This is a genomic window from Thermofilaceae archaeon (assembly GCA_038731975.1).
GTDB lineage: Archaea > Thermoproteota > Thermoprotei > Thermofilales > Thermofilaceae > JANXEW01.
Window position 1 is genome coordinate 58,124 of record JAVYQJ010000002.1, and the last position, 115,343, is coordinate 173,466.

Genomic DNA, 115,343 nt, shown 5'->3' on the forward strand with positions numbered 1-115,343 from the left:
AACACGGTCTTACCCAGCGTAGTCTTACCGCTCCCCGATTCGCCAACCAGCGATATCGCCTCACCCACACCAACCTCGAAGCTGACTCCATCAACCGCCCTCAGGGTGAGCGGTGGCGCTAGCAAGCCGCGCCGAATCTGGAACCACTTCCTCAGATCCTCAACCCGAAGAAGCACGTTGTCCGACATTTCAACCACCCTTCGCGTAGAGCCAGCATTTGACTGCATGGCCGGGCTTCACTTCAACCGTGGGCGGCTCCTCCCTCCTACACACGTCCATCACGTACGGGCACCTCGGGTGGAAACGGCATCCCGGCGGCGGACTAATCAAGCTGGGCGGCGCCCCCGGTATGAACTCCAACTTCTTATCGACTCTCAAGCTGGGGACACTCGCCATCAGCTTCTGCGAGTACGGGTGAGCGGGGTTGGTGTAAAACTCGTCAGCGCTCGCGAGCTCCATCATGTGGCCAGCGTACATCACCATCACCTTATCGGCTAGCTCGCTGGAGAGGGCTATGTCGTGGGTTATGAAGATGTAGCTTATACCCTGCTCCTGCTTAATCGTCTTCAAAAGGTTCATGATGTTGGCTTGAGTTATCACGTCCAGCGCCGACGTCGGCTCGTCAAGAATGACCACTTGAGGGCGCGTGATCAGGGCCATGGCTATAACGGCTCTCTGCTTCATGCCCCCGCTCAGCTCGAAGGGGTATCGATCTGCGAAGCCCTCGTGAACTCCAACCATGCGCAGGTACTTCCTCGCCTCGGCTATCGCTTCCTCCTTCGATAGGCCCTTGTGTATCATCAAGGGTTCTGCGATCTGGAAGCCGACCCTCAGAACCGGGTTAAGGGAGTTCTGCGCTCCCTGAAACACCATCGAAATTCTTGTCCACTGAACCTCCCTGCGGAACTCCTCGTCGCTTAGCTTCATGACGTCGCGCCCCTCGAGGATTATTTGACCGTCGTACGTGTGCACGTTGCGCGGTAGAAGCCTGATTATGGCCCTGGCCAGCGAGGATTTCCCGCAGCCCGACTCCCCCACGATCGCCAATGTTTCTCCTCTTTCTAGCGCAAAGCTGATGTTGTCTACTGCCCTAACGACACCCTTCCTTGTCCCGTAGTACAGGCGGAGGTTCCGGACGTCCATGAGCGGGTTACCCATCCGCCTCACCCTACAATTCCCTCAACCTTGGGTTAACTATCTTATCCAATGCGAAACCGAGACTGGCGAAAGCAAACGCTGTGAGCATCAACATGAGTGAGGGCTCTAACACCCAGTAGTAGAGGCCTCTGTACAGTGCACCGTTATCGGCTGCATCGCTTATCACCTTACCCCAAGTGGGAAGGAAGGGGTCGCCCAGACCAAGTAGAGAGAGGGCAGCTTCAAGGAAAACATAGCCCGGTACGGCACCGATCAAACCCGGAACGACAGGTGGGAGAATCTTCGGAATAATGTACAGCGTGATTATTCGGAAGCTCGACGCTCCGTAGGCGCGTGCGGCCTCGATGTACGGGTACTCTTTTAGCTGCATGACTAAAGCCCTCGTGCTTTTGATCCCCCCTCCGAAGATGCTCAACACGATGATGACTGCGAGAAGCACCCAGATGTCTATCTTGTAGAAAGTCGAGATCAGGATTAAGAACGGGAGAAACGGAATGACCATGTACAATTCCGTGACCCTCTGGATGGCTGAATCCACCCATCCACCATACCAACCGCTTATAACGGCGATAAGCATCTGAAGGAAAGTAGTGACCAGCGAAGCTGTAAGTCCGAACGCAAGCGCTATGGGGGTGCCCCAAAGCAGGGCAATCTCGAGTGGGCGCCTCAAGTGGTCAGTTCCAGCTACTCCATGCACAGTACCGTATATTACGACCCTTGCATCTAAGTCGTCGCTCCTACTGAACAGAGTGGCCTCTATAGTTATCGTATAATCACCCTTTTCAACTTCGAATTCGCCGCTCTCGAGCGATGCTGGGGTAACCCTCCCGAACAGCAGCTTCAGCTGCGTAACTCTATCACTTACGTTCACGGGGTACTTCGCCGTGTACTGCGACAGCAAGTTGCTCAGAACCGCGCTGCTGATCGATACGTAAATCCGATCGTCGGGCACCCTTACAACGTAACGGATCACCTCGACCTCTTCGCCACTCGGCTTTCTCAGTACAACCCTTACGTAGGGCGCGGACCCCGTGAAATTGGAGAATAGAAAAACGTTAAACTCGCTGGGCAACTCGTCGTAATCGAACCGGAACCTGCAGGTGATAACCACCTTCTTCATATCTGTCGCTGGAATCTCGATTACACTCTTCGAGACCCCTGTTTGCTGGAGCCTGCTGTCAAACCTCATCGTCCGAGGCAACCGCTTACCAACAAACACTTCTATCCACTCGGGAGCGGCCGTCCTCGGGTTATCGATCCACATCGCCTCTTGACCCCTCCACATCCTTATCGCTTCTTCGTAGGGTATGGCTATGATAGCGTAGACGGAGATTGCGAGAAGCAGCGCTAGCAGACCGATACCGACGATACCCGCCTTGTAGGATAGCAGCTCCTTAACGACACCCTTCAACCCGTACTCCACTCCCGTCGCACTCATCGGATTTCACCCAAACTGGACCTTAATCCTCGGGTCGATTATCCCGTAGATTATGTCTAGGATGAGCACCGTCGCCATGAGCAGGTACGCGTAGATCACTGTGAAGCCGAGGATGACTGGCGTATCGTTGTACATTATCGCTGAGTAGGCAACCGAGCCGAGCCCGGGCCAGTTAAACACTCTCTCCGTTATAATGGCACCGCCCCACGAGCCTATCAACCCTAGGGCGAATCCGGTGATTATAGGGGGTAGCGCCGGCCTCAGGATGTACCTCCACTCAATCAAGCGTGGTGGGAGACCCTTAGCCTTCGCGGCTTCAACGTGATCCTCGGTTGAAAAAATCAGGAAGAACGTCCTGTTGCCGTAAACGCCCAAGAATAACCCTGAAATAATCCAGGAAGCCATCGGGAGAATCATGTGCTTCAGCACGCTCAACGCGTAGAGCAGAGGGTCTCTAGGGGGTGGAGTGTCGACTATGCCGCCGGCCGGGAGCACGTGAAGCCACGTGTAGAAAATCAGAATCAATATGATTCCATAGAACCAACCGGGAAGCACGGATGTTGGAGCGAGAGAAACAAAGATTTTGTCGAGCAGGCTTCCATATCTCCTGGATAAGTAGAGGCCTAAAAAGAGGTGAAGGAAGAAGTTGATCACCATCACCGTCGTAAAGAGAAGAACCGTCGCAGGCAACCTTTCAAGGATGATGTTCTTTACGAGCCTCGACCCTGAATCGCTCGTCATAAACTGTGCACGCCCCAGTTCGAGCAGAGCTGCATCGCGAAGATAAATAAGGCTTCTGTAAAGGAACGGTTTATCTAAACCAAGCCTTTCAATCTCCTGTCGAACGATTTCATTCACTAGCCTCTCCCTCTCAGCGCCCGAAAGCGCTCTATACGCAGGATTCCGATTCACTTCATCCCAGACTCTCATCCGTAAATCAGCGATTATAATCTCGTCGACTTTGCCACCCATGTTAGCGACGAGGATCGTGATGTATATGGCGGCGAGCATAGTGAGGTATAACACCAAGCCCCTTCGAATAACGTACTTGACTAACCCTTTGATGGGCATCGCAAGTCATCCACATAGGGGATTTTAAAGCTTATCACACGATTACGATTCATTAAAATCCTTTTCATTATAAAGATTTCGCAATTCCTAAAATACACGTAAAATCAGAAAAAGTAAAGTAAAATTATTAGCAAGATATAGTATACATGCTTTAAATTTATGAACAAAAATATAATACCAAAAAATAATCTTTTTTATTTTTATTTTATTTTTATCTTACAACCGTTTCTGATGAAGGTTTAGTGGGTGTTTTACGTATAAACGGCAAGGCTAATGCGATGATCGCAAGGATGACAGCCAGTGCTCCCAGCGCAATCGCCGTATTCACTGAGGAGCTTAATGCGGCAATTCTTCCCTCTAAATCTGAGAGCCTCGCGCTTGTGCTCTGCTCTAAGCTGGTTATCCTAGCTTCGGTTCGAGCAAGCAGAGTTGACATGTAAGCGATCTGGGAGATGGCCAAGAAGCTGGCCTCACTTGTCACAGGCATTGCCACATCCTTGCTCAAAGTGAAAGTCAACACCTTGTATGCACCAGGGGTCATCTTACCTGTAACCTCAGCCGGTACTGAGATCCTGAACACGCCGTCGGCGACCGCTGCAGCTTCACCTTTACCCAGCACGTTCCCAGCTGCGTCAAGAATCAAGTACTTTACGAACTCGATTCTACCGGCCGGGTAGGGCTGACCCTTGTAGCTAACCCTAACCGTAATGTTGGCAGGAAGGCCAGGTACAACGTTCTCAGGCACCTCTATACTCACCTCGGGTATCGGTGGCTCCGCTAACCACGCCCACCTGTCAGCCTTATCTGGATAGTTCCTATTCGCCTTCAGCACAGCCGTATGGGCCAAGTAGTCAACGCTGTCCAAGTAGAATGGACCGTCCCCAACCCAGAAGTGGCCGTGAGCCTGGTACCAGTTTAGAAGAGCCTGGTACCTGGCTTTTGCTTCCTCAGGTGTTACGTATTTGCTCGCGAACTCTTTGAAGGGTATGTAGCCAGTATCTAGCATTTCGCGTAGCGTATCCTCCAGGATCTTCAGTGAAGGTCCTCCGATGTAGTTCATCCACTCCACCTTCAACTTGTCAGCTTTACTGGTGCTGAAGGCTAGCAAGCCTTTCTCCTCCGCCCTGATGCCTATAGCTGTTACGTGCCATGGAATATTCGGCCAACCGGCAAAGTAGGTGACGATGAACTCAGCTTCTGGATGAGTGAAGTTGCCGTACCACTCGATCACGAGGGGAGAGGTGCTAAGGATCCTCCAACCCATGAACAGTTTCCTCCACTCTGTGAAACCTGGTACAGCAGCGGCATCGTAGAGCGGGCTCTCAGGATCCACCCTGTAGAAGCTCAGTGGCCACAGGGCGACCCAATCGGCAATCGACATTGTTGTACCATCGTGGTACCTGATCTTGCCTAGAACATTTCCGTAGTTTACCACAACCCTGACTTTAGCGTACCTTACTCCAGCTTCACTGGCTGTTACCACTTTACCGGCTTTCGTATCGAAACCCCACCAAGCGTCCGCGGGAACCTCAACTTTATCGACGAATCTGAGGGTCAACCAATCGCTTGAAGTTGTCGTGCTCACTCCTTTCTCGGCGAACACAGTAGCGTTAACGACTCTCTCAGGCATTGGCAGACCAGTGTAGGGGTTGGTGAGGAACGCATAACCCTGAGTTGCTGCAATGATTACGGAATCGTATACCCAGTTGGTGCCAGCTACGGGGTTCCATGGGTCAACCAGCACCTCCCTGTTGCCAGCTCTAAACGTTCCACCGACCTTATCAACAAATCTTACGGTTCTCGACCAGAGAGCTGTTGCAAATCCGCCGCTCAGGTCTGCAGCTAGAGTTACATCTTTCCTATGTAAGTAGGGCACGATCTGATCGACGAGCCAAACTCTCACAGAATCCTTCATTGCCAACTCCGCTGCCTTCGCCATCAACTCTTGTCTCTCTTCAATTGTTTTGAACTCCCTGTTCCACAGTTTAGCAGCGACTTCGTAGAAGATTGGGTCGGGCTTGTAGGCCTGCCAGAGGGGCTCCGGCCTGCCCAACGGTGTGTAGAAGAAAGCCCAAACGTCGGCGTCATCCCTGCTCACAGCGGTGGTGATCCAGCCGCCCGTGTAGACATGCCATTGGCCATCCGCCGGATCCCCTCTCAACCAGATCGGTGCAGCTTCTCGCGAAGTCTTATACATCCTCTCAACGGTGAAACCAAGCTTCTCCAACTGGTCAGCAACGTAATCGCCAATCTGCCTCCTCTGATCCTCAACCCTAATCAAGAACTTAATGACGACTGGCCTACCCTTATAGTACCACTTTCCATCCCTATACTCGCAGCCCATCTTTGCCATCTCTTCGAAGATCACTGTCCTAGCTAGTTCGGGGTTATAACTGTACTTCGCCTCTAGAACCTTCACGACGTCGGCTAGCTTAGCGTAGTCCGGGAAGGCTGAAACAAGGGGGAACCACTTCGGCCTAGCGAAGCCGAGCATTATCTCTTCCACAATGTAATTTCTGTCCACCAACCAGTTCATGGCTTCCCTTACCCTCGGGTTGTAGAACGGGTTGAAACTGCCATCCTTAAACTCCGGACCTACCGGGTTGAAAGTTAACTCGAAGTAGAGTCCATATGCGTACTTATAGGCGATGTTCGGATCGGTTTTAATACGTTCAGCGAGCTTGGGATCAGGTCGAACATCACTGAAGTAGGCGTGAATGTCGCCTTTGCTGATCATGTCCACGACCTTAGCGGGATCAGGTTCTTTTATCCAAACGACCTCATCGACCCAGGGTCCCTGCGGAACCTCAGGTGCAGCTTTCACCAGCTCGAACGTTAGGAAGTTTGCCGAAATCACTGTCAGTAGGATCAGTATTGCTACTAGACGTTCTTTCATCAGCCTTAAGGGTTACTATAAGTACTTTATATCCTTTTCCCCTTTTAAACACACTAAAATTGATCTATTACAAGTAAGGGAACAGTTATAATAGAGGAGGGGGCGTGCCGCCCTGTGAAGAAACGTTCGATCTTGCTGCTGCTCGTGGCGCTCCAGTTAGTTGGATTAGCGTATCCCCAACCCTTTAGAGTAGGTGGTGCGAAAATTCTACCCGGGGGTTCGATCCTAGCGTGGGGGGAAATCCCAGTAAACAACACGGTGCTTCCAATAATTGCAATAATCGATACTGCCGGACGGGTTCGTGATGCCCTCTGCCTTACCGTTTCCAACGCTAGATTGATCGTTCTGGACGCCCTTGAGGATGATGGTAGGATAGTGGCGGGAGGCATCGTAGTGAGAGAGGGGCAGAGAGAAGCCTTTGCCGCTAGCTTTAGCAGTGAGACGGTGGACTGGGCTTTCTCGCTCCAGCAAGGCGTGTACTTTGTTAAGGCGTTGACCAAACTCAGCAACGAATATGCTCTCATCGGATTAACAAGCGGTGCTAGCGACTCCGATATCGCCGTTGTTTTCGTCGACAAGAAAGCCACGATACGGAGGGCCCTGAGATTCGGCTGTCCCATGTATGACGACTTCGTGGAAAAAGCGTTTACGCGCAATCAATCCCTCCTGATAGTAGGTTCCACCTGGTGCCAGAACGTCTCCTACGTCGATGCATTACTAGTCAATATGACAGCCGGGTTATTGCAGTCGATCACAGTTGGAGGAGCTGCTCATGACGAAGGATTAGCTGCAAAGGTTCTAGACGGTAAAATGGTGGTCGTTGGCTCATCGTTCACCTCGCCCGGTGGACTCAGCGATGCGTACCTCGCAATCCTAAACGGGACTGATCTAAAGGTTCTCACCGTAGGCTGGCAGAGCTACGATGGGTTTATCGACGTCTGCGGCAGCTTAACGAACCTTTACCTGCTGGGTTACGCAACGATGGATGTGAAGACCAATGGGATCTTGATCCGCTTAACCGAGGGGGAGGTTGCATCAGCTCTACTGGTAGAGTGTGATGAGAGCATCGTACCGCTAGCCATTGGCTACGAAGGCGATAGGCTTGTCGCCGTATTTAAGGCTACAAGTGCCCTGGTACTGGTAACTTTTGATCACGATTTAAAACCGTTGACAGCGTTTACGGTCGGGGAGTCTAGTTTCACAACCTTGCGCGTTCGAAGCATCCGAGATGTGAAGAAAAACGTACACAACGTTAGCGACAGATGGAGGGTCCAGCACCTCCAGCTTTCATTAGAACCGATTAACGTTTCATTGAATCCCCTCAACCTTGAGGTTAACCGGTTAAGTTTGGTGTCTATGCCTTTACGCATAGAAGTTGGGGAATACGTCGAAGAAATCCCTTTGTCAAAGTCTCTGATCCGTGCAATCGAACAGAATATCCCCTTGATAATAATCCTGGTGCCGCTCCTAGCTGTATTGTTAATAGTAATCATCGCCGCTAGACGGCCGAGATGATCGTTCTAAAACCAGGAGTAAACTACTTAAAGCTGGAGCAGCGGAGAGCGATGCAGCCCCGGTCGTATAGCCCGGTCAAGTAACCGCTTATCGGGGCTTGATTGCCGGCCTCTCGAGCCGGAGAGCGGGGAGCCGCACGGAAAACCCGGGTTCAAATCCCGGCCGGGGCACCACAGTTCGTTAATTCCGCGGACTACTAATACGCCGTCCTCCTTCTCTCCATCCCAACGCTACAGCCCAGAAGACTCTTGAGCCGAATCGAAGCGCCATGTTAATGAATTTTTATTAAAGGTGCAAGCGGTTAGCTTTAAAGAAACAGTATCAATTTCCCACATCTGGTTGCTCCTCAGGGCGATGCTTATTGAGTTTTACGAAGTAGAGTTTTTAAGTACACCATCACGTTAGCCTGATATGAAAAGGAGGAACGAAGCACCAGTAACGGTAGTAGTCTTAGCAGCGCTTTTAGTACTCTGCTCCTATCTAGCAACAGCTGCCCCAGAAGAGCTTAAAATCTCTCTCCTAGTAGTGGAGCCCGACGGGTCACCTCTCGCTAACGCTACGGTCCTCATCCTTAACTATAGGACGATACGCCCGACTCTCATTGGTAACACAAACGCAAGTGGGCATTTCACTGCGTCCGTGCCATCCGGTGACTACTACGTCATCTATATCCTCATGTTTTCAGGAGATACGCTCACTCACGTACCCGTTAAAGTGGATCTAACGAACTACCCGAACGCCCTAGCCCTCTCGGGCACTGTGACGCTGTATCCGGCGGCGCGCGTCATCGTCTCAGGTCGGATAGTGTACTTGGGTGGTCAGCCGGCGGGCTCAGCCCGCGTTATCGTACTGAGTAGAGAGGGCGATCCTCTTTCCCGATATTTAAGTGCTGGTGAAGTAACTGTTGCGATGGAGAAAGCCAACGTAACACTAAGCCCTCGAATCGTCGATGTTTACGGCCCAGCCGATGATTACGTCTTTATCAAAAGGGGGTTAGGCGCTGAGGTACTTCGAGCCAACGAAGCGATAGTCCCCATAAACACCCCTATTCGTCTGAGTATTCAGTACAGCGTTCTGGAGGTTGAGACGACGATGCGCATCGTTTCGCAGAGCGTTGAGAGAGGTACCCGTGAAGACCCCCTCATTTTCAAGAGGGGTGATGTCATGGAGATAGACCTTTTAACCATCAGCCTTGAAGGCCAGATCCATCGCTCGAAGCAGGAGCTTGCTAGCGCCAAGGAGCTGATCGCAATGTACGAGGCTATGGGCTTCTACATACCGGAGCTGAATGATGCGCTGCTTCGGAGCAGCGATTATATCGCGAGCGCAGAGCAAGCGTTTGCACGAGGAGAGCCTCCTGAGAGAGTGCTAGCGCTGCTCGAGGCGGCGCGAGCGATAACTGTTTTCCAGGTACCAGCGCGATTGAGCTTCCTCAGAAGTATAGCAACGGTGGGCGCAACGGTAATGCCCAGCTTCCTAGCAGCATTCGCCGCAATCCTATCCTTCTACTTCTTCGATAGTCAGCGCGCCAAGATGATCTCCTTCCTACTGCTCTATGCAGCTCTCGTGCTAACCTTCGTCTACGTTTACCCAGGCTTCAGGCTGCTCTGGGCTCTGGACAGATCCCTCTTCCTAGCGACCGTAGCTGCAGCTCTCGTGGCGTTTACCATGGTAATCTTCGTACTTCCGCGGGTAATCAAGGAGCCCCAGCTACCAGGTGAGATCTCCCTTTCAGGCCTCATCGCCGTAGCATTCACGCTGGGCAAGCGGTATTCAAAGGTCAAGGCGTTGAGGACGTTCATCACGGTTTTCAGCATTGCCGCTTTCATCTGGGCTTTCACAGTGCTAGCAACGTTCGGCGCGGTCTACGAGAAGATCGAAGAAAGGGGGTTCGCCGACTACCCGTTTAACACTTTCATCTTAAAGAAAGTCGCAAATGGGACCCCGCTACCCTTAAACATCGAGCTCGACCCTCTACTATTTGAGGGTAAGGAAGGTTTTGGAACCATCTCGTTAACGGTTTTCAACAGGCCCGACGTCAGCCTTAGAATTGCGGTGTCCCACGCGGGTCGCGAGGCCTTTCTGCAGTTCGCCATGGGGGTGGACGAGAACGAGTTGAGGCTTGATCCAAGACTGTCGGAGAGTATCAGGCTAGTAAGACCGTTCGGAAACGATTCCGTCATCCTACCCTTGACCGTTTGGAACATGCTCGGCTTACTCGGAGGAGAGACTCTCGACGTTACGTTTGAAGCGCAAGGCTTTGGAAGGCAAAGCCTAAGACTGGTGGCTTCTGGCTACTTTAACGAATCGTCTTTGGAAAGGGTTCTTGACCCAGATAAGGCTCCTCTTAGACCATTCGTCGTGAGAGAAGGTGTGGTTAGCTACGCCAACGCTTCGACTATCCTCATTACATCGTCTCGCCTGCTCACACGATTGCTAGCAGCTGAAGGAGGTTACTCACAGGTGTTCTTCGCTTATAGAATCGCAGCATCCAACCCTGGCGAAGAGGAGGGAGTAGCATTAGCCAGCGAGATCATCGATAGACGGGGCGAGGGGTACGTCGCGATATCCTGTTACAACGGTAAGTGTACGAGAGTCTACTATGGCACGCGCGTCAGGAGTATCTTCGAGCAAGAGCTCACGTTCCTGGTTCCTCTGCTCATCGTCGTCGCAAACGTGCTACTGAGTATGTTGAGCATCATCAGGGAGAGGAGGAGAGAGATCTTCATCTTTACAACCGTGGGCTTTAACCCGAGGCATATCGCTCTCGTCTTCCTCGCCGAGGCAATCGTATACGGGCTCTTGAGCGGAGGCTTCGGCTACGTGGCCGGCCTAGCATCGTTTAGATTGCTCAGCATGTTTGCAGGTCACTTAAACCTCATGATCAGAGAAAAGCTTGAGTGGTACTGGAGCTACCTGGCCATCGCGCTCGCCGTAGTCGTCTCAATAGTAGGTGCGATCAAGCCGTCAATGGACGCTGCATACATGTTCGCGCCCACAGAAGTTCGAAGGATAAAGATTGCTGAAGTGAGGGAGAGAGCTAAGCGTACAGAGTACGTGACACGCACAGCAGCGGCGAAAACGTTCTCAATACCGGGTGAGGTTAAAGCCGATGAGGGAGAGGTGGCTTTCGCCTACATCTACTCCAAGCTGGCCGATTTGAGCTACGGTGAGCTTGAGGCCGTGAGGGAGCTGACGGATCACCCAGCGGAAGAGCGCCCAGACGGTACGCGCATCAAGCGCTTCACCTTCATTTACGCGAGTACAACGCAGCTGGGGGAGAAGGCTGAAATTGACTGCGAGCTTCGCTTCGTGCTCAGCCCCTCCGCGGACTCGTATAGGGTTGAGCTGACAACGAAACCTGTGGGACAAGCTCCTATAAGCCACATGGATTACGCCGCGGATCTGGTGAAAAGGATCATCAATGATTGGATGAGCGAGAGAGAAAGGCTTCTCTCCCCTGTCTAGGTAGGCTTTTCTTCAACCCATTTAACTGGACGCGGTTTCAAGTACTCTATTTTCCTCTCAACATCTTTAAGCTCGTTTTCGGCGCCGCGTATCTTCATCTCCAGTTCCCTCAGCTTCTCCTCGATGCTACGCCGCTTACCGCTGAGCTGGTGGTACCTTACTTCCAGCCTTGCCATCTCATCGTAGCTTCTAGCTTGCCGCAAGGCTTCGTACGCTTCATCCTCCATCTTCTTAGCCTTATCATACAGTTCTCTAATCCTTCTTTCTTCCTCCTTCAACCTTTCCAATTCTTTTTCTAACTCTTCTTTCCTCTTCTGGAGCCACTCTAAGCTGAGACTCTCCATACGCATCTCGGTGGTTATCACCTTAACTACTCTTAACGTTTTCCACGGAGTGTACGGTCCGCCATAGCCAGGACTGACCCCCTTATCCCCTCGTTTAACAGCTGCTGGTAACTCCAGCCCTCTTCAAGGAGCGTTCTAGCTGTCTCTGCATGCTCGTAGGGGAAAACAACCCATTCCTCTACTGTTTCAACGTAGTGGTCGGGTTTGTATGTGCACCACGGTTTCACGTAGAGGGTACAGGTAACGATGTTGGCGGCACCAGCGCTTTTCAAGTACTCTGCTACGGTCTTTAACGTGTCACCTGTATCCGCTATGTCATCAACGACCAGCAATGACATGCCGACCACTTCGGAGCCAAGCCCTCCGATGATGCTTGGCCTGGACTTGCGTTTCCCTATATCCTCGTAGTACTCGACCTGAAGAGAGAGTATCCTTTTCACATCGAGCATATCCGAGAGAAGCCTTGCTATAACGAGCCCACCTCTCGCCACGGCTACGATTGCATCAAAATTTCTACCTTTGACAGCCTCTGCCAAGCGCTCAACGTCGCTGACGAGCTTCTCCCACGAGACTACTCGGAGCCTGGTTGAAGCGCAAACATTATCCACGAGGTTCAAACGTGTACGATTTAAATATATGCATTCAAATTCGATGCTGGAAGTGAGTGAACAAGCGCGAGGTGCTGCCAATGATAATTCTCATAGGAGGTACGCCAGGCGTGGGCAAAACCACGGTTGCAAAAAGAGTGGCTGAAAGCATTGGGGGCAAATACATCAACGTAGCCGAGCTGGCCGTGAAAGAGGGGCTCGTTGTAGGCTACGACGCAGAGAGAGACGCTTACATAATTGATGATGCGAGAGCGCGGGAGAGGCTACGTCAAGCTGCCAGAGAAGGCATCATAATCGTTGATACTCACGTCGCTTCGGCTGTGCCGCGGGAAGAGCTCTACGTTGCTGTAATCCTACGGTTGGACCCCCGTGAGCTGGAGACAAGGCTACGCAGTAGAGGTTACCCGGAGTGGAAGGTGCTCGAGAACGTGCAAGCCGAAGTCCTTGACGCATGCCTAGTTGAGGCAGTAGAACTATTCGGAGCCGAAAGAGTCTTCGAAATCGATGTAACCGGGAAAAGCGTTGAACAGATTGTTGAGGAGGTGATGGCTGTTATCAAGAGTGGGAAGGGAAGCAAGCCTGGCTCCGTTAACTGGCTGGAGCGGCTTGGAGGGGAGGCGATAAAGTATCTAGCGAACGCTTAATAATGCTTGAGCACCGACTAGATCGTGCGCAGAGTTCAGTGGGCGATCCTCCCCGTAGCCCTACTAGTTAGCCTCATCTTGCCCTCCGTCACCGAACCGATAGAGTTCATCTTCTCAAGTTCTCATAGAGGTTTGAACGTGAAGCTCACGCCCGTAAGGAGTGTTGGACGACGAACCGGTGTAGCCGCACTATGCTTCGATAGCACTCCTGTGACTGAAGGGCAGACCACGATCGCTGTATCGCAGGGGCTACGCTGCTTCCTCTTCCGAAGCAACGAGACCCCCATCGTATGGCTCGACTCTTACAGGCTTAAGAGCATTAGAGTCTATGAGAGTGCTACTCCGAGCATCGTGTTAGAACTGGAGGAGGGAGGTCAAGGAGAGGCTTACGCCCTAAGTGGGCTTACGCCCGGCAGCGAGGTTTACGTCCTCCTGAGAAGGAACGGTGTGGCAACCTTTGAATACCTGTTCAGGGTGGTTGAGAGCGAAGCTCTAATAGAGATCTACGGGTCAGCTAAGGGGGCCACAAAGGTTACCGCTTTCGCTTACGCTGCAGCAGAGGACTTTAACGCCTCCCATCCGCCCCCCGCGAGCCTCTACGTCACCGAAAGTGAAGTTGTTGACGGAAGGTTCCTGCTCAGAATAGAGAAGGGAGGTGCCCCGTTTACGAGACAAGGAAGGCCGCTGATCGAGGTTAACAGCACTTTAGTGCTTCACACGGAATGCTCGTACGGTGTAATCAACTTAACGGACTACTTGGCATCCGATAGGGGTGTTAGACTTACCGCGAATCTCGACTGCAAGGAGTCATCCGAGACGCGTACTCCCTAACCCGTTGGGCGAACCGCTCGGCCAGCTTGTTAGCAGTACTCCAGTCCTTTGCCTCGCAGGATACCCGGACTATGGGCTCCGTATTTGACGCGCGTATCAGTACCCACGCTTCCTCCATCATCACCTTCACACCGTCTATGGTTATGGTCTCATAGCGCTCGCTCAACTCCCTGCTCATTGCGTCCACGATGGCGAACTTTACTTCATCGGGTACTTCTACTTTGACACGGACAATCGGGCGCTGCGGCGGAACAACATCTGAGATTCTTCCGAGGTTGGCCACTGCCTCAGCGAAGTAAAGCGTAGTGAGGAGCCCGTCATCCATGTTAGCGTTCCTCCACACAACGTAGTGCCCACTGCTCTCAACCCCCAGTATGGCTTGGCTCTTGGCGATTTCCCTAACCATGAACGTCCTTCCCACAGGCACCCATTTCACTCGGTTGCCATGGGCTCTTACAGCCTCCTCCAATATCGTTGAGCACTCTACGTTTGCTACAACGTCACCGTAACCCATCCCTTCGAGCATAACGATCGCCGCCTGCTCAGCCGTTAGAACCCTGCCCCTCTCGTCCACAAAGACGACACGGTCCCCGTCTCCGTCGTACGCTACCCCGAAGTGCGCACCCCTTTTCACAACTTCCTCGCACAGATCCCGTAGTTTTTCTGGCAGCGGTTCAGACCCCCTGCCGGGGAAGCGCGGGTCGATATCGGCGTTTATCGAGTACACTTCGTGACCCGCATCCCTCAGAAGGCGCGGAGCGATCAGTGAAGCCGCTCCGTTTGCACAATCAACCACTACTTTCAGACCTGTGCTCCGCGCTCTTGAAAGCAGAAACGATGCGTACTCGCCCAGGATCTCGACCTTCGCGTAACTGCCAGGCTTATCTGATAGCTTCAATTCGGAAAAGAAGAGATCGCGCAGCTTCGCTATTTCATCGCCTACCATAGGGTCGCCGCCCCTTTTGAATAGCTTGAAGCCGTTCCACTCTGGGGGTAGGTGGGAAGCTGTTACGTAAGCTCCTGCATGGTTCTTGTGCAGCGTGGCATACATCACTGCACCGATCGGAACCGTCCCCAAGTCTACAACGCTGGAGCCTCCGGCCATTAGGCCCGAGATGAGAGCAAAGTGTAGGTAGGGCGAGCTTGCACGTACATCCATGCCCACCGCGTAAACCTCCCTACTGTAGTGAGAGAGTGCGAGACCGATTCTTGCGGCAACCTCTGGCGTTAAATCGCGGTTGCTCACCCCCCTAATGTCGTAGAGCCTGAATATGTTCGCTAAATCCTCTCGCACGTAGTAGTCCACTAAGAGCTAGGACTTAAGTGTTAGCTTGGAGTAACGAGGACATCAAGGCATACCTTGTACACTCGAGGAGCGTACTCCGAAACCACGCGAGCATCCAGAACCTTAATGTTGGCGTTCCGAAGCATAGCTTCCCGCTCTATTAGAGCGTATGCCTCGGAGTATAGGTCCTGCTCTTGGGACCAGTGGTAGAAGTGGATGACCCCTCCCTCAGGCTTTAGGCACTGGAAAGCCCTATCGAGGAACTTGTAGGCCCCCTTCGGCAGAGGCATGACGACCCTGTCGCACACTCCGTACCAGCGACGCGCTTCCTCCTTCACGTCGCCGAGCACCGGGAGGACCTTATCTTCGACCTTGTTCAAGCGGACATTCTCAACCATGTAGTTGTATGCAACGGGGTTTAGTTCGATAGCTACGATTTTCGCGACTTGCGGCTGCTTCTTAGCTATCATCAGCGCGTATGGCCCTACACCAGCGAACATGACCATGACAAACTCCCCGGGCTTCACTTGAGATGCCACCCTGACCCTTTCTGTCGCCTCGCGCGGCGAAAAGTACACTCTAGATGGATCCAGTTTTAGCCTAACCCCGTGCTCGATATGAACAACCTCCGTACTTCCCTCGCCTGCTAGCACTCTGTATTCCCGAAGCCTGTACACCCCCCTCCTTTCCGATAGCTTCTCGAGTACAACCCTGACGTTCCTGTGAAGCTCCATAAGAGTCTTCGCTACGACCTCCCTTACGTGCGGTGGTGCGTCTTCTGGGAATTCAACGATTGCAACCGCCCCGCTCCTCGAACCTACTATATCGTAGCTTGACGGCACGTACTTAACGTCCTCCCCTAAGCGCTCGGCGAGAAGGCCTCTAAGCCCTTTCCCACGGTTCATGACCGTCACCGAGTGCTCCGCCGCGAATGTTTGGCGCTATGAGGAGGGCAGGATTAGGCTTAAAACCACTTGCCCCCGCTAGCCAGCGGTGCGGGCCGGGATGAGCCTTCCTGAGCTCTAAGGAGGCCTCTCGATCGGATCTGGGCATCACGGTGAAAAAGGAGGAAGATTTTAGCGAGTGGTTCTCGCAGGTACTCTCTAAGGCGGACCTCATAGATCTGAGGTACGGGGTGCAGGGGTTTATCGTTCATAAGCCATGGGCGATGAGGATCATTAGGCAGATCTACAGGATGTTCGAGGAGGAGCTTGAGAAGACGGGGCACGAGCCCGTCCTCTTCCCCCTCGTGATACCCGAGGAGTACTTTGAGAAGGAGAAAGAGCACGTCGAGGGTTTCAAGCCTGAAGTATTCTGGGTCACGGAGGCCGGGGAGGAGAAGCTAGAGCGTCGCCTGGCGTTGAGGCCGACGTCCGAGACCGCCTTCTACTCGATGTACGCGCTTTGGATTCAAAGCTGGAGGGATCTCCCCCTCAAGCTCTACCAGAGCGTATCGGTTTACCGGTATGAGAAGGCTACCAGACCCTTCATCAGAGGGCGAGAGTTTCTCTGGATCGAGACTCACTGTGCCTTTGCAACGAGGGAGGAAGCGCTGAAGCAGATACGGGAGGATATGGAAAACACTAGGAGGGTTTTGTGGGAGAAGCTAGCGATCCCCTTCCTCTTCCTAAGACGCCCCCAGTGGGACAAGTTCGCCGGAGCTGAGGACACGTATGCCGCTGACACGGTAATGCCCGACGGCAGAGTCCTACAGATCTCCTCAACGCATGATCTAGGTCAACGCTTCGCAAAAGCGTTCGGGATAACGTTCATGAGAGAGGACGGCAGCCGGGATTACGTTTGGCAAACCTGCTATGGTCCAGGCATCTGGAGGATTGTGGCGGCTCTCATAGCCATCCATGGAGATGAGAAAGGGTTGATCCTACCGTTCGACGTGGCACCCGTGCAAATTGTGATAATCCCGATATACTATGGGGAGGAGAGGGAAGCCGTGCTGCAGAAGTGCAAGCGGATCGAGGAAGTATTGAGGGAATCAGGCTACAGGGTGCATATAGACTTAAGAGAGAGGACGCCTGGGTGGAAGTTTAACGACTGGGAGCTACGCGGCGTACCTGTAAGGGTTGAAGTGGGGCGAAGGGAGGTTGAAGAAGGCTATGTCACGGTCTTCCGCAGGGATTTGAGAGCTAGAACGAAGGTCCCGGACGCAGAGCTTCTTAGCGTTATCCCCAAGATCGCCAGGGACATGCTAGAGAATTTAAAGAAGCGGGCTGAGGAGTTTTTCAAGTCTAGAATAGCAAAAGCCAGTGATAGAAGTGAAGTTATCGAAGCAATCAAGGCGGGAAAGATTGTGTACATGCCCTTCTGCGGTAGGGAAGAGTGCGCGGAGGACATGCGCCTCAATGCTGATGGTGCTAAGGTCAGGGGCACAGAGATCGACCATCACGATGGCGATTACGGAGTTTGCGCGTGGTGCGGGATGCCGGCTAGACAGATGGTTTATGTAGCCAGGGCCTACTGAAATCGTAGAAGGGATCTCTTCGCAGCGAGTTCAGCAGCAAGCTTGACGTAGAGACCTCTCACCTCCTCAAGCACCCTTTCTTTCTCTGCGCGATCAGCCGAGGCGAACTTCGATATCGCATCACTCATCCGCTCGTAGGCAGCTGTCGCCACCTCTAGCGCAGCTTCCACCTCAGCACGGTTCATCGCCTTGAATATGGATCTCGATCGGGATAGAGCCTCCTCGATCGTTCCTGAAGAGATGATCTCGTAAACCTTTGCCACTTTACCGGGAGTCCATCGGAGAACCCTACCGACCCGCTGAACCATCTGCCTTACCTGCCCTGTACCCGAGAGTATGATGGCCACGTCTGCATCGGGCACGTCGATCCCTTCATCCAATACGGAGGTAGCTACAAGGACCCTTAGACTGCCGTTTTTAAAGCTCTCAAACGACCTCAATCGCTCCCCCTTCGGTGTTGAGCCAGTTATCAGTGCTGTTCGAGGCTCGACCTCTCGCACGGCTTCGTAAGCCTTCAAAGCCTGTTCAACGTACTGGCAAAACACTAGGATTTTCCCCTTTTCAGAGCGGACTATCGTCTTTAGAGCTTCTAGCTTCGCCTTTGCACACGAAGCTATCCGTATCAGTTCCGTTACACGCCTGTAGTCCGTGTCCGCTCCGCTAGCCTCCATGTACCTTGCAGTCTCCTCAGCGTCAAGCTGGACGGGGATGACCTCTACCTTGAGAGGGGCGAGTAAACCCCTGACAACCAACTCGTAGTATGACGTCGAGTACACGGGTTCGCCGCACATTTTGTAGATAAGCGCCTCATTCTTGTCGGACCTCTCCGGGGTCGCTGACAGTACAATCACGTATCTGGCCTTAGCTCGCAGAGCTATCTCCTTGAACGTGCGCGCTGGAACATGATGCCCCTCATCGAACACGATAAAGCCAAACCTGCCGTATATTTCGGGGAGAGCTTTGACAGCGCTGTGGTAAGTAGCGACTGTGAGAGGCTCGATCCTCTTTTCGCCGCCCGCTAGAATGCCCGCCCTCAAGCCTAGACACTCGTAAACGCGCCTTACCCACTGCTTTGCGAGCTCCACAGTAGTGACGCAAACAAGGGTGGGAACCTTCAGCTCGGCGATTGCTGCGAGAGCCACAAAAGTTTTGCCAGCACCGGTCGGCATGACTATAGTGCCGCGGCGACCCGCCCGTCTCCACGCGTTAAGCGCCTCCTCTTGAAACGAATACAACGTGAAGCGGGGGGTTGGTGAGAGAGAAGGGGTTAGGGGCCAGTTTATCTTCTCTACGACTTGAAGATTGGACTTCTCCAGGAATCTTGCGGCAATTGGAACTGCAAAGTAGGGAACTTTCACTACACGTCCCGAAAGATTCTTGACCAGCTGAAGCTTCGTAGGCACCAGTTCAATTCCGTTTGCGCTCATCACCTGACGGTAGTAATCAACAGACAATTCTGATTGCAACCTGATGACCAAATCTTCGCCTACAGTCTTGGGCAGGATGATAAGAGCCCCTCTCATCCCCCACTCTACGAGCGTGGCCGCGTTGTCCTGCCCTATCAGCTGCTCAGCTCGCTGCTTCACAAAGTCCTGTTGCTTCGCGGTCAGCGCAGGATCCAGGTGCGCTAGCAACTCGAGTAGAGCGCTCGCAGATTTCTCGGGTTCCGCCCCCCACTCTACAACAGTTTCTAAAGCCGCTTCTATGTCCAGCTCGTAGTAGTTCACGGGCCAGCACTCAATCGTTATCGTTCGCTTTCGCGCGTAGCGCCTTAATAGTTGCCAGCAGAAGGAGCAACCCTCAACTGGTAGTATAATTAACTTTCCATTATCTATTTCTCTATCTCTAATTTCTTTATCTTTACGTAAGAGCTCTATAATTAAATTCTCACTTTCACTATTGAATATTTCTTTAAATGTTTTCAGAGCTTCTGCCGAGTATTTTAAAAGTTCCTCAACGCTGGCATCCCATAACCTCTCTTGGGGATGCCACTTGCAGAATTTTTTCACCCTTTCCTTAAATCTTTCGATTTCGCTCCACGTACACTCCCTCTCCAGCACTTTCCCGCAAATCTTCACCCTGAAAACGCGTGTTGCTTCACGTGTCTGCATCCCTGCAGCCTCTACGCACACAGTGAGAGTCTTATATAGGTAGTTTTCAGGCAGGTTTGACAAGCGTGATGAGGGTAGAGACGCTTGACAACGTGATGATAAACCCGCGGGGCTGAGTATGGAACCCCTTTAGCAAGCTTTTTACGCTTCCTGCCACACCTCTATCGGCGCTGACGATGGAGTGGAAAAGAGATGTGCTAAGCGCGATGGGGCTGTCCCTCGTCAGCTTGAGCGCGAAGGACTGGGTACTCCTAATCCTCCATGTAGGCGGTCAAAGCCCCATAAAGGGGGAGGAAATTCTGCATACTATCTTCTTCATGATGCAATACCCTCCGTTTAACTTTAGACCGCTTATTCTTTCGGTTTATTCTAACGAGCTTCATCATGCGATTGAAGAGTTGACCGAGATGGGCCTCGTTAAACGAGAATACGCGTTCGAGAAAGGCAGAGCAGTAGAGGTTCTCGCTTTGACGGAGAAAGGCGCCTTCGAGGCCTCCAAACTTGCTGAAAAAGTGGGGGAGAGCTGGATCTCAATTGGGGGGGTCATGGTTCGTGAAGGTTCTAAAGTGCTTTCTGAATTGGAGGCCATGAAGAAAACCTACAACGGTAGAGACATCACAGAATTGCTGAAGCTCTTCTTAGATAGAATCGATGATCCTGAGAGCACATTTGATCTGTGGTTCACAAGGGATGAGATCGAATATCTGAAGAAAGTTTACAGATCTTTTAAAAGAATTATGTAAGTAAAACTATTTATCTATTTAAGTAGTAAAAAATCATAGTTTTGAGAATTCTTCATCTAATTTTTCAAATGTCCATCCCATTCTTCCTAAACCTAGATGCGCTGTTAAGCCTTGGTAAATGAATCCGTCAGCGTCTATATACGCTAGAAGTTCAGCCTTCTTTACACCCTCAACACGTAGCAATGCCTTATGCACGGCAGACAGTTTCTTAAGAGGTTCATCAACAATCAGGTAAATAGCCTCATCTTCCCCCTGTGGGATGAAAGAATCAACAATGCTGGGCACCTCCGATAAAGATTTCAGAAGTAAGAGGGATACAATGGGTTCGGATGCTTCAACCCTGTAAAGGACAGCATTTTCCAGACGCTTATGCTCTATGCAATTGCCTATCCACATCCTCCTGAGGTGTAGGCGGTAGTGGTAAGAGGCTAGCTGCTGGGAGAGCCCGTACGATCTCCCGATTTCGCTCAAACTGGTAAAGCAGAACTCCTCCTTCATCCGCAAGATCATTAGGTCGACTTTATCTACATCTAGCTTAGGCTTTAGCCGCACATTTATGCCCGTACGTTTAAGCTCTGAAACCACCTGCGGTAGAGCGTTCCAAGAGGTCGATAACGCCCCCTCGCTAGAGTCCAGCAGCGCACCGGTTGATGGTTGAAACTTTACTTCCCATTCCTTCACCCAAACATTTACGGGGGAAAAAGGGAAAATTTGCGCAAACCTTCTTTCCAACCCAACCGGCGGTGCAGCTTCGATCAGTAGTTTAACTCCCTCTCTGTCCCAGATCTTTACAGCGCACCGTATGAAAGGCAGTGGCTTTGACGCTAGCAACTCGTAGACCCTTTGATCGTACTTTAGCAATAGGTAGAGCGGAGAAAGCCCAATAGCGCGATAGTCGACCAGGTACCGCAGCCTAGCGTTCCTCGCCAGCTTCTTCACCCTCGCGCTTACGTAAGAGGGAGCTAAACCCGTAGCTCGAGAAATGTCGCTGTAGGTTTGAGAAAAAGTGATGCTCATAACAATCTTTCTCTCACTATCTGAAAGTGCGTCCCACAGCATTCAATGGATCATCAGGCCCGACCATTTATCCTTCTCTCACTCAACGAGATCCACGTCTGTTCGTAAGCCAAAGTGTTTTCCTAATACATCATAATCTTACTTTTACTATTTTTTAAGAACCTTTTATTTTCCTAAAATTTTTCACATTCGGTTATATTATGTATAAATTAAATAATTAAAAATAACAGTATTGTATCTAATTCATTCCACGGTTCAGATAAAGAGGGTTGCGCTACTACAGCCAAAGTCAAGGGTAAACATATATACACCCGCCTGAGGGTCTATAGCGACAGCCATGAAAGCGCCTATGATGCCGTACGAAGAGGAGGAGGAATGGGAGGAGGAAGAGGAAGAAGAGTGGGAAGAAGAGGAGGAAGAGGAGGAATGGGAGGAGGAATGGGAAGAGGAGGAGGAAGAGGAAGAGTGGTAAGCCGCCGATTCGGAAAAACCTTATCATAGCCATTTAGTCTTTCTTTATTAAATGAGTTCGGTCAGATCCCAAACCAGTTTAGCTATTTTAAGCAATGATCTGAATGCTGGAGCGTCACTGAACATGATGTTTAAATCTTCTAGTGCATTTGTTGCTTCAGGCCGCATACTTCTATTTAAAAATGCTTCAACACTCCTTTTCTGATACTTTGCTATGATTTTCGCTGTATCGAGTAAACCTTCACTAGGCTGTAAGTAAGTCATCCTCTCGGCTTCATCCCCAATTTCTTCGAGAAGTTTAGCAAAAAGGCGTGCATCAACCATGAATAGCCTTTCTTGGTCGCTTGCTTCAGGGGATCGAATCGTGCTTCTGATTAATCGCACTGTGAGAAAGTAGAGCCGATCTAGCCTATCGTCGCGCGCACGAACGAGCTTTAGGGTCTCTTCGTCCCCTGCTTCCAGCGCTGCCGCCGCATCGACGTACATGCTTCTGGAGATTGCATCCATTCGAGAAAGAACCCCCTTAACGTCGTACCCTTCACTGATGAAACACTGTAGCACAAGCCGATCGGGCCCCTCTTCAACAACTTCTAAGCCAACCAGTAGATTTAAAAGATTATCCATTTTTTTCAATAACTTATCACTAGGTTGCTCAATCTCTATGACCTCATAACCTTCCAGGTAAGCCTTGATGATATCCCGTCCACTGCCACCAACTATCTGCTTTACCCTTACATCGGGAAAAACCTTCTCAACGGGCTTCAGAAGAAGCCCCTCCTCAACAACCTCTATTGCTAACACGCTGCCCGGAGCCAACCTCCTACTCTCAATCCAACCCCTAGGTATGGACACGTACAAGCTATTACCCACCTTCACCAGCCTCCTGTAAACCCTAGTCATCGTTTAAGCCACCACAGCTACTGCTAAAACTGTCTTAAGTGTTTTAACACTAGAAAGCGTGCCACATATTCTCACAAATGCTTATCCGTCGAAGAATCTCTTCTCACTCGCGTAAAACTTTAAACCCCCGACTTACTGCCTTTTCAGGGGCCCACCCCCGAAAGTCCGGGCGCGGGGACCAGCCCCGCGTAGCTCAGCGGTAGAGCGGCCGGCTGTAGTCGGCGCCCGCGGCGACATGGCCGTAAGGCCAAAGGATGAGAACGCGGCAGCCGGCAGGAAACCGCGCTTAAGTAGTAGAAACCGGTAGGCCCCCGGTTCGAAGGGGGTGGGCCTTTACGCTACCCTCTTCTAAAAATTCTTCCCAACCATACTAGAGAACTTTTGTTATATTACCTTAGTTTACCTACTCAGTTTGCTCAGTAAAGAATTATGCAAGCTTCAGTTATTTTCTAGATCGTAAACCTCTACTTCAGCTTCTCTTCCGCCTCGAGCGACTTTCAACGCGAGACTAGCAATTACTATGACTAGAACTACTGTGACAATGTAGTGCAAGGGGGCGTCGGCGTATAAGACGAAATACTCTCCGCCGCTCCTCACGTTTACGCGCTTACGCAACCCAATTGCTCCCACTTCGACATCGTACCAGCCGAGGGGCAAATCGAGAGTCACTACGCCCCTTTCATCTGTGCACCCCTCAACTGAAACACTGCCCTTGACTTGCACGTTGACATGGGGAAGAGGTCTACCGAGGAAATCTACAACCTTTAAGTGAACCTTGCTCACGTTAGCAATAATCGCGTAACTCACTCGCTGAGGCTCAACTTTCAGAACCCCGGAGGCCACGACAACCCCATCCTTGACCACCCAGTAGTTGTATAGGCCCGAGGGAACATCATTGAATGCAGCCCGCCCCTGAAGCTCCCTAGCCTCGTACCTTAAACCGTAAGCCTGCAGCAGAACGACATACCCCAGCATCCTTTCCCCCGTCGGATAGAGAACGACCACATCGAAATCGGTGAGGTCCGCTCTTAGGTTAACAACTTGATCGCCCCTCTCTAGAATCAACGATGTTCTCCCAACCTCCTTCTCCCCCACGTAAGCTGAGATGATGTAAGCGCCAGGAGGGATATCCTGGAAGGAGCACACGCCATTTAATAGCCGGCAGGTTACCCGGATGGAGTTGCTCGTTCCCGATACGATAACCGTAACGTTGCTCGCCGGTCTCCCCCCGCTATCGACTACGAACACATTAACGTTGTAGGCGTAAGAAGGTAACTCCAGCAGGCCGGGAAGGCCGTAAATGGTGAGCGTGTACACTTTTACCCCACCCCTGTACGCGTCCGCGCTCAATGTGCCGTTCGGCGCTATTGAAACTTCACGCTTGGAACCCGCAGGTATGTACACACCAGCGATAAAGTAGTCGAAGGGCCCTGGGTTCGACACTGTTACACTACACGTACCCAAAATCGTAGCTTCCTGTGGAGCGTACAGGGCTGGATTATCCGGGAACGCTCTTCCCACGATATCTCTAGCCCGGAGAGAGGCGTTAAAACGCTCGACACAGGCCGCCGGTAAATTGACGTAGAAGTAGAGCGGTTGCTGTGCCGGCTTAGCCGTTGAGTAGTAGAGGGTTCTCACGCGTACTTCTACGGAAGCTCTACGGACGATCTCGAGTAGGGAGTCGAGCTCGCCACCGGTTTGAAGCACCACGACATCCCATAGCGAAACTACGCCCATCGATGTTTGAATGCTCAGAAGCCTTTTCGATAGCACTGTAACCTTTAAGCCGGCCAGACCCTCCAATACATTAGCGTCGCTGCAGAGCGCCTCTACTAAGTGCCCCCATACTCTTTCACCACGCTCGCTTAGAGCGTAAGCGTGAGGCTTTGGCTCGCTGTAGTTGAACCTCACAGTTATCGTTCGCGGCCTCCACCCTAACCGAGTGAAGTTGACCCACACGAAATCCTCTATCAGGGTAACGCCATCCTCGTAGCAGGCTGTGACGCGGGTCCCGTCGAAGAAGACCGCATAGGGCTTGTAGGGGGTGCTTGAATCGACCCTCACGACAACCTCCTTAGCATCGGGGTGCACTTGCAGGGTAAGCGTTGGCGCGTCGCTGAACTCCAAGAGATAGTACTTCACTTCTGTACCACTCAACCTCAGTGCCCTAGCTTCAACCACGAACAGCTTGGGCTGTGCGCTGACAGCAACGGCTGCTAGCAGCGGTAACAGGAGACACGCGATAATCCTCACGAGCTAATGGTTGCGCCTTGAAGGTCTAAGGGTAGCACGCAACTTTTTCCCGCTAATAGGAGGCTGTTACGCGGAGACTACGGTAGCAAAAACCTTAAGCGTGATCCGCACACTACGTTTTTCGATGAGCGAAAGAGAGGGGCCGAGCGCGATCCTAGTGGTCATCACAGTCGTAGCTTTCGCCTTCCTAGCCAGTGTATGGGTGCTTACAAGTGGGTTCAGCGAAAATCCCCCCTATCCACCCCTAATCTCCCGGATACTCCCTCTAACCCTAACTACCGCAGCCGTGCTAGCATCGATTTTCGCTTACAATCTGGCTAAGGATGAGGAGCCGGAGTGGAGCGTAAAACTGGGTCAAAGGCTTCAGTACAAAGTCATAGAGGGGGCGGCGATCGCCTGCATAATACTTTCGCTAGTGTTCACCGTCCTGATCGTAACAACCTACTTTCTGTAGTCGCTACTCTAGGAGGCTCCTGAGAGCTTTAACCTCCTCCTCCCGCCTTGCGAGCTCCTCCTTCAACCGCCTGTTCTCATGTTCCAGCTCCTTTACGCGGGCCTCCAACTCGCTCAGACGCGCTAACTTGCGGGTTAGCTCCTCCTCCCTTGATTTCAATTCAGCCTCTCTCGCCTCCAACCTCTCTCTCAACTCGTTGAGAAGACCCTCCTTAGTTAAGAGAGAGCGGTGGTAACCGATCAGCTCTCGCTCCTTATCAAGTAACCTCTTTTCCCACTCCTTCAGCTTAGCCTCAAGCTCGCCAAGCTCTTGGAGAGGCCTCAGTTTTGCATCAATGTCTGCGCGCTCTCTCTTCAATGCCTCCTCCCACTCCCTAAGCTTCTTCTCTCTTTCTTCGATCTCTCGTCTTAAGAATTCATATCTATTAAGGAGTTTATTTAATCTATTTTCACGCTCTGCTAATTCTTTCTCCCATTCTGTTAGTTTAATTAATTTCTCATCGATAGCTCTTTCTCTAGCCCTAATATCGTCTTCTATTTTTCTCAATTTTTCTTCCCATGATCTAAGTCTATTTTCCTCATCTTTTAGTTTAGCTTCCCATTCGGAAAACCGACGTCGAGCTTCATTGATTCTCTCGTTTTCCGCAATAAGTGACGTTCTAAAGCTTTCTAATTCAGCTCTTTTTATATTTATTTCATTAAGTTCATCATGTAATTTATTTAATGTTTTAATCATTTCCTGAATTTCTTGAATTAAATTTAACTTATTTGCTATATCGTTTCCTATGTTACTTATCATTTGGGATATTTCTAAAATTTTATAATGTAGACTTTTTAATTCATTTTCCTTATTAATTAATTGTTCATCTAGTAATTTTAAATTCTTTTCTTTCTCTCTCAATTCTTGCTCTTTTTGATTTAACATTTTTTCTCGCTCATCGAGTGATTGCACTCTCGCAGCGGCTTCGGCGTACTCAGATACAGCCTTATTGTACTTCTCTGCTGCCTCCACTAGAGCCCGTAAGCTGTCAATAAACATTTCCTTCCTTTCTTTCTCTATAGCTTTCAGCTCTTCAATAGTAGTTTTAAAATAATTTAAAAATTCAGTTTCTCTTTCTTTATTTATTTTCTCAAATTCGGAAATGATGTTTTTTAAATTGTTTATGAATTCAGTTTCCCTTTCTCCACTTACTTTCTCGAATTCTGATATGATATTTTTGAGCTGTTCGAGTAATTCGTTTCCAGATTTTATAGCTGGGATCAATTGTTCATTTAATGCTTCTAAACTTTTTGATAAATCATTTGATATTGTCGAAAGCTCTGTTATCATAGCTTCAAGCCTGGTGTTGGACTCTGCGAGCTTGGCAACGGAATCTTCGAGCTTTGCTCGTGAACCCTCGAGTTCGCTTCTTTGCCTTTGGAGCAGATCCACGAGATCCGCTAGTATAGCGCGCTGCTCATCCAGTAATGCTATGATTTGAGCTTGAAGCGTTTTGAGCGATTCGATTACTCTACTGCTCACGGTATCTGTCTGTTTGGTCATTAGAGCTGTGAGCTCCTTGCTTAACTGCTCTATTCTGTTCATCAGCTCGGTTGCGTCTACTTCCCGTCTTCGGCCCAGCATACCACGTTATGGCCTCAAGCCATATTAATTATCTTATCGCTGAAGAGGCACGTTAGCTTTTGAGCTGCTGCTCGCGTTTACTAACAGCTAAAAGCAGCTTAATCTCGGTAAGATCGTTTGAGATTTTCGTCTCAAGGTTATTCATCCTCACCTCGAGATCATAAATGAGTGTTGCTAAATCATTTATTTTTGATTTAATTTCATAAACTTCAATTGTAATATTCTTTAAATTTTCCAATAATTCATTTAGCCGATCCTTCTCTTCAAGCCTGTGCGCGTATAGATCTTGGGACAGATTATCGAAGCTGCTCGTTAATGCGGATAGCTTGTAGCTGAGTCCTCTCAGTTCAAGCTCCACAGCGGTTTTAACCGTGCTCTCCAGTTTGCCCAGGAAGTTATCAAGATACTTTACCGTCTCCTCGTACTGCTGCATCAACTTGCGTTGTCCCTCATCAAATGTAGACCTGCTCGTCTCAAGAACCTGTGTCAATCTTTGTAATTCATCTCTTAATTTAACTACCTGTTTATGCATATCTTCTAACTGTATTTTCAATCCCCTTACACCGTCTGTGAGTCTCCTAACGCCGAGGGCTAGCGCAGGTAGTACTTCTTCCTCGTACTCTACGTATTCTATTTCATCTCTCACGCTACCTACATAGAGACAGGTGTTATATTTTAAACGTCGCCTAACAGTGGTATTTTGCTCACTGTTACGTTATGGAATAAATTTTAATCTAACATTTCTGTTTCCTCCGCATCGCCGTTCTCTACGTCCCTCCCGAAAACGTACGCCAATACCGCTAGTACCACGGCCACAGCGGTGAGAACTAGCCCTAGGGTGATGAAGAAACTTCGAGCCTGAGGCGTGGGAGCCTGCCAAGGATAACCGCCGAGTATCAAGTTGCTCTCGCCCATCGAGATAAGCGGTATGGGGATCCAGTACAATGCCAGGCATATTGTTAGCAAAACTATTGCAATGATGCTCGTCACGCGCATGAACTCACCCCTTTGAGGTCGGATCGTCGCGAGCCGATCATCCTCTCACACACCCTGGAGCGGCTTCCTCATCCCAGAAGGACTCTCCCGGTACCCCTATTAAGGGTTCCGCGCTGCCCGCATCGCAGCTTATGCATGAATCCCGTTGTCCCTGGTCGCCACCTGCTTGTGCAGCAGAACTCATTGAGCGTCCATTGCCTAGGAAACCTGTGAGCGCTCAGCGGAGGGGGTGTGTGGAGTCGCGCAAGTGTTGTTCTGGGAGGCTTAAAGTGTATCAGAAATACTTTCGGTGTAATGTATTACGGTTTACGTTTATTAATGCTCACCCAGCGATTAGTCGGGGTATGGGCGGCATATTCATTGATAGGGAGAAGCTATCGAGCAGGCATGTGCCTGGGAGGCTGCCCCACCGCGACTACCAGCTAAGTATTCTGAGGAAGTTCATCTTTGACGTGCTGGAGAGTGATGCTACAACCCTTCGTACGGTTATGCTTGTGGGTCCAACTGGCACCGGGAAGACGTCGAGTATAATCCTTCTGCATCGATCCCTCATGGCCGAAGGGCGGGAGCACGCGTTCGTGCACGTGAACATGAGGATCGAGGGGGAAACGCCTTTTCAGCTATTCTCCGCCATGTACGAGAAGCTAACAGGTATGCCTGCCTCTAGGAGCATCGGTGGACAAGAACTGCTGAAGGAGGTCACAAACGTGCTTAGGAGGAGCGGACTCCCCGCTATATTGGCTTTCGACGAGATAGAGTTCCACGCGAGAAGCTCGCTTCGCAGCGTGCTTTATGCACTGGTCAGACTTAACGAGGTGACCTCCAAGCTGGTACCAATGGCCATCGTATTCGTGGCGCGCGGGCTCGACTGGTTGAAACTGCTAGAACCTGCTGAGCGCAGTTCGCTAGGAAACCTGATTGTCAGGTATCCACCTTACTCGCGTGAACAGCTTTTCGACATCCTGTCTTTCAGGGCTTCAGAGGCTTTCGCGAGCGGCGTTATTGGAGACGACGTACTCAAGTGGTTAGCCGACTACACTTATACCTACATGTCGGGTGATGTCAGGAGGGCTCTCGACACGCTTCTTTATGCAGGCGTGCTCGCTGAGCAGGAGGGGGCCGGCAAAGTTACTTTAAGGCACGTGCTCGACGCTCTGCGCAACGTGGAAGCTTTCATAGCTCCGGCCGATATCGGGTCATTGACGGTCCGCGAGAAACTGCTACTTTATGCTGCACTGCAGCTCGTTAAGGCTAGGCCCTACGCCCGCCTCAGCGAGCTGTGGGAAGAGTACACAGCGCTCGCGGAGAGCTACGGCTTGGATGCTGGAAGCCTCGAGAGTTTTGAAGATATGGTGCAACGCTTAATCGATCTGGGTGCTCTCATGGCCGAAGGCCCAGCGCGAGTTGCACCAACCCCCTCTCTCAACTTGGAGGTGCTAAAGGAAGCGTTGAGGGATATTGAACGAGGGCTTGCGATAACCGGGCGGATCTAAATGATAATCGTCGATTACAGGGAAAGGGGTAGCGGAGTTCCCGAAGCGCTGATAAAGCTGGGCTCCCCGCTAGAGTTCAAGAGCTTAGACGTCGGCGACTACTTGGTTAGCAGCGATGTATGCATTGAGAGGAAAAGCAGCAACGATCTCGTATCCTCAATCATTGATAAGAGATTGTTCGAACAGGTGCGCCGGCTTAAAAGGGCCTATGGAAAACCTGTACTGATAGTGGAGGGGGGGCTCGCTGAAACGTTGAGGTTTCGCAGAGTTAGTTACCCACAGGTTTACGGCGCGCTAGCAGCTGTGATGAGCATGGGGGTAACCGTGCTCTCCACCACTAGCTACCTCGAAACAGCTCGCGTGATCTACTGCCTTTATACGCTCTCGGCAGGCACCAAAGGTCGCGTAAGCGAGCAGCTCCCACTGAAAAGCGTCAAGAGGGACGGCAGCAGCATAGAGGTCGTACAGCTTAACATGGTAGCTTCAATACCCGGCATCGATAGGGAGCTAGCAGAGAGAATCCTTCAGCACTTTAGGACCCCACGCCGATTCTTCAAGGCCACTCCTTCAGAGTTGAGGAGAATTAAAGGGCTAGGCCATGCCCGTATAGCGAAAATAATCGAAGTCCTCGACACTCTGCATCCTCACGCCGAAAAATGCGCGGGATAAAGAGCGACGTTTACGAGCCAGCGGAGGATACCTTCTTCTTAGCTAGGGGAGTTGATTGCTTGACCCCCTGCACAGCCTTGGCAGCCGAGATAGGCTGCGGTAAAGGTTTTGTCACGGAGGCTTTAGCAACCTACGCCGTTGAAGTCGTCGCCACAGACGTGGATTACGCCTCCGCCCAGGCCACTTGGCAACGTGCTAAAAGCAGAAGGCTAGATCACGCAATTCACGTTATCTGCTGCGATCGTTTAGAAGCCGTGCGGGTAGGCGAAGTGTTCGACTTCGTCGCGTTTAACCCGCCATACCTCCCAGAGGAGGGGGACAGTCGATGGTCAGGCGGCCCTACGGGCATAGAAGTCCCGCTGGCGTTCGCTAGATCAGCCTTGATGCGTCTCAAAAGGCTAGGTGTGATAGTGTTTCTCCTTTCTAGCCTGTCAAACTGGAGAAGCGCTCTTGAGGTGTTAAAATCGGCGGGTAACATCGTAAGTTTAATAGGGGCGATGCATGTTGGCCTCTTCGAGGAGCTACTCCTTGTCTTGTGTGCGAGACGGGTGACCCGTGTAGATGATGCCCACCCTTAGATTGGAGCCTTCAAGATCCCAGTCGCGGATTAGGGTCCCATTAACCAGTTCTTTATCTTCAACGAAGCGTACCTCAGAAGCCCTGGTTTCGACTTTTATGTAGTTGATCTTCGCTGCTAGAAGCTCGCGAATATCGGGAGGTGCGTAGATTTCCACCTCTATGATCGCTTCCACGGGGAGCGCGGCCATCTTCCTCATGAACTGGATTCTTCGCACAACATCCCTAGCAAGTCCTTCCCTAAGCTCTTCTAGTCCGGGCCTCGCTTCGATTACTACGTCCCCTTTCTCGAAGCTTTCCATCACGAAGCCTTCGATGCACCGCTCCTCGAACTCGACCATTTCGCGCTTAAGCTCGAAGACTCTACCATCCCGCGATTTTAGCAAATACACACCAGATACCTCGAGCTCGCGCTTGATTTCTCTCGCATCCGCGTTTTTAAGCAATTCTAAAACGAGCGGAGAGTCCGACTTGAAGAATGAGCCTATCGATTTGAGTACCGGTTTCATCTCAAGCCGAACGAACTCGGATCTCTTCTCAGCAGGCAGTACTTTAACCTCCTTTACATTCGCCTGGGACTCTATTACCCTTCTGAGCCTCGCGACCGAGCTAGCCACTTCTGGGTCATCTGTTAGAACGTATAGGCGGGGGAGCGGAACTCTGAGCTTTACGCCCACCCTCATCCTAGCCGCGGCAGCTCGCTCGACAATTCTCCTGGCAATCTCCATCTGCCTTTCAAGCTCCTCGTCGATCATCTCCTCCCTTACTTCTGGCCATGGCAGCATGTGGACGCTATCTGGATCATCTCGCATGCGGAAGGATTCGAGGTAGATCTGTTCCGCTGTGAACGGTATAAAGGGCGCCGCGAGGACTAAAAACTTCCTCAACGCATAGTAAAGCGTTGCGTAAGCTGAGAGCTTGTCCGTAATGTTCTCCTCAATCCACACGCGTGGCCTGATAAGCCTGATGTACCACCTGCTAACGTCTTCGACTATGAAGTCGCGAAGAGCTTTAGCCGCCTTATGCGTCTCGTAGTTATCCAGCCAGCGCGTTACGTTGGCCGTCAGCTTCTCGATCCGTGATAGTAGCCACCTATCCTCCGGACGCGCCTGATCGAGGTACTTCTCAATTGGGTGCTCCTTCGGATTGAAGCGATCGATACTCATGTACATTGAAGCAAAGACGTACACGTTCCACAGGATGTTCATGTCATCGTAGACCTCGGCCATTGCCTTCCAGGAGAACCTCATGTCCTCCCACGGAGTATTTCTCAACACGTACCAGCGGAAGACGTCCCTACTGCCCTTGTCGAAGTCAAGTACCTGCTCTGGTGCCACATAGTTACCCAAGGACTTGTGCATCTCCCTACCCCTCTCGTCGAGCATGAAACCGTGCATCACCACTGTCGTGTAAGGCCCTGTGCCGAAAGCTACCAGGCCACATCGCATCAGCGAGAAGAACCACCCTGCTATCTGGTCATGGCCCTCAATTATCACGTCTACGGGTCTCATCCTCTCGTAAGTTTCCTTATCGCTCGGATAGCCTAACGAGGCGTAAAACGCTACGCCCGAATCGAGCCAAACATCCATTACATCCGATACGCGCCTCATCACTCCACCGCAGTGCGGACAGCCGAAAGCGATCTCATCTATCCATGGCCTATGAAGATCCTCCAGCTTCAGCTCCCGCCCGACGAGAGACTCAAGCTCCTTCAGCGACCCGACTACAATCCTCCCGCCGCAACGCTCGCACAACCAGATTGGAGCGGGCGTCCCCCAGTATCTTTGCCTCGAGATAACCCAGTCCCTTAACCCCTCAACCCAACTCTTAAAGCGAGCCGAGCCGGCCCACTCTGGAAACCACCGTACTTTTTCGGCCTCCTCTATGAAGCGGTTTTTCAGGTGCCGTACGCGTATGAACCACTGTTGAGTCGCCCTCAGTATTAGCGGCGTCTTACACCTCCAGCATACCGGATATCGATGACTTATCCCCCCTTCCATGAACAATGCACCTCTAGCTCTAAGGTCAGATACGATTTCCGCGTTAGCCTCTCTTACACTCTTTCCGGAGTACTTGCCCGCCTCCTTTGTGAAAGCACCCGTATCGTCAACTAGCATAACAACGGGTAGCCCGTACTCGAGCCCCACTTCGAAATCCTCTTCACCGTGCCCTGGGGCACAGTGAACCAGCCCCGTTCCTTCTTCTGCGCTCACGTACTTGCTAGAGAGAACGATTCTATGCTGGATGCCCTTTTGCGCGTCAATGAGGTCGGCTAACGGGTGCTCATACTCGAGCCCGAGCAGCTCCCTGCCCTTTACTCGCTTGATAACCCTGAACTCAGCAATGTTAGCTTCACGCATAACCGCTTCCAGCCTAGATTCTGCTAGCAGCAGACGCTCGCCGCCAACCTCAACCCACACGTACTCGAGATCGGGATGAACCATTACAGCAACGTTGGCTGGGAGAGTCCACGGCGTGGTAGTCCATACGAGCAGGTACTCGTTCGCCCTCCCCTTCACGGGGAATTTAACGTAGATGGATGGATCAGTCAACTCCCTGTACTCCGTCACCTCGTAGTCAGCAAGGGCGGTCTCGCACCTGGGGCACCAGTGCACAACCCTCAAACCCCTTTCCAGCAATCCCTGTTCCTCAGCCCTCTTAACAAGCCACCAAGCCGATTGAATGTACTCGGGGTCAAGCGTCATGTACGGCTTATCCCAGCGTAGCGAAACCCCGAATTCTTCGAACCACCTCGACATGGAAAGAGCATTTCTTATGGAGAATTCCTTACACTTCTCCACGAACTTATCGATACCGTAAACTTCGATATCCTTCTTCGACTTAAAGCCCAGCTCCTGCTCTATTTTAACCTCGATGGGTAGCCCGTGGCAGTCGTAGCCTGGGGTATCGACAACAGCCAGGCCCTGCATTCGCCGGAACCTGACGATAGCGTCCTTCAGGATTTTGTTCCAAAGTGTACCGATGTGCGGGGTGTCAGCTGAAGTGTACGGGGGGCCGTCGAGGAAGTAGAACTTGCGCCCCCCTTTCAACGCTTCGCGAAGTCTTTCGTAAATCCTCTCGCGCCTCCAGTACTCGAGCACCTGCCGCTCGTACTCTTTTGGCCTAAACTCCTGGGCGAGGGCTCTCACATGGTTTAGCTCAGCCACAACACCCCCTTTGTTGCGCCATTTAATCTCCACCGCGGATAATGGGGGTCACCGGGCATCGTGAGCAGGTTAATTTGAAAAACTTTTCGCGTGCAGCAACTGTGCGCAAAGAATTTACCCCCCAGTTCTCCGGCTCAATCGGGCCGGTAGCTCAGACTGGGAGAGCGCCCGCTTCGCAAGCTCGACTCAAATGAGCGGCCGAGATCGCGGGAGGTCCCGGGTTCAAGTCCCGGCCGGTCCACCACGCTTCTTCGATAACCCACACTAGTTTCCTGCTTCCAACAACCTTTTTAGAATGTTGAGCTGCGCTACCATGTGGACGTAAGATCGTTGAGCGAAGATCCCGGGCTTTACGATGAGGTTAGAAAGTTGATTAATAGGGCCCTTTTTAACGACTTTGTTGATAGAAGGTTCTTCCGCCTCTTAACAGTTGATGACCCTAACTTTGATCCAAAGCTCTCGCTAGTGTGCTTGCGGAATGGCAAGGTTGTGGCGACAGCGATGGGCATCAGAAGGGTTAAGGAGCCCTCAAGCATGGTTGATAAACAGAGGGAGATCGCCTGGATAAAGGTTCTCGCCTGCCCTCCAGATCACACAGCAGAGCTTAGAAACCTTACCGCTGTACTGGAGGAGGAGCTTCGCAGGAGCGGTGCGAGAATGGTCAGGGTGTCCGATTACGCAAGCTGGTACTTGTCGCCCGGCATCGATTTAGAGTACGAGTGGCTGCGAGCTTTGCTTGAACATCTTGGATACAGGAAGGTTGGGGAAGCTGTGAACTACGAGGTTGACATGTCCAAGTACAGAACACCCTCATGGGTTCAAAAGCTTGAATCTGAATTAAAGCAGCAAGGGTTCATCCTTAGGGAGGCCACAACTCAGGATCAGGATAGGCTGTACGAATGGATTGAGCGCTTCTTCTCTCCGTTTTGGCGCATCGAGGCTGAACTGGCGATGCGATCTGAGGAGGGTGGTGTACTGATCGCCGAGAAGGATGGTGTCATCGCCGGTTTCTCTGTATACGGTGCTTTGAGGCCCGACTTCTTTGGACCGATCGGAGTCGATCCCGGCGTGAGGGGGAGGGGGCTTGGAACCGTGCTCCTTTTTAGGAGTCTGGAGCGCATGCGTGAAGAGGGGGTTCGCGTTGCGACTATACCTTGGACGCTTCACCTCACTTTTTACGCACAGGTACCTGGCGTTACGAAGATAAGGCTGTTCAACGTAATGGCAAAAGAGCTGGCTTGATCGAAGCTGGAGTGGACGAGGCCGGGCGCGGTCCCGTGATAGGCCCTCTAGTGGTGGCCTGCGTCGTCCTTGACGAAAGGGGGGTTTCGGCGCTTAGGGGTATTGTGAGGGATTCAAAGAAACTGATCCCCCATAAGCGGCTTAAACTGTCAAAGCTGATACGGAACGTAGCGCTGGAGGTGAAGACTAGGGTTGTAGAGCCCTGGGAAATCGATTGGGCTGTCGAGAATCTGGAGAGGGGGTTAAACGAGCTCGAGGCCATAGTGACAGCTGAGCTCGTGAACGAGCTGGTATCGCCGGTCTTCAGGGTCTACTTAGACTCACCGGATCCTCTACCTAAGCGCTATGCAGAGCTCGTTGGTAGGCATCTGAAGCGGAAAGTAGAGGTCGTAGCTTCGAATAAAGCGGAGGATACATACGTGCATGTTGCAGCCGCCTCTGTAATCGCAAAGGTTGAGCGAGAAAGGCTGATCAACGATCTGAAAGCGGTGTACGGAGATTTTGGCTCTGGCTATCCCTCCGATCCAAAGACGAGAGGGTTCCTCCTAAGGTACTTGAGAGAGAGGCGAGAGCTACCCCCCATAGTGAGGAGGAGCTGGAAGACGCTACTGAAGCTTGAGTAGCCTGTCCACACTGACCTCCTCCAATCGGCCCTCCCTGATCACCGCCACCCTCCTGCCTTCAATTGCTGCAGCCAGCGCGAGAGCAGCGCTAAGCAATCCGTCGTCTGAGTCCAGCGCTACGATATCCGCTTTCGATATTAGTAATCTCAGCTCTTCCACTAACCCGTCAAGACTGTCGCTCTTTACAGCAATAACCTCAGTGGCTGGAGGCCTTAACCCTTGAGCCCGCAGCCTACTCCGCAGCTCGCGGACGAGCCTCCCATCCCCCCTCCTGGTGGCTAGCAAAACAAGCTGCGGCTGGTAATTGCGCACAAGCTCTACCACCTTACTCACGTCTACGCCAACGGGGGCTAGAAGCCTGATCTTTAGCGATGCCCACTCCAGCACTATGCCTCTGACAAATGCGACCACCTCTTGCACGTAGCTCTGGTAGAAACGGCTGTAGATGGATAAAGGCTTAACCTTAACCGCGACACTGTAGAACTCGGGACCAACGGGCTTAACCACGGCGATTACACTTGCGGTGAAGGGGCGCCCCCCTCCTCTGCTGTAGGTGAAGGATACCTCGTAGAGGGTGCGTCCATCTACGATCGAAGTGCTCGCACCGACTCTTGCGGTGGACCTCTCGATGCCGCGCTCCTCCTCTCTCAACCTCTCAGCTAGGTAATCCACGAACTGAGCTACTCTTTCCGCCGAAACCCTTATCGGAATTTCCACGTACCATTCTCCCCCTACAACCTGAGCTTCAAGCTTCCACCTCCTCCGGAGGGACGGAGTGACGTATTGAGACGCCTTGAGCGAGGGAACGAGTGCGGCGGCGAGTGAGGATGTTATTGAGAGGGTTACAACCCCCATCATGTCCCACACGCTGGTCTTAACGTCTACCGGTAGCGCTACGCCAGCCCACTGAACCACTCTGAACGCCGACACGCCAACTATGTAGCCTAGCGAGCCGCCAACGAAGCCTAGGAGCAAGGCTTCGGAAAGGAATACCAGGAGTATGTGCGTTGGATTCATGCCAACCGAGGCCATGGTGACGATCTCGCCTCTTCTTTCGTATACAGACGCCAGAACTACGGATGCTACGTTGATGAAAACCAATGCTACCGGGAGAATCGCTTCGCTACCCCTGTACTCTATAGTGGGCCCAGTGAAGTAAACGCGCTGGTAATCACCGGCTGGGAGTGCTACAACTACGTAGTCCGATTGTAGAGCCAGTCTTTCAGCGAGCGCTCTGAGATCGTCTGGGCTGCTGGCTTCCGCATACAACCTTGAAATGAACCCTCCGAGCCTTAATGCCGTGAGAGCTGGGACTATGATGACTTCGTCGGGGTGCGCAACACCGACGCTGCCGTCTGGTTGTAGTACGCGCGGGAGCAGGTCGTACCCTCCAACGTCTCGGATCCTCCCAAGCTCCGCAGGATCGAAGAAGCCGATAATCTTCAATTTTACTTCGCCCACCTGTACCACATCCCCCGGCTTAACGCCCAAACCCTCAAACGTTGAGCTGACAAAGGCTACGGTGAGGAAATCCTGATGCCCGGTACGTGAAGGAGGAGTGACAAGAGGCAAGCTTATCGGGGTGTAACCGTAAAAGCCTATAAAGCCGCGTATCAGCCGCCCCGAGATAACGGCGTAAGGCTCCGCTCTCGCGCGGCTTTCCACCTTGAAGCCGTACCGTAGGACCTCTGGTTGAGAGGAGAGGTACATGATGTCAGCCAGGCTCAGTTCCCCTCCGCTGAAAGCAGCGAGAACGTTGGGAGCGTCTTGGGGGTGCGGGACGGTCGTTACCAACTCGCGCAGGCTAACGAAGTAGTTGACGGACGTTAGGTTTGTAACTGCGAGCGCGAAAGCGGCTACTGAGAGGAGAGTTAGGCAGGTTCTCAGCCTTCTCCTCCTGAGGTTACGCGCGGCAATCGAGAGGGCCGAGGTTGCAGCCGCCAGCAGAGGGACCCCTTTTTCGCTTCTCAAGCCTTCAAGGAGGTATGGGAGGAGGAGCATTAGGACTAGCACGAAGAAACTAACGTACAGAGCGATGAAGAGCTCCATTGAGCCGAGGCCTGAGAAACCGGGGTAAGTGAAGTACATCAGAACTCCCAATCCGACTAGCAGGAGCGTTCCCGCGGCAGGGCGAGCGGATTCGTTTTCCACGATAAGCGAGCTTAGGCCAAACGAGACGAGAATGATCATGAGTAAAAGCAGGGGTAAGTTCAGCTGCGCGGCTGACCTGAGCTCATTCAACCGGGACATTACCCCCTTGAGCAGTAGGGACGCTTCCGCGATAGAGGCTGCGGCTCGCTCAGGGTATGCTTCGATCAGATCAGCCGCAGCTTCCAGCAGCCTGGAAGCCCTATCGAGAAGCTGCTTGCTCAGCCCTAGGTAGAAGCCCTGTCGCTCGAGAGATGCGAGCATCGATTTGGCCTGGCGCATCTCCCTCTCACCTCTAGCCAAGGACTGCTGAGCCAGGCTCGAGGCGAAAACCCCTTCGACAAGACGTTCATTCGGCGCAAGCTCGACCTCCCTTCGAACCACGATCGCCCCATCCACCTCAAGGCTCAGTGTGACGGGAACACCGGCCGGCACGATGAAATCGTTACCGCGGAGATTGAGCAGCACCCTGAGCTCAGGATCGTCGTACACCGTGATTATCGGGCTTTCGGGGCGAACCCCTGCCTCCACTCGAAGCCGCAGAGTAGGGGTACGCGCGACTTGAGGAGTGAGCAGGGGTAGCCTTACGGTGTAGATCGCACCTTCTACGAGCCTTACTGTGAGGCTCGTGGTACCGGGGTTTAGTGAGGGAAGATCTACTCTCACGGGAGTATAGGGTGTTGCACCGTCGAAACGGGGGCCTATTATCGTGACCTTAGAGCCGGCTGATACAGCGAAGCTTAGCTTCCCACCCTCGCTCGTCACGTAGAAGTTGAATCTATCAGATGCTACGTAGAAGGTTAATCGGCCCTCCACGCCTTCCAGGTTTACAACCACCCTGCTAAGCGGCTCTACGGCGAAGTAGATCTCATCCTTGTCGATTAACTGACCCTCGCGCAGCAGCTCGGCCTCAAATCTGATCCACCTCAGCCCCTCGGTGGACGCGGGAGCCTCCATACGTAGGCTCTGAACAAGCCTTGCTGGCTCCCAGGCTGCCGGGAGTGTAACGTTCACAGCACCCTCCGCTATCAGTTGGCCACTGACGGCGTCGCTCATCCTCCACCTAACCATCGCACTTCCGGTCTCGTTGGCTAGGTCATTTACGACCCATACGTCGGCCTTGAAAGTGGAGTTCGCCTTATAGACGACCTGAACCCCCCTACTCTCGAACTCCCCACCAATTGCGACGATCACCTTCAAGGGTTTAAACATCTCAGCGACCGTGTAGTAGGCCAGCTTAGGGATCCCAAAGTAGTCAACAACGGAGAACGAAGCCTGCGGGAAGCAGTCTCTGAAGAGGAAAACAGCTGCTCCAGCCGTCACGTTGAACTTGAGGACCCTGTACCTGGCTATAGCTATCCGCAGCAGATTTGCCTGGTACCGCTGGCTCGCTTCGACGTAATCGACCAGCGAGGGGTAGTCGCGAGGCTGACCAAAGGGGAGCTGGAATGCCCGCGGCGCATACAGACCTCGGTAGACAAGGTCGTAGAATTCCGGGCTCCCCTCTTCAATAGGCCACTTCGAGACATTTACGATCCTCCAGAAGGGGGAGGTGATAGAGGGCAGGGATTGTGCCCCGAATTCTGTCGGGAAGGTTGAAGCGTCGTAGAGGAAGTCCGTCCAGCTGCCGCTAAACCAGCCGTGGTATACGTGCTGATCCTCATAACCACCACCCGTGATGATGGGTCGGCTATGACCATCCAACGATGAGATTAGAGCCGCCAGAGCGGTGTCAAGATCGCGATTCACGCCACGCCTGTAGAGGTCGCCCATCCACTCGCAGGCCCACGGAGGCTCATTGTGTACAGTCCAGATCACAACGCTCGGGTGGTTGTAGAGGAGTAGTACCATCTTCGCTATCTGACGGTGCGCGCTCTCAACGAAACGCCCGTACTCAGCACCGCTGAGCCTTGAGGCGTAGGCCCATATTAGTGGGCTGTCCGCTTGAACGGCCAGGCCCATCTCATCAGCCAAACTGTAGAACTCAGTGGGTCCCACGTGCGCGTAGACTCTGACGAAGTTCGCATGCGCGTCTACGATCGACCTTAAATCCCGGTAGAGGGTGTCCGTCGAGGCGTTGACAAGGAAGAAATCGTGGATGTAGTTAAACCCCCTCAGGAAGACGCGGCGGCTGTTTAACACGAATGTTGCTCGCCCCTTTACGATCTCGCTGCCTCTCAGGGACCGTATCCCGAACCGTACCGATGATGAGCCCATGAGGACACCGTCCCTGGAGCGTATCTCGTACCGGAAAGAGTAAAGGTGTGGAAAGCCCTGATCCCACGTCCACCACAGTCTTGGATTCCGTAGGGTGATTTCGAACTCAATCCACCTTCTATCATCTTTTCCGATCTCAAAGGTTAACTGCCCATCGACTCCCTCGCCCTCGAAGTTGTAGGGTGAAATACTGTAACGAAGCACACATTGGGCACGCTCCCCAACGTTGGAGACGTAGAGCCTAACCCTGACTCTGGCTGAACTGTCTTCAGGTACGGCGTCGATTAGAACAACGTTTACCGCTACGGGCCCACTAACGGCTAGAACGACCGGTTTCCAAAGCCCTATCGGGACAAACCACTCGTAGTTTCGTGGCAGCTTGCCGAGCGCCCAGCGTGGGTAAGGCTTTACGTTCCCGTCGCCGAATATACCTATGAAAGCCCTCTTGTTGTCCAAATCAAGTTCTACCGGGGATGATAAGCACACCACCAGAGTGTTTGAACCGCCGAAATTCAGTAGGTCGGTTACGTCGAAGTAGAAGGGGGAAAAGTAGCCCTCGTGCTCACCTAGGTAGATGCCGTTAAGCCAAACCGCAGCGCGATAAAACGCTCCTAGGAAAATCAGCCTGACGCGGTTGCCCCCCAGACCCTCCGGCAAGCTAAAATCGCGCCTCAGCCAGACAGTCGAGTTGGCGACTGTAGCGGCATGCGTGAAGGGTACAGTGACTGTCCTCCAGTCAGCGACCGGTGCGTCGGGCCTGAAGAGCTCCTCGAGGACCCCCTCGTCGTAGCTCTTCACCGTGTAGAGCCACTCTCCGCTGAGATCGATAAGGTTGGTCGCGAACAACTCAGGTTGAACAAAGTGCTCCAGCACCTTTTCTACGACACCCACTTCACCCAGGACGATGCCTCTATTCAGCTCTGGCAAGATCACTGTGAAGATCGTTAAAGCGACGATGGCTGCGCTGGCCAAAGCCGCGATCCTTGAAGATCCCATCGGAAGACCGACGAGCGTCGGATAAAAACTTTAATGAAAGCATGTTAGACGCCAACAGATGCTCGTAAAGGTCAAGGTCCTGCTTGAAGCACTAGCACTGGGCGCAGTGCTGATGTTCGGTATAGCATCGGTCAAAACTTTCTTCCGCGACGGCATTCCTCCGGGCTGGGATCATCCACCGCACCTCGTGTGCTCCTACCTTACTTCGAGGTACTTCTTTCCCCGCATCCTGGGTTGGGATCCCTACAACAACTTCGGTTGGGTCTTTAACCAGTTCTACAATCCGGGGGCCTACCTACTAGTAGCGCTCATCGATCGAGCCTTCGCCGGCATTATCGATATACTGGTAGCTTATAAGATAGCCCTGGTCGTTACCTACTTGCTACCGGCCGTAGGCGCCTACGCTCTCGCGAAAGCGCTGGGAAGTGGTTACACGGGAGCGACTCTCGCAGCGCTACTCTCCCTGCTGATTCTACCGGGGGAGTCGGAGTGGCTCGACGCTGGTCTAAAGCAATTGTACTACATCGGTATGTGGCCCCACAGGCTGGGAATAGGCTTGGCACTTCTAGCTTTGGCCGCCTACTGGAGCGCCTTAGGCAAGCGGGGAGCAGCGTGGCTCCAAAGGGTATCCCTAGCCTCTCTGCTAGGTGCAGGAGCAGTTCTGAGTCACGTCATGACCGGTGCTTCACTCCTCATCGCCGAAACGATTGCCGCAGCGGCACATACCGTTCGGCGCGTTATGCTTGCCGAGGGTGCGGGAAGAAAGAGAGTATTAGCAGCTTCAAGAGGAGGTCTGCATGTCCTTGTCACGTTCCTAGCCACGGTAGCCGGCACGTTCGGCCTGTTGGCATTCTGGCTGGTTCCGCTCTTGCTCACAAACGCAACCTATCACAGCTTACCAACGATTAGCTGGTATACGGGCCCTTGGGGCTTCCTACACTTCCTCTCCTCTCTCGGGATGCTGCCTCTAGCGTTCACGGCAGTATCTCTGCTGCTCTCCGGTTTAACCGTTAAGCGGGCACTGCTCCCCTTAACGCTGACTGCCGTAATCTCATCTATCCTACTGTGGCTCATCGGAGCTCTATTCCCATACGACGGCTACCTCGGCCTAAGGCTCCTTGTCGCTGCCCTCTTTCTGCTGATAGTTTCGTCGCTCAGCCAGATGCCTGGCCCAGCGATGCTGCTATCCATCACCTCAGTGCTCCTGACCATTGCTACTGGCCCTGACACGTACCGATTCCAGGTGCTTTGGTGGAGCATCGATCTCAACAGAATTCTACCGTTTAGCGAGTGGTATGCGTACTACAAGTTCGCCGGTCTCGCCCGCTATCTCGCATTGACCGTTGCGGCGCTAGGCCTCTCTGCAGTGCTGGAGAGAGCCTATGCTGCGTCGAAGCGGCTTAAGGGCTCTGCTGCGCAGCTCGCGCTCGGTGGATTTGGTCTTTCGCTCCTGCTCTTAGTATGGGCCCTCTTAGGCTCACACATCGCGCAGACCGACATCTACTACCCCTTCTCTGACACGCTGCGCTTCAAGATGGACACCGACTTTCCGGGAATAGCCGACATGGTGGATGTAATGGAGTGGGTCAGGAGCAACGTTCCTGACAACACGTATGTTTTCTACCTAGATACGTTGTGGAAGCTTGGGGATTGGAGCCGACTTCCAGTTTCTCACTACTTCTACCTCTCATCGATGATCACTGGGGTGCCGCAGGTGGGAGGGGGGTTTGGCACTAGGTACATAACTCAACCCATCGCGAACACGGAAGCCGACCATTTGTTGGGTCAACCCATCGAATGGCTCGTTAGAAACCCTGAAAGAGTGTACGAGATGGCGAAGCAGTTGGGGATCAGCTACTTCGTGATATTTGATAACAGGCTGTCATCGTCGCTAAGGGCGAGACCTGAGTTGTTCGAGGATGTTTACAGGAGAGGCTCGTTTCACGTTTTCAGAACCACGACCTTCAACCCGATCGTAAGCATTGACGAAGGCGAAATCGTGAGTGTAACGATAAGACCAAACTCTATAGTCGTGCGCTATCGAGCGGGCAACGCCACAGTAGTGAGGGTAAGGCAGGTCTACTTCCCCGGCTGGACGGCATACGTTAACGGTCAACCTGTGCACGTGGAATCCTATTACCCTGAGATCCCCACCTATGTATGGGTTCCGGGGGATGGAGTCATCACTAACTATAGGGTGCCATTCATCAAGGTCGCTGTACCTTCGGGCGAGAACACGCTTCATCTTCAGTACGAACTGAACACGTGGGGGGATTACGTAACTCTTTTTACGGCTTCCTTCATATTAATAGTTAACGTTATTGCAATATCTCTCAAACATAACTATTATTATTTTCTTCCTAAAATTTTACGAATTCTTAAAGGATGATCGTGTTGAGGATGCTGTTGCAGAACGCAGATTTATAACTGCACTGTAGTGTTACTCTCGATGAAGGCGACTACATCAACAACATTGATCACAGTCATCGTCGTGGTCGCGCTCAGTGGTATAACCTTCCCTCAACCGATTGCCCTCAGCATCGGTATTAATGATGTCGCATACGATGGGGGGCAGCTATACCTCTCCCTGACTAACGGCACATTAGTATCGTATAGTGGTGAAGCATGGATTTGGAGGTTAACATTCGAGGGTTATGGTATCCCTGTTTTTCTCACGCCGGCTCCTCCCTACGGACTTCTGGTGTTAACCGACGCTGCGTGGCTGGGGCTCATCGCACGTGATGGAAGACCAATGGGATGGGCGAAGGTTAGTATCGATCCCAACGCCGTAGCGAAAGGAAGGGGAAAGCTACTTTACGCTAACGGATTAGCGCTAATTTACGCCGGTGGGACGGCATCAGCCGTCAAAGTGCCCGAGCTTAAGCCGCTGGACTACTATAGCATACGGAACACGTTCTTAGGTGGCAGCATTAGCTCGCGCGGCGACGCTATCGTGCTCTACGGCTTCGACACGTTTTGCTCAATCTGCATTCAAAATGAAGAGAAACTGTTGCTCATAATCAAGCCGGAAACGGGAGATCTTCTCTTTCGTGGCGTTGTAACGCACCTGAGAGACGCCGCTGTATTTTGGCGTCGAAACTGGTTGATCCTGGCTAAATGGGATGCTATGTACGTTTACAATCTGGAGGACAGGGGTCTGGAAAAGCCCGTAAGGGTCTACGCCTACGCTCAGCCAATTGATAGGTGGCTGAGCTGGGGGTTCTCCCCGAGCGGTAACCTTTTCCACTATATTTTCGCCAGCGGTAATTCGCTGAGCTTAGTCGTCGTAGACATCGAGAGCGGATCGACCATCTCCCGCGACGTGCCCTTAACGCCTGCGCGACGTGTTCTGTCGTCGATTGATGACAACTACAGGTTAGCAATTTTAAGCTACAATACAGTAGTTGAGGCAGCTTACGTCGTTTTCAGTGATGCAACGGGAGGGATGCTGATGGAAGCCTTGAGGGACCTTGGCGCCCCTAGGGCGATCAGGATCGCGGTGGACAGAGCTATCGCCTTGTTCGATAGAGGCTTCGTAGTAATGCCCCCATTAGTAACTGGTACTACGAGAGAGGGGTCGAAACTAGCGCACCTCGTGGTGCAGGTCATAGATGAGGAGGGTCAGCCCTTCCACGGAGCGCTCGTCTGCGCTAACACCAGCTGCGTTACAACGTCATCAACGGGCGTCGCCGAACTTGCTCTGGAACCAGGAACGTACCTTCTGACCGTCAGGCACTCCTTAGCTCAAGAGTTTCAAACATCGTTCACTATACAGGGCAACTTGACTAAGCTCGTAACGCTCAGAAGGCTTTATAGTTTAAACGTTAATGTTAATGTTTCTACAGAAAAGAAGTTGACTGAAGGCTGCATAATTAGGGTTTATGACGTGCAGGGCACTAAGTTGGGTGAAGCGAGCAACTGCACGGCCACGTTCAGCCTTACTAGGGGTCTGTACGCCGTTGAGGCTGAGGCTGCGCAACAAGTGGTCAAGCAAATCGTCGCTATCCAAAGCGACACCCTTCTTAATTTCCTGCTGATCGAAAGACCTTCATTCACCCTAACCGTTAGCGTGCTCGACGAAAACGGTACAGCTCTTCGCGACGCTTTCATCAAATTGCTTGACTCCCGTAACGTTACCGTAGCCTCCGCTCAAGGTAAACTCGTTCTCCAACTGGCTCCTGGTCGCTACACAGTACTGGTCCAGAAACCCGGTTACCTGAACTGGAGCTCTACGCTTGAATTGAACGACAATTTAAGCGTAGAGACAATGCTTACGCGTTATCCGCGGACGACCGTACACGAAGGAGAGCCCGATGAAACCCGATTAGTTGCCGCCTCAGCGGCATCGTCGCTGATAACCGCTACTCTGGTCGTTGCTGCGCAGCGATTTAACCTCCCTGAGCGCGTTGTTAAACAGGCTTCTAGAGTAAGTTCTAAGCTTAGGATGAAGAGAAGTAGGAGACGTGCGAGCTAGGCAAGCAGCACTAATTTCGGTTTTCTCCGCACTAGCTATAGCTGCTAGGCTCCTAAAGCACGCGCTTGCAGGAACCCTTCAATTCGTGAACATCCCACTGATAGCGGCGATGGTGGCCGCGCACGCGGGAGGTTCTCTCGTTGGTGCCTTAACAGGGGTTCTATCGTTCCTGGGGAGCGATGCCGTACTGGGTCTGGGTCCCTGGACGCTCGTGAACTCTTCGCTCGCCGGCTTAATAGGAGCTGCCTGGGGATCCATCGACACGAAGAACAGCTCTTCGGTAAGATTGTTCGTTTTTGCTTTCCTACTCGTCTTCCTGTACGATGTGGTTTCGTCGTTCGCCCTATATGTTCTTTTCATAGGCGATGCACGCGTAGCACTCCTCTACGCTCTGGTAGGCCTCTTTTTCCCAGTAATGGGCGGATACATGGTGGGGATAGGACCCTTAACAGAGCTTGTTACGGCGGCTTCAGTAACGCTCTTGATCAATAGGATCAACAGAATAGAGTTGCCTCTGCTGCGATGATCTAGAGACTCAATGCTGTTAGCATCTCATTGACGGCCTTTGCCAGGCTCTCAGCTACGCTAACCCTAGAGACCGGAGAGGGAACGGTATCGGTGGCGACAACTTCCCTCACTCCAGCAGCGTACAATCGATCTAGAGCACCCGATACAAGCAGAGCGTGAGTGCACGCCGCGTACACGTTGAGAGCCCCCTCTGTAAGCACCGATTTGGAGGCCGCGGCTATAGTTCCACCGGTGCTTATGATATCGTCGACTATTAGTACGTCTCTTCCCCTCACGTCTAAGCTCTTGGGCACCACCTTCACTTCGCCCGTGACCCGGTCCCTGACCTTCTCCAGGTAGTCGTACTGAGCACCCAGCAGCTGAGCAGCCAGCTGAGCTCTGTGCAGAGCCCCCCTATCTGGTGCCAGTACCACGGGGTTGCTCAATCTGCCCCGAAAGTATCCGATTAAAGCCTCAATGGGAATAACGTTTGTGTGGGGTATCTCCAGCCACTCATCAAGCGAGGAAGGCCGGTGAAGATCTACAGTAATCAGCGCGTCAGCACCGGCAGCTTCGATCGCTTTGAAGATAACCTTGACGCTTATCGGTTCACCCTCGAGGAACCTCTTATCCTGCCTAGCGTAGGCCACGTACGGAACAACCACGATAACGTGCTTAGCCCCAGCCCCTTTAGCGGCATCGATCGCCAGCAACAGCTGCAGGAACCTTTCGTCCTGAGGCTGGTACAGCGAGTGGACAAGCACGACCGTTGAGCCCTCAAGCCTGTAAGGCACGCGGACGTACTTCTCCCCGTCGGGGAAGACCTTCTCATCGACAGCTATCATGCTGCACCCCAGCAGGGTGGAGAGGCGCGCCGCCAAACCTAGCGACGAACTTGTCGCAATAACCTTCACGTTCACGTAGCGAGCGCGCGCAATCCCTCAAAAGCTTAATGCATAGCTATCAACTCTGCTCCAGCGCTGCTACCACGGCCTGGCCTAAAGCTATACCGCCGTCACCGGGAGGGATGCCGATAGGCAGCAGGACCTTTCCCAGCACCCTCCTTAACCCTTTTATGATGTAATCGTTTACCGCAGCCCCTCCGCTGGCAATCACAATCGGTTTTTGATCGGGGATCTTATTGAGTATCAGTTCCGCCAGCGCTTCCCCGAGTCTGGTTAAACAGGTATACGCAAGATCGCGCACGCTGTAGGAGTCGCGAGCGGCGAGTAGCGAGCTTATGAACTCCGAGGTCATTACGGTATCGTCCTGAACCTCGATCTTCAGCTTGTCCACAAGCGCTCCACCACGTGCAGCCGCCTCGAGCTTTACCGCCGGTTCACCCTCGTACGTTCGTACTCCACAAACTCCCAGCAGCGCGGAAACAGCGTCTAAGAAACGCCCCACGCTCGATGAGTAGTAGACCTTGTCGCTTCGCGCAGCTGCCTCTAGCTCCAAGCGCCCCCCAGGCAGCGTCTTATCGAGACCCAGAGATGAGCAGGCCATTAGCGCCTCGTCCAATCCGATCTTTTCCGCCAGAACCCGCACCACTATTCTAGCCGGGTAAACAGCGGCTCGGTCGCCCCCCGGTAGCGGAAGGTACTCTAAGTGCCCCACCCTCTCGTAGCTCCTATAAGTCGCCAGCATCACTTCACCACCCCACAGCCTGCCATCATCGCCGTAGCCGACGCCGTCCATCGCTACTCCGACCACCTCAGCATCCAGCGGCAGACCTCGCGACGCCATAGCTGACACGACGTGGGCGTAGTGGTGCTGGACCTTAACGTGGGGAATGCCCTTTTGCCTGGAAAGCGTTCCAGCTAGCTCGCTCGTAACGTACCGAGGGTGCTTATCGGATGCTACAACCTTAGGTTCGATCCTGTAGTTAGCGAGCAGGTAGTCTATCGATGAGAGCAGGAATTCAACGTTTTCTAGGTTATCCATGTCCCCGACGTACTGGGTGAGCACAACTTTATCCTCAAAGGCAACCGCGCCGGCGTTATCGAGATGAGCACCTAGGGCTACAGCCTCTGAGCCGAGTTGGAAGGGAAGGTTAACCCATTTTGGTGCGTAACCTCTGGCTCTCCTTATCAACTGTGGCTCGCCATCGGTGATCCTGACCACACTGTCATCAACGCGGTTTACGATCTTCCTGTTGTGAAGAACAAAGTAATCCGCTATCCCTCGCAACTCCACTAGAGCTTCTTCACCCTTGCATATCGGTAAACCACTGCGGTTACCGCTTGTCATTATCAGGAACTTATCTCGGGTCTCATTTAGCAAAAGGAAGTGAAGCGGAGTGTATGGCAGCATAACCCCCAGCTCTGAGAGCCCGGGGGCCACGAGCTCCGACACCGGTGACCCTTCCCTCTTCGGGATCAGCACTATCGGCCTGTGAGGGGAGATCAGCAGGCGTATATGATCCTCCGCCGGATCCGCTAACCTTTTGACAATCTCCACGTCCAAGGCCATGATCGCGAACGGTTTCTGCGGCCTACGCTTCCTTTCCCGAAGCTTCATAACCACGTCGTCATCGCTCGCCAGCGACGCTAGATGGAAGCCCCCTAGACCCTTCACTGCCACTATTGAGCCCTCCTCTATCAGAAGAGCCGCCTCACGCAGAGGGTCGTCACAAGGGATCACTTTTCCGCTGGCGTCGACTAGGGCGAGGCGCGGGCCGCACTTGGGGCAGCTAATGCCTTGAGCGTGGAAGCGCCGCACGTTCTCGGAATCCTTATACTCCCGTAAGCACTCGTCACAAAGGGGAAAGTCGTTCATAGAGGTGTTCTCCCTGTCATACGGCGCCTTGTACATCATCGAGAAGCGGGGGCCGCACCATGCGCAGGAGTTGAAGGGGTAGCGGTACCATCGGGAGGCGGGATCTGTGATCTCCCTCAAGCAGTCAGGACAGACGCCGATGTCGGGGGGTATCTGCGACCTCTTGACCAGGCTTTCGCCGCTGCTCTTTATCGCAAATGTTTCGAAGAATTTCGGCTGCACCCAAGCCACGGTTATTCCGTCCAGCTCAGCTGGAGGTGGCCTCTGAACCTTTAGGGCTCGGAGGAACTCCTCAATAGCCCTTTCATCTCCTTCCACCCATATTTCAACTTCAGATCCACCCAGGTTCTGAACGTAGCCGTATAAACCGAGTTTAACAGCTAGTCTGTAGACAAAGGGTCGAAAGCCCACGCCTTGCACTACACCTGTGACCCTGATTAGCGCTGCACGCCTCACAGCGGTAAGACACTGGCATAGGCATTTTTTAAGGCTTAACCTCACCTCTCATGCTTGTGGTTCTGCTACTCAGGCTGGGGGAAATCACGATAAAAGGCCCCCGTACTAGAAGGAGGTTTGAGAAGCTATTGCAGAGGAACATAAAGGAGGCGCTCCACTCCGCCGGCATCGAGTATACCGAGAGACGTGAGGGTGGAAGGATATTCATCTACTGTCAAAACGAGGATAAGGCGCTCGAAATCCTTCGAAGGGTCTTCGGCATCAAGTCGCTCTCCAAAGCTGTTGAAATAGAGTTCACGGATCTCGACGATTTAGTCGCCAAGGCCGAGGAGGTCTTCAGGGAGAAGGTTAAAGGGAAACGGTTCGCTGTGAGGGCTCGGAGAGTAGGGTCCCACAGCTTCACGTCGCTGGACGTAGAAAAAGCCCTCGGAGCCGCACTGCTAGGGTACGGGGCAGGGGTCGACCTCGAGAACCCCGATGTAACAGTCTACGTTGAAGTGCGCGGGCAAAGAGCGTACCTCTACACAGACGTCGTAAGAGCGTACGGTGGATTGCCCATCGGGAGCGAGGGTAGAGTTCTGGCGCTGGTGTCCGGAGGCTTCGACTCGGCCGTCGCAGCATGGTTTATGCTGAGGAGGGGGGCTGAGGTCCACTACCTCTTATGCAGGCTCGGAGGAGCCGTGCAGGAGGCGGGAGTTCTACACGTGTTGAAAGTCCTGGCTGAGCGCTGGAGCTACGGTTACAGGCCCAAGCTCTACGTGGTCGATTTCAGCGAGATACTGAAGTCCTTGAGGAAAAACTGTGATCCCAGCTTCCTAACGGTGCTGCTCAAGAGGTTCATGCTGAGAGCGGCTGAAGCGATAGCGCTCAAAGAGGGGTTTGAAGCTGTAGTAACGGGCGATTCCCTAGGGCAAGCATCGTCCCAGACACTAACCAACCTCTCAGTTACCTCCGAAGCCGTCAGGATCATTGTTTTTAGACCCTTAATAGGCTTCGACAAAGACGATATAGTCGCCTTGGCGAGAGAGATAGGCACCTACGAAGCTTCGGCAAGAGTAAAGGAATACTGCGGAGCATTCAGCGAGCACCCTCGCACACGGGTGAAACTCGATGAGGTAAAGAGGGAGGAAGGCAAGCTCGATCCAACACTACTGGATAAGGCTTTATCCAGGGTCATGATCTACGACTTGAAAGAGGTTAGCGTGGAAGAGGCTTACGGAGAGCTCGAGGTGGAGACCCCGCCTCCCGACTCGATAATCGTCGACCTGCGAAGCAGTTCAAGCCGCAGGGTGTGGAGTATTCCGGGGTCGATCTCCATGGACTTCGACCAGCTAATCGAGGGAGCGGCAGGGCTAGACCCCGCGAAGAAGTACGTTCTCGTGTGCGACGAAGGGGCTTTGAGCCTTGAGGCAGCATACATACTCCGAAAGCTTGGTTTTCAAGCCTACAGCTTGCGTGGAGGGGCAAAACGCTTACGGCGCAAGTTGACTAAGAGCTGAGATCTATCGATCCGATGGAAGCCATTTTTCGCTGCGCTAAGTAGTAATTCGCCCTCGTGGCACTAGAGGGTAATGAGTGGTGGACCGGCCGGGACTTGAACCCGGGACCTCCCGCGCTCTTGGCCACTGCCACTTGACTTGCAAGGCGGACGCTCTCCCAGCCTGAGCTACCGGCCCGACTAAGCCGGAAAGCCGGGGGGTAAATTCTTTGCGCGAGCATGGAGGATGGTTTTTTAGGTAGCAGCGCAAAGGCTCTCTGCGTGAGAGTAGACCTCGTAGAGGAGCTCTGCAGATTGATCAGGGTCAAGTCTGAAGTCGCCGTCACAGAACTCGGAGAGATTAAGAGGAGCAACTACCTGGAGGCTGCAAGAGCTGTGGCAGAGCTTGCTGAGAGGTCGGGTCTCTCGGCTGAAATCGTGGAACTTGAGGCTAAAGGAGGGGTGATCCCTACGGTGATCATAGAAGGGGGTGGGCAAGGGCCGAGCCTCGCGTTGGTCAGCCACTACGATGTTGTACCGGCAAGGGGTCCCTGGCTTGTCAACGGACGTGGAATCGATCCTTACGAGCCTCTAATCATCGATGGTAAAGTGTACGGCAGGGGCTCTGCTGACGATAAATCGGCTATCGTGGCCAGCATCGCTGGGCTGGCAGAGCTCTTGGAGAGCGGGGTGAAACTTAGGTACAAACCATCGATCGTTGTAACCGGTGATGAAGAAGTAGGAGGGTTAGGGGTTAAAACGCTCCTCGATAGTGGTTACCGCTGGGATAAGGCCGTAATTCTGGACGCTGGCGCTGAGTACCTCTCCGTGGGAGCAAGCGGCGTCGCCTTCGGCTGGATACGGGTGCGAGGTCGCTCCGGCCACGCAGGCTACCCTCACAAGGCTGCTAACCCTGTTGAAGGGGCGATAAAGCTGGCCTACAAGCTTTTGGAGACCTACAAGCCTTTAAGAGCCGCTAAGCTTTCGAGGTTCAACTCGCCTCCGGGCTCGCCCGTTCCTAAAGTCTGGGGACGCTTTAGCTTCACGATCTTCAAGCTGGCGCAGGGGGAGCCCGAGAAGCACAACCGGATCCCGTCGGAGGTGCTACTTGGTTTCGATTTGCGCCTACTCCCGGAGGAGGAGCTGGAAGGGGCGCTCGCAGAATTCTACTCGCATGTTTCCTCCGCAGCAGCGGGGCTAGGCGTAGACGTGGAGGTAACAGCTTGGGGTCAGAAAGGATGGTTCTCTAGGGACGAGAGCCTAATGAGGGAGGCGCTCGAAGCTGCTCGCCGAGCATACGCGGCCGTAGGCCTAAGTGGAGAGGTGGGAGCCGCAGCTGAGCTCGGCGGAAATGATGGAACGTTCTTCGACTCTGTTGGTATACCTGTAGTCGCGTTCGGTGCGATAAGAGCGGAGTGCAACGTTCACTCCGAAAACGAATTTGTCTACATTCATGATCTCCAAATGCTGAAGGAGTTCACGAAGAACCTACTGAAGGGTGGTACACATGAGTAAGCAGACAAGGTACGTATTCATCACGGGCGGCGTGCTTAGCGGAATAGGGAAAGGAGTGGTTTCAGCGTCCATCGCGAAGCTGTTCCAGTTTAGAGGGTACAGAGTCGATATGATCAAGATCGACCCTTACCTGAACGTTGATCCGGGCACCCTCAACCCGATCGAGCACGGTGAGGTTTTCGTCTGCGATGAAGTCTGGGAGTTTGAGCCAGCACCGGGCTACAGGTTTCTGATAGCCGAGATAGATCAGGACTTTGGAACATACGAGAGGTTCCTAGACGTAAACATGCACCCCTCTAACAACATAACCTCTGGGCAAGTTTACTTGAGCGTCATACTCCGCGAGCGCACGGGAGATTACCTGGGCAGAACCATTCAGGTTATTCCGCATATAACTGATGAAATCAAGCGTAGGATCAAGATGGTGGCGGATAGAAGCCAACCAGACGTACTGATCGTTGAAGTGGGTGGCACAGTCGGCGATATCGAGGCCATGCCCTACCTGGAGGCTATACGCCAGTTCCGCCTCGAAATGCCGCCGGGCTACACAGCCCTCGTTCATGTCACGCTTGTACCGTACCTTAAGACAGTGGGGCAGCAGAAGACGAAGCCGACTCAGCACAGCGTACGAGAGCTGCAGAGCATGGGCCTCCAACCCGATGTCATCATAGGGCGATCCGATGACTACCTGACGGAAGATTGCAGGAGGAAGATCAGCCTGTTCTGTAACGTCCCCCTCGAGGCAGTCATCTCGGACCCCGACCTCGACGTAGTCTACGAGCTCCCTCTGATATTCGAAAAGCAGGGATTGGGCAGATATTTATCAAGGATACTGAAACTGGAGCGAGTAGAGAGTGACGCAGCCGCGGTTGGTGAATGGGAGAGAGTGGTTTCCAGGTATAAGAGTAGGCACGAGAAAGTGACGATAGCGATGCCCGGCAAGTACACGATGATACACGACAGCTACATCAGCATCAACGCCGCACTCGATCACGCAGCAGCCGAGCTGGGGTTAGGCGTAGAGTTGAAATACATAGACTCTGAGAAATTTGAAGAGGATCCAGGCTTGCTGGAAGCGGAGCTGAAGACTGTAGATGGTATACTTCTGACACCCGGCTTCGGGTCGAGGGGGGTTGAAGGTATGATCCAGGCAGCCCGCTTCGCTCTGGAGAATGAGAAATGCTTCCTCGGAATATGCTTCGGCGCGCAGCTCCTCTTCATCGCTTTCTGCAGGTATGTCCTAGGCCTGAAAGGGGCTAACTCCACCGAGGTCGACCCGAATACACCCTACCCAGTTGTTGACCTGCTACCCGAGCAAAAGTCTATCACCGCAAAGGGAGGTACAATGAGGCTCGGAGCTCACGAAGTCTACTTGATTGAAGGCACCCGCGTTCACGAAGCTTACGGTGGTAAGAAAGTGGTAAAAGAGAGGTTCAGGCACCGCTATCACATCATACAAGACTATGCCATCAAGGGAAGGGATGCGGGACTGATAGTATCGGCAACAGACGCATCAGGGAGGATAATAAATGCAATTGAATTGGAATCTAAGAGTTGGATCGTAGGTGTCCAATTCCACCCCGAGTTCAAGAGCAGAGTTACGAGACCTTCACCCATATACCTAGCCTTTATTCGCGCCGCTTACGAGAGCAAGAAGAAACACGAAACGCGTTAAGAAATATATACTAGCGGCAATGTGGGACGCGGGGGAACGAACGTTGTGTTACGAGTTTTCAATACGTTAGGAAGAAGGCTAGAGCCTTTCGTGCCAGTGCATCCGCGCCGCGTCTCCATCTACGTGTGCGGGCCAACGGTCTACGACTATACGCACGTGGGTCACGCTCGCACCTACGTGGCTTTTGATACGATCAAGAGGTATCTTAGACTGCTAGGCTACGACGTCCTGCACGTCCAGAACATAACCGATATCGATGATAAAATCATCAGGAGATCCAGCGAGGAAGGGAGGAGCTGGAACGAAGTGGCAGACACTTACACGCGCGATTACCTGGACGCGCTAAAGAAGTTGAATGTAAAGGTCGATCTGCACCCCCGCGTGACCGAGCATATAAAGGACATCATAGACTTCGTCCAACGACTTATCGAAAAGGGCCACGCGTATGTGACCCCCAGTGGTAGCGTCTATTTCGACGTAAGCACGTACGACGGGTACGGCGAGCTTAGCGGTAGGCTAAGCAGAGAGCTATGGGGTCAGGAGCAAGAGCTGGTCAGAGAAAAGAAGAATCCGTTCGACTTCGCCCTCTGGAAAGCCGCTAAGCCGGGGGAGCCGTGGTGGGATAGCCCGTGGGGCCCTGGTCGGCCAGGCTGGCACATTGAGTGCAGTACGATGTCTACGAAGTACCTGGGAGAGCAGTTCGACATACACGGGGGTGGAAGCGATCTAATCTTCCCACACCATGAAAACGAAAGAGCGCAGAGTGAGGCCGCACTGGGAAAGAGACCTTGGGTCAAGTACTGGCTGCACACGGGAATGCTTACCGTTAAGGGGGAGAAAATGTCAAAAAGCTTGGGCAACATAATAACTCTGAAAGAGCTCTTCTCGAGGTGGAAGCCAGAGGTCATCAGGCTCTGGTTGGCTACCGTGCACTATAGGAGCATTGTCGACTTCTCGGACGAAGCCCTTCAGCAGGCGCAACGCAACTACGAGAGGCTAGCTCTCACCGCCCATTCTTTACGGGATATCCTTAGGAAGGAGGATTACAGCTTCAGTCTGAGCGACAGAGAAGTACGAGTCCTCAGGAGGCTTGAGGAACTGAGGGAAAACTTCCACAACGCCATGGACGACGATTTCAACTCGAGCAAGGCCTTCAGTTACGTCTATGAATTGACATCGATCGTACACTCTGAGATCCTAAAGAAGCCTGAAGCTGCTACGGTTCTCCGTGCTTATGCGCTCCTCGAGGAGTTTAACCGGGTGCTTGGGGTTCTTGACAGGTTCTTCTCAGAAGCGCCACCCTTACCCATCGAACAATTGATAGAAGTTGTAATTGAGGTGAGAAAAAGATTGCGAGCCAGCAAACACTATGAAATGGCCGACTGGATTAGAGAGCAGTTGGCTAAAATTGGCATAAGATTGTATGATAGGGGTGAAGAGACAAGCTGGGCGTTCACCTAGTTCAGGGCAGTTTCTCTAGACCCAGGGCTAATGCTATAGCCCCGTAAAGCCCTATATCATCGCCGAGCTGAGTGGCCCGTATCTCAGGTATCCTATTCACAGCGTATTCTGACACTAAGCGCTCTAAAGGCCGTATAACGAGGTCTACGTTGTTCAGAGCGACGGATCCTCCGATCGTGATGAGGGAGGGATCGTAAACGTTGATAACGTTAGCAACCCCCATAGCGTTGTAACGCTGAGCTTCTTCGACGACAGCGACTGCGAACGGGTCGTTCCTTTTAGCAGCATCGTAGACATCCTTCGACGTTATCTCCGATAGACCCTTTGAGGCTAGCACGCTCATCCGAAATAGCTCCGGCCTTCTCTCTGCGATGAGCCTAGCTAGTTTAGGTATGCCGCTACCTGAGGAGTACGCCTCCCAGTGCCCCCTTTTCCCGCATCCGCAAACAAGTTTTCCTTCAGAGTCTATGACCATGTGTCCGATCTCGTGCGCGTTTCCATCTTTCCCCAGCAGTAGGTGTCCGTTAACGTAGATACCACCCCCAATGCCCGTACTGATCGTGATGTACACCAGATCGTCATGGCCCCTACCGGCTCCAAAGAATCGCTCCCCGATGACAGCTGCAACGCAGTCGTTCACTAGGTAAGCCGGGACTCCGAGCGCCTGCTTGATTGGTTCCACTATCGGAACGTTCTCGAGAGGTAGGTTCGCAGCCCTCACTATGATCCCCCGCCTCATGTCGAGGGGACCGATGGATCCTATGCCGACCCCTTTGAGAGAGCTTTCACGAATCCCATTCCTCTTCAACATCTCACGTACCGCTTTGACTATAGCCGCAGCTGGGGCTGAGGAACTATCGCGCGGTGTCGCGAACTTCTCACGGTCTATTATCGTCGCGTCCCTGTCAGCCAGGACAACCCGAGTGTACGTTGCCCCAATGTCGACGCCCACCACGTAACTCATGCCGCGTCTCCCGAACCTATAGTTGAGTCGCAGCTTTATCTCTGTCTTTACGTTTCTCATCGCTGGTGATGAAAGTACTCGAGCAATACTCGTGGTGGCAGCGTGAGCGGAGGAAATATCACCCCCTAATTTCCAGAAATCGTGTAATGGCTAAGCTGGTCGTCTACGTTTGCCGGGAGCCGAACCACGATAAGCTAGTCGAAATGGTGAAAGATGTTCTGGATAGGGTTAAAGGCAAGAAGCCGAAACTACAGGTAGTTAGGCTAAAGCTGGAGAGAAGTGAGGATTTCCCCGCTTATCTAAGCCAGCTAGAGGAGCTTTTTGGAGGAGTAGCTACAGCTGAGTTCCGGAAGTACAGGATCGAAAGTTTACCCGCTATCGTTTACAATGATCAACTTGTCCTGCAGGGTAGCGTCCCCTCACTGGAGGAGCTTGAGGAGGCTCTTGCCTACGCGGGTTTGAAATTCTCGAAAAAGAGTGCAGTAGCTGCTCAGCTGCCAGTGCAGACCCAGCTTCCGTATCCAATCCAAAGTGGGATGATGACGGGAACGCCAGCCCATCTCGCTACAGCTAAATCTGGCGAGGAAACGCAAGCTAGGAGAGTACCTCAGCCTCCACCGAGAATCAAAATAATAGACAGGCTTTCTCCGCCAATTGAAGAAGCGGAAAGGACGGTTAAAGCTGAGGAGAGTGCTAGCTCTGAAGCAAGGATCTCACAGCCGACGAAGCCTCAAGAGCCTTTACTGCGTCCCGCTCAGAAGCCTGCCCCGCAAGAAACCCAGGCCAAAGCCGTCCAGCTCCCCGAAAAGCGGCCTCCCCCCTTGAGAACAACACCGCCTCCCCCCTTAGAAAAACAAATTACAGAAGAGGAGTTACTCATAAACGTACCCCCGGCCGCACCCGCGAGCCTCCAAGCGCGAAGAAGGAAACTTTGCAGGGATTGCATGTTCTACGAGCCTACAGCTAGGAGGTGCTTGCTCTATCGCGCCCCCATAAACGATCCTGAGAAACCTATTTGCGCATAGCCTGACGCAGCAGCTCCCTCAACGAGTACTTACTCGAAAAAACAGGGTCAGCCTCAATACTGTTGTGTTCGAATGTCCAGGCATACTCCACGATGAGGTCTAGACTCTTCGGCTTCAAACCCAACTGCCTTAAAGTTGGTGGATTTAAGTTCTGAAGAAGGTTCTGCACCCAAGCGAGTTCGCTCACAACATCGCCGTCGCTCTCCAGCTCTCGGGCCCAGTCGAAAACCCTCTCCAGCCAGCTGGGGAGGATCGCTAGTTCAGCGAGGAGCGGGTCAATACCGTAGAACGAATGCATGGCTTTCGCCAGTGCCAGCGTTACTGAGCATCGAAGAAGCCCATTAGCAAGTCCGGAAATCACTGTCGAAAAGAGTAGGCTTTCAAGATCTCCCCGTTGCAGCGCTTTTTTAAGCTCCTTAAGCGCGCCCTGAGCCAGCACACCCACAAAACAGTTAGTTCTCTTAAGCGCGAGCGCTTTCGCGCAAAGCGCGACAGCCTCCATTACAATTTCTCTATGATCAACAGGAGGCATCACACTGGAATCTAGAATTACAAGCATCGGCTGTTTAAATCGCCTGGGCGGGGGCAGTCGTCCTCTCGGGGGTATCGGTGTGCAATGCAGGGAGATTCCAAGGCCGGGCGGCGTGGCTACAACTACGAGGTGTGCTCGCAGTTCACTGCACGCGTACATTGAGAGGGACGTTTGAAGCCAGCCTCCTACAGATACTACCGCATCGCTACCACTAAGGGCTTGCACCGCGTTATCGATCGCAGTCGAATCAAGACGGTCACACTCGAAAACCCCTGTTACGCTCCTTCGAGCCGCACTCAAACTTTCGATTATCGCCTTGATGGTGTCCCTTGTTCGCTGACCAGCAATAACGCCTATTCTCTGCACCCCTATTGAGGCCAGCTCAAAACCCAGGCTTGTTAAGTAGTAAGCTTCGAAGACCAACTGCATCGGCATACTAATGCGAGCCCTAAGACCCACAGTCAAAGTGGGGCTCCACAATTAACATATCGTTAAGCGTTGAAGCTAATATTAGCTTCAACTCTATTCTCGCTCGTGGGGTTGGCTGAGGATATCGACTCAGTGATCGAACGCCTGAAGGATAGGTTGAACCATCCGGTTAAGGAAACTCTTGATAATCTCGGTAGCAGGTTGAAGGAGCTAGCCTTACGCCGCTTGATAAGCTCTAACCATACCGTCATGGAGTTGGTGGTGGCAGCCCACCTTCTCTCGAAGGGTTACAGTGTGGAGATCGAGCACGTTCTGGCCCCTAATCTGGTGTGCGACATATACGCCGTTCTCGACGGCAAAAGCTTAATTGTAGAGGTGGAGACAGGTTTCGTTCCACCCGAGAATTCCATCGACCCTGTTGCTTACAGATTTGCGAGGGAGCTCAGCAAGGTGGCAAGGTACAGCAGATACGCCGACTTCTTCGCTATGGCTGTTCCCCCCTTCCACATACTGCAACTGCCGTTCATCGTGTTCATGCCCCCTGAGGAGAGGAAGCACTGGGGTGTAGAGTACTTTAAAAGGCTACTCGACCTTTACTACAGCAAACCGCCCGTAAAGCTGGAGGAGCTTCTCGACGCAAAACTACACTACGTCTACGTAGTACTCGTCGATACTCTTGAGCTAATCGAACTTACAGCACGCGAATATTTCGTCACTTTCATCGAGAGACCCGCAATGCTGCTAGCGAAATCGAGGTGGCCCTTAGGCGATATACCCTTCGTAGTTAAGTGATCGAAGGTTAGCGAAAAGCGTCAGATGCGACGGCCCAATTCATCGCTCGTACCGGATTCGTCTCATCACTGTGACAGTGTTGATCTCGCGCTTTAAAAAGGTTTTCACGCCTACGTGGTATCGCCCACTGGACGACTTTGGCTGTCGCGTGAAGATGCTCACAAGAGCTCTCTTTGTATGCTGCTTCGTGCGGCAGTTTGTAACGCTATCATCAAAACGTTTTTCAAGGTTTTACCTCATTGACGCCTGATTATGACACTGTTGAAGCTCGAAGATCTCCACGTGGAGATCGAGCATAAGGAAGTTGTAAAGGGGGTCAGCTTAGAAGTAGAAGCGGGAGAAATACATCTGCTTTTCGGCCCTAACGGTAGCGGTAAGAGCACGCTTCTAAGAGCCGTGATGGGGTTGCCCAGCTGCACTATATCGAAGGGCAGGGTGATTTTCGGGGGGCGCGACATCACTACGTTAAAGGCCTATGAAAGAGCTTTACTCGGTATTGCATTGATGCACCAGAATCCGAGGCCTCTTAGCGTCAAGCTGCGGCAAATGGTGGTAGAGCTCAGCAGGAAATTCGGCAGCGATCCGGAGCTGATCAGGGATCTTAACTTGGACGGTCTCATGGATCGGGAGTTGCACAAGGGGTTCAGCGGCGGTGAGCTTAAGCGAGCCGAGCTGGCTCTCGTCCTCCTCCAGAGGCCCAAACTCGCCCTTCTAGACGAGCCCGACAGCGGCGTTGATCTCGAGAGCTTGAGGTTGGTGGGGAGAATCATCAATGAGATGGCAGATCGTGGCGTAGCTGTGCTACTCGTCACGCACACCGGAGCGGTAGCCGAACATTTGCGAAACGTCGCCGCAACGCACGTTCTGGTTAACGGAAGAATCGTAGCGTCGGGTGAGCTACCAAGCATCCTGAGAACTATTAGGCACAAGGGTTACAGCGCTTTCGAGGGGTGAGCTACATGTCGATGCCCTGGTCGATTTTTGAAAGCGGTAAATCGGCAAACTACTTGCAGCGAAACTTTGATATCGTCAGGCTTTTCGTCGCGAAGAGACTAGCTGAAAAAGGTTTTATTCTCGAGCCTCTCGAGAAGGCTGTAGAAAGGGAGTGGGTCAGAAAACTGCTGTGGAAAGCCCTTCCTGCACGAGAGGGGATCGTGAAGGGAGCCTTCGTCTACGTGCCTCCAAACACTCAGATTTCCGCGCCGCTTTCAATGTGCTTCGTAGTGGACAGGGGGGCCCAGTGGGTGCACAACGTCCTGTTCATTGGAGATAACAGCGAGGTGACGGTTTCAACAACCTGCCTCAGTGCTGGTGGGGGCGAGGAGCATCAGGGGTTCACCGAGGTTTACCTCGGCAGAGGGGCTAAGCTCGACTACATCACCATACACGGGTGGAGCAAGCAAACCAGCGTCGTGGCTGAAGTCGGAGTAGTGGCAGAAGAGGGTTCCACAATGAACGAATTATATGTAACTTTGAGAACGCCTCAGGCGTTAAGGAGCTTTACGAGAATCATGGGGGGAAGGAGGGCCAACATACTGAGTTCAACCCTCTATGTGGCTGGTGCTGGAAACTCGACCCTAGAGACGTACGTTGCGCTTGAAGAAGGAGCGTCAGCCGAGGTTCTTTCGAGAATCGTTGCCACGCGGGGGGCTATAGTCAGGCAGCCCATAACGGTTGAGGCACGGGGTGGGAGTGCGAGAGGGCACATCGAGTGCAGGGGACTTCAGCTAGACCCTTCGTCAGTGATAGAAACCATCCCCGCGCTTCGCTCATTGCACGGTGGCGCCCAATTGACGCATGAAGCAGCGATCGGAAAGCTTTCCCAAGAGGAGCTCGAGTACCTAATGTCTAAGGGCTTCTCGGAGGACGAGGCTGTCACACTCCTCGTACGAGGATTCCTCGAGCTTGGGATCAAGAGCCTGCCAGAAGCCTTGAAGCCTCAAGTAGCCGCAACACTAGACTTAATCGCGAAGGCCGCGAAAGGGTAGCATTTAAATAATGGTATTCGCAGAAGCCCTACGCGCTTAAGGTAGTGCGCGATTATGCCTCGCCCGCTGCTATTCTCGAAGAAGTATCTGCAGGATCTCCTGAGTGGTAGAAAGACGGCTACGATCCGCTTAGGCAGCGTGAGATACAGGCCGGGAGACGTTACGCTCGTCCACTGCGGCGGCCTAGTGCTGGGTAGGGTTAGGATCAAGTCCGTTGAGCGTAAGAAGCTCATCGATTTGACGGAGGAGGATGCTCGCATCGACGGCTTCGAGAGCCTGCGCGACCTACTTGTTGCAATTCGGCAGCACTACCCAAATATCAGGGCCAACACGCCACTCACTGTATTAAGGTTTGAGTGGGTCGAGAAGTTCGAAAACCCATGCAGCGACGCAAGCTTCGCGTGGAACTACGATAAAAGCCCCGAAGAAGTGGCCAAGCAGGCCCTCGAGAAGCTGGATGATTTAAGCGAGGAGGAAAAGACTGTGCTCAAGGTCTTCCTCTCTGCGGGGAGCGTGCGTGGAGCAGCGCGCAAGCTTGGAGGCCTCTCAGCAAGGCCTCTCGTGAGAGGTGTTTTAAGGCGCGTTGCCGAACGCTTGGCAGAACGAGGCTTCATCGAAAGGAAGGCTCCACAGGCGAGCGATACCGACAAAGAGAATGAATCACGTGGGCAGTGAGGTATGATTGAGTACGCTACACGGGAGTACAGCAAGGAGGAGGTCCTACAGCTTCTGCACCCGCTCGTGGCTGAGTGGTTTAACACAAAGTACGAGGATTTGACGCCTCCGCAGAAGCTGGGCATCGTCCCTATTTACGAGGGAAAGAACGTCCTCATCTCCAGCCCTACGGGTACGGGAAAGACTCTTACCGCTTTCCTGGTTGTACTTAGCGAGCTGATCAAGGCTGGTTTCGAAGGCAGGCTTGAGAACGGTATCCACGCTGTATACGTCTCTCCGCTGAGAGCCCTGAACAATGATATTTACAGGAATCTGGAGGAGCCGCTAGAGGAGATAAGGAAGCTTTCAGCAGAGAGGGGAATCGAGCTGCCAGAGATAAGGCATGCGGTTAGGACTGGCGATACTAAAGCCAACGATAGGCAGAAGATGCTGAGGAAGCCGCCCCACATACTAATTACCACCCCCGAGACGCTATCGATCGTCCTCGTCGCACCGAAGTTCAGAGAACTACTCCGGCGCGTTAGGTGGGTTATAGTCGACGAGATCCACAGCTTGGCTGAGAGCAAGCGCGGAGTGCACCTCAGTCTAAGCCTGGAGAGGCTTCAGGAGCTCGTAGGCCGCCCCTTTGTGCGCATCGGGCTTTCCGCTACGATAAACCCCCTCGAGGAAGTTGCCCAATTCCTTGTGGGGTTTGACGGGGGCAAGCCTAGAGACTGCGTGATAGTGGACGCGCGCTACGTTAAGAGGAAGGATATCAAAGTGATCGCACCTGTCTCTGACCTTATTCACACTCCATCAGGGGTGCTGCAGGAGAAACTCTACGAAACCCTTTACGATCTTGTAATGCGGTACAGGACGTCGCTAATCTTCACGAATACACGCAGCGGAACAGAGAGAGTAGTCTTCCACTTAAAGCTGGTTGGGAAGGAGAAAGGCGGGCTTGATGAGTCACAGATCATGGCGCACCACGGCTCGCTTTCCAGGAACATCAGGCACGAAGTGGAGGAAAAGCTGAAAGCGGGACAGCTTAAAGCCGTTGTAAGCTCGACCTCCCTCGAGCTCGGGATTGATATTGGTTACATCGACGTGGTTCTGCAGGTGGGATCCCCTAAATCTGTAACCCGGTGCCTACAAAGGATCGGTAGGAGCGGACACAGGCTTCACGATACGATCAGAGGGAGGCTCATCTGTGTTGACCGCGACGACCTCGTCGAGGTAGCGGTGATGGTGAGGGAGGCCTACAGGAACCATCTCGACAGGATCAGAATCCCCCGCAACGCGCTAGATGTGCTGGCGCAGCACTTGATGGGGATGGCTATCGAGCGCAAGTGGAGCATCGCTGAGGCCTACGATCTTGTTAAGCGTAGCTACTGTTACCGCGATCTTCCCTTCAGCGATTTCTTGAACGTCCTCAGGTACCTCTCAGGCAAGTTTGAGGCGCTTGAGAACCACAAAGTTTACGGGAAGATATGGCTCGATGAGAAAGAGGGGGTTTTTGGGAGAAGAGGCAAGTACGCGCGCGTGATCTACACGCTGAATGTTGGAACGATACCGGACGAAGTGGATGTTAAGGTTTACACGGTTACCGGTAAGTATGTCGGCAATATTGAGGAGGAGTTCTTAGAAAGGCTGGTCCCAGGAGACCGCTTCATACTTGGGGGTAGAGTCTACGAGTTCGTCGAGTCGCGCGGTAGCAAGGCTGTAGTGAAGCCGGCCTTCGATTTGAAACCAACCGTCCCGAGCTGGTTCTCAGAAATGCTGCCCCTCAGCTACGACCTAGCGCTGAAGATAGGGGAGTTCAGAGGGAAGATCTTCAAATGGCTTGAAGAGGGTAAGCCAAAGGAGGAGATAATCTCGTATATTATCAGGAGCTGCCATGCGGATCGTAACGCCGCTGAAGCAATTTACGAGTACTTCTTGGAAATGTATGAATTCCTCAAAGCTCTAGGGGTCAGCGAGTACCCCTCCCACAAGGTGATCCTCACCGAGAGGTACGTGGATGATAGGGGGCGAACTTACCATGTTTTCCACACGCTTTTCGGCCGCAGGACAAATGATGCTCTCTCCCGGGCTCTAGCTTACCTAGCTGCATTAAAGGCTGGTGTAAACGTCGGCGTAGCCGTGCATGACAACGGCTTCGCCCTCATCTATCCTCCGGGTGTGGAGCCCCCCGTCACTCTAAAGAATCTCAGCAGCGATCAACTGGATGCTCTGCTGAAAAGGGCTTTAGCGAACACTGAGCTCTTAAGGAGGAGGTTCAGACACGTAGCATCCAGGGCCTTGATGGTGCTGAGGAATTACAAGGGGCACGAGATCAGCGTTGAGCGGCAACAGCTTAGTGCGCAAACACTATTGAAAGTTGTGATGGAGCTGGGTGAGGAGTTCCCCGTCCTCAAGGAGACCTACCGAGAGATCCTAGAGGATTACATGGACATTGAGCATGCCAAAGAAGTCCTCCGTAATGTGGAAAGCGGTAAGATAAAAGTCGTGGAGCTACCACCCCTGAGTGTACCTTCACCCTTTGCATACAACATCGTGCTTGAAGGGTTGAGCGACGTGGTTCTGATGGAGGACAAGAGAGCCATGATGCTGAAGTTCCGTGAGAAACTCATGAAACTAGTTAGCGCGGCTGCGATGACCAACGACTCGATCAAGGTTAGCAGCGGTGAGCGAGGCCGATTATCTCGCTAACGCTGGTGAACCCTTCCCTGGCCAGGTAATCGCGAATCCCCTCCACGATCTCGCTAATCACTTGGAAACCCCTTCGCAATACCGTAGCAATGCCCACGGCCGAGGCTCCTGCAAGGAGCAGCTCAACAGCTTGGAGCCACGTTTCGACTCCGCCAACGCCTACAAGGGGTACACCCGGGAATTCGCGGTGAAGCTCGTAGACAACGCGAACCGCCACTGGGTGGATGGCGGATCCCGAAAGCCCTCCGTAGATTCCGCCTAATACTGGGCACTTTGCTCTAACGTCTATCACCATTGCCTTTAGCGTGTTGATTGCCACGAAACCATCTGCCCCGGCATCCAGGGCTCTACTGGCTACTTTAAGCCAGTCTCCGTGGGCTGAGAGCTTTACAAAGACGGGGAGTCCAAAGCTTTTCAAGGCTGCCGTTACGCCCGCTAAAGCCTCGGGATCTGACATCAGTTCTGCGCCCAAGCCCTTGACGTGGGGGCAGCTTGCATTCACCTCTAGGGCGTCAGCTAGCGTCAGGTTCTCTGCGATCTTCTCCGCCTCTTCAGGCGACGATGCCCCGATGCTGGCTATGAGAGGAACCTTGATCAACCTTTTAGCCTCTTTGACGAGGAGCCCCATCTCCCTTGCCCCAGGGTTGGGTAGACCCATCGAGTTTACAACGCCGTAACCGAGGTCGTACACAACAGGGTTGATGTAGCCTTCCCTGGCTTCAAGCGTTACGGTTTTGAGCGTAATCGCGGCTGCGCCGGCTTCTTCAGCCCTCCTCATGAGTCCTAGGCTTACACCCAGCACGCCTGATGCTACTACGATGGGATTCTTGAGCCGAAGATTAGCTACCCTCGTGCTAAGGTCTACGGGAACGATAAAGCACCACCCCTCCTGCGCGAGGAGTATCTTTTCCCGAAACCTTTACTAACCAAAAGCTCATCTCCATCGAACGCTAAGGTCCCTCTAACGAACACCTTTTCGATGCGGCCGCGCACTTCGAATCCTTCGAAAGGAGTGTACTTTGCCTTGCTTTTAAGGTTCGAACCCTTAATCGTCCATCTCTCTTTAGTATTTACGAATACCAGGTCCGCGTCTCTCCCAACCTCTATCTTACCCTTCGGTACACCTAGTAAGTCCGCGGGACGGCTAGAATACAGATCCAGAGCGCGGAGCGGGGCCTCCCCCTCAGCTATCAAAGTTAGGAGTAGCGGCAGGCAGAGTTCAAGGCCCGGAAAACCGGGCGGAACAGCATCGTAGTCCTGACTCAGCTTCTCCTCAAGCGTGTGAGGCGCGTGATCGGTGACTACCGCATCAAGAAGGCCTGACCTCAGAGACCTACGCAACGCAACAACATCGTTTCGACTTCGCAACGGCGGGTTTACTTTCGCCAACCCTCCAAGCCTTGTCGCGGTCTCCTCGCTGAGAAAAAGGTAGTGCACCGCTGTGTCGAGCGTGGCACCAACGCTGAGCTTAGCCCTTAACGCTGCTTTCAATCCCTCGGCTGAGCTAACGTGTGTGAAGTGGAGCTGGAAACCGAGACGCTGCGCCAAGTGAGCCATCAAGTGTATGGCAGAAGCTTCAGCTGCGGGAGGCCTCAGTCTCCCGTGAGCGGTGAAGCTCTTCTCTCCCAGAGCGTTGGTTGCTCGCAGGAAGAGAGGGTCTTCTGCATGCACGACGACCATTAAGTCGAGGGTAGCGGCGTACTGTAGAGCAGAGATCAAGTTTTCATGCATAAGATCCTCCGGGTACAGCTTCAAACCTACAACGCCAAAGTCTGTGGCATGGGTTAGCACGTGGCTCGAGCTCGGCAATCCAATGTAAAAACCGTAGTCAACGACGGCCTTCTTGGAGGCTTCCGCCTCTTTCGCAAGGAGCACTTCCGCCGTGCGCGCGGGAGGCTTATTGTTCGGCATGTCAGCGACAAAGGTCACTCCTCCTGCTAGGGCAGAGAGCGTACCGGTGAACCAATCCTCTTTCTCGGATTCGTTGAGATCTCTCATGTGAACGTGCATATCGACCATCCCGGGTAACACGATAACGCCCTCGCCAGCATCGATGCGTTTTTCAGCGCAAGGAGCGAGGGAAGGTTTACCAACCCAGGCCACTCTACCTCCTTCGACTCCCACGGCTGCCTCTATCAGCTCTCCGCCAATGTACAACTTGCCCGCGACGAGTAGATCCAGGCTAGATTGGGATCCTTTTCCCTGCACTATCACGCCACCACCTTCCAAAGTCTTCAACCTCAGCCAGAGTCCTACCATCCAAGACCGGGCCCTCGACGCAAACTCTGATTCCCTGCGGCTCCAGCACGCATGTCCCGCAGATGCCTATGCCGCATTTGATCAACCGTTCGACGGACGCTTCAACTCTCACATCATTCTTCAACGCGAGCTCGATGACTCGCCTCATCATATGCTCATTCCCGCACGTGTAAACGATATCGTAAGCGCTCCTCTTGATCAGCTCTGCTGCTAAATCCACAGCCGTGCCTCTAGCACCCAAGCTCCCATCTTCCGTCGCTATGTGGAGTTCATCCGCATACCTAGAAAAAGAGTCGATGTATGGAGTGCACTTTGCGCTCCGAAAGCCTACAGCTACTGTAACGCGCGCTCCGCGCTCCTTCAGAGTCTTGCAGAGGTACAAAAGTGGTGCAACGCCAACGCCGCCTCCGACAATAAGCGCTTTGCCAGCTTCAAGAGTGAAGCCTCGCCCCAGCGGCCCTCTAAGGAAGACTCTGCACCCGGGAGCAACGTTACTGTGCATGTAAGTCGTAACCCTACCCTTGCGGGCCACTAGAAGCCGTACGCTTTCCCCCTCTTCGAGCGCCACGCTTAGGGGTATTTCGCCGATACGAGGCACCCACAGCATGATGTACTGTCCCGGCCTGGAAGAGAGGGGTTTCTCAAGCTGTAGATCATAGCTTACAACATCCTCGCACACCAGATCGGCATTCCTCACGGTAGCGCAGATGTACATCATCCACCTAGTACAGGCTCCCTTAAATTACTCTCCAAGCAATTAGGAGCTAAGCTTGAAGTCTGTAAAATCGAGTTAGGGTGAGCCGAGCGGATTATGAAGGGGAGCAAACTGAATGGGCTGCCAGCATCTAAGCTGGCTACGAAGTGAGAGTGTTAGCAACTTCGAATGAAGCTGAAAAAGGTTTCCTGTTTAAAACATTGATCGAAAGCGCAGCAGTTGCTTAACGGAAAGCTATCCGTTACACGCCTCTTGCGGACCCGCGCGATTTTCGCTTAGGTGGCTCGACGACTGCTGTGCTGCAGCCGAAGCACCTCGTGGCAGTGTCCCCTTTAGCTTTAAAAAGAAAACATTTTTACATTATTATTTAAAGAAAGTTTTTAAAAATATAACGCTATTACTTTCTAGCCACTGATTTGACCGAATGCTTCCACTTGATTAGGTCATTGAGCAGCCGTGCTACGTCTTCATACGTTAGCTCCGTCGTATTTACCATCAGATCGTACAGCGAAGGATCTGTGATGCTCTTCTCGAATAACTTCTCAACTAATCTTCTTCTGTCTTCGTCGCTTACCTCGACCTCTCTCTCAGCCTCTTCCAAGCTGATCCCTCTCCTCTTTGCAACCCTTTCCACTCTGACTTTCTTATCAGCGTACAGGAAAACCTTCAATAGCGCGGGGTGATCCAATAGCATTAGGGCTGTCCTGCCCTCGATAATGATGCCACCTTCTCTCGCATAATCAAGCGCTATACTCCTCACCAGATCTTCTAGGTCTACTTCACCGTCCCTCACCATCTCTATGAGTAGTGCATATGGAACCTTTTTCTCCGAGACGATTTCCCTGATTATGCTCTCGCTATTCACGACTGTTAAGCCTGTTAGTTTCGACAGTTCTATGGCCGACGCTGTGCAGCCTGCGCCTAGAAGTCCGGCGACTAGAATCGTCGGTTTGTCCACGAGAATCATACAAGCAACAGTGTAATATGCTTGTCGCATCTTAAACCCGTGCTACCGATTGGTGATGACGTACGGCGGTGGAGGCGCTCGATAGTTACACTGTTACTGATAGCTTCCAACATAATAGCTTTCGCATACTCGATAGCGGTTGGCTTCGAGCGAGTTATCCTGGAGAACGGTTTTAAGCCGATCTACCTCTTCGAGTTGTCGAGGATGGAGACGCTCTTCACCTCCCTCTTCCTCCACGGGGATCCTGCACACCTTGTTGGCAACATGCTGTTCCTATTCATATTCGGTAGGAGTGTGGAAGATAGATTCGGCCCCCTGCAATACTTTACACTATACATGCTCAGCGGTGTTGCTGGCTCTTTAATGCATACAGCCTCGCTACTACTTCTCCCTCCCTCCACTCTTGCCACTCAGTTGGTGACCCCCTTGATAGGTGCTTCAGGCGCCATCTCCGGTGTTATAGGTGCTTACATACTCCTTTACCCACACGCTAAGATACTAACGCTGGTTCCCTTCTACTACATAATCGTGTTAAGACTGCCCGCGCGCTACTTTGTCCTTATCTGGTTCATTTATCAGCTGGTAATCGGAGCTGCAAGTCTGAGGCAACCTTTGACGATAGCAGCCTGGAGTCATGTAGGCGGGTTCGCTGTAGGAGCAGCATTATCGCTCATTCTCAAACGTTTAGAGCAGCACTACGCTCCTTTGAGCATTCGGAGTCAGTAGCAAGCCCCTTGGGGTAGTCTCAGGATAGTAGCGGCAGGAGAACAACGAAATTATTTTACCGTCGAAGTACTCGTGAATGCCCTCCGGGAAGTACTCGTGTGCTCTCAGCATGAGCCGTATCCCCGCTGCTTCTGCGAAAGCTTCGAAAACGTCCCTGCCGAATAGGAATATTCCGTAACCCCGAGGACTCGGCGTGAAACCTTGTGAATGTTCGCTCGGATCGTTCCAGAGAACTTCAAAGGCTGTGCGGTTCTCGGGGATCTCGTCGGGTCTCGGTAGGCTCCGTAATTCGCTGAGCGATTTTAGCCCGGTGGCTATACCCCCGTGAACTGCAAGGGTCGTACCGTTGATCAACGCCGCGTAGGGCAGTCTCGAGAAGACCTCCACGAAGAGCCTGTAGATTTGAGAACCGTATCGATATACCACTTCGTCTAGAAAGCCGTAGTGCACATTCGTAATTGGAGACTCGTGATTCCCCCTCAACAAGTAGACCTTCTCAGGCAGTTCAAGCTTCTTCGCTAGGAGAAAGATCATGTTCTCCAGCTGGTACGGCCCGCGGTCGACGTAGTCCCCCAGAAAAACATACTTCTCGGCCTCTATGCTGAAAGCCCTTACTGAGGAGTGTACATCACCGTGAGTATCACCTACAACGAGTACAGAGTCACCTTCTACCTCTACCAGGGAATGTTCGGACTCGAAGAGCTTGATAGCTTCAGATAGAAGCTCGGATAGGCTCTCCCGCTCCAGCTCGCTGAACGGATTTTCAAAAACCTTCCCAATGCTCATGTTAGTGGAAGGCCTCTACAATGGACGCGTCCTCTAACCCTTCTAACGAAGTTTGGGCATATGTAGCACTCTACGAATGGCACCTCTCTTCCGAGAACCGGGCAATCGACAGCTTCACGCCTCATCTTCGATAGCATTTTTGGAGAAATCCCCATCAACCTCTTTTTAACGTCCTCTGATACTTTAAACGATTTCCCCACGTCCTTCACGGCTACCTCGTACACGAGTACACCCCCGGTTATCGGAATCTTGCTGCTAGCAGTAAGCTTCTCTATCAACGCTTTTTGTGCCTTTCTGCTACGCTTGGTTTCCAGAGGCCTCAGCTAAGGCAACGATTAGATGAATTAGTAGTGCTTGACAGCACGTGATATTCTGTGCAGCCCCATAGGACAGAGTAAGCCATAGATCGCTTACAGGGGGCGTATCGCTTTAGACAGTTATCAAAACAAAAAAGTACTTAAGGCTGTAAGGTTAGTCCCCTCAGTAGGCCATGGTACTGCGGCACAGCGACGTATTAAAGTTCATCGGGGGATACCCCGGCGTTTTTATCGTATCGGTACTGGGTAACCTTGTCCCCTTCATACCAATCCCCTACCTCGCGTTTGTGTACCTATATGCTCTCAGAATTCCCGGAGCAAACCCAATACTGATAGGCATTGTTAGCGGCCTTGGGGGTGCCGTCGGAAAGATGTCATCCTACCTGCTGGGTAGAGGGGCTAGAGCCCTCATGAGCAAAGAAAGGGCAGAACGTTACGAAAAGCTGGGTAAACTGCTGAGGAACTATGGGGCTATCGCAGCTTTCCTCTTTGCAGTTACACCATCCCCAGACGATGTCGTTGTAATACCACTAGGGTTAATGAAGTACGATGCACTAAAACTCTTCTTAGGACTGGCAGCTGGAAAAATAGTACTATCGACAGTCACGGCGTACACCGGATCAATCGTAGCGATGGTGTGTAGCGGTAGGCTTCTAGAGGAGTTCGTAGCATCCGTAGTACTTTTCGTAGTCGTAATGCTCCTGCTGGTCTACGTGAACTGGGATAGTTTTTTGGAAACCCTCGCTGAGAGGGGATGGAAAGGGCTTCTCAACGAAGTAGGGAGGGGAAGGTTACCCCTCCCGCTCAGATCTGAACGAGGGTCTAAAAGCAATCGCTAAGATCTCCACTAGCGCGCCTGCCGGTAATTCATCGACCCCTACCACGGCTCTCGCTGGAGGCGTCCTGAAAAACTCAGAGTAAACTTCATTAAAATCGCGATATGCTTGCATATCTTTCAAAAATACGATTGTCAGCAGAACATCATCCATTGTGCAGCCTGAGGCTTCTAAGATGGCTTTTAAGTTCAGTAGAGCTTGCCGTGCCTGCTCACGAACCCCCCCTTCCACCAACCTCCCGCTCCGAGGGTCTATGCCTATCTGTCCCGACACGAACACCATGTTACCGGCTGCAACAGCCTGCGAGTAAGGCCCTATCGGCTTTGGAGCTTTTTCCGTAAAAATGGTTTTCACACTCACAAGTACACGGTTCACGTTGCAATTTAACTCTTGCTTTGAACATCCACGGTTTGTATGCTGTCTAGTATTCTCTGGGCTCTACCTCGAACAACCCAGCGCTCGCGGAGGCTATCAAACCCCTGCCTCTCAACTCGGAATGATACAGCTGCCGCCGCCATCGCTGCCGCCTCTTCCAAGGGTACTCCGCGAGCATACTCGACTGTAAAAACGGTTAGAAAAATGTCACCTGCCCCTGTCGTATCAACCACTTGTGAAGGTTCAAAGGAGGGCACGTATAGGACTTTATCGGACGTCGCCACGTAAGCACCGGCGCTTCCCATCGTAACAAGCGCAGCTTTGGGACCTCTGCTCGCAATCCATGCCGCCGCGCTGGGCGGTTCAAGACTCGTTAGTACGCTTGCTTCTTCTGCGTCAGCGTGGACGATGTCAGCGTTCTCAAGAGCCTTAACTGCCGCTTCGCTTCGTGAGAGCTTCACCTCACCCTTAACCTTAGCCGTTCTTAAATAGCCCTGCAGATCGACAGCCGTAAGTGCGGCTCTCGAATGGATAGATTCGAGAATGCTGGGTGCAAGCTCGCCGATTACGGGGCCTGCTACGACGATCTTACCGTCCAGGTTGATGAGTTCAACGTCGTAAGCTGTGATATCTTCCGCCCTGGACTGGAGAGTGAGCTCCCTTTCGCTATCCTTGTAGGTGAGCTTGAAACGCGTCGTTCGCATCCCTCTCACGACTCTAACGTGAGACAGATCTATGCCATTCCTAGATAAGAAGAGAAAGTACTCGTCTGGGAAATCCTCCCCGACTTTAGATACTATGGATGGTTTAGCCTCATGCCTCAGCGCGGCAAAAGCTCCGTAGACAACAGTTCCACCTAAGTTTTGCCACCTTCTCGTCCCCCTCACGATAGTATCGATCACTATGTGCCCGATGAGGACTACTTCTAAGCTCACTCCCCGATCACCTCTACTAGGACTCTTCTCGTAGGGCGAGGCCCATCAAGCTCGACCAAGAAAATACTCTGCCAAGTTCCTCGAATGAGTCTACCATCTTTCACTGGGAAAACTCTAGCGGACCCGATGAACGCGGAGGCGAGATGCGCAGCCGCATTATCGTCAATCAAGTTGTGCTCCCAGCCTCCGTCGGTTGGGTACTCTTCCTCCAGCTTCCTCAAGATATCGTTCATTAAACCCTTCTCATGCTCATTCGCGACAATAGCGGCTGTAGCGTGGGGGGCAAACACAAGGCATAACCCGTTGCTGATTCCACTTGCAGCGACCGCATGTTCAACCTCATGAGTGATATCTACCAGCTCGCGCCTCTTCTGTGTCCTTACAATTATCTCCTTGAAATAGACCTTCAAGACCATCACCGCAGCGAGCCGTTCGCTCAGCCCATCCGCTTACAGCAGATATAAACCAATTGGTGGTGCTAGCTGAACCCTTTTGCCCCAGCTTAAGGGATTACTCGGGTGTAGCGGCCCTCCACACCTTCGACAATTGATTTGAGCGCTTTTACGCCACCTAGGGCTACTTTGACCCCTCGTTCTGCGGCGTAGATTGCTTCACTCAGTTTTAACATTAACCCTCCCGTTACATCGACGCCTGAGCTCCCCCCTCTTATGCGAGCCACGTCGTCCCTCCTCAAAACAGTGAGCAAAGTCGCTGAGGGGTTCGCCCGTGGATCTTCAGTGTAAACCCCTTCGACATCCATGATAAAGACCAATACTGAAGCCGGCAACTCGACAGCGAATCTGCTAGCCAAAGTGTCGCCTGATAGGATCTTGAAGCCTTCATCGGTATTGATCAGGCCTCCGTGAGTAACTGGTACAACTCCAACCTCAAGCAGCTTCGCCACTAGTCCCGTTTCAACGTGAAATCCTTCCTTCGAGCCTCGCGCGACGAGCCACGTGGGTAGCCCTACAGCTGGTACGCCGTGCTGTATGAGCGCGTGCACGACTTTATGGTTTAGGAAGGCCATCCAGTACGCGACGTCGGTCAAGAGCTTCTGAACGTCCCCGCGGGACTGCTGTACAGCGTAGTGGCCGAAACTTCCACCCCCGTGCACTATTACGATCCTTCTAGCTCCGTCACGGATAGAAGCAATGCTCTCGGCAACTTCTTCCAGAGCACGTTCATTCAGCGTGAAAGGCCTCCGTTTATCGGTTATTAGAGAGCCCCCGATCTTTATCACAACTGTGCTCATCAGAACTCCCTTACGGCTACAAACTCAGCGAGCTCCTTGAGCAGTCTCTTTCCATCGTTTTCGGGAAGCCGTTCTAAGGCTTTCTTTGCCGCGTTAGCATACGATCTTCTCATTTCCTCAGCCCTCTTCTTGGAGTTGGTCGACGATATCAACTCGATCGCCCTCTGCACGTCCTCTGCAGAGGTGGAGTCACGCTTTAGTATCGAAAGAAGCTCTTCTCTACCCCTCTCGGAGAGCTCCTCCAGCGCGAGAAGCACCACGATGTTGCCCAGCTTATGCTCTTCAATATCCTTTCCCACCTTCTTTCCTGTTGTTTCCTCGCGTCCGAAAATATCGATTATATCATCTCCGATTTGAAAGGCTAGACCCAGGTTTCTACCATAATCCCCTAACGCCTCTACAAGCGGCCGTGGAGCGCGTCCCGAAAGAGCTCCGAAAACGCAGGCCGTTTCGATGAGCGCGCCCGTCTTCTTGTAAACCATGTCGAGGTAATCTTTCACGGATACCGCGGTCCTCCTTCTCTCAAGAACGTAAGGTTCGTCCCTTCTCCCAGCCTGCTCGAAAAGCACGTCTAGGCGCTCCCCCTCGACCAACAGCTTCAAGGTTCTGGCCATTATCTCATTGAAGAGCCTGGGATCGCTAGCATCGTTGAGTGCTTGACTTATCGACTCCCTATAGTGAACAGCCACGAGGATTGCGGTTGTAAGACCGTACTTCTTCCACAGAGTTGGCTGCCCCCTTCTCAGCTCGCTGTGGTCGATTATATCGTCGAAAATTAGCGAGTAGTTATGGGCTAGCTCGACAGCTACAGCAGCGGGTATTGCTTCGTCAACCCCCCCACCCACTGCTAACGATGAAGCTATCGTTAAAGCCGGTCTCAACCTCTTTCCTCCGGTTTTAATTGGGTAGAGGACCGCTTCGCGAAAGTCCTCATCGGTGTCCCTCAACAGGTAATCCTCGAGAGCCGCTTCGATGATGCTACCCAATTTCAGCAGATCCTCGAGCACTGCCATAGCCGCCCGAAAACGGCTTTCCCTAAAACTTTAACGTCTTGCTGCACAATCAGTTCGGATAAACCCGCTCGACAAAACAATGGAGAGTTGGCGTTGTGCCTAACGCATGTGACCGTTTATGGAAAATACCGTCAACGAGTTTTTAAACCAGTCAACTACTTTTCGCGCTGTGAGGAGGAGCTTCATCAAAGCGCTTATGGTAGCATTATCAAGTGTCTTACTGGGAGGAGCTGGCGGCTGGCTTTTGCACGCTTCTGGAGTTTCAGAGGAGCTTGAAGGACCCTTCGTTAGAGAGGAGGGGGCGGGCGCCGCTTTGTTCAACGCAGCGATGTTCGTAGCTATGCTCTTGCTCGGTGCGCTACTACTGCTCGCTCTACTTCGTTTCAGAGTATCGGCTTTGAAACTTCTCGGGTATTCCGCATTCGCCCTCGCCGCTTTCACCGTAGGCGAAATCTACCTAGCGGCGTTGAATTTCGAACCAACATATGCTACAATGCTCTCAGCAGCTTTCACGGTACTCACAATCATCCTTATCGTTTTTCAGCCAATGGCGATTTACACGGTATCGATCCAGGTTCTCGTTGGCGCCCTTGTCGGAGCTATGATAGCCGCGATGGTGCCACCACTAAGCATGTTAACTATGCTCGCAGCAGCCGCGCTCTACGACTTGTACTCAGTATACCGTGGTCCGCTTAAACGAATTATCCAGAGGGTTTCCGGTGAGCATCAGGACGCGGGGGAACAACGGCGCTCTATACTGACACCATTCGCTGTAAACGTTGGAGGTCTAGCGCTTGGAATGGGGGATGTAATACTGTATAGTTCGCTCAGTTCCGTCGCTCTCTTAACCCCTACCCTCGACTACTGCAGGCTGGTCGTGATCGCAGCTGCTGTGCTCATAGGGCTCTTTTTGACACTAAAAATCGTTGAGAAGAAAGGCTATGCACCAGCCTTACCCCTCCCCGTCCTCCTCTCGATCGCCTCATTCTTACTCTACAACTACGTGCTCTTCGGCTCTGCAATCTGATAGCACTGCCAGAGCTAAGCGGGGTCAGGCCGCCCATCGAGCCACACAGGATAGGCCACCAACGCGGTCGTCATCCCCCACTGCTGAGTCATTTAGGCTGATATCAATGTTATGCTCCTCTCCACTCCCGGTATCCTTCGTATGAACATCACTGTTTTCTCGAGCTCGGCTAAATCGGCAACCTCTAACCTGGCTATAATATCGTATTCACCGTAAACTATGTGAGCCTCGCCCACAGCATTCATTTCTAAAAGTTTCCTTAAAACCTCATATTCCTTACCAGCCTCAACGACTAGAATCACATAAGCTGTAATTTTTATTTCTTCTGAAGCCATACGTGCTCACTTAAAGCCGGCTTTAAATGTCCTTCGCGTAGAGCGCGGTGCGGCTAAACAGATATAAGATCGGGCTCCGAGCGATGAACGTGAGTGAGGAGGTAATCTATGAGGGATACCGTTTCCCTCGAAACCTCAAGTACAGCGAGTTCCATGCGTGGGTAAAAGTCGTAGGTGAAAGGAGGGTTAGGATTGGAGTAACCGACTTCGCTCAGAAGAAGATTCGTGTCGTGGTCTTCGTCGATATGCCCAATGTAGGTTTGAGAGTAAAGCGAGGCGATGTTCTAGTAACGCTGGAGTCCATAAAGGCGGTCAGCGAGGTTCTATCTCCGGTTAGCGGTAAAGTGGTATCATGCAACGAGAGGCTTGATGACGACCCGAGCTTGATAAATAAGGACCCCTACGGCGAAGGCTGGATAGCTGAAGTTGAAATCGAAGAGCCGGGGGATTTCGAAAGACTTCTATCGGCAGAAGAATATTTAGAAAGAGTTGTGAAGGCTAGCTTGGGCGAAGCAAAACTTTGACATCGATAGCTAGACCTCCCTTACCCTTCTCATAAACGAAGAATGGATTTATGTCGATGTCACTGATTTCGGGTATATCCATCGCCAGCTGGGAAACTCTCAGCAGCGTGTCTATAACTGCGTTAACGTCCAGCTCTGCCTGTCCGCGGAAACCCGACATCATCATGTACGCTTTCGTCTTCTTTACCATTTCTTCAGCATCCTCGAGGGATACCGGAGCAACCCTGAACACGACGTCTTTCATGAGTTCTACCAGCACGCCTCCACTCCCGAATGCGATAACCGGGCCGAAGAATGGATCCCTGTGCATGCCAACAAGAACCTCTAATCCACGCGGAGCCATTCTTCTAACTACGATCCCCTTCACCTCCGCGTGAGGCGCTTTCTCTTTCACATTCGCCATGATAGTCCTATACCCCTTCGCAACTTCCTCTGGGCTCTTCAAATCTAACAAGATTCCTCCGACCTCTGTCTTGTGGATTATCTGCGGGGATTCTACCTCGAGAACAACGGGGTACCCTATCTCCTCCGCCACTCTGACTGCTTCTTCCTCGCTCGTTGTTAGGCGCTTCTCGAGCACGGGGATTCCGTAGCACTTGACCAGCTGTGCAGCTTCATAGGGGGTTAATGCGTTTCTTCCCTCGGCTAGGGCTTTTTCCACGATGCTTCTAGCACCCGCCCGATCTACACGAAGCGTAGGGTACGTCTTCCCCTTCAGCAGCCTTTCCCGTAACCTCTTATACTTGTAGACGGCCCCCATGGCTGCTACAGCCTTCTCCGGGGACTCGTAGGCGGGAACACCCTCGCTCGTAAGGCGCTCGATCTCCCTAAGGCACTCCTCACCGCCGATTAAGCTTACGATGATCGGTTTTGAAGATCCGGCCTCCCTTTTGGCTTCAAGTATCGCGTCAGCTATAGCCTTCGGGTTAGTCACTGCCGTATGGCAGTAGAGAACTATAACGGCGTGAACTCTCTCATCCTTCAACGCCTCAAGTATCGCTCCTTTGTACCACTCCTCCGTCGCCATCCCCGTTAGATCGATAGGATTGAAGACGCTGCCAAAGGGGGGCATGTATTTCCTAAACTTTTCCGCCAGGTCCGGGGGGATGTCCATCAGTTTGACATCGTATTGCTCCGCCGCATCAGTAGCCATGACGCCAGCCCCTCCCCCGTTCGTAATGATCACGACGTTTTCACCGAGGGGAAGGGGAACCTGGGCCAGCGCTACAGCCCAGTCGAAGAGCTCTATGAAAGTTGGCACTCTGATGACGCCGCTTTGCTCCAGTGCAGCATCAACGACGGCATCTGCTCCTGCCAGCGAGCCCGTATGGGACATTATGGCGCTCAAAGCCCTCTCTCCCCTTCCGACCTTGAGGACCAGGATCGGCTTCACCGGAGCGATCTTCGATGCCACCTCCATGAACCTCCTTCCACTCTCTATACCCTCCAAGTATGCGGTTATCACCTTGGTGTGAGGATCGCGACCAAAGAACTCTATGAAGTCCACCTCGTTTAAATCGGCCTTGTTACCCAGGCTAACGAGAGCCGAAAGTCCCACGCCCTTTAACGCCGTCCAGCCCACGAGGGCTATGCTTAGAGCGCCACTCTGTGAGATGAAAGCGATGCTGCCCCTTATCGGGGCTCCTTGACAGAAGCTGGCGTTGATGGGCGTTATGCTGTCACACACGCCGACGATGTTGGGTCCGAGGATTCGGATTCCGTGTTTCCTTGCTGTTTCGACGAGTTGTTTCTCGAGCTCGATGTTCCCCACCTCCTTGAATCCGCTGGAGATGACGGCTACCGCTTTCACACCCTTCCTCCCGCACTCCTCGACCACCTGGGGTACGAGCTTCGCCGGCACAGTAACCACAGCGAGGTCGACAGGCTCCGGGACATCCAGGATACTCGGGTAACACTTCACACCCAGAATCTCCGAAGCATTAGGATTCACCGCGTAAACCCGACCCCGGAAACCGGAGGAAAGGATGTTCTTGAGCACCTGGTACCCTATTTTCGAGGGGTCTCTGGAAGCTCCTATGACAGCTACGCTTTGCGGCCTGAGCAATTTTAGCACGCCATCATCTACTCCATTCATCGTCAGGTCTCTCACCGGTTTGTTTAAAGCCTTTAGGTTAGTAGGTCTGGGCTATAGAGAGTTAGTTTACGGCACTCGTCTAATTAACTGCTTTTATGAGATGCTTCACTAAGCAACCTGTGCGCGTAGCAGTGATCGGTTACGGTGCGGCAGGAACAGCGTCAGCTCGCTACGCCCTCTCAACGAACAGGCAGTGTACAGTCATCGTTTTCGAGAAGCGAAGGCATGCGATTTATCACCCATGCTCGCTTCCCAGCGTAATAGCCGGTGAGATAACGCTGGATAGGATAATTGAAGAAGCACCTGTTACACCCCGTCTAACACTAAGCACGTCAACGGTAGTGGAGGACATCGATGTCGAAGGACGCAGAATTCGCGCCCGAGATCTTCGGAGAGGATGCGTAGTGAATGCAGAGTATGACGCGCTCGTATTGGCGACGGGTTCCAAACCATACATCCCCAGTAACCTTAGGATAGAAGATAGTAGTGGTGTCTTTACCCTCAAAACTCTTGAGGATGTTAACCAAGCGTTAGCCGCTATCAGCAAGTATGATGATTCTGTTGTTATTGGGGGCAGCATTCTCGGCGTCGAGGTTGCACATGCTCTGGTGCAGCGTGGCAAGCGAGTCACTTTGATCGAAAAAGAGTTGCAGCTTCTACCGGGCAGGCTCGATAAGGAGATTGCCGAGCATGTAAGCAAGCAACTCGCGGGAGAGGGTGTCGACGTGCTACTGGGCGAAGCAGCTGTGGAAGTGAGAGGCGATCTAGGGGACGTTACTGTCGTGACAAGCTCAGGGCGGGTCCTTAAGGCCGGGTTCGCTATCATTGCCACTGGTGTGAAGCCCGATACTCAACTCGCGAAGCAGATTGGACTCGAGCTAGGAATGACAGGCGGAGTTAAGGTAGATGAAACGATGAAGACGAGTAAAGATTCAGTTTACGCGGCGGGAGATCTCGTTGAAGTCAGGAACATCTTAACTGGAAAGCCTACACTCAGCCTCTTCGCTAGCACCGCTTTCCTTACTGGCCGCGTAGCAGGCATCAACGCTGCCGGGGGTGAGGCAAGGTTCCCTGGGACCCTGCAGAGCTGGGTTGCCCACATAGGAGCCTTTAAGCTGGGAGCAGTAGGCTTAAGCGAGGCGGAGGCTGAGAGGGAAGACTTGGAGCCAATCTCCTCAACATTAACCCTCCTGAACAGGCCACCGTTTCACACAGGAGCAAAGGCGGTAACGGTGAAGCTGATCGCTAGTAGGCTAGACGGTAGGATTCTAGGGTTGCAGGCCGTCGGTGAGGGAAACGTGCTCGAGCTACTTAACGTCGCAGCGCTCGCCATTGCTAGGGGCACAACGATAGAAGAGCTCTGGAGTTTCGAGCACGCCTACACGCCGACGCTAAACGACGTGGTACACCCGCTTCACGCAGCTGCGGAAGCGTTGGAGAAAAGGTTGGGCAGACGCGCTATCTCGCGCTAGCGAAGCTCTAGACATTCAAGCTCGGTGATGAAGAAGCCTTTGTTCAAGTTGAGGAGGAGCCAGGCCCTTAGTTCCTCACCCTCCTCCTGATTCAGCTTCAGCACAACCCGCTCACCGCGAATCTCCATTGAGAGAGGCCTTAGGTTCTTCAAGTGCTTCCCTACGACCCTTGCGAAAATTGACCTGTGGAAGTTGAAGGTTATCGAGCCCCTTTCCCTTACTACGAGCACCTCCTCCTCCATGAGGTCAGCATCTCTCCACTCCACAACCAGCATAATGGGTGCTAGTTGAAAATGGTAACGTTTTTCTAAACAGTTCACGGCCAAGAGGATGATGGACTGGTCAGCCTATAATGCCCACATAACTTCCCTTTGTTACGCGAGCTACTTGTATCAAGAGTTCCGTACCGCTGATGACCATGCCCTCAGCCTCCATTGAGGGCTCTCTATGCTTTGTGTTCACGACTACAGTCTCGATGCCGTTCCTCGCTATCTGTGATGCCACGTCCATGACCGATTGAACGGCTGGATCGAGCGCGGGCTTCCACACTCCTCCTCTCCGTTTCTCAAGCGGGACGTTAGCGTTCCCGTCACTGACGATCACGATGACCGGTTCGTACCCCCTCCTCTTCTCCGCGAGGGCCACGTTAAGCCCCATGTACATTCCAGCGGCCAGCGGAGTGAAATCGTCGAGGCCTATTCTCGATAGCTTGCTCTGTACTAGATTGAAGTTCGTTGTAGGATGCTGGAGCACTGCAGCGCCGAATCCCTTACACACTACAACTGAAACGCGATCCCTGTACCTGCGCGCCTCCCTCTCTATCGTCCTTAGAGCTGTGAGAATCCCCCTGATCGAGTACATCATGGAAGCGCTTGAATCAAGTACGAGAACCAACGATGCTTTCGCCCGGCCTACAAACAGCTTCGCTCTGAGCGAATCTAAGCCGATGCGTGGGAACTCTCTTAATACGGCGCTGCGCCTCAGCGTGGCTGGGATGTGAAGCTTATAGTAGAGTCCTCTGGGTAGCGTGTAGTCTATCGCCATCGATGCGCCACTCATCTTTCTCCTACCACGCATTCTGGCCCTTTTACGGGACACTCTAATCGCCAGTTCTATCAGCTGGCTGGGCTCGATCTGAACTCCCAGTACCTTCATGCCACGCGAAACCTGAAGGAGCGTTTTTCGGAGATCAGCCCCGCCCGAAAACGTAGCGTAGATTGCCTTCCTCGTCCTGATTAGCGCCTTCCTCCCCGAGTACACCGAGTCCCTCCTCAGTAGCATGCTCAAGAGGAGCCAGAGAAGGATGGCTAACGCGGCCAGTCTCAGATCCACGAAGGCTAGCGCCACGAATAGCAGCAGCGCGAGGAGGGACGCCAGAACGTCGCTCTTACCTGATACTATTCGGCTAATACGCCCATCGGGGAAAAAACCTTACTTGAGGTTTCTTCTCGAGAACATCCTCCTTTTGCACCGTGGGCTTCTTGCCTAAAGCTTCGCTGAATGCTGCGTAAATCTCCTCTTTTGCAGGTGGAGGCTTTAATCCCTCAGCTCTCGTCCTATGGCTTAACGCAAGCTCCAGGCCTACGCGCAGATCCTCCTCGTTCACCTGTGTTCTGCCGTCGAGAGCGGCGAGAGCCCTCGCGACCTTCACAGCGGTTATGTCTGGCCTGTAACCATCGACCTCCAACCTTGAGCAAACTTTAGCTACGAGCTCATAGTATAGGTCATCGACGCTTACGTAGGGTAAAAGTTCTCGAGCCCTAAGGATCCGAAATCTGATCTCCTCCTCGATCGGCCTCCATTTCTCTTCGAACGCTGCTGGATCACTATCGAACTCTATGTTCCTCTTGATGATCTCGGCCCTCAGTTTAGAATCTTTGACCGTTTCCGCTCGAACACCGATAGCGAAACGATCGAGCAGCTGCGGCCTTAGTTCACCCTCCTCGGGGTTCATCGTTCCGATGAGGATGAAGCGGGCGGGGTGGCGCAGCGTGATCCCCTCTCGCGCTACCGTGTGCCAACCAGAGGCAGCAGCGTCAAGGATGGAGTCGACAATATGGTCGGGAAGGAGGTTGACTTCATCGATATAAAGGATACCTCTGTTTGCTCTTCCCAGCAGACCCGGCTCAAACACTATCCTCCCCTCTTTCAGGGTTCGCTCTATGTTTATCGTCCCGAGAACTACATCCTCCGTAGCCCCTATCGGTAACTCCACGATAGGCATCGGAGTTTCCGCTACTGGAAGCTTCTCTCCACGCTCGAGTCTCATCTTGCAGACATCACACATTTCTCTCGGAGAATCTGGATTGCACCTAAAGGGACAGTCCGAAACAACCCTTGTTGAAGGCAGCAATCTAGCAAAGCTCCTAACTATGCTGGATTTCCCCGTTCCCTTAGGACCCATTATCAATAAGCCGCCTATGCTCGGATCAACAGCAAGGACTAGGAGCGCTCTCTTCAGATCATCTAGCCCCACATACGCTGGAAACGGCAGTACCCTCACTACAGGCGATAAAGGCATTACAGCCTTATAAAGACTGTGCTTTCAGCAATTTATTTCTACAAACATACCCCTTATTATTCTAAATAAGTTTTTCTGAAATGTTACTGATGCTAGAATTAACTTTTCTAAAACAGTCTGAAGACTATTTTCTCATATCCAGTTATCTTCTCTCCTTCTTCAACCTTCATTATCACTATTTGGCCTCCAATTACCTCAGAAACCCCAGCGCATTCAACCTCCTCTACTTTAGCATTGGATGGAAAGAACCAATAAGCTTCATATGGATACTCTGCTACTTCTTCTTCATAAATATTTTCATAATAATTCAAACCTTTTCGCGGCCGACCGCGAAAACGGATAAAGAAAACCAGGTAAGGCTCCTCAGGGTCGCCTCGAAAACCCAGGTTGACGCCGACAACCTTAGGTCGAAGTCGATCACCATTGATCACCACCTCCTCCCTATCCAAGTATCGTTGCATGTTGGCCGCCAATCTCTCAAGTTCCACGTTTAAACGGTCGATATCTTTAGCGACACTGGCGTAATACCGGTTGTAATCGATGTACTCATAGACTACGATCTGGTTCACTTCCAGGCTTTCGCTAACCGAAAAGAATCCGTAGGCGTGTATCGGTTCGACGCTCTCGCTCATTATTTCAGCACCGGCCTAACGGTATCTCATCACTCTGAGACCCACTGACCCCGGGTCTATACCGTTTGCCTTCAGGATCTCCGCTACGAAGTAGCTGTCGGGAGCTGCCCCTTCGAATTCGCTCATATTCTCCCCATCGACTTCGATGACCACCTTGGGGACTGCATAAACTCTATGTGCATCCGCTAGCTCGGCGAACTCGAGTGCTTCAATCATGTCTCCATATATCATGCGGTTTACCATCGCGTAGCGGTGAGCAGCTCGTACAGCTGCAGGACAGTAGGGGCAGGTAGGAGTCACAAACACCTTTATGCGGGTCTTTCTTGTAACGTACCTCCGAATCGCGTCAGCCAGTTGGGGGGAGAGGTTTCTCGGCTCACCTCTCGATGCATCGATGACGTCCTCAACGAGGGCTCCAAACTCGTAGCCGGCAGGCGTACCAAAGAAACGAATGTTGTACTCTTCAACTCCATGAACCACGATAGCCGGGAACAAGGAGACCTCCAGACGTGAAGCTTCCTTGGAGCTTTCTGTAAGCTCCACGACTTTGATTTTATCGGAAGCTTTCTCTAGTAGACTTAGGATCTCCCTTATATCGTCGCAATGTTCACACTCCTCCTTTGTATTTCGGAAGAACAGCAGCTTGACTGGGTTAATCAACCCGCTTAGCGCCTGCCGGAGCTCGTTCACTAGCTCAGCGTCATACTCGACTGGCATGTTTGTCCGTGCAACTCTCCTAGCACCCATTAAAAAACGCATTGTTGTAAGGGCATGGAAAGAGGTTCTTAAAAGGCCTTGTAAAGGGGTGAATCTGGTGATGTTTTGCAGCCAGAGCAAATCGCTGGTGCCGCTTTAACGGTCACGGCGGTGGTTATCGCAAAGAAGCATAAGGCGCTTGATGATGCGGGTATATTCGCGGCTCTCGTGATCGCGCTCATTCTTCTGGTTTTGGAGGCTAAACTTTTGCTTCTCATGATGCTCTTCTTCTTTACTTCGTCAGCGTTCACTTTTCTCGGATACGAGAGAAAGGAGAAGACTGGTGCAGCCGAAAGAAAGGCTGGCAGAAGCGCTTCGCAAGTGTTATGCAGCGGCTCCGTCCCAGCTTTTATCACACTTGCGGCGGTATTGCTGCCGCCCGCTGAGAGGCAGGCCCTGGTTTTAGCAGCAGCAGCGTCCATAGCTTATGCTAACGCCGATACGTGGGCCGCCGAGATCGGTTCGTTGAGTAGAAGTCAGCCAGTGCTCATCACGAATCCGAGCGTAAGAGTACCTCATGGGGTTTCTGGTGGCGTAACCGTACAGGGAGAACTTGGAGCCGTTGCGGGCTCGGCGGTAATTGCTGCAGCTGCAGGCTTGCTGAATATGTTTAGCCCAGCAAGTATCCCTCTGATTTTCGCAATGGGATGGGTCGGGGAGATTGTTGATGCCATAATCGGCGCTTCGCTGCAAATCAAGTACAAGTGCCCTAAGTGCAACGTGCTCACTGATAAGGAGGTGCACGTATGCGGTGCTCGCACCGTTAGAGCAGGGGGCTTAAAACATGTGAAAAATGAGATCGTCAATCTCCTGACCGAAAGTGCGGTATCCCTTGCGACCTTCGCTTTTACTTTATGGTGTCTGTGAAGTCGAAGCCTACGGGACCCAACTCCTGTGTATCGAGCTCTAACTCCACCTTGTGCTCGCCGGGTTCTAGGCCTTTCCCGAGCTCAAGCGTGATGATTATTTCGTCGCCGACAGCAACGTAGAAGCTCTTGTCGGCAGCCTCAGAGGCCTTGAGCTTCCACCCTTTGAACTCGAGCATAATCTTATCGGGGGGCACTTCAATGTTGTCAACTTTCGCGCGCAACCTGCCTCTCACCGTGCCTCCCCCCAACGTGTTGCGCAGCTTAAATCGTACCCCATCCGGTATTCCATCTCCGTTAAGATCTACGTTCTCTAAGCTGCCTCTGACGTAGAGTTGCCTCAAAAGGTACCTGGGTATGAACATGTTCTTCATAATGATTGATGGTTAGAGGTAAAAATGGATTACCGTCTAAGGGCGCGAAAGGTACTCCCTGAGTTGGCATGCCTTGCAAATGTCACGCGACGAAGGCATCCCGCAGAGCTTGCACATCTTTAGCTCTTCCGAAGCTTCTAGTTGGTACCTCTTACTCAACGCGATTTTGAGGGATAATGCCCGGTGCTTTACGCTGGGATCCTCTTCAGCCACCCTGTTTAACCATCTGCGTAGCGTGTGCCGGAACGAGTAAACTATGTAAGGGCATTCTACATCAGGGGTTTCTATCTTCTGGATCAGAGCGTATATGAGGACCTCCCTCTCCGGGATGAAATAGAACGGCTTAACCCGTGGCACAAGAAGCGGGTGCGTCCTGGCTGCCACCGCACCCTCTCTTAGAATTGCCTGGAAGTTTGCCTGCGCAGCATTCATGAGGAAAGCTTGAACTTCGTCGTCCAGGTTGTGCGCAGTAGCCAATTTGTCTGCGCCGAGCTCGAGGCAAGCCTTATTCAGGAGGTAGCGCCTAAAGACCCCACATACGGTGCACGGCTTGTAGATTAAGCCCTTGTGCATCAACCTGCGCACTGCTTCGTCGAGCGTCAAACCGAACTCCTCCTCGAAGCTTTTCACGACCAGCTCAACCCCCCATAGTCTGGCATAGAACCTGGCTGCTGCAATCTTCTCACTCCGGTAACCGCGAATCCCCTCGTCAATTAACACAGCGATAAGATCGATGCCGAGGAGATCCTTGAACTTCGAGAGGAAGTGTAGGAGAGAGAGACTATCCTTTCCACCGGAGACTGCGACTACCACCCGCTCACCGCGTTGGAACATTCCCATCGCCTGGATGCTTCCGAGAACTCTGCTCTCGAAGAAGTGGAGGAAGTGATCAGAGCACAGATACAACTTCGCGTAGCTCAGTCTCGTGACAGCTTTGGCCCCGCACACCGAGCACCTCGTCGCGCTGGACTCCACCTTCAATTGTACCCCCCACCCTCAGCCGAGCCCAGCGTACCAGCTTATAAGCAACCCACCAATACGGCGCTCGTGAGCGGCAAAGAAATTGTAGTAGTCAGAGTGGGAAAGAGGGGGGTGACGGACGAGTTGATCGCCGAGATCGACAACGTCTTGCGCTCACAGGGTATCGTTAAGGTTAAACTGCTGAAAAACTTCAGAGAGGCGTTCGAAGTTGATAGGGAGGTTAAGGAGGAGTTAGCCAAAGCATTAGCCAAGAAACTTAATGCTACGATCGTTGAGCTCAGAGGTTACACAGTCGTTTTAAAACGGCCGAGACAGAGGTCTCGCCGGACGAGGGGGTTCTAGTGGCTGGAGTTTACGTACATCCGTCCGCCATTGTTGAGGAGGGAGCTGAAATTGCTGAAGGAACTCGCATTTGGCACTTCGTTCACGTGAGGAAGGGTGCAAAGGTGGGGAAAGGTTGCAACATCGGTAAAGACGTTTACATAGATGCAGGTGCGGAGTTGGGGAACGGTGTCAAAGTCCAGAACTTCGTTTCCGTCTATCGCGGAGTGAAAGTCTGCGACAAGGCATTCCTCGGCCCCAGTGCCACGTTAACCAACGACCGTTATCCCAGATCGTTCGTTGATAGCTGGGAAATAGTTCCCACAGTGATAGAGGAGGGAGCCTCTATAGGCGCGAACGCTACTATCGTGTGCGGAGTTCGAGTAGGTAGATACGCCATGGTGGGTGCGGGTGCTGTTGTTACTCGCGATGTTCCGGCGCACGGACTAGTATACGGTAACCCTGCCCGTTTAAGGGGCTTCGTCTGCTTCTGCGGTAGGAAGCTCAGGAGAGTCTTACGTTTTACTCCCTCAACCGTAATTTTCAAGTGCGAGAACTGCGACCAGACGGTGGAAATCCCGCTTCAGGATTACAAGCGTATGGTAATCGAGAGTTCGGATCAACGCGGCTAACGCTACCCACTCATGAAGAGAGCCTTGCTGAGTAGCTCTACGGTACCGAAATCGTAGATTCCGCTCTCAAGATCAGCTGCGTACACTCGCATGGATTTGACGTCCGCACGCTCGAGTATAGGTGAGAGGTACCTCACACGTGGAGCATTGACTTCCGTCCCCGGCATCAAAGGCGAGAGAGCAGGTAAAACGATTAGCCCAGTTCCCCCAAACGCGCCAACTAGGAAACTCTTTAACTTCATGCTTACTCCGAGCTCGTCACGGAGGAGCACAGCCGGGTGCTCGTGACCGATTACAACGTACTCGACACCACCCCAGGCATCAAGGGGAGGCTCCTTATGACCGTGCATAAACAGGTACCTGCCAAGCCTCAGGTGGGGGTCGTAGAGCGGCACTTCGAGGCGCTTCAGCATCGGTATCAGGAAGTTGTCGTGGTTGCCCCTTACAACGCTGACCTCCACCCCCTTCTCCTTCAACCTAGAGAGCAGCTCAATCGTCTCACCCCACTCCTGTTTCAGGGCACTACCGAACTCGTGCTTAACGTCGCCCAGCATCAACAGACGTCGACTACCGGTCTCCCGAAGGGCTTCTAGTATGAATGATGCGATGAATTTGAATTGAACCGGAGGGATGAAGACTCCTGATTCCTCCAGCGCCTGCTCGTACCCCAGATGCAGGTCGGCTACAACGAGCATATCGATATCTTCTAAGTATAGGCTGAGTCCAACAGCCCACACTCCGTCATCCAACTTCAGCCATGGTAGCTCTCTCTTCAACTCAGGACCTACCGTGTCCGCTACCATCCCTGGGCCGTATTATGAAGAGGGGGCTTGAAACCCTTTCGCTCCTGCACTTCGGGCATCTGGAGGGCTTCTTGGGCCTATCAAGGTCTTTGAAGACGTACCCACACGTTTTACAGGTTGGTGGCACCATCAGAAGCACCTTGCCGCTCGTACGAAGACTCTTCGCCACATGCTTCAAATCCTCGTAAATCGACCTTGCCTCACGTGGGCTCAGACCGAGTAGAGCCGCTATCTGGTTGATGTCCAGCGGCCGATCCGTTGACGAGAGGGTCTCGATTATCCTTTCCCTCCGGCTCACTTAGTCCCCCCTGCCAGTTGCGCTACCACGTCGTTGTGGTTCAGCTCGGCACCGCAGTACTCGCAGCGGAGCCTGAGCGGCCTGATGGTTAAAACTCTGAACTTGGATGTGACAGGTTCGTTCGGCTGGTTTGTGATACAGTTCGGATTAACGCACCTTAAGAGGCCCTCGACGAGTGGCGGTACGCTCACTTTTACTTTCTCGATTACGTCATAGTTCCTGATAATATTGATCGTCGCGCTGGGAGCTATCAACGCGATCTTACTTACCTGATCCCGCCTTAATGTGACCCCCTCGACCTTCACGATATCCTTCCTCCCCAGCTTCTGGCTGGGGACATTCATCACAACAGCTATCGTCAGACCCTCTGCCCCTGTGAGACCGAGTATCCGGAGCACGTAAAGCGCGCGGCCAGCATCGATGTGGTCGATCACTGTCCCCTCCGCGATCTTGCTGACCCGAAGCTCCTTCTCCATCTCGCATCGCCTCTACTCCCGGGCTTTATAGCTCATCCTGCGAGCAGCTTTTTAAGCAGGGCCATCCTCAAGGGAATACCAAACCGAGCCTGCTTAAAGTACCAGGCGTGACTTGTGGAGTCTACATCGTAGGTCAGTTCATCAACCCGCGGCAGGGGGTGTAAGATGATTAATCTCTCCTTCGCGCCCTTCAAAGTATCGGCGGAGACCCTGTAGCTTCCCCTGATCTTCTCATACTCCATCGGATCCGGAAACCTCTCCCTCTGGATCCTAGTTACGTAGAGGACGTCAAGCTCGGCGATCACCTCGCTGAGGGAGCGGACCTCCTCAAACTCGACGCACCTCTCCTCCAGTAGCGCCAGCGTCTCAGGCCTGCAGGAGAGCTGAGGCGGCGATATCAGGTATACCTTTTCCGGCTTATAGAGGGTCAGCGCAAGGATAAACGAGCGCGCGGCGCGGCCGTATTTCAAATCGCCCAAAACGCCGTAAACTAGCCCGTCGATCGTGCCGAGGGCTTTCCTCACGGTGTACAAGTCGATCATCGCCTGAGTGGGATGGTCTCGCGTCCCGTCGCCACCGTTGATCACCGGGTGCTCCGCTATTTCAGCAGCAAAGCGCGCTGCACCTTCCAGCCTGTGCCTAATGACGATGACGTCGGCGTAGGAGTCCAGCATCCTGATGGTATCGGCGAAGCTCTCTCCTTTAGCCCTAGAGGACAGCTCCTCCGGAGGAAGATCGATAAAGCCGCCCCCCAACCTTAGCATCGCTGTCTGGAAGCTGAGCTTCGTCCTCGTGCTCGGCTCGAAGAACGCTGTAGCCATGATGCGCCCTTTAAGCACTTCCAGCTTCTCTCCTCTTTCCACAGCTCTGAGCATGAGATCGGTCTCCTCAAACAAGCTCTCTAGATCCTCCCTCGTGAGATCCAGGATCGTGATGATGTCGCTCCCCTTCCTCATAATTCCCCCCTCTCTTGCGCTGCTAGAAGATCCTGAAGAGACGCAAGCGCGTGTAGTGTTACCCCAATGTCGGCAAGGTTCCGGGCTGCCCCCTCCTGCCTATCGACGACGACGAGAGCGTTCTCCACGCGGTAACCAGCTTCCCTCAGTACATTCACCGCTCTTGCGAGCGAGCTGCCAGTCGTCGCTACATCGTCGATTATCAGCGCTAAACCGCGCACACTCGCGTCGCCCTCTATGAGCTTCTGCGTGCCATGCTCCTTCGGTTTCTTCCTCACGTAGATCAGGGGTTTCTCGAGGATGAACGCCACCATCGTTGCCAGGGGTATGCCCCCGGTCTCAACCCCGGCTATCACATCGCACCCCAGCTCCGCAGCAATCCTCGCAAGCTCGCTAGCGATAAGCTTCGCCTCCTTAGGGTGGGAATAGACCCTCCTCACGTCTACATAGAAACTGCTTACCCCGCCCGAGCTGAGCCGAAAGCTCCCGTGAAGTAGACACCCAGACCTCAACAACGCATCTACAACTTCTCCTCTCGACATCTCCAACGGCTATCCAAGCCCCTATTTAAGCTCAGCTTTCAAAGCATGTAGGTTGCATCCCTGGCAGCCTTCGCAGATGATCGCCTGTCGGCGCTAGCTGTGATCGCCCTTCCCACGATTTCGAAATCGGCTCCAGCCCTGATCGCTGACCCAAAGGGGGCTCCCTGTGCCCCAACGCCCGGAGAAAGCAGCAGCTTGTCTGGCGCCAACTCTCTAACTGCCTTAATGATGTGGGGTTTCGTGGCGGGCACCACGCAGCCTTCGAGACCTGCTCTCAAGGCCGTTTCGACGAGCTCGCGGAAGTGCTGATCGATCAGCACAGAACCTCCATGCGTCATGGCGACTAGGCCGAATAGCTCAGGCCTCTCCTGCGCGCTAGCTACCTCCTCGATCCCTCCCTGGAACAGGTGGATGATTGCGCCGTCAAAGCCCATCCTTTTTATCAGTTTCAACTCGTCGACAACTATCGGAGGCACGTCAGCCAGCTTGAAGTCGCAGAGCATGTAGAGGCTTCCGCGGAACCTATCCAAGAGGTATTCGACCTCCTCAAGACCCCATTTTAGAACCAGGGGTAAACCCACCTTCACACCAACTACGAACTCCTCAACTTCTTCAACCACCCTAGCAGGCCTCTCGTCTACAGCATCTAAAGCCAGAATCACCCTGGATTTCTTGGCCGCGACCAGCTCGCTGAGCTTTGAGGAGATCACAGCCGCCCCAGTAAGCGCCAAATATAACCTAAGCTCCTGAATCATGTGGACGTTTCACCCTCAGTGCAGCCCTTCGAAAGAATCTATGAACTGGTGATCCGAAAAGGCGTGTTCGAGGAGATCCTGAGCCACGTGAAAGAGGAATACCCCATTGAGGCTTGCGGCATCCTACTGGGGCATGTGAGGGAGGGTAAGGGGTTCGCGGAGAGGGCTAAGAGGTTGAGGAACATCCTGGCTTCGAACACGTCCTTTTGGTTCGACGTACGCGAATGGATGGGCGCGATACTGGACGCAAGGAGGGAGGGGCTCAGCTACATCGGCCTCTACCACAGCCACGGCAGAGAGAAGCCACTCCCGTCGCCTAGCGATCAGCACAGGATGCTAGAGTGCCCGGGGGAGGTCTGGCTCATCGTGGCCTATACACCCGATAGCGAGCCGAAAGTAGCAGCTTACAGGATCGACGACTTCGGCTCCGCGATAGCTAGAGTTCCCGTGAGGATCATTTAAAGCGGGCAGGGTGCGATCTACGTTACGCGCGGACCCGCACATCAACCCGGAAGCCGAATCCTAAGCGTTGATCCCATTAACACCCGCTCCGGAATTGGGAAATCGTGGTCGAAGCCGTAGTAGAAGCGAGGAGAGAGGTAAGTCTGGACAGGCTAGAGGTTCTGGTGAGGAGGGCCAACGAGTTGAAAGCTAACCTTGGTGCACTGGTGAGCGCGATCGAATCCAAGTACTCTTCTGACCCGCGGTTGGGCAGTTTGATCAGTAACGTCCTGAAAGCCGTGAAACCCCCCGAACCACCCGATGAGCAGCTGTTCAGCGTGGCGAGCAGCCTGGAGCGGTACGTGGGTGAGTTGGAGCGCAGCGTGAAGCTGCTCACGGAGTACGCTGTGACGCTGGACAAGCTCCAGGAGGAGTTAGGAAAGTTAGAGAGGGAAGCAGAGGAGCTTATGGCATGGAGCGAGCTACTGAGGGAGATAGCCCCGCACTTGGCCAACGACGCCTCCAGGTTAGCAATGAGGGCTCAGAGGCTGATCTTTCAACCTCCGCTCGAAGATCTGAGAAGAGCGCTGGACGAAGTCGATTTTCTGCTGAGGGAGGCTAAGAGTCACAACCGCGTCTGTAGGACGGCGTACGTTAACAGGGTGAACGAGCTTCTGGGCACAGCATCACAGCTCATCAAGGCTGTCAAAAGGGCGCATGCGGGGAGCGCGCTAACCGAGGCCAGCAAGCTTCTGGCGTTCGAAGAGGCGCTAAAAGAGGTTATGAAGAAGTTAACCGAGGCCGCGAGGCAGCCACTCGCGGCCAAGATCGATCTGGCCAAGATTAAGCTCGATCTGGGGAATATCGAGCGGGAGGTTTCCCTAATTCTTGAACAAGTGTTCAACGAAGTGGATAGGGATCTGACGAGGGAGATTGAGCGCCTGGCGCGAAGCTTGAACGGAAGACCGATAGCGCTATCCACGCTGCTTGAAACCCTTTCAAAGAAGGTGAACCTACCTGTAGAGGCAATAGCTCTTCAACTCGTATCATTGGAGAAGCGAGGCTTCGTCACGATACAGGTGAAACTTGAGACGTAGGAGAATCTCACTTCAAAATGGTGAAGGTAACCTGCGGGTACTCTGGAACGCTATGCTCACCCCTCCCTTCCCGAACTTCAAGCTTTGATATCCGTAGAGTCCCCGCTATATCGCTGCTGCAAGCGCTCAAGATTGTCGAGTAAGCGGGCGGGGCGTAGATGATCACGTGGGGGAGCTGCTCGCTCAAAGCTATTCCGGCTGCACTCTTCGCCCTCCTGATAGCGGCTATCGTTCGTACGACCAGCTCGCCCGCTTCAACATCCTTCTCTTCATACTCGCCGGGCTTCGGCCAGGGCGATACAGTAATGCTGGACCACCCGATTCGACGAGCGTAAATCCTGCTGTAGAGCTCCTCCGCGATGTGCGGCGTGAAAACGGAGAGCATTTGAAGCAGCTTCAGCAGCACTTCGTAGAGCGTTCTGCGAGCTGCTAACCCGCTCTCATCATCCCTGTTCACCCTATACTTTACGGCCTCTATGTAGTGATCGCAGAAGACATGCCATACGAAGTTGACCAACTCGTTCGCCGCTCCCATGTAGTCGAACTCCTCCATCCGCTCTGTTACGGTTTTCACGAGCTGCTCCAACCTGCCCTTGATCCACCGGTCCAAGAGCTGGTATTCGCGAACCTCCTTCTCGAAATCGTCATCCCTTACGCACATAGCGATGAAACGGGCCGCATTCCACAGCTTTGTTAGAAACCTCTTGGCGAAATCAACGCCCTCCCACGAGAACCTGACATCCGAGCCCGTAGTCGCTGCCAACGCTGCCCAGAGCCTGAAAGCATCGGCCCCATACTTTTCTATAACTTCCATTAGGCTAACGTAGTTACCGTAGCTTTTATGCATCATTCTACCATCTGTTCCTCTAACCATTCCGTTTATCAATGCTATCTTAAACTGCGGCAAACCGAAGAGAGCGACCCCCCTTACGAGGAGGTAGTAGTCCCACGTCCTGATGATGTCGTACCCATTGGGCTGGAGATCGGCGGGGAACAATCGCTCATCCAAGTTGTCTGGCCATCCCGCGTGAACAGCAGCTGTAATGCTGGAGTCCATCCACGTGTCCATAACATCCGTTTCGCCAACGAACTCACTTGACCCACAGCGCGGGCACGTTTCGATCCTCGGCGGGTCGAAACGCGGATCTACTGGGAGCCACTCTGGCTCAGCTACGATCGTCTCACCGCACTTCTTGCAGTACCAGACCGGGATCGGTGTGGCAAAAACGCGCTGCCTCGATATCACCCAATCCCAGTCTAGGGAACGAACCCAGTCCTCCAGCCTCTTGTAGGCGTGCGGTGGGATCCATTTGACCTGCATCGCAGCCTGTAGGACGGCTTCCGAGAGCTCCTTCGTTTTGACAAACCACTGCACCTTCGGTAGGATCTCGACCGGGGTGTGGCATCTCCAGCACGTCCCTATGCTGCTTTCTATCGCCTCCACCTTAACGTAGGATCCCTCCTGCTTGAGGAGATCGACGATTTTGGCTCTAGCCTCCTCGACGCTTAAACCCTTGAGCGGCCCAGCGGCCTCAGTCATCTTCCCCCTATCGTCGATCACTATCCTGACTGGTAGGTTGTACCGTTTCTGCCACTTCACATCGACTTTGTCGCCGTAAGTGCACACCATAACAACCCCCGTCCCGAACTCGGGGTCCACTTCATCGTCAGCTATTATCGGAACCTCATGGCCGTATACGGGAACGACAGCCGTTTTGCCCACTAGGTGGGAGTAACGTTGATCGTTGGGGTTTACGGCAAGAGCTACGCACGCGGCAAGCAGCTCAGGCCTCGTGGATGCGACCACAACCTCACCGCCATCCCTCAGCCTGAACTTGTAGAAGTGAAGCTCCCTCTTCAAACTCACGTGCTCAACTTCTGCCTCTGCGATCGCGGTTTCGCACCTGGGACACCATACGACTGGGTGCACCCCCCTGTAGATGAGGCCCTTCCTGTAGAGAAGGATGAAGCTCAACTGGGTTCTGCGCCAGTAGTCTGGATCCATCGTCATGTACTCAGTGCTCCAATCGATGCTGCACCCCATAGCCTTCAACGCCGCACGCATCGGTTCGATCCACTTCAGCGTGTACTCCCTGCAGAGCCTCAGGAACTCCTCCGTCGGTATCTCCCTCCGCCTCTTTCCCAGAGTCCTTTCAACCCTCACCTCCGTCGGAAGCCCGTGGCAGTCCCATCCGATGGGGAAGAAGACGTTGTAGCCATTCATCCTCTTGTACCGCGCGGCAAAGTCGATGTAAGCGAAGTTTAGGGCGTTACCGACGTGCAGCTCGCCGCTAGGGTAGGGAGGGGGAGTGTCTATGCTGAAAGTCGGTTTCTCTCTATTCCCCCTATCGAACCTGTAGACCCCGCTCTTCTCCCAAAACTCCTGCCACTTCGGCTCAATTTCTCTAAAGTTGTACCTCGCGGGTAGGGTTTGCATCGCACCCTCGGGGGCGCTATTATCCGAGCTAGTAAAAACATGCCGCCCCAGAGGTTTTACCCTACTTCCGGCAAGACTCCCCTCCTTCCGGGCATGCTTCACCTTAAAAACTTAGCCTTTTCCACTGGACGCGTGGATCATCAGCTCAGAGTTAACAGGGCGGCTGTAGAGCTTGTAGCACACTACCTGCGTGAACCCTCTTCGAGAGAGCTCGTAGAGAGAGCGGAGCTCGCTGACCCTCAGCTGCAATCCGTAGCGAGGATCCTTTCGAGGTTCAATCAGCGCATCGACGCCTTCTTCTACACAGTGGGGATCGCCGCTATCAGCTACCAGCTCACCACCAAGGGCGAGGAACACTGGTTCCTTGCAGCGGAGCATGCAGGAGGTGATCCACGCGAAAGCCTCAGGAGCTTTGTGGAAAAGTCGCCTAGCTTGAAGCTCGCCAGGAGCGCTCGCCTGGCAAGGGTCGAGAGGCTCAACAGGCTCTACCCTTCTTTCGCAGCTAAACTCGACCTCTACCTGAGCGACCTCGAAGCCTTTAGGAAAGATCTCGCCAGGGCTCTTGAGGCGGATCAGGACGCGAAAACAATAGTTTTCGCAGTAAAAATGCTCTACTACGCTGCTAAGGCTTCTGGCCTGAGCATCGAGCCACCCTCCTCCATACCAATCCCTGTCGACCGTAGGGTGTGCCTCATCAGCCTTACAAGCAGGGTAGTGGAGGGGGAACCCCCCACGCCTCAGGGGGCTAGGCTCCTGCTATCGAAAGCACCGAAACTAGTTGCCGAGGCTTGGGGGCTCGTGTGCGAAAAGAGCGGGGTACCACCCATCAAACTCGACGCACTACTGTGGTTGCTGGGCGGCTGCTACGAACGCGCGGGGTCGCCAGAGGGGGCTCTCGATTGCGCCTCTAAGCTGCTGTCCCCTCCCCCAGGAGCAGCGGTCTCCCTGATGCGCGTCCTGCTCGGGCTCAGCCCATAGTCGTCGGGCGTGAAGTAAACGACGATTTCACCGCTCTGCCAATCCCTTAAGACTATGCGCGCTGCCTCCTCGACGTTAGGCTCCCCACCCTTCCTCAGAAGGTTCCTTCTCCTCGCGATTTTCTCGAGCGCGGCATAGGGATCTTCGTCGTCAACTCCATACTGCTTCAAAAGCACCTTCGGATCCTTCTTCTTCAGCAGATCTATCAGCTTGACGGCGGCGGGTACCGGGTCTTCCAAGCTCTCCGGCCTCAACGCGCCCCGTATCGCCAGCTCTTCCTCCTCCCCCTTCGGAACGACCCCGGGAGTGTCTACGACTCTCAGCCACGTAGCCGCTTTAGCCAGGAGAGGGTTCTTCGTCCATCCGGGCACAGGGCTGGTTGATGCGCTGTGACGTCCTCTTAAGACGTTGAGGATCATGGATTTACCCACGTTCGGCAGGCCGACAACAGCGACGGTGACCGGCCTATTGCTGCTCACGCGCTTTACGATCCTCCAGAGGTAGCGCGTACCAAGCCTATCCCTAGCGCTGACGTAGATCGTTGGGTACTCTCTTTCTAGAATTCTCTTCCATTCCTCCATGACGTGGCGGGGTACGAGATCCGCTTTGTTGATCACTATGATGAGCTTCTTCCCCATCCTCTCCACGAGCCTTTCGAGCTCTCGAGTCCGCGTCGCCATCGGGTCGCGAGCATCAACCACCTCCAGCACTACGTCGGCTTTCTCAATGACCCTCTTAACGATGCCCCACACCTCGTCGCGTGAGCCCATCAGCACCACCACGTCATTGCCTCGAGCCCCTCAACGACTCCCCGCGAAGATTTAAGCGCTTAGCCCAACCTCGGTGCCGGCTGGAGGGGCGAAGGCAAGTAATTTACCAGCAGTGATTACCTGTTGCTTGTGCTAGTGAGCCTCAGCCTCGATCATGTTAAGGCGGTGATTTACGTCTCCGGTCTTAGCTCGCCGAAGACACGTAAGGCGTTGATCCAGGCTTTGCCAGCTAGAGCGAAGGCTCGAAGGGTGATGGACGGCCTCCTGATCATCGAATTAAATCTAAGAGTGGCACCCGAAGGGCACAGGTGCACGCTCTGCAGAGGGGAGGTGGCTTACTGGCCACCAGCCTCGAGCCTTATTGTAGCACTATGGAGGGGATGTAGGGAGCTGGCGAGCCCTCTCAACTATCTCGGTTTCGTCGTTGACGGGGTTGAAGCCCTTGAGTCGCTCAGCGGGACATTTGATGCCGAGCTATGGCCTTCCGACTGGGAAGATGTAAAGGGGTCTTTCATCGACTCTCAGCACTGAGGCTACATCGTCATCGTAAAAGGCTCCCACAGCAACCGTGCCTAGGCCCAGCGACGTGGCCGATAAATAGATGTTCTGACCGACCATGCCCGCTTCGAGCTCAGCGTCAGGGCTGTCACTGGGGGTGCATAGCACTATGTTGAGGGGGGCCCGAGCGACCCACTCCTGCCCTAACGCCGCAGCCGCAAGCCGCGCTGAGACGTCCCCTTTCACGATGTTCTCTAGCTCATGCTCTTCTGGCGAGTACCTGTAGACTCCCGGATCCAGCCCCTTTATGCTGCGCGCGGCAAGGTAGCACGTCACTCTGTAGCTCGTCAACGGCTGGTAGGGTCGGACGGGGCCGGAGATGGACCAGAGAAGTATCGACGAGAGCTCGTCCAAGCGTAGGGGCATGGGACTGTACTTTCTCACCGATCTCCGGTGGACTATCGCCTCTTCAAGCGTGAGTTTGGCTGGTGAAGGTTCAGCAAAGCCCTTTGGCAGCCTCCGCTCGATCAGCTTGGCCCCCCGCGCGCATATCTCGACGCAGTAGCGTATTCGACCGAGCGGGGGTTCAAGCTTCCTCAGCCGCCCGGCCAGCCCTAAAGCACTCGCCTCCAGCAAAGCTCCTTGCGCTGCGTGCCCAACCTCCTCGCGGATGTACATGTACCCCCTTTCCCCGTAGACGCCCGTCGTCCTCTCCGAGACCTCCTCGAAGAGGATCGCAAACGAGCCGCGGCTAGAGACAGAAATGCCCTCGACACGCCTTAAAGCATGCTTGAGCGGGGCCGGGGACTGGTAGCTGTATACGCCTGGCTCTAGGCCTCGGACAGCTCTAGCAACAACGTACGTCCTCAGCGGGTATGTAGCTCCTGCTGAGGGGGCAGCCCTCAAGCACCTACCCCATGCCCTCGCTGTACAACCCTGTGCAGCAAAGACGATTTTCGACAGGGCCTCTAGAGCCACCTCGCTTTCAACGCCCTCGTACAGGAAAGCTGCATCAAGCACGGCTTCGGCTATCGTCAAGGAGAGCGTGGGTTTAAAGTCGGGAAGCTCAGAAATCCTCTCCACAAATGGAGGGGGCTGCGCAATCGCTATTATTTCTGATCCCTGCAACAGCATTTTATGTTCGGCCAGACTTAGGGGTCCGTGTCGATCAGGAAGGTGTACGTAGTCACAAGGAATCCCGGAAAGCTTCGGGAGATAAAGTCGATATTGGGTCAATATGGGCTTGCTGTAGAGCCTTGTGAGGCTAAAAAAGTGGAGATACAGTCGGATAGCCTCGAGGAAATCGTAAGATTCGCCGCCGCTCAAGTGGCTGGTTCCCTGCCGGAGCCGTTTGTCGTGGAGGACTCCGGGCTCTTCATCAAACACTTGAACGGCTTTCCCGGCCCCTACTCGTCCTATGTTTACAGAACGATAGGGTGCGAGGGAATACTGAAGCTGATGGACAACGTAAACGAGAGACAGGCGTTTTTCTTAAGCGTAGCTGCCCTATGTTTGGGCGGCGAGATTCGTATTTTTACGGGAAAGGTTGAGGGTACGATTAGCCGTGAAAAAAGAGGATCGCAGGGCTTCGGTTTCGATCCTATATTCATACCGAGTAATTGCGAGAAAACATTCGCAGAGATGAACCTAGAAGAAAAATGCCGCATCTCGCACCGGGCGAGGTCGTTTAGAGCAATTGCAGAATATTTGTTATCTTACTGCAAAAACACTACGAATATTAATGCAAAAGGTGAGTGAGGATTATGAACTTCAATCTCTCAACCTCATCAATAAAATTATTTTCAGGCTTTTGCTTACGCGTAAAAGATATAAATCGAGAGGACGAAGCTGCTCTGGGCGCGGTACCGCTGGCGGGAGTGGGGCAGTGCCACCCGCACTTAGGAGGAAAAGCGCGCCCCACTTTCACTCCGGCCAGCGGCGCGAAACCCGGGTGACTTCTCGATGTATAGCACCCTGCTCAGGCTCATCACGATACTTCACGCGAAGCTCCTCGGGCGCCCGCTAGCTCTGTGTGATATATCGGATCTCGACGGGATCGCGTGCGCAGCTCTTTTCAAAATGAGGTACCCGGAGGGGCTCGTCGTGCTCGCATCTCCCTCCGATGTTCAGAGGGGAAGGCTTCTTAGGTTGGTAGACTGGACTTTCGTAGCTGACCTGCCATGCCCCGGAAAGGCATTGATTAGGGCTGATCATCACGCTTCGAACAAGCCTTGCGCGCAGCAAGAGTTCTACGACCCTACAGCGCCAGCAGCAGCCTCCCTAGCGGTAAAGGCACTGGGTCTTGATCACAACCCGTTCGCACGGAAGGTGGTAGAGCTGGCCGTTGAAACGGACACGGCCCGAATCGTTTCAGCGGAGGCTCTCGCGTTGAACGATGCGGTTAAGGGTAGCGGGTACAGGGGGAAGCTGCGTCTCATAGATCTCCTCGCTTCTTGCAGCTTAGAGGAAGTATTAGCGGACGCCGGGGTCAGAGCCTCAATCGAGCGTTACAGAAAGGTGAGGAAGAGCACGGAGGAGCTGGCCGAGAGACTCCCCCCGAACAAGTTTTTCATCGCGGTCTTCAAGGACGACCTTAAGCTTTCCTATAGGTACCTGTGCATACTTATGGAGAGGAGGGGGGCTAGCGTGACGGCCTTGATCGTGCCCAAGGGACTCACATCCCTCAGGATATACCTCGGCTCCGCGTCTCGGGACTACGATGTATCGAAAGTGGCAGCGAAATTTGGGGGTGGAGGGCACCCCTATGCCGCCGGAGCCACAGTGAAGTCGCTTCGAAGAGGTTTTGCTGTTAGGAGGATTCTTGACGAGCTGGCCGACTTCCTAGGCGTAGAGAAACTTAGTTACTTGCTCATATCTAAAGAAGGCATCGAAGAGCGCCTGTGGCCTTAACGGGGGCCGGAAAGCAACTTCTCAAGCCTCTCAGTTAGCATTCTGTAGGATTCCTCAACCCACGCTCTGGCTATGGGCTTCATAAGAGCTAGGTACTCGCTCAAACGCTCTCCATTCAACTGCTGAGCGACGTAGTACAGCGGTATGGAGGGCAGCTTTCTCACGACGCCTATACTCCACTTGTGCTTGAGCCTCTTCAACAGCGCATGATCAAGCCCCTCGCTCTCCAGCTTTTCGATCAATTCGAGATCCTCTAGTACGAGAAGCTCGGGAAAGACGTGGCTTCGAAGCAAGCCCGGTTCATACCACTCCCCTTCGCGAACAACCTCGATAGCGCTCCTCCTGAGCTCCCTAGCGATGCGCTCGTCGACCTCGAAAGAGTAGACAAGATCGAGCAGTTTCTTCGGCGGACTCGCGTACTTCGACGCGTACTCCAGCCTGTTGATCAACTCGGTCCTCCACGCATCGTACTTGAACAACCTATGACCCCTTTGTAGGAGCTCGCGAACAATCATTTCCGCTAAACCTTTGGCCTCAGCCACCGCCCCCCAATCGATTGAGGCGGGTGAATCATGATCGGTGTGGTAGAAGTCGACGTACCTCCAGAGCGAGTGGATAGTCATCGCTGCGACCCCTGCGCTACTGAAGGAGTAGCTGTCGAAGTAGGGGGAGTCCAGCTCGTACTCCACCGAGGGTCCGAGCACGGATTTGAGCGCCTCCCTAAACTCTAGACCGCTCGCGCTGATTGTGAGCGGACGTCTAGCGACGACATCCAGATTGACGATCGCCACGAGCTCATCCAGTTCACCCGTAGACGCTAAACGCTTCACGAAGTTTCGGGAACCCCATAGCCAGTAGCAGGGATTGAAGTGCGGTGCACCGTACTCCTCTGCCCCAAATAATGCGAAGGCGACACCCCTCAAGTTGTTCAACTCCTCAGCGAGGGAACAGACGAGCGCGACGCCGACCGCGTCGTCAGCCGTCCCGGCCAACCATCTGTCGAGGTGAGCAGTCACGAGAACTCTTGCCTCACCGCTTCCGAAAGCCACGAGATTAGCGGAGCTTGAGACCTCGGAGTAACGTGTCTTAACCTCGAGCTGGACGTAGTGCTTCCCGGTTAGCAGTCGTTGAGCATCCTCGCGTCTTATCGATACAGCGGGTATTGGTGGCGGTAGACCAGGCTCATCTGCGTAGCTCGTGAAGATGCCCACCACTATCCTCCTGAGTACGTGGGGGACGAAATCGTAGAACACTACAGCACTTGCGCCGGCCTGCGCGCAGAGAGCGTACTGGGCCGCGACGTAGTCCGGATCTTCGCTGGTCATCCCGACTAAAGCTACCCTCCCCTCTAACCCGCTCGTAGAGATGTTAACTCCTTCGCCTGCGTAAACTAGCTCCCCTTCCACGTAGCGGGAAGGTGAGGGGGGCATCGCCACGGCTTCGACCATCCTACCATCAATGTAAAGCGCTAAGCTTTCCTCGTACCAGCTTGAGCAGGCGAAGCTCTGCTCTTGAACGCTCAACCCGATTCTCTCCAGCATCTCCCTAGCGACTCTAGCCACCCTCGCCTCAGCTTCGGTACCGGGCGCTGCCTCACCCAGGCTCGCAATCCTTTCGGTCAGCCTTCTTACCCGTAAAACCTCCATCGCGAACCCCTCAACGAACAGCAGAAATACTTGAGCTGTCAAACATGCTCGATGAACAGGGAGAAGGGTAGAGGGGAAAGGCTCCTGTCGGATGCTCTAGACCGCATCGATGAAGCCATTCACCTTCTGAGGGAGTACGCCCGTGAGAAGAAAGAGGAAGCTGAAGCTCTGGAGGACATACTCTACTTCTTGGAGGAAGCCGGTGAAGCGCTTGAGCGAATAATCAGATCTCAAGAGCGGGCAGGCTAGCTAGAGATCACATTACCCCTCAGAAGCCTCGTCCATTTGAGCCTTGAACTTTTTCTTCAAAAGAGTCAGATACCCCAGAAAACGTCACACCTCGGTCGGCATGACTTTCATCATCCAGGTTCTCTTCCTCGCGCCAGTTTTAAGTGTTGCCCAGCGATCATATGCTGCAGTCATGCCGGCCCCATGGCGTAGGAGAGGGTTTGAAGCGGAGAGAAGGTTGGTGAAGCTGCTTTCGAAACGCCCCTCCGCTTACGTATTTAGGGTACCAGTGAGCGGGAGCAGGGCTGTACCCGATGCTAAAACCGCGCTCCCTGACGTATTCATGGTTGACAACGTGCGCGGTGAGATAGCAGCTTTCGAGGTGAAAGCCACGAGCAAGAGCAAGGTCGCTGTGAAGGCGGAGCAACTGGCCAAGCTGTTCAAGTTCCTGGACGCCTTCAAGAGGTACGACAACCGCTACGCTGTCGTAGCTGTATGGTTCTCAAAGGATGGTAAGTGGGTCTTCAAGTTGGCGCGAGAGGAATTCCCTTTATCCGACATGGTAATCCGCAACTCCGATGAATCGGATTGGGAACCTTAAGTCAAACCTAAAAGCTGCCTATGAGGACGCCATTCTGGTGATGTTAGATGCCCGCTCTAATCCGGTTCGAGAGGGTAAGCGCCCACAGCCATATTAAGGGACTGGGGGTTAGAGATGGTAACCCTCTCCCTGTCGCTGATGGGCTTGTTGGGCAGCAGGAGGCTCGACGAGCGGCTTGGATTGTCGTGCAAATGATCAAGCAGGGTAAGATGGCTGGGCGCGCTGTACTCCTCGCAGGCCCGCCAGGCACTGGTAAGACGGCTCTTGCCGTGGCCATCGCTCGGGAGCTGGGAGAGGATACTCCCTTCGTCGCTATTAGCGGCAGCGAGATCTACTCAGCCGAGCTGAAGAAGACGGAAGTGCTGATGAGGGCGCTGAGGTCGGCAATCGGTGTAAGGTTGAGAGAGTACCGGCGGGTTTACGAGGGCCTCGTCAAGAGGCTAGAGGTGAAGTTTGACAGACACCCCTACAACCCCTGGATGCAAGTGCCGGTTGAAGGCACGTTAACGTTGAAGACGACGAGCGAAGAGAGGACGTTCACGATCGACGGTAGCATCGTCGCTGAGATGCTTGAAAGAGGGGTGAGCGAGGGCGACGTCGTGTGGATTGACGAGGAGACAGGAAGGGTCTACAAGGTGGGTCGCGCGGCCGAAGCTGAGCGGAGGTTCGACCTTTCCTCAGCGAGAAGGGTTGAGATACCGAAAGGCCCCATAGTTAAGGAGAAGGAGTTCGTACGGACGCTGACGCTTCACGAGTTGGACATGATGCATTCGCGCGGTGGCACGATCTTCTCCCTACTCTTCGGGGGAGCAGAGGAGCGAGAGATTCCAGCTGAGGTTCGTCGCAGCGTTGATGAAGCTGTGAAAAAGTGGGTTGACGAGGGTAGGGCTGAACTGCTGCCCGGGGTCCTCTTCATAGATGACGTACACATGCTCGACATAGAGGCTTTCAGCTTCCTATCGCGGGCGATGGAGAGCGAGTTGGCGCCAATCATCATACTGGCCAGCAACCGGGGCTTTGCCAGGATAAGAGGAACCGATTACGAGTCGCCTCACGGGATACCCCTCGACCTCCTTGACAGGCTGCTTATCATAGAGACGAGAGCGTATACCGCCGATGAAATAAGAGAAATCCTCAAGATCCGAGCAGCAGAGGAGAAGGTAAATCTCGAAGATGAAGCCCTTGAACGCCTAACCCAGGTTGGAGTTGAAAGAAGCTTGCGTTACGCTGTGCAGCTGTTGACGCCCGCTAAGGTGATCGCAGCCCAGAGGGGGTCGGACTCCGTGAGCGTCAGGGATGTTGAGGAGGCAGCTAGGCTATTCGTGAGCGTTAAGGAGTCCTCCCTTCACTTGAAGCAGTACGAGGAGCTTTTCTTAAGATAAAGTACAGCTCTACCGCCGTTACAACGATGACTACCTGAGCGAGGTCGAGGTGGAGCGTCTGCCCTCCAGCGGTCTTGATTGTGTAGAAGAGGGGGTATAAGGCGACTTCCACGTTTCTTGTGAACACTATCAAAGCCAGCTGGAAGTAGTGGGCGATGACCATCGCGACCATGCACGTCAGCGTGAACCAGGTGAGGACCATGCGCCCCCTCGAAGCGAAGGAGGCCGCAATGAGCCAGCTGAAAAACATCACAACAGCTACCCTCCAGAAAGGCATCCAAGGATACTTCGGGTATGGGCAGTACTCGATGCAAACTGCATCTTCAAGCGGTATGGCGGCCGCCAGCGTGGCAAGCAGCAATGTTACGAGGGTAGCCGTCACGAGGGGTTTTAAGCTGACTCCTCCGAGCTTCACCACGGATAGCGTAAGCAGTTGTGATTTAAAAGGGCAGCTACTCCAGAGTGTAGCGTGAACCAACTCCCGGCACTTCATCGAGGCCGGTGACCTTGCACAACTTCTCCCTAGCCTCAATAGACGTTGAGTGCAGGGGTACCAGTACAGCACTCCTTGCTCTAGCGAACTTGAGGAGCAGCCGAATATCGTGATTGTTGAACGTGCTTAGATTGAACCCCCCCAGCAAGGCTCTTACAACAGAGTTCGTAGCCCCTTCGAATCCCTTGAGCGAGCGGATAACGGAGTCTAAACCGTAAATGGAGCAGGATACAATCGCGGCATAGCCACCGTCAAGCTTTAGCATCACAACCCTTTCGTTGTACAAGGGTGATTCGAGCGGTAGTAAAATGATTCCGATATCGGTGAGTTCTTCCCAACCCCTGGCCCTAAGCTTAGGCAAGGGGGGAAGCAATAGCCGGTGAACCTTACCCTCGCGGGCCAGGTGCAATAGAGCGGCTACGTGGTGCGCGCTCCAGGCAGTTCCTATAGCAAAGTTCAAGCGCTCTAAATTCACGCCCAAGGCACCGGCGTTGTGAACCATAACCTCCCATAGAGGGCCCCCGTCTACCACAAAGCTGAAACGTTTGCCGACCTCACTTTTACCCTCCACGTACAGGCCTAGACCATGGACCGGTAGGGCACCACGCCTAACCCCTCTTTCGGATATGAAGTCATCCACCAATACCGTGATCCTAAGCTTGGGCAACCTCACCGCCTTGCTTAGAATCCAATTGCTTCAAGTGCTCCCTTATCACCTTCTCCAATTCAGGATCGTTTAGACTGTTTGCAATCTCCCTGCCCTTCTCGCCCAGGGAGATGTACTCCCTGTAGAGCTCCATGAAGTGTGGACCTACGATGTACAGCCGCCTTAACAATCCCTCGTTGATCATTTCGCTCAACTGCTGGTCGATCAGGAGGGAGTACGGGTACTTACCGCGGAAGCCCAAATCGATTCCAGCACTCTGCGATACAGCGTAGAGGATCGCGTGAATTGCCCTTCTTTCCAATGGTTTGCCGTAGTTCTTCATAAGCAGCAGCACGAGGCGCCTTGCGCTATCCAGTCCCTCCACCATTAGACCTCACATGGGCGCGTTAAGCGATGCTTAAAACCTTTAATTCTACTACCAACTCAACGCCTCTGGGTGGTTTCGGATCCCAGCAACCGTTACCGAGATGTGTGAAATATGCCGAGAGGAAAAGGCCACTCACAATTGCCCCTTGTGCGGGAGAAAAGTCTGCGCAGAGCACTGGTGTAAGGATCGCTGTCTAGTCTGTGAGATATCAAGCTGCGAGGCGTGCAAGGAGAGACTAGCCGTCGGATACTGCAAGATCTGTGGAAGCCTGGTGTGCGAAGAGTGCTCGATAGAACGAGGGGTGGAGAGATTCTGCCTACGATGCCATCAGGCAAGTCGTACCACGTAACGCGTCGAAAACCTCCCTGGCTTCCTAACGATTTTAATCCCCGAGTAGTCCGGCACCCACAACCTTAGGGTGAATGTTTCAAGATCGTACTTCCTAACTACGAGCTCCCTCCTCAATAGCCTTAGGAGGTGGTTAACAACCACCTTCAGTCTTTTGCCCCTCTTCTCGAGCTCCGGCAGCATCTCAGCGTAGATCGCGTCAACCCTCGCACTTACGTACACCCGCAGGGAGTAGGCCGCATTCACGATTATCAGCGCCACTACTATCAGCGCTAATGCCGTTACATCGAGCAGAAGGCTGGAAAGCCAGAACCTAGCCAAGTAAGTGGCGAGAGCTAGGAGCAGGAGGACGAAATTTAATCGAGTTAACTTCGTCGCCAAACGATCGAGCTTCTCAAGCCTCTTATACGCAGGAGAGGTTTGGGGTAATGATAGTATGGCGCGTATATCCTCCTTAATCTCCTCCCAATCGTATGGCAGTTTGAGGTTCAACTCAACAATAGCTCGCTCCACTCTCTCCAAGCTCGTATACCGACCGATTCTGAAGCCGTCTAGAGCCTCGATCAATCCCTTCAGTACCTTCACTTTATCCATCATAACCACCTGTCGAGACCACCCCCTTCTCTGGATACGAGATCCTTTAACCGTTTAAAGTCCGCCTCCAGCGCACCTCTTAGCCTAGGGTTGTACAGTGCAGCAGCGGGATGCAGAGTTGGTAGGCAGAGCATGTCGATGCCAGCAATGCGGAGCCGCCTCAGCGAGCCCCGCACCTTCATTATGGATGAGAACTCAATGCCTCCCAGCTTAAAGATCGTGCTCGCGCTATGCCTGCCTAGGCACACGAGTATGGAAGGTTTGATGATCTCGATCTGCATAATCAGATAGGGGGTACACGCATCGATCTCCTCATCCCTCGGATCCCTGTTTTCGGGTGGTCTGCACTTCACGACATTCGTAATGAAGACTTCTTCCCGCCTTAATCCCGCAAGCCCCAAAAGCTCGTTTAGCAAGTTACCAGCCGCTCCGACAAAGGGTCTACCCTGCACATCCTCGTTGTAGCCCGGAGCTTCGCCTACTAGCATCACTCTGGCGTTCGGATTCCCCTCGCCGGGAACAGCATTCCTCCTAGTAGCGTGTAACGGGCAGCGCGTGCACGCCCTGATCTCACGCGCCACCTTCTCGAGCTCGCTGGCTGCCTCGAGCATCACGCTGCACCCTCACCACTCCTTTACTACCCTCAACAACTATTTCAGCTTCCAGCCCGTTAATGATGCCTTTGAGGCTGAAGGGATCCGGGGTTGGCCTGTCCATCAGGGGAATGCCTCCTATCAGGCATCCTACAACGATTATTGGCTCACTTTCGGCATTCACGATACCGGCTGGCGCTAGACCCTTTCTCGCAAGACGAAGGAGGGTGTAGGACCCCACCGTGCTACCCTTCCCGTAAGGGAAAACCAGTACTGAGCCCGACACACACTCCCCGTACAGCTCATGCCCCCTCTCCACTATTCTCCCAGTCTCAGGATCAACACCTCCGTAAAACGATATGGGCTCAGTCGTAATGAGAATCCTCCCACGACCCCTGCCCTTCACGAGACCCCTCCCCACTAGCTCCACAAGCTCGTCCACAAAATAGGTGCGTGCGTAGCGGCTTAAAGGCAACTGCTAACCTGCGACGTACTCCAGCAGGGCTTCCCTAGGCATTAATGCGACCTTGTAGCCTTGGCTGGAAAGGTAGTAGGCGGCCTTCGCAGAATCGGTAGCACACCTGTGTACCCCCAATGCAGATAAATTCCCAACGACCATACATGTGTCGGAGTACACTCTAACCCCCATACTCCTCAACTTTTCGACGGCTGCCCTCGCTACTACAGCGCTCCATCTCGAGGTGAACACGAAGAGGGGCTTCCTCAGAGTCCTCCCCTTCAGCCTATTCGCCAAATCGAGCAACTCATCCGGCGACAGATGCGGGCATCCCAGCACAGCTGCATCGAAATCCTCACACCTCCAGCTCTCAAGGATCTCCGTGAGATCGCTCACTTCAGGCTCGATCCTCTCAAGACCCTCTGAGAGCGTAAACTCGGGGGAGACCCCCTCGATCAGCACCATTCCGATCGAACTCGAAGCCCCAACGGCGGATAGAAAGAGCCGTAAATTGCCTGGCTCTTTCAGTCCTGCCGGCGGATCATGCAAGGCTGGGACACCCCTTCCTACAACTTTTCCAACAAGGTAACCGAGCGCTGAGTAGCTCCGGCCCGCTTCGACGAAATCCCTGATTCTTCCTAGATCAAGTACCACACTGGGCTTCCTCGCTTCATCGGTGTGAAGGCCTACGTAGGGAGCTCTGCCTACTAGGGCCTCCAGCACCGAGAAAGGACCGCCCTCCCGATTCGACCTCGCGCCGAGCACGCTGTTGGCATACAGTACCGCGCTACTTTCCGCCCAAGCTAAATGATCGCCAAAACGGGGAGGGTAGATTAGGTACGGCGTGCAGCTTAAGGTGGCTTGTGCGCCCATCTTAGCTAGAGCCTTCAAAGCCCGCATTTGAAGCTCGTACTCCCTCACGCCGACCCTCATCTCGCCGTAACGCTCCATGTCGAAGCCCGCCGGGTTGATCGTGGTAGGCACGGCAAACCGCAATCCCTTCTCAGCTAGTTCCTCGAGATACTCAATACCCTCTACCCCCAAGTTCCTGTACGATATACCGGAGATATGGGCGCTAACTACCTTGATCAGCCTCGGCGCGCCCAGGACTTCAGCAACCTTAACGACGGCTTCTAAAGCCTCCGCTAGACCCTCTCCCTTTGCGCCCTTCAAAATCTCCTCCTCCTCTCTCGTAAGCCACACCATCGTTCACAACACCGCCTTGATCGCCTCTAGGGCTCAGCCCTTATGCTTACCGAAGTTTTAAACAGTTTCACCCCCACAGCACTTTACTTTCAGGCTTTTTACTGTCCGTAACTTTTAAAACTTATCCCTCGTCTTTCCAGCTAGGGAGCTTAATGAGCCGGAGGAGAACCAGTGCGAGTAAGCCTACACCGCAGGTAGAAGAGAGCAATTTAGAGGAAAGAAGCGTGGAAGAAGAGGAGTTCGCGCAACCTGATGCAGAGCCGTCGCTTCTCGAAGAATTCGATCTTGAGGATCTAGAGGGGGTTGGAAGAGTCACAGCCCAAAAATTGCGGCAGGCGGGCTACTACTCCGTTAAAGACATAGCTTTCGCGTCAGCTCATGAACTCGCGGCGTTTCTAGGTTCCGAGGAGAGAGCACTCAGCATAATCAGAGCCGCACAGCGAGCATTGAGCATGGGTAAGCTGTTCATCACGGCAAAGGAGTTCTACGAGGAGCGGAAGAGGATAGCTTACATATCGACCGGCGTTAGAGCTCTCGACGACTTACTAGAGGGTGGGATTGAAACGCGCGCAATTACCGAGCTTATCGGCGAGTTCGGCGCTGGTAAGACTCAGCTTTGCCACCAGTTGGCTGTGATGGTTCAGCTTCCGCGGGAGAGGGGTGGTCTCTCGGGTAGGGCTCTCTACATCGACACTGAGGGCACCTTCAGGCCCGAGAGGATCATCAGCATGGCCAGGTACAGGGGACTCGACCCGGAAAAAGCCTTGGAGAATATAATCTACGCTAGGGCGTTCAATAGCGATCACCAAATGCTTATCGTGGACGAGGCGAGGAGGATGATAGAGGAGCAAAACATCAAGTTAGTCGTTGTGGATAGCTTGATAGCACACTTTAGAGCGGAGTATCCCGGTAGAGAGAATCTAGCGGCAAGACAACAGAAGCTTAACAAGCACATAATGCAGCTGGCAAGGCTGGCTGCGATATACGACGTAGCAGTGGTTGTTACGAATCAGGTGCTGGCTGCGCCGGACGTTTTCTTCGGAAACCCGCTAAAACCGGCCGGAGGGAACGTAGTAGCCCACGGGTGCACATACCGCATTTGGCTCAGAAAGGGGAAGGAGGGGAAGAGGATCGCTCGAATAATCGATTCGCCGAAGCATGCTGAAAAAGAGACAGTGTTCACGATATCAGATGAGGGCGTAATCGACGTTTAAAGCAGGTTAATACCTATTGACTGCCGAGCTTCTCTAAACTGTAAACGAGCAGGGAGAAGCCGATATCCTCTAAGCTCTTAAGCAAGTCCCGATCGTGGAGGACATCGGCTTTCGCAAGCAGAATCTCCTCTTCGATTACAGTCTTCCCCTCCTGCTTAATTTTCCAGATCACCTTCGCTCTTTTATCCCTTCGGTACAGCTTCATTAGCGCACATATGCGGCGGCCCATCTTCTCCTCACTGCAGGAGAAGAGAAACTCACTAAACGATGTCTTCTCCCCAGCATCGTTGGAGTAGTACTCCACAACCTTATCCTTCGAGAGGGTCAAAATCTTGTAGCCGTCTCTCGAGAACAGCTCCTTCAGTTTTCGCACCACTAAATACCCGATCATGTCCTCGAACGCTTCGTCATCTCTCAACGTTGATATCGGGATATAGAACTCCTCCTTAACGATCTTATCACCGCTCCTCGCATTAAGGATATTTACCATAACCCTTTCGAGGGCTTTGTCTAACCGCTTAAAGCTGAGCTCATGTCGGCTCGCGCACTTCCTGCACAAGGTCCAGTCCGGGGGTAGGTGAACAACCCTCCCACACTTCGAGCACTTCTTCCAGAACCCATTTACGAAACGCCATTTCACGCCTACGTTACCCGCCCTGTCAATCGTGATGAGAGCGTAATTCCCCATGTTCCTGCCATCCCTACCTAGGCGATCCAGCCTCGCGACATTCACAAACAGTGTGCCTCCCCTCTTCACCTCCAGACCGCCCAAAGCGTGGCAGTGCCCGAAGATGTGAAGGACCGGCTTGTAGTAGGAGATCAAGTAGTTCACCTCTGGTAGCCCCGTGTATGACCCGTGCGCAGTGATTGCTTCAAGCTTTCTACCTCTATCCAGTATGCTGAAAGGTGGGTAGTGGGTTACCAAAACAATAGGTCTTTTCATGTTGCGCCGGATAGGCTCCAGGGACGACGCGTGACCAACGAGCGTCACACCGTTCAGCTCCACCGGTCCTATGCTCTCCAAATCCGCTACAAGAGGATCCTCGCGAAGGACTCCTGTCGGTGCGTTCACGTCCCAGTTACCTTTCACGTAGAAAACCGGCTTACCCAGCTTCGAGATCTCGGCCATTACTTGGTGAAATACATTAACATCTTGTGGATCTCCTACGTCCCCGGCGATGACCACCGCGTCTACCGCTTGAAGCTCTGCAGCATCAACACTGGCGATGAACTCCCTCACGGCGTTCAATTTCCCGTGCAAGTCCGATAGACATAGCAGCTGCGTACTCTCTTTCATCACATCATTACCTCGGCCCCTGATACTACGTAACCCCCTCAACAGAAGATCTATAAAAAGTTGCACGGTGAAAGCTTCCTCTAGAGTCAAGGCATCGGCTCCGTGCAAGACCCGGCTTAACGCGGGACTGCTACAACCGGTCAAACCATCGGTGAGCCAGTAAGTGGAGCCCCGGCCGGGCTTCGAACCCGGGTCCTCCGTGCGGGAGAAACCGCCCTCCGGCTTTCCCGGCTTTCGGTAAGCTCGGCTGCCCGACGACGCTTACGAGGCCGGCGCTCGTACCAGGCTGAGCTACCGGGGCTATGGAGAGGTTAAAGCCCCTCCCTTAATACCTTTACTCTCCCCTACGGATAGGCCCGCCGCAGTGTACGCGGGAATGGGACTGCGTCCACGATGTGGTCCAGTCCAGCAATCCACATGACTAATCTATCTATGCCCAATCCGAAGCCGGCATGGGGAACGGACCCGTACCTGCGCAGATCAAGGTACCATTCGTAATCCTCCGGTCGCAGCCCGAACTCTTCCATCTTCGCCAGGAGCTCCTCAAGCTTATCGATCCTTTCGCCCCCACCTATGATCTCACCGTAGCCCTCGGGAGCCAGCAAGTCGGCTGAAAGGGTCACCTCTGGCCGTTTAGGATCGCTCTTGTGGTAAAAGGCTTTCGCTTTGACTGGGAAGCGGTGTACGAAGACCGGTTTATCGAATTCCTCCACGATCGCTCGCTCCTCGTCAGCACCGAAATCATCCCCCCACTGCAGCTTGAACCCCTTTCCTCTAAGCAACTCTAATGCTTCGTCGTAGCTAATCTTGTAGAAGGGGGGTTCGCAAAGCTCCAGCTTTTTCACGTCTCTTCCCAGTAGCTTCAGCTCTTCTTGGTTCTGCTCCAGAACCCTCTCTACAGCGTGCCAAACTAGCTCCTCCTCTACGCGCATGATATCATCGAGACCAGCCCAAGCTTCCTCAGCTTCGCAGTGCCAGAACTCGGTCAGGTGCCTTCTCGTCCGCGACTTCTCAGCTCTGAAGGACGGCGCAATAGTGTATACTTTCTCGAGGCTGAAGATCAGGGCTTCCAGGTAGAACTGGGAGGATTGTGTCAGGTACACGGTACTATCATCAACATACTTCACAGGGAACAGCGTCGCACCGCCCTCCACAGCCGCTGTGATGAACATGGGGGCTTGAACCTCATAGTAACCGTGCGATCTGAAGTACTCATGAAGAGCCCCGAAGACCGTATGCCTGATCTTCAGTATGGCCTGCATCCTCCTGCTGCGTACCCAGAGGTGACGAACGTCCAGCAGGAATTCGCGAGAGTAGTCCTTCGATATCGGGAAGTTCCTGGAGTGCCCAATAATCTCGAGATGATTCCCAGCTATCTCTTTACCACCGGGCGCTCGCGGATCGCTCTTAACGAACCCTGACACTATGACGGAGGATTCCACGTCCGCTTCTCTGGCCAGCGAGGCCTTTTCACCACTAAAAACCACTTGGATGATTCCCGTGGAATCGCGCACCACTAAGAACACTTTCTCGCCGAGATCCCTGTGCCTGTATACCCACCCTCTAACCGTCACCTCCTCTCCATCACCAGACCGCAACGCATCAGCGATCCCAACTACACGCCGTTCAGCCAAAGCCTCCCACCATCGTTAAGTCGCTGACTACCTCCTTAAAAATCAGGCCCCCGGGTTAGCGTCAGGCTTTTCAGCCCACACCTGCGGGTGAACTCATGAACGGACGCGTTTCAATGCTGTTGTCAATTGTGCTACTCGTGGCCTTCTCCTACTTATCATCCCACTACCCTCAACACCTTGGAACTTTCCTGATAGCTTACTTCCTCGTAGCCTTAACAATAACCCTATTCATGGGCGGCCGTGCAGCATCAGCCATGATACGCGACCTCGAGTACATCAAGAAGGGTAAAGCACTCCTCTCCGTCGGAAAGGAGGAAGTTATCAAGCTTAAGAGTAAGGATAAAGTGTTGAATGATGAAATGAAAAAGCAAACTTCACTAGTAATCCCGCAGTTTGCAATATTTTTCATATTGTTTACTATTTTACTTATTCCAAATATAAGAGACTCTGTCATACTTTTCTTTAATAATTTATTGTCCTCTTACACTTCGGATAGTAACCTTATTAATTTCATATCTTTTTTAATATTTTATGGAATTTTTACATTAATTTTTCAAGTAAGCTCAATATATTCCAGGAAAGGGATGGATAGGCTAGGAGGAAGATTGGAAGTCCCCCTCTTCTACGTAATCACTGAACGTGGGTTGATATTGGAGGAAAGAATACCTTTGAAGGCTCCATTAAACATCCTAGATCTGAGAGTTGATACTAGGCGCCGCTTTGTAGAGTTTAGAGTGAAGTCTTCCTTGGGCGGGGTGAATAGATATAGGCTTTACTATGAAGAACCCCGAGTTCTTGAAACCTACTTGAGGCGCTTAACCGAACAGCGCAGCTAAGCCCTCAGCGACCTCTTCCTCCAACTCCTTCTTCTCCTCCTCCTTTCTACTCTCCTTTACCTCTGCCGATTCGGCCGCAGGAGTTGTTGCCGCCTGGCCAGCCGGCTGAGTAGGCTGAGCAACGATTGGTGCCGCTACGGCAAAGCTGGCGCTCTTTATTGCTTCATCGATGTTGACTCCGCGCAGAGCGGCTACAACAGCTTTCACTTTCACCTCGTCCACCTCAATGCCCGCAGCCTCTAAGATCCTTCTCAGGCCCTCCTCTGTGATTGGTTGTTTGGCGTAGTGGAGCAGCAAGCTCGCGTACACGTATTCCATTCTAAGCCCCCCGCGCGCCGGGGTAAATGGCTTATTAAACTTTATTCCTCTGGGCCGCCGTTGTTGCACGCTTTTCGTGCCAGTACTCCCTAGTTCTCAGGTACTCCGCCTCAGCTCTTACGACTTCCCGGATTAACTCCTCCTCGCTCATCCCGTGACTGAGGATTCTTGCCGCAACTGTGGGGCCTACGCCTCTCCCCGCCAAGCAGAGCAAAGCTTTCTTGCCGTAGCTCATCGTGAGGATCGCGCTCTTCTGAGCGTTTCTAACTATGTTTTCCTCCTCTCTGGTGAGCTTAACACCTCTCCTCCACTTTTTCAAAACCTGAATGGCATCAGACTCCCAGTGGTTGAATACAGCAACAACCTTTGACCCGCACTTCGGGCATCGGATTTCGTCCGGCGCGTCATCCACGGAAACCTCGCTGCTCCATTCTACACAGTGAAGGCATACGAGTAGTAGTCTTGTCTTCTCCAAGCGTTTCTTCACGTAATCGAGAGCCACGATCTGTTCGAGGCCTCTGACGAGAAGCCCAGCTTTAAAGGGCTTCTCGAACATGCTTCTAGCCATCGGTGAGAGTTCTTTAACCCTAGTAACGCGAACTTTCACCCTTCCCGACCTAAGATCGTCAGCTAGGCGTTCAAGGGTTTTTACATCAAAACGCGTGCTTAAGAGCTCCTTCACAGCTTCTTCTTCTACGACCGTTCCCGCGAGAAGCTCCGCCAGCTTCCTGGGAGGTACTTTCAACCTCGATCCCTTCCTCAGCACGCCTATACGCTGGCATACGTGGAGGAGCTTCCAGAGGTAGGCGCCCGACCCCCTTATGGCCTCCTTCACGTGCGGGAGGAGCCCCTCCTTCAAGTTGAGAAGAACCCCTGCCAGCTCCATGGGGTCTACGTCCCTCGAGAGCA

The 115,343-nt window shown here is 53.2% G+C and carries 107 protein-coding genes and 4 tRNA genes (1 of these 111 cut by a window edge); 46 read left to right on the forward strand and 65 right to left on the reverse strand.

Annotated elements, in window-relative coordinates; translation table 11 throughout:
* The 5 genes from QXF46_01845 to QXF46_01865 form a co-directional block, all read right to left on the reverse strand.
* Nucleotides 1-188: ATP-binding cassette domain-containing protein (locus QXF46_01845; protein ID MEM0225600.1), on the reverse strand; the 188-nt coding region annotated here is incomplete at its 3' end.
* A 1-nt stretch (nt 189) separates the two neighbouring features.
* On the reverse strand, nt 190-1,158 hold the full coding sequence (locus tag QXF46_01850) for an ABC transporter ATP-binding protein (GenBank protein MEM0225601.1): 969 nt from the start codon (nt 1,156-1,158) through the stop codon (nt 190-192).
* 10 nt (nt 1,159-1,168) lie between these two features.
* Nucleotides 1,169-2,596, reverse strand: a complete 1,428-nt coding sequence (locus QXF46_01855) for an ABC transporter permease (protein ID MEM0225602.1) — start codon at nt 2,594-2,596, stop codon at nt 1,169-1,171.
* A 6-nt stretch (nt 2,597-2,602) separates the two neighbouring features.
* On the reverse strand, nt 2,603-3,667 hold the full coding sequence (locus QXF46_01860) for an ABC transporter permease (protein ID MEM0225603.1): 1,065 nt from the start codon (nt 3,665-3,667) through the stop codon (nt 2,603-2,605).
* A gap of 211 nt (nt 3,668-3,878) precedes the next feature.
* Nucleotides 3,879-6,563: an ABC transporter substrate-binding protein gene (locus tag QXF46_01865; protein MEM0225604.1), complete on the reverse strand. Its 2,685-nt coding sequence runs from the start codon at nt 6,561-6,563 to the stop codon at nt 3,879-3,881.
* 114 nt (nt 6,564-6,677) lie between these two features.
* Between QXF46_01865 and QXF46_01870 the strand changes: the two genes are divergently transcribed.
* From QXF46_01870 to QXF46_01880, 3 genes are all read left to right on the forward strand, one after another.
* Complete coding sequence (locus tag QXF46_01870) at nt 6,678-8,078, forward strand: hypothetical protein (protein ID MEM0225605.1); 1,401 nt, start codon at nt 6,678-6,680, stop codon at nt 8,076-8,078.
* A gap of 55 nt (nt 8,079-8,133) precedes the next feature.
* A tRNA-Glu gene (locus tag QXF46_01875) sits at nt 8,134-8,251 on the forward strand.
* Between the two features lie 238 nt (nt 8,252-8,489).
* Nucleotides 8,490-11,546 carry an FtsX-like permease family protein gene (locus tag QXF46_01880; GenBank protein ID MEM0225606.1) on the forward strand — a complete coding sequence of 1,019 codons (3,057 nt, stop codon included), beginning with the start codon at nt 8,490-8,492 and terminating at the stop codon, nt 11,544-11,546.
* Here QXF46_01880 and QXF46_01885 read toward each other — a convergent pair.
* Together QXF46_01885 and QXF46_01890 are read right to left on the reverse strand one after the other, a co-directional pair.
* Nucleotides 11,543-11,896 carry a hypothetical protein gene (locus QXF46_01885; protein MEM0225607.1) on the reverse strand — a complete coding sequence of 118 codons (354 nt, stop codon included), beginning with the start codon at nt 11,894-11,896 and terminating at the stop codon, nt 11,543-11,545. The two genes, QXF46_01880 and QXF46_01885, sit on opposite strands and share 4 nt — an antisense overlap.
* A 26-nt stretch (nt 11,897-11,922) precedes the next feature.
* A complete protein-coding gene (locus QXF46_01890) occupies nt 11,923-12,498 on the reverse strand; it encodes a phosphoribosyltransferase (GenBank protein ID MEM0225608.1) in 576 nt (191 codons plus the stop codon).
* A 56-nt stretch (nt 12,499-12,554) separates the two neighbouring features.
* Here QXF46_01890 and QXF46_01895 point away from each other — a divergent pair, with 56 nt between their 5' ends.
* Complete coding sequence (locus QXF46_01895) at nt 12,555-13,142, forward strand: adenylate kinase family protein (GenBank protein ID MEM0225609.1); 588 nt, start codon at nt 12,555-12,557, stop codon at nt 13,140-13,142.
* Nucleotides 13,143-13,166: 24 nt separating this feature from the next.
* The gene (locus QXF46_01900; GenBank protein MEM0225610.1) at nt 13,167-13,973 is read left to right on the forward strand and encodes a hypothetical protein; all 807 of its coding nucleotides are present in this window, start codon (nt 13,167-13,169) and stop codon (nt 13,971-13,973) included.
* On the opposite strand, the gene QXF46_01905 is transcribed toward QXF46_01900, so the two are convergent.
* Both QXF46_01905 and QXF46_01910 read right to left on the reverse strand, forming a co-directional pair.
* Entirely contained in the window at nt 13,924-15,267 is a 1,344-nt protein-coding gene (locus QXF46_01905; protein ID MEM0225611.1) for a hypothetical protein, read from the reverse strand. The genes QXF46_01900 and QXF46_01905 overlap by 50 nt on opposite strands.
* Before the next feature lie 32 nt (nt 15,268-15,299).
* Nucleotides 15,300-16,163, reverse strand: coding sequence for a class I SAM-dependent methyltransferase family protein (locus QXF46_01910; protein ID MEM0225612.1), 864 nt, complete (start codon nt 16,161-16,163; stop codon nt 15,300-15,302).
* A gap of 152 nt (nt 16,164-16,315) precedes the next feature.
* On the opposite strand from QXF46_01910, the gene proS reads away from it, so the two are divergent.
* Nucleotides 16,316-17,737 (forward strand): proline--tRNA ligase, encoded by a 1,422-nt coding sequence (proS, locus tag QXF46_01915; GenBank protein ID MEM0225613.1) that lies wholly within the window; start codon nt 16,316-16,318, stop codon nt 17,735-17,737.
* Here proS and QXF46_01920 read toward each other — a convergent pair.
* Complete coding sequence (locus tag QXF46_01920) at nt 17,731-19,464, reverse strand: DEAD/DEAH box helicase (protein ID MEM0225614.1); 1,734 nt, start codon at nt 19,462-19,464, stop codon at nt 17,731-17,733. The genes proS and QXF46_01920 overlap by 7 nt on opposite strands.
* A 560-nt stretch (nt 19,465-20,024) precedes the next feature.
* On the opposite strand from QXF46_01920, the gene QXF46_01925 reads away from it, so the two are divergent.
* Complete coding sequence (locus QXF46_01925) at nt 20,025-20,591, forward strand: hypothetical protein (protein ID MEM0225615.1); 567 nt, start codon at nt 20,025-20,027, stop codon at nt 20,589-20,591.
* Between the two features lie 33 nt (nt 20,592-20,624).
* Here the strand turns inward: QXF46_01925 and QXF46_01930 are convergent, their stop codons facing one another.
* The 3 genes from QXF46_01930 to QXF46_01940 form a co-directional block, all read right to left on the reverse strand.
* Complete coding sequence (locus QXF46_01930; protein ID MEM0225616.1) at nt 20,625-21,530, reverse strand: hypothetical protein; 906 nt, start codon at nt 21,528-21,530, stop codon at nt 20,625-20,627.
* Between the two features lie 597 nt (nt 21,531-22,127).
* Nucleotides 22,128-22,979 (reverse strand): phosphate uptake regulator PhoU, encoded by an 852-nt coding sequence (locus QXF46_01935; protein ID MEM0225617.1) that lies wholly within the window; start codon nt 22,977-22,979, stop codon nt 22,128-22,130.
* 438 nt (nt 22,980-23,417) lie between these two features.
* Nucleotides 23,418-25,232, reverse strand: a complete 1,815-nt coding sequence (locus QXF46_01940; protein MEM0225618.1) for a carboxypeptidase-like regulatory domain-containing protein — start codon at nt 25,230-25,232, stop codon at nt 23,418-23,420.
* Between the two features lie 124 nt (nt 25,233-25,356).
* On the opposite strand from QXF46_01940, the gene QXF46_01945 reads away from it, so the two are divergent.
* Nucleotides 25,357-25,686, forward strand: coding sequence for a hypothetical protein (locus QXF46_01945; GenBank protein MEM0225619.1), 330 nt, complete (start codon nt 25,357-25,359; stop codon nt 25,684-25,686).
* A 3-nt stretch (nt 25,687-25,689) separates the two neighbouring features.
* On the opposite strand, the gene QXF46_01950 is transcribed toward QXF46_01945, so the two are convergent.
* From QXF46_01950 to QXF46_01960, 3 genes are all read right to left on the reverse strand, one after another.
* Nucleotides 25,690-27,309: a hypothetical protein gene (locus tag QXF46_01950; GenBank protein ID MEM0225620.1), complete on the reverse strand. Its 1,620-nt coding sequence runs from the start codon at nt 27,307-27,309 to the stop codon at nt 25,690-25,692.
* A 52-nt stretch (nt 27,310-27,361) separates the two neighbouring features.
* Nucleotides 27,362-27,955 carry a hypothetical protein gene (locus QXF46_01955; protein MEM0225621.1) on the reverse strand — a complete coding sequence of 198 codons (594 nt, stop codon included), beginning with the start codon at nt 27,953-27,955 and terminating at the stop codon, nt 27,362-27,364.
* A gap of 83 nt (nt 27,956-28,038) precedes the next feature.
* Nucleotides 28,039-28,305 (reverse strand): hypothetical protein, encoded by a 267-nt coding sequence (locus QXF46_01960; GenBank protein ID MEM0225622.1) that lies wholly within the window; start codon nt 28,303-28,305, stop codon nt 28,039-28,041.
* 344 nt (nt 28,306-28,649) lie between these two features.
* On the opposite strand from QXF46_01960, the gene QXF46_01965 reads away from it, so the two are divergent.
* The 3 genes from QXF46_01965 to QXF46_01975 are packed head-to-tail and all read left to right on the forward strand — an operon-like array spanning nt 28,650 to nt 31,045.
* Nucleotides 28,650-29,798, forward strand: coding sequence for an AAA family ATPase (locus QXF46_01965; protein ID MEM0225623.1), 1,149 nt, complete (start codon nt 28,650-28,652; stop codon nt 29,796-29,798).
* On the forward strand, nt 29,799-30,467 hold the full coding sequence (locus QXF46_01970) for an ERCC4 domain-containing protein (GenBank protein ID MEM0225624.1): 669 nt from the start codon (nt 29,799-29,801) through the stop codon (nt 30,465-30,467).
* Entirely contained in the window at nt 30,455-31,045 is a 591-nt protein-coding gene (locus tag QXF46_01975) for a methyltransferase (GenBank protein MEM0225625.1), read from the forward strand. Before QXF46_01970 ends, QXF46_01975 begins: the two co-directional genes overlap by 13 nt.
* Here the strand turns inward: QXF46_01975 and ileS are convergent.
* Complete coding sequence (gene ileS, locus QXF46_01980; GenBank protein ID MEM0225626.1) at nt 30,989-34,210, reverse strand: isoleucine--tRNA ligase; 3,222 nt, start codon at nt 34,208-34,210, stop codon at nt 30,989-30,991. The genes QXF46_01975 and ileS overlap by 57 nt on opposite strands.
* A gap of 140 nt (nt 34,211-34,350) precedes the next feature.
* Here ileS and QXF46_01985 point away from each other — a divergent pair.
* The 3 genes from QXF46_01985 to rnhB all read left to right on the forward strand — a co-directional run bounded on the left by QXF46_01985 (nt 34,351) and on the right by rnhB (nt 36,075).
* Nucleotides 34,351-34,454, forward strand: a tRNA-Ala gene (locus QXF46_01985).
* 71 nt (nt 34,455-34,525) lie between these two features.
* A complete protein-coding gene (locus QXF46_01990) occupies nt 34,526-35,452 on the forward strand; it encodes a GNAT family N-acetyltransferase (GenBank protein MEM0225627.1) in 927 nt (308 codons plus the stop codon).
* A complete protein-coding gene (gene rnhB, locus QXF46_01995; protein MEM0225628.1) occupies nt 35,449-36,075 on the forward strand; it encodes a ribonuclease HII in 627 nt (208 codons plus the stop codon). The genes QXF46_01990 and rnhB overlap by 4 nt, the downstream gene beginning before the upstream one ends.
* Here the strand turns inward: rnhB and QXF46_02000 are convergent.
* Nucleotides 36,058-41,436, reverse strand: coding sequence for an FtsX-like permease family protein (locus tag QXF46_02000; GenBank protein MEM0225629.1), 5,379 nt, complete (start codon nt 41,434-41,436; stop codon nt 36,058-36,060). The genes rnhB and QXF46_02000 overlap by 18 nt on opposite strands.
* Nucleotides 41,437-41,494: 58 nt before the next feature.
* Between QXF46_02000 and QXF46_02005 the strand changes: the two genes are divergently transcribed.
* From QXF46_02005 to QXF46_02015, 3 genes are read left to right on the forward strand one after another with little or no spacing between them, the layout of a single operon-like run.
* Nucleotides 41,495-43,825 carry a hypothetical protein gene (locus tag QXF46_02005; GenBank protein MEM0225630.1) on the forward strand — a complete coding sequence of 777 codons (2,331 nt, stop codon included), beginning with the start codon at nt 41,495-41,497 and terminating at the stop codon, nt 43,823-43,825.
* A gap of 60 nt (nt 43,826-43,885) precedes the next feature.
* Nucleotides 43,886-45,910 (forward strand): carboxypeptidase-like regulatory domain-containing protein, encoded by a 2,025-nt coding sequence (locus QXF46_02010; protein MEM0225631.1) that lies wholly within the window; start codon nt 43,886-43,888, stop codon nt 45,908-45,910.
* Nucleotides 45,900-46,436: a hypothetical protein gene (locus QXF46_02015; GenBank protein MEM0225632.1), complete on the forward strand. Its 537-nt coding sequence runs from the start codon at nt 45,900-45,902 to the stop codon at nt 46,434-46,436. Before QXF46_02010 ends, QXF46_02015 begins: the two co-directional genes overlap by 11 nt.
* A 1-nt stretch (nt 46,437) precedes the next feature.
* On the opposite strand, the gene QXF46_02020 is transcribed toward QXF46_02015, so the two are convergent.
* Both QXF46_02020 and hypF read right to left on the reverse strand, forming a co-directional pair.
* Nucleotides 46,438-47,337, reverse strand: coding sequence for a ribose-phosphate diphosphokinase (locus QXF46_02020; GenBank protein MEM0225633.1), 900 nt, complete (start codon nt 47,335-47,337; stop codon nt 46,438-46,440).
* A 43-nt stretch (nt 47,338-47,380) separates the two neighbouring features.
* Nucleotides 47,381-49,651 carry a carbamoyltransferase HypF gene (gene hypF, locus QXF46_02025; protein ID MEM0225634.1) on the reverse strand — a complete coding sequence of 757 codons (2,271 nt, stop codon included), beginning with the start codon at nt 49,649-49,651 and terminating at the stop codon, nt 47,381-47,383.
* 50 nt (nt 49,652-49,701) lie between these two features.
* Here hypF and thiI point away from each other — a divergent pair, with 50 nt between their 5' ends.
* Nucleotides 49,702-51,150 carry a tRNA uracil 4-sulfurtransferase ThiI gene (gene thiI, locus QXF46_02030; GenBank protein ID MEM0225635.1) on the forward strand — a complete coding sequence of 483 codons (1,449 nt, stop codon included), beginning with the start codon at nt 49,702-49,704 and terminating at the stop codon, nt 51,148-51,150.
* A 77-nt stretch (nt 51,151-51,227) separates the two neighbouring features.
* On the opposite strand, the gene QXF46_02035 is transcribed toward thiI, so the two are convergent.
* Nucleotides 51,228-51,327 (reverse strand) — tRNA-Ala (locus QXF46_02035).
* Between the two features lie 83 nt (nt 51,328-51,410).
* Here QXF46_02035 and QXF46_02040 point away from each other — a divergent pair.
* From QXF46_02040 to cysS, 3 genes are read left to right on the forward strand one after another with little or no spacing between them, the layout of a single operon-like run.
* Complete coding sequence (locus QXF46_02040) at nt 51,411-52,643, forward strand: M20/M25/M40 family metallo-hydrolase (protein MEM0225636.1); 1,233 nt, start codon at nt 51,411-51,413, stop codon at nt 52,641-52,643.
* Nucleotides 52,636-54,318 (forward strand): CTP synthase, encoded by a 1,683-nt coding sequence (locus QXF46_02045; GenBank protein ID MEM0225637.1) that lies wholly within the window; start codon nt 52,636-52,638, stop codon nt 54,316-54,318. The genes QXF46_02040 and QXF46_02045 overlap by 8 nt, the downstream gene beginning before the upstream one ends.
* A gap of 45 nt (nt 54,319-54,363) precedes the next feature.
* Nucleotides 54,364-55,779 carry a cysteine--tRNA ligase gene (gene cysS, locus QXF46_02050; protein ID MEM0225638.1) on the forward strand — a complete coding sequence of 472 codons (1,416 nt, stop codon included), beginning with the start codon at nt 54,364-54,366 and terminating at the stop codon, nt 55,777-55,779.
* Between the two features lies 1 nt (nt 55,780).
* Here the strand turns inward: cysS and QXF46_02055 are convergent, their stop codons facing one another.
* A complete protein-coding gene (locus QXF46_02055; GenBank protein MEM0225639.1) occupies nt 55,781-56,743 on the reverse strand; it encodes an ROK family protein in 963 nt (320 codons plus the stop codon).
* A 146-nt stretch (nt 56,744-56,889) separates the two neighbouring features.
* Here QXF46_02055 and QXF46_02060 point away from each other — a divergent pair, with 146 nt between their 5' ends.
* The gene (locus QXF46_02060) at nt 56,890-57,768 is read left to right on the forward strand and encodes a thioredoxin family protein (protein ID MEM0225640.1); all 879 of its coding nucleotides are present in this window, start codon (nt 56,890-56,892) and stop codon (nt 57,766-57,768) included.
* Here the strand turns inward: QXF46_02060 and QXF46_02065 are convergent.
* On the reverse strand, nt 57,755-58,765 hold the full coding sequence (locus QXF46_02065) for a hypothetical protein (GenBank protein ID MEM0225641.1): 1,011 nt from the start codon (nt 58,763-58,765) through the stop codon (nt 57,755-57,757). The two genes, QXF46_02060 and QXF46_02065, sit on opposite strands and share 14 nt — an antisense overlap.
* Nucleotides 58,766-58,834: 69 nt before the next feature.
* On the opposite strand from QXF46_02065, the gene QXF46_02070 reads away from it, so the two are divergent.
* From QXF46_02070 to QXF46_02090, 5 genes are all read left to right on the forward strand, one after another.
* A complete protein-coding gene (locus QXF46_02070) occupies nt 58,835-59,521 on the forward strand; it encodes a hypothetical protein (protein ID MEM0225642.1) in 687 nt (228 codons plus the stop codon).
* Between the two features lie 252 nt (nt 59,522-59,773).
* A complete protein-coding gene (locus tag QXF46_02075) occupies nt 59,774-60,475 on the forward strand; it encodes an ABC transporter ATP-binding protein (protein ID MEM0225643.1) in 702 nt (233 codons plus the stop codon).
* A 5-nt stretch (nt 60,476-60,480) separates the two neighbouring features.
* Nucleotides 60,481-61,509 (forward strand): SufD family Fe-S cluster assembly protein, encoded by a 1,029-nt coding sequence (locus tag QXF46_02080; protein ID MEM0225644.1) that lies wholly within the window; start codon nt 60,481-60,483, stop codon nt 61,507-61,509.
* 54 nt (nt 61,510-61,563) lie between these two features.
* Nucleotides 61,564-62,184, forward strand: coding sequence for an ASCH domain-containing protein (locus tag QXF46_02085; protein MEM0225645.1), 621 nt, complete (start codon nt 61,564-61,566; stop codon nt 62,182-62,184).
* 3 nt (nt 62,185-62,187) lie between these two features.
* Nucleotides 62,188-64,875: an ATP-dependent helicase gene (locus QXF46_02090; GenBank protein MEM0225646.1), complete on the forward strand. Its 2,688-nt coding sequence runs from the start codon at nt 62,188-62,190 to the stop codon at nt 64,873-64,875.
* Here the strand turns inward: QXF46_02090 and QXF46_02095 are convergent.
* From QXF46_02095 to QXF46_02110, 4 genes are all read right to left on the reverse strand, one after another.
* On the reverse strand, nt 64,841-65,779 hold the full coding sequence (locus QXF46_02095) for a dihydroorotate dehydrogenase (protein MEM0225647.1): 939 nt from the start codon (nt 65,777-65,779) through the stop codon (nt 64,841-64,843). The two genes, QXF46_02090 and QXF46_02095, sit on opposite strands and share 35 nt — an antisense overlap.
* Nucleotides 65,737-67,089 (reverse strand): dihydroorotase family protein, encoded by a 1,353-nt coding sequence (locus QXF46_02100; GenBank protein MEM0225648.1) that lies wholly within the window; start codon nt 67,087-67,089, stop codon nt 65,737-65,739. The genes QXF46_02095 and QXF46_02100 overlap by 43 nt, the downstream gene beginning before the upstream one ends.
* Nucleotides 67,058-67,849: a dihydroorotate dehydrogenase electron transfer subunit gene (locus QXF46_02105; GenBank protein MEM0225649.1), complete on the reverse strand. Its 792-nt coding sequence runs from the start codon at nt 67,847-67,849 to the stop codon at nt 67,058-67,060. Before QXF46_02105 ends, QXF46_02100 begins: the two co-directional genes overlap by 32 nt.
* Nucleotides 67,850-68,246: 397 nt before the next feature.
* Complete coding sequence (locus QXF46_02110) at nt 68,247-68,807, reverse strand: cytidylate kinase family protein (GenBank protein MEM0225650.1); 561 nt, start codon at nt 68,805-68,807, stop codon at nt 68,247-68,249.
* A 48-nt stretch (nt 68,808-68,855) separates the two neighbouring features.
* Here QXF46_02110 and QXF46_02115 point away from each other — a divergent pair, with 48 nt between their 5' ends.
* The gene (locus QXF46_02115) at nt 68,856-69,542 is read left to right on the forward strand and encodes a rhomboid family intramembrane serine protease (GenBank protein MEM0225651.1); all 687 of its coding nucleotides are present in this window, start codon (nt 68,856-68,858) and stop codon (nt 69,540-69,542) included.
* Here QXF46_02115 and QXF46_02120 read toward each other — a convergent pair.
* Both QXF46_02120 and QXF46_02125 read right to left on the reverse strand, forming a co-directional pair.
* Complete coding sequence (locus QXF46_02120; GenBank protein ID MEM0225652.1) at nt 69,501-70,328, reverse strand: serine/threonine protein phosphatase; 828 nt, start codon at nt 70,326-70,328, stop codon at nt 69,501-69,503. The genes QXF46_02115 and QXF46_02120 overlap by 42 nt on opposite strands.
* Nucleotides 70,325-70,552: a hypothetical protein gene (locus tag QXF46_02125; protein ID MEM0225653.1), complete on the reverse strand. Its 228-nt coding sequence runs from the start codon at nt 70,550-70,552 to the stop codon at nt 70,325-70,327. Before QXF46_02125 ends, QXF46_02120 begins: the two co-directional genes overlap by 4 nt.
* A 266-nt stretch (nt 70,553-70,818) precedes the next feature.
* On the opposite strand from QXF46_02125, the gene QXF46_02130 reads away from it, so the two are divergent.
* Nucleotides 70,819-71,484 (forward strand): VTT domain-containing protein, encoded by a 666-nt coding sequence (locus QXF46_02130; protein MEM0225654.1) that lies wholly within the window; start codon nt 70,819-70,821, stop codon nt 71,482-71,484.
* Here the strand turns inward: QXF46_02130 and QXF46_02135 are convergent.
* The 5 genes from QXF46_02135 to QXF46_02155 form a co-directional block, all read right to left on the reverse strand.
* Nucleotides 71,437-71,841, reverse strand: a complete 405-nt coding sequence (locus QXF46_02135) for a RidA family protein (GenBank protein MEM0225655.1) — start codon at nt 71,839-71,841, stop codon at nt 71,437-71,439. The two genes, QXF46_02130 and QXF46_02135, sit on opposite strands and share 48 nt — an antisense overlap.
* Nucleotides 71,842-71,864: 23 nt before the next feature.
* The gene (locus QXF46_02140; protein ID MEM0225656.1) at nt 71,865-72,791 is read right to left on the reverse strand and encodes a PfkB family carbohydrate kinase; all 927 of its coding nucleotides are present in this window, start codon (nt 72,789-72,791) and stop codon (nt 71,865-71,867) included.
* Entirely contained in the window at nt 72,788-73,207 is a 420-nt protein-coding gene (locus tag QXF46_02145) for a secondary thiamine-phosphate synthase enzyme YjbQ (protein MEM0225657.1), read from the reverse strand. Before QXF46_02145 ends, QXF46_02140 begins: the two co-directional genes overlap by 4 nt.
* Nucleotides 73,208-73,293: 86 nt before the next feature.
* Nucleotides 73,294-74,043: an isopentenyl phosphate kinase gene (locus QXF46_02150; GenBank protein MEM0225658.1), complete on the reverse strand. Its 750-nt coding sequence runs from the start codon at nt 74,041-74,043 to the stop codon at nt 73,294-73,296.
* On the reverse strand, nt 74,043-75,056 hold the full coding sequence (locus QXF46_02155; GenBank protein MEM0225659.1) for a polyprenyl synthetase family protein: 1,014 nt from the start codon (nt 75,054-75,056) through the stop codon (nt 74,043-74,045). Before QXF46_02155 ends, QXF46_02150 begins: the two co-directional genes overlap by 1 nt.
* A 169-nt stretch (nt 75,057-75,225) precedes the next feature.
* Here QXF46_02155 and QXF46_02160 point away from each other — a divergent pair, with 169 nt between their 5' ends.
* Nucleotides 75,226-76,083 carry a hypothetical protein gene (locus tag QXF46_02160; protein MEM0225660.1) on the forward strand — a complete coding sequence of 286 codons (858 nt, stop codon included), beginning with the start codon at nt 75,226-75,228 and terminating at the stop codon, nt 76,081-76,083.
* Between the two features lie 92 nt (nt 76,084-76,175).
* Here QXF46_02160 and QXF46_02165 read toward each other — a convergent pair whose 3' ends face one another.
* Nucleotides 76,176-76,418 (reverse strand): Lrp/AsnC ligand binding domain-containing protein, encoded by a 243-nt coding sequence (locus QXF46_02165; GenBank protein ID MEM0225661.1) that lies wholly within the window; start codon nt 76,416-76,418, stop codon nt 76,176-76,178.
* Between the two features lie 89 nt (nt 76,419-76,507).
* On the opposite strand from QXF46_02165, the gene gcvH reads away from it, so the two are divergent.
* Entirely contained in the window at nt 76,508-76,942 is a 435-nt protein-coding gene (gene gcvH, locus QXF46_02170) for a glycine cleavage system protein GcvH (protein ID MEM0225662.1), read from the forward strand.
* Here gcvH and QXF46_02175 read toward each other — a convergent pair.
* Nucleotides 76,917-79,037 (reverse strand): acetate--CoA ligase family protein, encoded by a 2,121-nt coding sequence (locus QXF46_02175; protein MEM0225663.1) that lies wholly within the window; start codon nt 79,035-79,037, stop codon nt 76,917-76,919. The genes gcvH and QXF46_02175 overlap by 26 nt on opposite strands.
* Before the next feature lie 119 nt (nt 79,038-79,156).
* Here QXF46_02175 and QXF46_02180 point away from each other — a divergent pair, with 119 nt between their 5' ends.
* Nucleotides 79,157-80,509 (forward strand): FAD-dependent oxidoreductase, encoded by a 1,353-nt coding sequence (locus QXF46_02180; protein ID MEM0225664.1) that lies wholly within the window; start codon nt 79,157-79,159, stop codon nt 80,507-80,509.
* Here QXF46_02180 and QXF46_02185 read toward each other — a convergent pair.
* The 5 genes from QXF46_02185 to QXF46_02205 all read right to left on the reverse strand — a co-directional run bounded on the left by QXF46_02185 (nt 80,506) and on the right by QXF46_02205 (nt 84,409).
* Nucleotides 80,506-80,775: a hypothetical protein gene (locus QXF46_02185; GenBank protein MEM0225665.1), complete on the reverse strand. Its 270-nt coding sequence runs from the start codon at nt 80,773-80,775 to the stop codon at nt 80,506-80,508. The two genes, QXF46_02180 and QXF46_02185, sit on opposite strands and share 4 nt — an antisense overlap.
* A gap of 76 nt (nt 80,776-80,851) precedes the next feature.
* Nucleotides 80,852-81,856 carry a VWA domain-containing protein gene (locus tag QXF46_02190; protein ID MEM0225666.1) on the reverse strand — a complete coding sequence of 335 codons (1,005 nt, stop codon included), beginning with the start codon at nt 81,854-81,856 and terminating at the stop codon, nt 80,852-80,854.
* A gap of 58 nt (nt 81,857-81,914) precedes the next feature.
* Nucleotides 81,915-82,733, reverse strand: a complete 819-nt coding sequence (locus QXF46_02195) for an ATP-binding protein (protein MEM0225667.1) — start codon at nt 82,731-82,733, stop codon at nt 81,915-81,917.
* Between the two features lie 404 nt (nt 82,734-83,137).
* Complete coding sequence (locus QXF46_02200) at nt 83,138-83,662, reverse strand: hypothetical protein (protein MEM0225668.1); 525 nt, start codon at nt 83,660-83,662, stop codon at nt 83,138-83,140.
* Between the two features lie 15 nt (nt 83,663-83,677).
* Nucleotides 83,678-84,409 carry a thioredoxin family protein gene (locus QXF46_02205; GenBank protein MEM0225669.1) on the reverse strand — a complete coding sequence of 244 codons (732 nt, stop codon included), beginning with the start codon at nt 84,407-84,409 and terminating at the stop codon, nt 83,678-83,680.
* 75 nt (nt 84,410-84,484) lie between these two features.
* On the opposite strand from QXF46_02205, the gene QXF46_02210 reads away from it, so the two are divergent.
* A complete protein-coding gene (locus tag QXF46_02210) occupies nt 84,485-85,285 on the forward strand; it encodes a DUF92 domain-containing protein (GenBank protein MEM0225670.1) in 801 nt (266 codons plus the stop codon).
* On the opposite strand, the gene QXF46_02215 is transcribed toward QXF46_02210, so the two are convergent.
* Nucleotides 85,266-85,658: a hypothetical protein gene (locus tag QXF46_02215; protein ID MEM0225671.1), complete on the reverse strand. Its 393-nt coding sequence runs from the start codon at nt 85,656-85,658 to the stop codon at nt 85,266-85,268. The genes QXF46_02210 and QXF46_02215 overlap by 20 nt on opposite strands.
* 36 nt (nt 85,659-85,694) lie before the next feature.
* On the reverse strand, nt 85,695-86,633 hold the full coding sequence (locus tag QXF46_02220) for a TIGR00269 family protein (GenBank protein ID MEM0225672.1): 939 nt from the start codon (nt 86,631-86,633) through the stop codon (nt 85,695-85,697).
* A gap of 72 nt (nt 86,634-86,705) precedes the next feature.
* Between QXF46_02220 and QXF46_02225 the strand changes: the two genes are divergently transcribed.
* Both QXF46_02225 and QXF46_02230 read left to right on the forward strand, forming a co-directional pair.
* Complete coding sequence (locus QXF46_02225) at nt 86,706-86,981, forward strand: YhbY family RNA-binding protein (protein MEM0225673.1); 276 nt, start codon at nt 86,706-86,708, stop codon at nt 86,979-86,981.
* Nucleotides 86,981-87,592 (forward strand): acyltransferase, encoded by a 612-nt coding sequence (locus tag QXF46_02230; GenBank protein MEM0225674.1) that lies wholly within the window; start codon nt 86,981-86,983, stop codon nt 87,590-87,592. Before QXF46_02225 ends, QXF46_02230 begins: the two co-directional genes overlap by 1 nt.
* 2 nt (nt 87,593-87,594) lie before the next feature.
* Here QXF46_02230 and QXF46_02235 read toward each other — a convergent pair whose 3' ends face one another.
* The 6 genes from QXF46_02235 to QXF46_02260 are packed head-to-tail and all read right to left on the reverse strand — an operon-like array spanning nt 87,595 to nt 91,377.
* On the reverse strand, nt 87,595-88,395 hold the full coding sequence (locus QXF46_02235; protein ID MEM0225675.1) for a metallophosphoesterase: 801 nt from the start codon (nt 88,393-88,395) through the stop codon (nt 87,595-87,597).
* Entirely contained in the window at nt 88,370-88,693 is a 324-nt protein-coding gene (locus QXF46_02240; protein MEM0225676.1) for a hypothetical protein, read from the reverse strand. Before QXF46_02240 ends, QXF46_02235 begins: the two co-directional genes overlap by 26 nt.
* Nucleotides 88,690-89,169, reverse strand: a complete 480-nt coding sequence (gene pyrI, locus QXF46_02245; protein ID MEM0225677.1) for an aspartate carbamoyltransferase regulatory subunit — start codon at nt 89,167-89,169, stop codon at nt 88,690-88,692. The genes QXF46_02240 and pyrI overlap by 4 nt, the downstream gene beginning before the upstream one ends.
* A gap of 32 nt (nt 89,170-89,201) precedes the next feature.
* Nucleotides 89,202-90,125: an aspartate carbamoyltransferase gene (pyrB, locus tag QXF46_02250; protein ID MEM0225678.1), complete on the reverse strand. Its 924-nt coding sequence runs from the start codon at nt 90,123-90,125 to the stop codon at nt 89,202-89,204.
* Nucleotides 90,122-90,667, reverse strand: coding sequence for an orotate phosphoribosyltransferase (gene pyrE / locus QXF46_02255; protein ID MEM0225679.1), 546 nt, complete (start codon nt 90,665-90,667; stop codon nt 90,122-90,124). Before pyrE ends, pyrB begins: the two co-directional genes overlap by 4 nt.
* Before the next feature lie 38 nt (nt 90,668-90,705).
* Nucleotides 90,706-91,377, reverse strand: a complete 672-nt coding sequence (locus QXF46_02260; GenBank protein ID MEM0225680.1) for an orotidine 5'-phosphate decarboxylase / HUMPS family protein — start codon at nt 91,375-91,377, stop codon at nt 90,706-90,708.
* Between the two features lie 45 nt (nt 91,378-91,422).
* On the opposite strand from QXF46_02260, the gene QXF46_02265 reads away from it, so the two are divergent.
* Together QXF46_02265 and QXF46_02270 are read left to right on the forward strand one after the other, a co-directional pair.
* Nucleotides 91,423-91,884: a M67 family metallopeptidase gene (locus QXF46_02265; protein MEM0225681.1), complete on the forward strand. Its 462-nt coding sequence runs from the start codon at nt 91,423-91,425 to the stop codon at nt 91,882-91,884.
* Nucleotides 91,885-91,988: 104 nt separating this feature from the next.
* Nucleotides 91,989-92,960 (forward strand): hypothetical protein, encoded by a 972-nt coding sequence (locus QXF46_02270; protein ID MEM0225682.1) that lies wholly within the window; start codon nt 91,989-91,991, stop codon nt 92,958-92,960.
* Nucleotides 92,961-92,967: 7 nt separating this feature from the next.
* Here QXF46_02270 and QXF46_02275 read toward each other — a convergent pair whose 3' ends face one another.
* The gene (locus QXF46_02275; protein ID MEM0225683.1) at nt 92,968-95,397 is read right to left on the reverse strand and encodes a valine--tRNA ligase; all 2,430 of its coding nucleotides are present in this window, start codon (nt 95,395-95,397) and stop codon (nt 92,968-92,970) included.
* A gap of 132 nt (nt 95,398-95,529) precedes the next feature.
* On the opposite strand from QXF46_02275, the gene QXF46_02280 reads away from it, so the two are divergent.
* Nucleotides 95,530-96,375 (forward strand): N-glycosylase/DNA lyase, encoded by an 846-nt coding sequence (locus QXF46_02280; GenBank protein MEM0225684.1) that lies wholly within the window; start codon nt 95,530-95,532, stop codon nt 96,373-96,375.
* Here the strand turns inward: QXF46_02280 and QXF46_02285 are convergent.
* Nucleotides 96,261-97,145 carry a GTPase gene (locus tag QXF46_02285; protein ID MEM0225685.1) on the reverse strand — a complete coding sequence of 295 codons (885 nt, stop codon included), beginning with the start codon at nt 97,143-97,145 and terminating at the stop codon, nt 96,261-96,263. The two genes, QXF46_02280 and QXF46_02285, sit on opposite strands and share 115 nt — an antisense overlap.
* 129 nt (nt 97,146-97,274) lie before the next feature.
* Here QXF46_02285 and QXF46_02290 point away from each other — a divergent pair, with 129 nt between their 5' ends.
* Nucleotides 97,275-97,676, forward strand: coding sequence for a hypothetical protein (locus tag QXF46_02290; protein ID MEM0225686.1), 402 nt, complete (start codon nt 97,275-97,277; stop codon nt 97,674-97,676).
* Here QXF46_02290 and QXF46_02295 read toward each other — a convergent pair.
* Nucleotides 97,620-98,726: a SagB/ThcOx family dehydrogenase gene (locus tag QXF46_02295; protein ID MEM0225687.1), complete on the reverse strand. Its 1,107-nt coding sequence runs from the start codon at nt 98,724-98,726 to the stop codon at nt 97,620-97,622. The two genes, QXF46_02290 and QXF46_02295, sit on opposite strands and share 57 nt — an antisense overlap.
* A 78-nt stretch (nt 98,727-98,804) precedes the next feature.
* On the opposite strand from QXF46_02295, the gene QXF46_02300 reads away from it, so the two are divergent.
* Both QXF46_02300 and QXF46_02305 read left to right on the forward strand, forming a co-directional pair.
* Nucleotides 98,805-99,401 carry an XTP/dITP diphosphatase gene (locus QXF46_02300; protein ID MEM0225688.1) on the forward strand — a complete coding sequence of 199 codons (597 nt, stop codon included), beginning with the start codon at nt 98,805-98,807 and terminating at the stop codon, nt 99,399-99,401.
* Nucleotides 99,402-99,605: 204 nt separating this feature from the next.
* Entirely contained in the window at nt 99,606-100,553 is a 948-nt protein-coding gene (locus QXF46_02305) for a DHHA1 domain-containing protein (protein MEM0225689.1), read from the forward strand.
* On the opposite strand, the gene QXF46_02310 is transcribed toward QXF46_02305, so the two are convergent.
* Nucleotides 100,550-102,199 (reverse strand): M28 family peptidase, encoded by a 1,650-nt coding sequence (locus tag QXF46_02310; protein MEM0225690.1) that lies wholly within the window; start codon nt 102,197-102,199, stop codon nt 100,550-100,552. The two genes, QXF46_02305 and QXF46_02310, sit on opposite strands and share 4 nt — an antisense overlap.
* A gap of 51 nt (nt 102,200-102,250) precedes the next feature.
* Here QXF46_02310 and QXF46_02315 point away from each other — a divergent pair, with 51 nt between their 5' ends.
* The 3 genes from QXF46_02315 (at nt 102,251) to QXF46_02325 (ending at nt 104,410) form a co-directional block, all read left to right on the forward strand.
* A complete protein-coding gene (locus QXF46_02315) occupies nt 102,251-102,448 on the forward strand; it encodes a hypothetical protein (protein MEM0225691.1) in 198 nt (65 codons plus the stop codon).
* Between the two features lie 100 nt (nt 102,449-102,548).
* Nucleotides 102,549-103,028 carry a hypothetical protein gene (locus QXF46_02320; GenBank protein ID MEM0225692.1) on the forward strand — a complete coding sequence of 160 codons (480 nt, stop codon included), beginning with the start codon at nt 102,549-102,551 and terminating at the stop codon, nt 103,026-103,028.
* Nucleotides 103,029-103,075: 47 nt separating this feature from the next.
* The gene (locus tag QXF46_02325) at nt 103,076-104,410 is read left to right on the forward strand and encodes a RuvB-like helicase (protein MEM0225693.1); all 1,335 of its coding nucleotides are present in this window, start codon (nt 103,076-103,078) and stop codon (nt 104,408-104,410) included.
* On the opposite strand, the gene QXF46_02330 is transcribed toward QXF46_02325, so the two are convergent.
* The 7 genes from QXF46_02330 to QXF46_02360 form a co-directional block, all read right to left on the reverse strand.
* Nucleotides 104,358-104,828, reverse strand: a complete 471-nt coding sequence (locus QXF46_02330) for a hypothetical protein (GenBank protein ID MEM0225694.1) — start codon at nt 104,826-104,828, stop codon at nt 104,358-104,360. The genes QXF46_02325 and QXF46_02330 overlap by 53 nt on opposite strands.
* Before the next feature lie 34 nt (nt 104,829-104,862).
* Nucleotides 104,863-105,576, reverse strand: coding sequence for a hypothetical protein (locus QXF46_02335; protein MEM0225695.1), 714 nt, complete (start codon nt 105,574-105,576; stop codon nt 104,863-104,865).
* Nucleotides 105,557-105,937, reverse strand: coding sequence for a hypothetical protein (locus QXF46_02340; protein ID MEM0225696.1), 381 nt, complete (start codon nt 105,935-105,937; stop codon nt 105,557-105,559). The genes QXF46_02335 and QXF46_02340 overlap by 20 nt, the downstream gene beginning before the upstream one ends.
* A 327-nt stretch (nt 105,938-106,264) precedes the next feature.
* Nucleotides 106,265-106,879, reverse strand: a complete 615-nt coding sequence (locus QXF46_02345; GenBank protein ID MEM0225697.1) for a hypothetical protein — start codon at nt 106,877-106,879, stop codon at nt 106,265-106,267.
* Nucleotides 106,879-107,490 (reverse strand): type-4 uracil-DNA glycosylase, encoded by a 612-nt coding sequence (gene udg / locus QXF46_02350; protein MEM0225698.1) that lies wholly within the window; start codon nt 107,488-107,490, stop codon nt 106,879-106,881. Before udg ends, QXF46_02345 begins: the two co-directional genes overlap by 1 nt.
* On the reverse strand, nt 107,450-107,914 hold the full coding sequence (locus QXF46_02355; GenBank protein ID MEM0225699.1) for a DUF126 domain-containing protein: 465 nt from the start codon (nt 107,912-107,914) through the stop codon (nt 107,450-107,452). Before QXF46_02355 ends, udg begins: the two co-directional genes overlap by 41 nt.
* A 36-nt stretch (nt 107,915-107,950) precedes the next feature.
* Nucleotides 107,951-109,135, reverse strand: coding sequence for an aconitase X catalytic domain-containing protein (locus QXF46_02360; protein MEM0225700.1), 1,185 nt, complete (start codon nt 109,133-109,135; stop codon nt 107,951-107,953).
* Nucleotides 109,136-109,287: 152 nt separating this feature from the next.
* Between QXF46_02360 and radA the strand changes: the two genes are divergently transcribed.
* On the forward strand, nt 109,288-110,349 hold the full coding sequence (gene radA / locus QXF46_02365) for a DNA repair and recombination protein RadA (protein ID MEM0225701.1): 1,062 nt from the start codon (nt 109,288-109,290) through the stop codon (nt 110,347-110,349).
* Nucleotides 110,350-110,362: 13 nt separating this feature from the next.
* Here radA and QXF46_02370 read toward each other — a convergent pair whose 3' ends face one another.
* The 3 genes from QXF46_02370 to asnS form a co-directional block, all read right to left on the reverse strand.
* Nucleotides 110,363-111,646, reverse strand: coding sequence for a metallophosphoesterase family protein (locus QXF46_02370; protein MEM0225702.1), 1,284 nt, complete (start codon nt 111,644-111,646; stop codon nt 110,363-110,365).
* A gap of 164 nt (nt 111,647-111,810) precedes the next feature.
* A tRNA-Thr gene (locus tag QXF46_02375) sits at nt 111,811-111,947 on the reverse strand.
* Nucleotides 111,948-111,990: 43 nt separating this feature from the next.
* The gene (asnS, locus tag QXF46_02380) at nt 111,991-113,280 is read right to left on the reverse strand and encodes an asparagine--tRNA ligase (protein ID MEM0225703.1); all 1,290 of its coding nucleotides are present in this window, start codon (nt 113,278-113,280) and stop codon (nt 111,991-111,993) included.
* A 95-nt stretch (nt 113,281-113,375) separates the two neighbouring features.
* Here asnS and QXF46_02385 point away from each other — a divergent pair, with 95 nt between their 5' ends.
* Nucleotides 113,376-114,116: a DUF2208 family protein gene (locus QXF46_02385; GenBank protein MEM0225704.1), complete on the forward strand. Its 741-nt coding sequence runs from the start codon at nt 113,376-113,378 to the stop codon at nt 114,114-114,116.
* Here QXF46_02385 and rpl12p read toward each other — a convergent pair.
* Nucleotides 114,096-114,434: a 50S ribosomal protein P1 gene (gene rpl12p / locus QXF46_02390; GenBank protein MEM0225705.1), complete on the reverse strand. Its 339-nt coding sequence runs from the start codon at nt 114,432-114,434 to the stop codon at nt 114,096-114,098. The two genes, QXF46_02385 and rpl12p, sit on opposite strands and share 21 nt — an antisense overlap.
* A gap of 34 nt (nt 114,435-114,468) precedes the next feature.
* On the reverse strand, nt 114,469-115,343 hold the end of the coding sequence (locus QXF46_02395; protein ID MEM0225706.1) for a DEAD/DEAH box helicase. It continues 1,930 nt past the right edge of the window; 875 of the gene's 2,805 nt are visible here — the last part of the coding sequence; its start codon lies beyond the right edge, outside the window; it ends in the stop codon at nt 114,469-114,471.

Bases quoted from the DNA above. Each gene is read 5' to 3' on its own strand.
- QXF46_02345 (MEM0225697.1), bottom strand. From the start codon at position 106,879: ATGGATAAAGTGAAGGTACTGAAGGGATTGATCGAGGCTCTAGACGGC.
- QXF46_02005 (MEM0225630.1), top strand. From the start codon at position 41,495: ATGCTCGTAAAGGTCAAGGTCCTGCTTGAAGCACTAGCACTGGGCGCA.
- QXF46_01925 (MEM0225615.1), top strand. From the start codon at position 20,025: ATGGAGTGGAAAAGAGATGTGCTAAGCGCGATGGGGCTGTCCCTCGTC.
- QXF46_01880 (MEM0225606.1), top strand. From the start codon at position 8,490: ATGAAAAGGAGGAACGAAGCACCAGTAACGGTAGTAGTCTTAGCAGCG.
- QXF46_02305 (MEM0225689.1), top strand. From the start codon at position 99,606: ATGTATAGCACCCTGCTCAGGCTCATCACGATACTTCACGCGAAGCTC.
- pyrI (MEM0225677.1), bottom strand. From the start codon at position 89,169: ATGGAGAAGGAGCTTCGGGTCAGCAAGATCGCGGAGGGGACAGTGATC.
- QXF46_02150 (MEM0225658.1), bottom strand. From the start codon at position 74,043: ATGAGCACAGTTGTGATAAAGATCGGGGGCTCTCTAATAACCGATAAA.
- QXF46_02235 (MEM0225675.1), bottom strand. From the start codon at position 88,395: ATGGTAGCGGACACGGTAGGTCCTGAGTTGAAGAGAGAGCTACCATGG.
- QXF46_02075 (MEM0225643.1), top strand. From the start codon at position 59,774: ATGACACTGTTGAAGCTCGAAGATCTCCACGTGGAGATCGAGCATAAG.
- QXF46_01960 (MEM0225622.1), bottom strand. From the start codon at position 28,305: ATGCGCGTGACGAGCATCATTGCAATAGTTTTGCTAACAATATGCCTG.
- QXF46_01935 (MEM0225617.1), bottom strand. From the start codon at position 22,979: ATGACTAGGGTTTACAGGAGGCTGGTGAAGGTGGGTAATAGCTTGTAC.
- QXF46_01945 (MEM0225619.1), top strand. From the start codon at position 25,357: ATGAGCGAAAGAGAGGGGCCGAGCGCGATCCTAGTGGTCATCACAGTC.
- QXF46_02085 (MEM0225645.1), top strand. From the start codon at position 61,564: ATGCCTCGCCCGCTGCTATTCTCGAAGAAGTATCTGCAGGATCTCCTG.
- QXF46_02200 (MEM0225668.1), bottom strand. From the start codon at position 83,662: ATGAGCGAGAGCGTCGAACCGATACACGCCTACGGATTCTTTTCGGTT.
- QXF46_02205 (MEM0225669.1), bottom strand. From the start codon at position 84,409: ATGGGTGCTAGGAGAGTTGCACGGACAAACATGCCAGTCGAGTATGAC.
- QXF46_02275 (MEM0225683.1), bottom strand. From the start codon at position 95,397: ATGCAAACCCTACCCGCGAGGTACAACTTTAGAGAAATTGAGCCGAAG.
- QXF46_01855 (MEM0225602.1), bottom strand. From the start codon at position 2,596: ATGAGTGCGACGGGAGTGGAGTACGGGTTGAAGGGTGTCGTTAAGGAG.
- QXF46_02340 (MEM0225696.1), bottom strand. From the start codon at position 105,937: ATGGTGGAGGGACTGGATAGCGCAAGGCGCCTCGTGCTGCTGCTTATG.
- QXF46_02145 (MEM0225657.1), bottom strand. From the start codon at position 73,207: ATGGTCTTGAAGGTCTATTTCAAGGAGATAATTGTAAGGACACAGAAG.
- QXF46_02000 (MEM0225629.1), bottom strand. From the start codon at position 41,436: ATGGGATCTTCAAGGATCGCGGCTTTGGCCAGCGCAGCCATCGTCGCT.
- QXF46_02105 (MEM0225649.1), bottom strand. From the start codon at position 67,849: ATGTACATCTGCGCTACCGTGAGGAATGCCGATCTGGTGTGCGAGGAT.
- QXF46_02060 (MEM0225640.1), top strand. From the start codon at position 56,890: ATGGCTAAGCTGGTCGTCTACGTTTGCCGGGAGCCGAACCACGATAAG.
- QXF46_02120 (MEM0225652.1), bottom strand. From the start codon at position 70,328: ATGAGCATTGGGAAGGTTTTTGAAAATCCGTTCAGCGAGCTGGAGCGG.
- QXF46_01885 (MEM0225607.1), bottom strand. From the start codon at position 11,896: ATGCGTATGGAGAGTCTCAGCTTAGAGTGGCTCCAGAAGAGGAAAGAA.
- QXF46_02175 (MEM0225663.1), bottom strand. From the start codon at position 79,037: ATGAATGGAGTAGATGATGGCGTGCTAAAATTGCTCAGGCCGCAAAGC.
- QXF46_02320 (MEM0225692.1), top strand. From the start codon at position 102,549: ATGACTTTCATCATCCAGGTTCTCTTCCTCGCGCCAGTTTTAAGTGTT.
- QXF46_02130 (MEM0225654.1), top strand. From the start codon at position 70,819: ATGGTACTGCGGCACAGCGACGTATTAAAGTTCATCGGGGGATACCCC.
- QXF46_02090 (MEM0225646.1), top strand. From the start codon at position 62,188: ATGATTGAGTACGCTACACGGGAGTACAGCAAGGAGGAGGTCCTACAG.
- QXF46_02370 (MEM0225702.1), bottom strand. From the start codon at position 111,646: ATGAAAGAGAGTACGCAGCTGCTATGTCTATCGGACTTGCACGGGAAA.
- QXF46_01970 (MEM0225624.1), top strand. From the start codon at position 29,799: ATGATAATCGTCGATTACAGGGAAAGGGGTAGCGGAGTTCCCGAAGCG.
- QXF46_02360 (MEM0225700.1), bottom strand. From the start codon at position 109,135: ATGGTGTGGCTTACGAGAGAGGAGGAGGAGATTTTGAAGGGCGCAAAG.
- QXF46_01850 (MEM0225601.1), bottom strand. From the start codon at position 1,158: ATGGGTAACCCGCTCATGGACGTCCGGAACCTCCGCCTGTACTACGGG.
- QXF46_01910 (MEM0225612.1), bottom strand. From the start codon at position 16,163: ATGAACCGTGGGAAAGGGCTTAGAGGCCTTCTCGCCGAGCGCTTAGGG.
- udg (MEM0225698.1), bottom strand. From the start codon at position 107,490: ATGCTCGAGGCAGCCAGCGAGCTCGAGAAGGTGGCGCGTGAGATCAGG.
- QXF46_02080 (MEM0225644.1), top strand. From the start codon at position 60,481: ATGTCGATGCCCTGGTCGATTTTTGAAAGCGGTAAATCGGCAAACTAC.
- QXF46_02315 (MEM0225691.1), top strand. From the start codon at position 102,251: ATGAACAGGGAGAAGGGTAGAGGGGAAAGGCTCCTGTCGGATGCTCTA.
- radA (MEM0225701.1), top strand. From the start codon at position 109,288: ATGAGCCGGAGGAGAACCAGTGCGAGTAAGCCTACACCGCAGGTAGAA.
- pyrB (MEM0225678.1), bottom strand. From the start codon at position 90,125: ATGAGGAAGGGGAGCGACATCATCACGATCCTGGATCTCACGAGGGAG.
- pyrE (MEM0225679.1), bottom strand. From the start codon at position 90,667: ATGTCGAGAGGAGAAGTTGTAGATGCGTTGTTGAGGTCTGGGTGTCTA.
- QXF46_01950 (MEM0225620.1), bottom strand. From the start codon at position 27,309: ATGCTGGGCCGAAGACGGGAAGTAGACGCAACCGAGCTGATGAACAGA.
- QXF46_02155 (MEM0225659.1), bottom strand. From the start codon at position 75,056: ATGGCAGTGCTCGAGGATCTGCTGAAATTGGGTAGCATCATCGAAGCG.
- QXF46_01975 (MEM0225625.1), top strand. From the start codon at position 30,455: ATGCGCGGGATAAAGAGCGACGTTTACGAGCCAGCGGAGGATACCTTC.
- QXF46_02045 (MEM0225637.1), top strand. From the start codon at position 52,636: ATGAGTAAGCAGACAAGGTACGTATTCATCACGGGCGGCGTGCTTAGC.
- QXF46_01860 (MEM0225603.1), bottom strand. From the start codon at position 3,667: ATGCCCATCAAAGGGTTAGTCAAGTACGTTATTCGAAGGGGCTTGGTG.
- QXF46_02165 (MEM0225661.1), bottom strand. From the start codon at position 76,418: ATGGCTTCAGAAGAAATAAAAATTACAGCTTATGTGATTCTAGTCGTT.
- QXF46_01865 (MEM0225604.1), bottom strand. From the start codon at position 6,563: ATGAAAGAACGTCTAGTAGCAATACTGATCCTACTGACAGTGATTTCG.
- QXF46_02385 (MEM0225704.1), top strand. From the start codon at position 113,376: ATGAACGGACGCGTTTCAATGCTGTTGTCAATTGTGCTACTCGTGGCC.
- QXF46_02055 (MEM0225639.1), bottom strand. From the start codon at position 56,743: ATGAGTTACGTGGTGGGCGTCGACATTGGGGCAACGTACACTCGGGTT.
- QXF46_02325 (MEM0225693.1), top strand. From the start codon at position 103,076: ATGCCCGCTCTAATCCGGTTCGAGAGGGTAAGCGCCCACAGCCATATT.
- QXF46_02285 (MEM0225685.1), bottom strand. From the start codon at position 97,145: ATGGGCTCACGCGACGAGGTGTGGGGCATCGTTAAGAGGGTCATTGAG.
- QXF46_02310 (MEM0225690.1), bottom strand. From the start codon at position 102,199: ATGGAGGTTTTACGGGTAAGAAGGCTGACCGAAAGGATTGCGAGCCTG.
- rpl12p (MEM0225705.1), bottom strand. From the start codon at position 114,434: ATGGAATACGTGTACGCGAGCTTGCTGCTCCACTACGCCAAACAACCA.
- thiI (MEM0225635.1), top strand. From the start codon at position 49,702: ATGCTTGTGGTTCTGCTACTCAGGCTGGGGGAAATCACGATAAAAGGC.
- QXF46_01965 (MEM0225623.1), top strand. From the start codon at position 28,650: ATGGGCGGCATATTCATTGATAGGGAGAAGCTATCGAGCAGGCATGTG.
- QXF46_02195 (MEM0225667.1), bottom strand. From the start codon at position 82,733: ATGCCTATCGTGGAGTTACCGATAGGGGCTACGGAGGATGTAGTTCTC.
- QXF46_02215 (MEM0225671.1), bottom strand. From the start codon at position 85,658: ATGAAGAACATGTTCATACCCAGGTACCTTTTGAGGCAACTCTACGTC.
- QXF46_02010 (MEM0225631.1), top strand. From the start codon at position 43,886: ATGAAGGCGACTACATCAACAACATTGATCACAGTCATCGTCGTGGTC.